Annotated in this window: 124 protein-coding genes and 1 pseudogene; 74 read left to right on the forward strand and 51 right to left on the reverse strand. The window is 33.0% G+C overall.

The genetic code is table 11. The features are described 5' to 3' along the window. The 19 genes from NIL_RS10145 to NIL_RS10235 all read left to right on the forward strand — a co-directional run bounded on the left by NIL_RS10145 (nt 1) and on the right by NIL_RS10235 (nt 11,239). Nucleotides 1-1,053 carry a PD-(D/E)XK nuclease family protein gene (locus NIL_RS10145; protein WP_246434490.1) on the forward strand — a complete coding sequence of 351 codons (1,053 nt, stop codon included), beginning with the start codon at nt 1-3 and terminating at the stop codon, nt 1,051-1,053. A 13-nt stretch (nt 1,054-1,066) separates the two neighbouring features. Continuing rightward, entirely contained in the window at nt 1,067-1,318 is a 252-nt protein-coding gene (locus NIL_RS10150; RefSeq protein WP_187648707.1) for a hypothetical protein, read from the forward strand. 18 nt (nt 1,319-1,336) lie between these two features. Beyond that, nucleotides 1,337-2,176 carry a phage recombination protein Bet gene (bet, locus tag NIL_RS10155; protein ID WP_187648708.1) on the forward strand — a complete coding sequence of 280 codons (840 nt, stop codon included), beginning with the start codon at nt 1,337-1,339 and terminating at the stop codon, nt 2,174-2,176. A gap of 68 nt (nt 2,177-2,244) precedes the next feature. After that, nucleotides 2,245-3,120 carry an ArdC family protein gene (locus NIL_RS10160; protein ID WP_187648709.1) on the forward strand — a complete coding sequence of 292 codons (876 nt, stop codon included), beginning with the start codon at nt 2,245-2,247 and terminating at the stop codon, nt 3,118-3,120. A gap of 11 nt (nt 3,121-3,131) precedes the next feature. Beyond that, nucleotides 3,132-3,371 carry a hypothetical protein gene (locus NIL_RS10165; RefSeq protein ID WP_187648710.1) on the forward strand — a complete coding sequence of 80 codons (240 nt, stop codon included), beginning with the start codon at nt 3,132-3,134 and terminating at the stop codon, nt 3,369-3,371. After that, complete coding sequence (locus tag NIL_RS10170) at nt 3,368-3,637, forward strand: hypothetical protein (protein ID WP_187648711.1); 270 nt, start codon at nt 3,368-3,370, stop codon at nt 3,635-3,637. The genes NIL_RS10165 and NIL_RS10170 overlap by 4 nt, the downstream gene beginning before the upstream one ends. A gap of 11 nt (nt 3,638-3,648) precedes the next feature. After that, the gene (locus NIL_RS10175; RefSeq protein ID WP_187648712.1) at nt 3,649-4,092 is read left to right on the forward strand and encodes a DUF6011 domain-containing protein; all 444 of its coding nucleotides are present in this window, start codon (nt 3,649-3,651) and stop codon (nt 4,090-4,092) included. Nucleotides 4,093-4,114: 22 nt separating this feature from the next. Next, nucleotides 4,115-4,672 carry a hypothetical protein gene (locus tag NIL_RS10180; RefSeq protein WP_187648713.1) on the forward strand — a complete coding sequence of 186 codons (558 nt, stop codon included), beginning with the start codon at nt 4,115-4,117 and terminating at the stop codon, nt 4,670-4,672. Continuing rightward, complete coding sequence (locus NIL_RS10185; protein ID WP_187648714.1) at nt 4,669-5,109, forward strand: hypothetical protein; 441 nt, start codon at nt 4,669-4,671, stop codon at nt 5,107-5,109. The genes NIL_RS10180 and NIL_RS10185 overlap by 4 nt, the downstream gene beginning before the upstream one ends. Beyond that, nucleotides 5,106-5,981 (forward strand): hypothetical protein, encoded by an 876-nt coding sequence (locus tag NIL_RS10190; protein WP_187648715.1) that lies wholly within the window; start codon nt 5,106-5,108, stop codon nt 5,979-5,981. The genes NIL_RS10185 and NIL_RS10190 overlap by 4 nt, the downstream gene beginning before the upstream one ends. Nucleotides 5,982-6,000: 19 nt before the next feature. Next, the gene (locus NIL_RS10195; protein ID WP_187648716.1) at nt 6,001-7,146 is read left to right on the forward strand and encodes a toprim domain-containing protein; all 1,146 of its coding nucleotides are present in this window, start codon (nt 6,001-6,003) and stop codon (nt 7,144-7,146) included. Nucleotides 7,147-7,180: 34 nt separating this feature from the next. Beyond that, nucleotides 7,181-7,375, forward strand: a complete 195-nt coding sequence (locus NIL_RS10200; protein WP_187648717.1) for a hypothetical protein — start codon at nt 7,181-7,183, stop codon at nt 7,373-7,375. A 48-nt stretch (nt 7,376-7,423) separates the two neighbouring features. Beyond that, nucleotides 7,424-7,660, forward strand: coding sequence for a hypothetical protein (locus tag NIL_RS10205; RefSeq protein WP_187648718.1), 237 nt, complete (start codon nt 7,424-7,426; stop codon nt 7,658-7,660). A 12-nt stretch (nt 7,661-7,672) separates the two neighbouring features. Next, entirely contained in the window at nt 7,673-9,394 is a 1,722-nt protein-coding gene (locus tag NIL_RS10210) for a DUF4942 domain-containing protein (RefSeq protein WP_187648719.1), read from the forward strand. A 21-nt stretch (nt 9,395-9,415) separates the two neighbouring features. Then, complete coding sequence (locus NIL_RS10215; RefSeq protein WP_187648720.1) at nt 9,416-9,829, forward strand: hypothetical protein; 414 nt, start codon at nt 9,416-9,418, stop codon at nt 9,827-9,829. Between the two features lie 14 nt (nt 9,830-9,843). Next, complete coding sequence (locus NIL_RS10220; RefSeq protein WP_187648721.1) at nt 9,844-10,092, forward strand: DUF6926 domain-containing protein; 249 nt, start codon at nt 9,844-9,846, stop codon at nt 10,090-10,092. A gap of 12 nt (nt 10,093-10,104) precedes the next feature. Beyond that, the gene (locus NIL_RS10225) at nt 10,105-10,635 is read left to right on the forward strand and encodes an HD domain-containing protein (protein ID WP_187648722.1); all 531 of its coding nucleotides are present in this window, start codon (nt 10,105-10,107) and stop codon (nt 10,633-10,635) included. A gap of 172 nt (nt 10,636-10,807) precedes the next feature. Further along, complete coding sequence (locus tag NIL_RS10230; RefSeq protein ID WP_187648723.1) at nt 10,808-10,957, forward strand: hypothetical protein; 150 nt, start codon at nt 10,808-10,810, stop codon at nt 10,955-10,957. A 9-nt stretch (nt 10,958-10,966) separates the two neighbouring features. Further along, nucleotides 10,967-11,239, forward strand: a complete 273-nt coding sequence (locus NIL_RS10235; RefSeq protein WP_187648724.1) for a hypothetical protein — start codon at nt 10,967-10,969, stop codon at nt 11,237-11,239. A gap of 235 nt (nt 11,240-11,474) precedes the next feature. Here the strand turns inward: NIL_RS10235 and NIL_RS10240 are convergent, their stop codons facing one another. From NIL_RS10240 to NIL_RS10265, 6 genes are read right to left on the reverse strand one after another with little or no spacing between them, the layout of a single operon-like run. Then, nucleotides 11,475-11,720 carry a hypothetical protein gene (locus NIL_RS10240; protein ID WP_187648725.1) on the reverse strand — a complete coding sequence of 82 codons (246 nt, stop codon included), beginning with the start codon at nt 11,718-11,720 and terminating at the stop codon, nt 11,475-11,477. A 12-nt stretch (nt 11,721-11,732) separates the two neighbouring features. Beyond that, nucleotides 11,733-11,972 carry a WGR domain-containing protein gene (locus tag NIL_RS10245; protein ID WP_187648726.1) on the reverse strand — a complete coding sequence of 80 codons (240 nt, stop codon included), beginning with the start codon at nt 11,970-11,972 and terminating at the stop codon, nt 11,733-11,735. An 11-nt stretch (nt 11,973-11,983) separates the two neighbouring features. Continuing rightward, nucleotides 11,984-12,262, reverse strand: a complete 279-nt coding sequence (locus tag NIL_RS10250; RefSeq protein ID WP_187648727.1) for a hypothetical protein — start codon at nt 12,260-12,262, stop codon at nt 11,984-11,986. Continuing rightward, on the reverse strand, nt 12,255-12,599 hold the full coding sequence (locus tag NIL_RS10255) for a hypothetical protein (RefSeq protein WP_187648728.1): 345 nt from the start codon (nt 12,597-12,599) through the stop codon (nt 12,255-12,257). Before NIL_RS10255 ends, NIL_RS10250 begins: the two co-directional genes overlap by 8 nt. A gap of 1 nt (nt 12,600) precedes the next feature. Further along, nucleotides 12,601-12,810, reverse strand: coding sequence for a hypothetical protein (locus NIL_RS10260; protein WP_187648729.1), 210 nt, complete (start codon nt 12,808-12,810; stop codon nt 12,601-12,603). Between the two features lie 15 nt (nt 12,811-12,825). After that, nucleotides 12,826-13,164 carry a C-type lectin-like domain-containing protein gene (locus NIL_RS10265; RefSeq protein ID WP_187648730.1) on the reverse strand — a complete coding sequence of 113 codons (339 nt, stop codon included), beginning with the start codon at nt 13,162-13,164 and terminating at the stop codon, nt 12,826-12,828. A gap of 226 nt (nt 13,165-13,390) precedes the next feature. Between NIL_RS10265 and NIL_RS10270 the strand changes: the two genes are divergently transcribed. The 8 genes from NIL_RS10270 (at nt 13,391) to NIL_RS10305 (ending at nt 21,569) form a co-directional block, all read left to right on the forward strand. Then, entirely contained in the window at nt 13,391-14,359 is a 969-nt protein-coding gene (locus tag NIL_RS10270; protein ID WP_187648731.1) for a tyrosine-type recombinase/integrase, read from the forward strand. 46 nt (nt 14,360-14,405) lie between these two features. Further along, nucleotides 14,406-14,570: a helix-turn-helix domain-containing protein gene (locus NIL_RS10275; RefSeq protein WP_187648732.1), complete on the forward strand. Its 165-nt coding sequence runs from the start codon at nt 14,406-14,408 to the stop codon at nt 14,568-14,570. A 170-nt stretch (nt 14,571-14,740) separates the two neighbouring features. Further along, nucleotides 14,741-15,337, forward strand: coding sequence for a TnsA endonuclease N-terminal domain-containing protein (locus NIL_RS10280; RefSeq protein WP_187647756.1), 597 nt, complete (start codon nt 14,741-14,743; stop codon nt 15,335-15,337). Continuing rightward, nucleotides 15,324-16,913: a TnsB C-terminal domain-containing protein gene (locus tag NIL_RS10285; RefSeq protein WP_187648733.1), complete on the forward strand. Its 1,590-nt coding sequence runs from the start codon at nt 15,324-15,326 to the stop codon at nt 16,911-16,913. The genes NIL_RS10280 and NIL_RS10285 overlap by 14 nt, the downstream gene beginning before the upstream one ends. Before the next feature lie 147 nt (nt 16,914-17,060). Continuing rightward, on the forward strand, nt 17,061-17,639 hold the full coding sequence (locus tag NIL_RS10290; RefSeq protein WP_187648734.1) for a TnsA endonuclease N-terminal domain-containing protein: 579 nt from the start codon (nt 17,061-17,063) through the stop codon (nt 17,637-17,639). Beyond that, nucleotides 17,632-19,458 (forward strand): TnsB C-terminal domain-containing protein, encoded by a 1,827-nt coding sequence (locus tag NIL_RS10295; protein WP_187648735.1) that lies wholly within the window; start codon nt 17,632-17,634, stop codon nt 19,456-19,458. Before NIL_RS10290 ends, NIL_RS10295 begins: the two co-directional genes overlap by 8 nt. A gap of 10 nt (nt 19,459-19,468) precedes the next feature. Further along, nucleotides 19,469-20,377 carry a TniB family NTP-binding protein gene (locus NIL_RS10300; RefSeq protein WP_187648736.1) on the forward strand — a complete coding sequence of 303 codons (909 nt, stop codon included), beginning with the start codon at nt 19,469-19,471 and terminating at the stop codon, nt 20,375-20,377. After that, complete coding sequence (locus NIL_RS10305; RefSeq protein ID WP_187648737.1) at nt 20,361-21,569, forward strand: TniQ family protein; 1,209 nt, start codon at nt 20,361-20,363, stop codon at nt 21,567-21,569. Before NIL_RS10300 ends, NIL_RS10305 begins: the two co-directional genes overlap by 17 nt. 17 nt (nt 21,570-21,586) lie before the next feature. Here the strand turns inward: NIL_RS10305 and NIL_RS10310 are convergent, their stop codons facing one another. Beyond that, on the reverse strand, nt 21,587-21,850 hold the full coding sequence (locus tag NIL_RS10310) for a helix-turn-helix domain-containing protein (protein ID WP_187647752.1): 264 nt from the start codon (nt 21,848-21,850) through the stop codon (nt 21,587-21,589). Between the two features lie 92 nt (nt 21,851-21,942). Between NIL_RS10310 and NIL_RS10315 the strand changes: the two genes are divergently transcribed. Next, the gene (locus NIL_RS10315) at nt 21,943-22,431 is read left to right on the forward strand and encodes an ASCH domain-containing protein (RefSeq protein WP_187647751.1); all 489 of its coding nucleotides are present in this window, start codon (nt 21,943-21,945) and stop codon (nt 22,429-22,431) included. Here the strand turns inward: NIL_RS10315 and NIL_RS10320 are convergent. The 9 genes from NIL_RS10320 to NIL_RS10360 form a co-directional block, all read right to left on the reverse strand. After that, nucleotides 22,362-22,925, reverse strand: coding sequence for an ATP-binding protein (locus NIL_RS10320; RefSeq protein ID WP_187647750.1), 564 nt, complete (start codon nt 22,923-22,925; stop codon nt 22,362-22,364). The two genes, NIL_RS10315 and NIL_RS10320, sit on opposite strands and share 70 nt — an antisense overlap. Beyond that, on the reverse strand, nt 22,926-23,975 hold the full coding sequence (locus NIL_RS10325) for an N-acetyltransferase (protein WP_187648738.1): 1,050 nt from the start codon (nt 23,973-23,975) through the stop codon (nt 22,926-22,928). A gap of 8 nt (nt 23,976-23,983) precedes the next feature. Beyond that, nucleotides 23,984-24,499: a GNAT family N-acetyltransferase gene (locus NIL_RS10330; RefSeq protein ID WP_187647748.1), complete on the reverse strand. Its 516-nt coding sequence runs from the start codon at nt 24,497-24,499 to the stop codon at nt 23,984-23,986. 1 nt (nt 24,500) lies between these two features. Beyond that, nucleotides 24,501-25,496 (reverse strand): hypothetical protein, encoded by a 996-nt coding sequence (locus tag NIL_RS10335; protein ID WP_187647747.1) that lies wholly within the window; start codon nt 25,494-25,496, stop codon nt 24,501-24,503. A 27-nt stretch (nt 25,497-25,523) separates the two neighbouring features. Then, nucleotides 25,524-25,739 carry a hypothetical protein gene (locus NIL_RS10340; protein WP_187647746.1) on the reverse strand — a complete coding sequence of 72 codons (216 nt, stop codon included), beginning with the start codon at nt 25,737-25,739 and terminating at the stop codon, nt 25,524-25,526. Nucleotides 25,740-25,752: 13 nt separating this feature from the next. After that, the gene (locus tag NIL_RS10345; protein ID WP_187647745.1) at nt 25,753-27,660 is read right to left on the reverse strand and encodes an HD domain-containing protein; all 1,908 of its coding nucleotides are present in this window, start codon (nt 27,658-27,660) and stop codon (nt 25,753-25,755) included. 243 nt (nt 27,661-27,903) lie between these two features. Next, complete coding sequence (locus tag NIL_RS10350; RefSeq protein ID WP_187647744.1) at nt 27,904-28,599, reverse strand: hypothetical protein; 696 nt, start codon at nt 28,597-28,599, stop codon at nt 27,904-27,906. A gap of 59 nt (nt 28,600-28,658) precedes the next feature. Further along, nucleotides 28,659-32,120 carry an HsdM family class I SAM-dependent methyltransferase gene (locus NIL_RS10355; RefSeq protein WP_187647743.1) on the reverse strand — a complete coding sequence of 1,154 codons (3,462 nt, stop codon included), beginning with the start codon at nt 32,118-32,120 and terminating at the stop codon, nt 28,659-28,661. A 105-nt stretch (nt 32,121-32,225) separates the two neighbouring features. Then, the gene (locus tag NIL_RS10360) at nt 32,226-33,785 is read right to left on the reverse strand and encodes a hypothetical protein (RefSeq protein WP_187647742.1); all 1,560 of its coding nucleotides are present in this window, start codon (nt 33,783-33,785) and stop codon (nt 32,226-32,228) included. Nucleotides 33,786-34,051: 266 nt separating this feature from the next. On the opposite strand from NIL_RS10360, the gene NIL_RS10365 reads away from it, so the two are divergent. Next, nucleotides 34,052-34,471 (forward strand): hypothetical protein, encoded by a 420-nt coding sequence (locus tag NIL_RS10365; RefSeq protein WP_187648739.1) that lies wholly within the window; start codon nt 34,052-34,054, stop codon nt 34,469-34,471. Here the strand turns inward: NIL_RS10365 and NIL_RS10370 are convergent. Both NIL_RS10370 and NIL_RS10375 read right to left on the reverse strand, forming a co-directional pair. Further along, nucleotides 34,466-34,858 (reverse strand): hypothetical protein, encoded by a 393-nt coding sequence (locus NIL_RS10370; RefSeq protein WP_187648740.1) that lies wholly within the window; start codon nt 34,856-34,858, stop codon nt 34,466-34,468. The genes NIL_RS10365 and NIL_RS10370 overlap by 6 nt on opposite strands. Nucleotides 34,859-35,566: 708 nt before the next feature. Next, the gene (locus tag NIL_RS10375) at nt 35,567-35,959 is read right to left on the reverse strand and encodes a hypothetical protein (protein WP_187648741.1); all 393 of its coding nucleotides are present in this window, start codon (nt 35,957-35,959) and stop codon (nt 35,567-35,569) included. Between the two features lie 144 nt (nt 35,960-36,103). Between NIL_RS10375 and NIL_RS10380 the strand changes: the two genes are divergently transcribed. From NIL_RS10380 to NIL_RS10420, 9 genes are all read left to right on the forward strand, one after another. Then, a complete protein-coding gene (locus NIL_RS10380) occupies nt 36,104-37,228 on the forward strand; it encodes an RNA-guided endonuclease InsQ/TnpB family protein (RefSeq protein ID WP_246434491.1) in 1,125 nt (374 codons plus the stop codon). Nucleotides 37,229-37,624: 396 nt separating this feature from the next. Then, the gene (locus NIL_RS10385; protein WP_187648742.1) at nt 37,625-38,647 is read left to right on the forward strand and encodes a replication initiation protein; all 1,023 of its coding nucleotides are present in this window, start codon (nt 37,625-37,627) and stop codon (nt 38,645-38,647) included. Between the two features lie 186 nt (nt 38,648-38,833). Next, nucleotides 38,834-39,481 (forward strand): nucleotide-binding protein, encoded by a 648-nt coding sequence (locus tag NIL_RS10390; RefSeq protein ID WP_187648743.1) that lies wholly within the window; start codon nt 38,834-38,836, stop codon nt 39,479-39,481. Between the two features lie 43 nt (nt 39,482-39,524). Next, nucleotides 39,525-39,734, forward strand: a complete 210-nt coding sequence (locus NIL_RS10395) for a hypothetical protein (protein ID WP_187648744.1) — start codon at nt 39,525-39,527, stop codon at nt 39,732-39,734. A gap of 31 nt (nt 39,735-39,765) precedes the next feature. Next, complete coding sequence (locus tag NIL_RS10400; RefSeq protein WP_187648745.1) at nt 39,766-40,455, forward strand: DNA/RNA non-specific endonuclease; 690 nt, start codon at nt 39,766-39,768, stop codon at nt 40,453-40,455. After that, nucleotides 40,455-40,763: a hypothetical protein gene (locus NIL_RS10405; protein ID WP_187648746.1), complete on the forward strand. Its 309-nt coding sequence runs from the start codon at nt 40,455-40,457 to the stop codon at nt 40,761-40,763. The genes NIL_RS10400 and NIL_RS10405 overlap by 1 nt, the downstream gene beginning before the upstream one ends. 9 nt (nt 40,764-40,772) lie before the next feature. Continuing rightward, nucleotides 40,773-42,782: a site-specific DNA-methyltransferase gene (locus tag NIL_RS10410; RefSeq protein WP_187648747.1), complete on the forward strand. Its 2,010-nt coding sequence runs from the start codon at nt 40,773-40,775 to the stop codon at nt 42,780-42,782. 1 nt (nt 42,783) lies between these two features. Continuing rightward, on the forward strand, nt 42,784-43,008 hold the full coding sequence (locus tag NIL_RS10415; RefSeq protein ID WP_187648748.1) for a hypothetical protein: 225 nt from the start codon (nt 42,784-42,786) through the stop codon (nt 43,006-43,008). Between the two features lie 121 nt (nt 43,009-43,129). Continuing rightward, nucleotides 43,130-43,432 carry a hypothetical protein gene (locus NIL_RS10420; RefSeq protein ID WP_187648749.1) on the forward strand — a complete coding sequence of 101 codons (303 nt, stop codon included), beginning with the start codon at nt 43,130-43,132 and terminating at the stop codon, nt 43,430-43,432. Between the two features lie 231 nt (nt 43,433-43,663). Here NIL_RS10420 and NIL_RS10425 read toward each other — a convergent pair whose 3' ends face one another. From NIL_RS10425 to NIL_RS10525, 21 genes are all read right to left on the reverse strand, one after another. Continuing rightward, nucleotides 43,664-44,947, reverse strand: a complete 1,284-nt coding sequence (locus tag NIL_RS10425; RefSeq protein ID WP_187648750.1) for a type IV secretion system DNA-binding domain-containing protein — start codon at nt 44,945-44,947, stop codon at nt 43,664-43,666. A gap of 12 nt (nt 44,948-44,959) precedes the next feature. Beyond that, nucleotides 44,960-45,409 (reverse strand): hypothetical protein, encoded by a 450-nt coding sequence (locus tag NIL_RS10430; RefSeq protein ID WP_187648751.1) that lies wholly within the window; start codon nt 45,407-45,409, stop codon nt 44,960-44,962. A gap of 9 nt (nt 45,410-45,418) precedes the next feature. Then, nucleotides 45,419-45,661 carry a RepB family protein gene (locus NIL_RS10435; protein ID WP_187648752.1) on the reverse strand — a complete coding sequence of 81 codons (243 nt, stop codon included), beginning with the start codon at nt 45,659-45,661 and terminating at the stop codon, nt 45,419-45,421. Between the two features lie 119 nt (nt 45,662-45,780). Beyond that, nucleotides 45,781-47,316: an N-6 DNA methylase gene (locus NIL_RS10440; RefSeq protein ID WP_187648753.1), complete on the reverse strand. Its 1,536-nt coding sequence runs from the start codon at nt 47,314-47,316 to the stop codon at nt 45,781-45,783. 105 nt (nt 47,317-47,421) lie between these two features. Beyond that, a complete protein-coding gene (locus NIL_RS10445) occupies nt 47,422-48,981 on the reverse strand; it encodes a hypothetical protein (RefSeq protein WP_187647742.1) in 1,560 nt (519 codons plus the stop codon). Nucleotides 48,982-49,087: 106 nt separating this feature from the next. Beyond that, entirely contained in the window at nt 49,088-49,426 is a 339-nt protein-coding gene (locus NIL_RS10450; protein WP_187648754.1) for a hypothetical protein, read from the reverse strand. A gap of 14 nt (nt 49,427-49,440) precedes the next feature. Next, nucleotides 49,441-51,576 (reverse strand): conjugal transfer protein TraN, encoded by a 2,136-nt coding sequence (locus NIL_RS10455; protein ID WP_187648755.1) that lies wholly within the window; start codon nt 51,574-51,576, stop codon nt 49,441-49,443. After that, nucleotides 51,558-52,778, reverse strand: coding sequence for a hypothetical protein (locus tag NIL_RS10460; RefSeq protein WP_187648648.1), 1,221 nt, complete (start codon nt 52,776-52,778; stop codon nt 51,558-51,560). Before NIL_RS10460 ends, NIL_RS10455 begins: the two co-directional genes overlap by 19 nt. Then, nucleotides 52,751-54,190: a conjugal transfer protein TraH gene (locus NIL_RS10465; protein WP_187648649.1), complete on the reverse strand. Its 1,440-nt coding sequence runs from the start codon at nt 54,188-54,190 to the stop codon at nt 52,751-52,753. Before NIL_RS10465 ends, NIL_RS10460 begins: the two co-directional genes overlap by 28 nt. Further along, nucleotides 54,178-54,678 carry a signal peptidase I gene (gene lepB, locus NIL_RS10470; protein WP_187648650.1) on the reverse strand — a complete coding sequence of 167 codons (501 nt, stop codon included), beginning with the start codon at nt 54,676-54,678 and terminating at the stop codon, nt 54,178-54,180. The genes NIL_RS10465 and lepB overlap by 13 nt, the downstream gene beginning before the upstream one ends. A gap of 69 nt (nt 54,679-54,747) precedes the next feature. Continuing rightward, on the reverse strand, nt 54,748-55,107 hold the full coding sequence (locus NIL_RS10475) for a hypothetical protein (RefSeq protein WP_187648651.1): 360 nt from the start codon (nt 55,105-55,107) through the stop codon (nt 54,748-54,750). Continuing rightward, complete coding sequence (locus tag NIL_RS10480; RefSeq protein ID WP_246434489.1) at nt 55,104-57,659, reverse strand: TraC family protein; 2,556 nt, start codon at nt 57,657-57,659, stop codon at nt 55,104-55,106. Before NIL_RS10480 ends, NIL_RS10475 begins: the two co-directional genes overlap by 4 nt. After that, nucleotides 57,659-58,111: a TraV family lipoprotein gene (locus tag NIL_RS10485; RefSeq protein ID WP_187648652.1), complete on the reverse strand. Its 453-nt coding sequence runs from the start codon at nt 58,109-58,111 to the stop codon at nt 57,659-57,661. Before NIL_RS10485 ends, NIL_RS10480 begins: the two co-directional genes overlap by 1 nt. A gap of 2 nt (nt 58,112-58,113) precedes the next feature. Beyond that, nucleotides 58,114-58,632 (reverse strand): SH3 domain-containing protein, encoded by a 519-nt coding sequence (locus NIL_RS10490; RefSeq protein ID WP_187648653.1) that lies wholly within the window; start codon nt 58,630-58,632, stop codon nt 58,114-58,116. Next, nucleotides 58,601-59,209 (reverse strand): TraV family lipoprotein, encoded by a 609-nt coding sequence (locus NIL_RS10495; RefSeq protein WP_187648654.1) that lies wholly within the window; start codon nt 59,207-59,209, stop codon nt 58,601-58,603. Before NIL_RS10495 ends, NIL_RS10490 begins: the two co-directional genes overlap by 32 nt. Beyond that, entirely contained in the window at nt 59,206-59,979 is a 774-nt protein-coding gene (locus tag NIL_RS10500; RefSeq protein WP_187648655.1) for a DsbC family protein, read from the reverse strand. Before NIL_RS10500 ends, NIL_RS10495 begins: the two co-directional genes overlap by 4 nt. Beyond that, nucleotides 59,976-61,265: a TraB/VirB10 family protein gene (locus tag NIL_RS10505; RefSeq protein ID WP_187648656.1), complete on the reverse strand. Its 1,290-nt coding sequence runs from the start codon at nt 61,263-61,265 to the stop codon at nt 59,976-59,978. Before NIL_RS10505 ends, NIL_RS10500 begins: the two co-directional genes overlap by 4 nt. Continuing rightward, on the reverse strand, nt 61,262-62,035 hold the full coding sequence (locus tag NIL_RS10510) for a TraK domain-containing protein (protein ID WP_187648657.1): 774 nt from the start codon (nt 62,033-62,035) through the stop codon (nt 61,262-61,264). Before NIL_RS10510 ends, NIL_RS10505 begins: the two co-directional genes overlap by 4 nt. Next, entirely contained in the window at nt 62,032-62,595 is a 564-nt protein-coding gene (locus NIL_RS10515) for a TraE/TraK family type IV conjugative transfer system protein (protein ID WP_187648658.1), read from the reverse strand. Before NIL_RS10515 ends, NIL_RS10510 begins: the two co-directional genes overlap by 4 nt. Continuing rightward, entirely contained in the window at nt 62,596-62,895 is a 300-nt protein-coding gene (gene traL, locus NIL_RS10520) for a type IV conjugative transfer system protein TraL (RefSeq protein WP_187648659.1), read from the reverse strand. Between the two features lie 90 nt (nt 62,896-62,985). Then, nucleotides 62,986-63,270 (reverse strand): hypothetical protein, encoded by a 285-nt coding sequence (locus NIL_RS10525; protein WP_187648660.1) that lies wholly within the window; start codon nt 63,268-63,270, stop codon nt 62,986-62,988. A gap of 209 nt (nt 63,271-63,479) precedes the next feature. Here NIL_RS10525 and NIL_RS10530 point away from each other — a divergent pair, with 209 nt between their 5' ends. Beyond that, nucleotides 63,480-63,728, forward strand: a complete 249-nt coding sequence (locus tag NIL_RS10530) for a hypothetical protein (RefSeq protein ID WP_187648661.1) — start codon at nt 63,480-63,482, stop codon at nt 63,726-63,728. 1 nt (nt 63,729) lies between these two features. On the opposite strand, the gene NIL_RS10535 is transcribed toward NIL_RS10530, so the two are convergent. From NIL_RS10535 to NIL_RS10545, 3 genes are read right to left on the reverse strand one after another with little or no spacing between them, the layout of a single operon-like run. Beyond that, nucleotides 63,730-65,292, reverse strand: coding sequence for a hypothetical protein (locus NIL_RS10535; RefSeq protein ID WP_187648662.1), 1,563 nt, complete (start codon nt 65,290-65,292; stop codon nt 63,730-63,732). Nucleotides 65,293-65,319: 27 nt separating this feature from the next. Beyond that, complete coding sequence (locus NIL_RS10540) at nt 65,320-65,493, reverse strand: hypothetical protein (protein WP_187648663.1); 174 nt, start codon at nt 65,491-65,493, stop codon at nt 65,320-65,322. 11 nt (nt 65,494-65,504) lie between these two features. Beyond that, nucleotides 65,505-65,768: a hypothetical protein gene (locus tag NIL_RS10545; protein ID WP_187648664.1), complete on the reverse strand. Its 264-nt coding sequence runs from the start codon at nt 65,766-65,768 to the stop codon at nt 65,505-65,507. A 125-nt stretch (nt 65,769-65,893) separates the two neighbouring features. Between NIL_RS10545 and NIL_RS10550 the strand changes: the two genes are divergently transcribed. The 10 genes from NIL_RS10550 (at nt 65,894) to NIL_RS10595 (ending at nt 73,388) form a co-directional block, all read left to right on the forward strand. Next, complete coding sequence (locus NIL_RS10550; protein WP_187648665.1) at nt 65,894-66,538, forward strand: hypothetical protein; 645 nt, start codon at nt 65,894-65,896, stop codon at nt 66,536-66,538. Beyond that, nucleotides 66,519-66,692 carry a hypothetical protein gene (locus NIL_RS10555; RefSeq protein ID WP_187648666.1) on the forward strand — a complete coding sequence of 58 codons (174 nt, stop codon included), beginning with the start codon at nt 66,519-66,521 and terminating at the stop codon, nt 66,690-66,692. The genes NIL_RS10550 and NIL_RS10555 overlap by 20 nt, the downstream gene beginning before the upstream one ends. 12 nt (nt 66,693-66,704) lie before the next feature. Continuing rightward, complete coding sequence (locus NIL_RS10560) at nt 66,705-66,920, forward strand: hypothetical protein (protein WP_187648667.1); 216 nt, start codon at nt 66,705-66,707, stop codon at nt 66,918-66,920. A 148-nt stretch (nt 66,921-67,068) separates the two neighbouring features. Then, nucleotides 67,069-68,247, forward strand: coding sequence for a hypothetical protein (locus NIL_RS10565; protein WP_187648668.1), 1,179 nt, complete (start codon nt 67,069-67,071; stop codon nt 68,245-68,247). A gap of 30 nt (nt 68,248-68,277) precedes the next feature. Continuing rightward, nucleotides 68,278-68,835 (forward strand): hypothetical protein, encoded by a 558-nt coding sequence (locus NIL_RS10570; RefSeq protein ID WP_187648669.1) that lies wholly within the window; start codon nt 68,278-68,280, stop codon nt 68,833-68,835. Further along, nucleotides 68,828-70,312: a UvrD-helicase domain-containing protein gene (locus NIL_RS10575; RefSeq protein WP_187648670.1), complete on the forward strand. Its 1,485-nt coding sequence runs from the start codon at nt 68,828-68,830 to the stop codon at nt 70,310-70,312. Before NIL_RS10570 ends, NIL_RS10575 begins: the two co-directional genes overlap by 8 nt. Before the next feature lie 30 nt (nt 70,313-70,342). Beyond that, nucleotides 70,343-70,636, forward strand: a complete 294-nt coding sequence (locus tag NIL_RS10580; RefSeq protein WP_187648671.1) for a hypothetical protein — start codon at nt 70,343-70,345, stop codon at nt 70,634-70,636. A 9-nt stretch (nt 70,637-70,645) separates the two neighbouring features. After that, a complete protein-coding gene (locus NIL_RS10585) occupies nt 70,646-70,975 on the forward strand; it encodes a hypothetical protein (RefSeq protein WP_187648672.1) in 330 nt (109 codons plus the stop codon). Between the two features lie 341 nt (nt 70,976-71,316). Beyond that, nucleotides 71,317-72,729 (forward strand): N-6 DNA methylase, encoded by a 1,413-nt coding sequence (locus NIL_RS10590; RefSeq protein WP_187648673.1) that lies wholly within the window; start codon nt 71,317-71,319, stop codon nt 72,727-72,729. An 8-nt stretch (nt 72,730-72,737) separates the two neighbouring features. Then, on the forward strand, nt 72,738-73,388 hold the full coding sequence (locus NIL_RS10595) for an Eco57I restriction-modification methylase domain-containing protein (protein ID WP_187648674.1): 651 nt from the start codon (nt 72,738-72,740) through the stop codon (nt 73,386-73,388). Between the two features lie 32 nt (nt 73,389-73,420). Here NIL_RS10595 and NIL_RS10600 read toward each other — a convergent pair. The 7 genes and pseudogenes from NIL_RS10600 to NIL_RS10630 form a co-directional block, all read right to left on the reverse strand. Then, nucleotides 73,421-74,508: pseudogene (locus NIL_RS10600) on the reverse strand (IS3 family transposase). Nucleotides 74,509-75,273: 765 nt separating this feature from the next. After that, on the reverse strand, nt 75,274-75,588 hold the full coding sequence (locus NIL_RS10605) for an HU family DNA-binding protein (RefSeq protein WP_187648675.1): 315 nt from the start codon (nt 75,586-75,588) through the stop codon (nt 75,274-75,276). 61 nt (nt 75,589-75,649) lie between these two features. Further along, nucleotides 75,650-75,928 carry a hypothetical protein gene (locus NIL_RS10610; RefSeq protein WP_187648676.1) on the reverse strand — a complete coding sequence of 93 codons (279 nt, stop codon included), beginning with the start codon at nt 75,926-75,928 and terminating at the stop codon, nt 75,650-75,652. Further along, nucleotides 75,915-76,805 carry a ParM/StbA family protein gene (locus NIL_RS10615; protein WP_187648677.1) on the reverse strand — a complete coding sequence of 297 codons (891 nt, stop codon included), beginning with the start codon at nt 76,803-76,805 and terminating at the stop codon, nt 75,915-75,917. The genes NIL_RS10610 and NIL_RS10615 overlap by 14 nt, the downstream gene beginning before the upstream one ends. An 85-nt stretch (nt 76,806-76,890) precedes the next feature. Next, a complete protein-coding gene (locus NIL_RS10620) occupies nt 76,891-77,193 on the reverse strand; it encodes a hypothetical protein (RefSeq protein ID WP_187648678.1) in 303 nt (100 codons plus the stop codon). A gap of 25 nt (nt 77,194-77,218) precedes the next feature. Further along, entirely contained in the window at nt 77,219-77,488 is a 270-nt protein-coding gene (locus NIL_RS10625) for a hypothetical protein (protein WP_187648679.1), read from the reverse strand. Nucleotides 77,489-77,782: 294 nt separating this feature from the next. Continuing rightward, nucleotides 77,783-78,388, reverse strand: coding sequence for a hypothetical protein (locus NIL_RS10630; RefSeq protein WP_187648680.1), 606 nt, complete (start codon nt 78,386-78,388; stop codon nt 77,783-77,785). Nucleotides 78,389-78,836: 448 nt separating this feature from the next. Here NIL_RS10630 and NIL_RS10635 point away from each other — a divergent pair, with 448 nt between their 5' ends. The 12 genes from NIL_RS10635 to NIL_RS10690 are packed head-to-tail and all read left to right on the forward strand — an operon-like array spanning nt 78,837 to nt 90,599. Further along, nucleotides 78,837-79,079, forward strand: a complete 243-nt coding sequence (locus NIL_RS10635; RefSeq protein ID WP_187648681.1) for a ribbon-helix-helix domain-containing protein — start codon at nt 78,837-78,839, stop codon at nt 79,077-79,079. Continuing rightward, the gene (locus tag NIL_RS10640; RefSeq protein WP_187648682.1) at nt 79,063-79,389 is read left to right on the forward strand and encodes a hypothetical protein; all 327 of its coding nucleotides are present in this window, start codon (nt 79,063-79,065) and stop codon (nt 79,387-79,389) included. Before NIL_RS10635 ends, NIL_RS10640 begins: the two co-directional genes overlap by 17 nt. A 21-nt stretch (nt 79,390-79,410) precedes the next feature. Further along, entirely contained in the window at nt 79,411-83,898 is a 4,488-nt protein-coding gene (locus NIL_RS10645) for a conjugal transfer protein TraG N-terminal domain-containing protein (RefSeq protein ID WP_187648683.1), read from the forward strand. Then, nucleotides 83,885-84,646, forward strand: a complete 762-nt coding sequence (gene traF, locus NIL_RS10650) for a conjugal transfer protein TraF (protein ID WP_187648684.1) — start codon at nt 83,885-83,887, stop codon at nt 84,644-84,646. Before NIL_RS10645 ends, traF begins: the two co-directional genes overlap by 14 nt. Next, nucleotides 84,643-85,272 carry a chromosome segregation protein ParM gene (locus NIL_RS10655; protein ID WP_187648685.1) on the forward strand — a complete coding sequence of 210 codons (630 nt, stop codon included), beginning with the start codon at nt 84,643-84,645 and terminating at the stop codon, nt 85,270-85,272. Before traF ends, NIL_RS10655 begins: the two co-directional genes overlap by 4 nt. Continuing rightward, a complete protein-coding gene (locus tag NIL_RS10660; RefSeq protein WP_187648686.1) occupies nt 85,272-86,258 on the forward strand; it encodes a TraU family protein in 987 nt (328 codons plus the stop codon). The genes NIL_RS10655 and NIL_RS10660 overlap by 1 nt, the downstream gene beginning before the upstream one ends. After that, nucleotides 86,248-86,988, forward strand: coding sequence for an EAL domain-containing protein (locus NIL_RS10665; protein ID WP_187648687.1), 741 nt, complete (start codon nt 86,248-86,250; stop codon nt 86,986-86,988). Before NIL_RS10660 ends, NIL_RS10665 begins: the two co-directional genes overlap by 11 nt. Beyond that, nucleotides 86,985-87,911: a TrbC family F-type conjugative pilus assembly protein gene (locus tag NIL_RS10670; protein WP_187648688.1), complete on the forward strand. Its 927-nt coding sequence runs from the start codon at nt 86,985-86,987 to the stop codon at nt 87,909-87,911. Before NIL_RS10665 ends, NIL_RS10670 begins: the two co-directional genes overlap by 4 nt. Nucleotides 87,912-87,923: 12 nt before the next feature. After that, on the forward strand, nt 87,924-88,109 hold the full coding sequence (locus NIL_RS10675) for a hypothetical protein (RefSeq protein WP_187648689.1): 186 nt from the start codon (nt 87,924-87,926) through the stop codon (nt 88,107-88,109). Further along, the gene (locus tag NIL_RS10680; RefSeq protein ID WP_187648690.1) at nt 88,093-88,521 is read left to right on the forward strand and encodes a thioredoxin fold domain-containing protein; all 429 of its coding nucleotides are present in this window, start codon (nt 88,093-88,095) and stop codon (nt 88,519-88,521) included. Before NIL_RS10675 ends, NIL_RS10680 begins: the two co-directional genes overlap by 17 nt. Beyond that, nucleotides 88,518-89,756, forward strand: a complete 1,239-nt coding sequence (locus tag NIL_RS10685) for a DnaB-like helicase N-terminal domain-containing protein (RefSeq protein ID WP_187648691.1) — start codon at nt 88,518-88,520, stop codon at nt 89,754-89,756. Before NIL_RS10680 ends, NIL_RS10685 begins: the two co-directional genes overlap by 4 nt. Before the next feature lie 9 nt (nt 89,757-89,765). Beyond that, nucleotides 89,766-90,599 (forward strand): hypothetical protein, encoded by an 834-nt coding sequence (locus NIL_RS10690; RefSeq protein WP_187648692.1) that lies wholly within the window; start codon nt 89,766-89,768, stop codon nt 90,597-90,599. 606 nt (nt 90,600-91,205) lie between these two features. Here NIL_RS10690 and NIL_RS10695 read toward each other — a convergent pair. Further along, nucleotides 91,206-91,361, reverse strand: a complete 156-nt coding sequence (locus NIL_RS10695; RefSeq protein WP_187648693.1) for a hypothetical protein — start codon at nt 91,359-91,361, stop codon at nt 91,206-91,208. A gap of 52 nt (nt 91,362-91,413) precedes the next feature. Between NIL_RS10695 and NIL_RS10700 the strand changes: the two genes are divergently transcribed. Then, on the forward strand, nt 91,414-91,938 hold the full coding sequence (locus NIL_RS10700; protein ID WP_187648694.1) for a thermonuclease family protein: 525 nt from the start codon (nt 91,414-91,416) through the stop codon (nt 91,936-91,938). Here the strand turns inward: NIL_RS10700 and NIL_RS10705 are convergent. After that, the gene (locus NIL_RS10705; RefSeq protein WP_187648695.1) at nt 91,913-92,170 is read right to left on the reverse strand and encodes a helix-turn-helix domain-containing protein; all 258 of its coding nucleotides are present in this window, start codon (nt 92,168-92,170) and stop codon (nt 91,913-91,915) included. The genes NIL_RS10700 and NIL_RS10705 overlap by 26 nt on opposite strands. 97 nt (nt 92,171-92,267) lie before the next feature. Between NIL_RS10705 and NIL_RS10710 the strand changes: the two genes are divergently transcribed. The 12 genes from NIL_RS10710 to NIL_RS10765 all read left to right on the forward strand — a co-directional run bounded on the left by NIL_RS10710 (nt 92,268) and on the right by NIL_RS10765 (nt 102,663). Further along, nucleotides 92,268-92,477: a hypothetical protein gene (locus NIL_RS10710; RefSeq protein ID WP_187648696.1), complete on the forward strand. Its 210-nt coding sequence runs from the start codon at nt 92,268-92,270 to the stop codon at nt 92,475-92,477. Further along, nucleotides 92,477-93,166, forward strand: a complete 690-nt coding sequence (locus NIL_RS10715) for a hypothetical protein (RefSeq protein ID WP_187648697.1) — start codon at nt 92,477-92,479, stop codon at nt 93,164-93,166. Before NIL_RS10710 ends, NIL_RS10715 begins: the two co-directional genes overlap by 1 nt. A 12-nt stretch (nt 93,167-93,178) precedes the next feature. Further along, the gene (locus NIL_RS10720; protein WP_187648698.1) at nt 93,179-93,994 is read left to right on the forward strand and encodes a hypothetical protein; all 816 of its coding nucleotides are present in this window, start codon (nt 93,179-93,181) and stop codon (nt 93,992-93,994) included. A 10-nt stretch (nt 93,995-94,004) separates the two neighbouring features. Continuing rightward, nucleotides 94,005-94,565, forward strand: a complete 561-nt coding sequence (locus tag NIL_RS10725) for an HD-GYP domain-containing protein (protein WP_187648699.1) — start codon at nt 94,005-94,007, stop codon at nt 94,563-94,565. Beyond that, on the forward strand, nt 94,552-95,922 hold the full coding sequence (locus NIL_RS10730) for a type IV secretory system conjugative DNA transfer family protein (protein ID WP_187648700.1): 1,371 nt from the start codon (nt 94,552-94,554) through the stop codon (nt 95,920-95,922). The genes NIL_RS10725 and NIL_RS10730 overlap by 14 nt, the downstream gene beginning before the upstream one ends. A gap of 1 nt (nt 95,923) precedes the next feature. Then, nucleotides 95,924-98,215 carry a diguanylate cyclase gene (locus NIL_RS10735; protein ID WP_187648701.1) on the forward strand — a complete coding sequence of 764 codons (2,292 nt, stop codon included), beginning with the start codon at nt 95,924-95,926 and terminating at the stop codon, nt 98,213-98,215. Further along, nucleotides 98,202-98,753 (forward strand): hypothetical protein, encoded by a 552-nt coding sequence (locus NIL_RS10740; protein ID WP_187648702.1) that lies wholly within the window; start codon nt 98,202-98,204, stop codon nt 98,751-98,753. Before NIL_RS10735 ends, NIL_RS10740 begins: the two co-directional genes overlap by 14 nt. Then, nucleotides 98,753-99,040: a hypothetical protein gene (locus NIL_RS10745; protein ID WP_187648703.1), complete on the forward strand. Its 288-nt coding sequence runs from the start codon at nt 98,753-98,755 to the stop codon at nt 99,038-99,040. Before NIL_RS10740 ends, NIL_RS10745 begins: the two co-directional genes overlap by 1 nt. Before the next feature lie 46 nt (nt 99,041-99,086). Further along, entirely contained in the window at nt 99,087-100,154 is a 1,068-nt protein-coding gene (locus tag NIL_RS10750) for an integrase core domain-containing protein (RefSeq protein WP_187648704.1), read from the forward strand. Nucleotides 100,155-100,577: 423 nt separating this feature from the next. Further along, nucleotides 100,578-101,249 (forward strand): hypothetical protein, encoded by a 672-nt coding sequence (locus NIL_RS10755; RefSeq protein WP_187648705.1) that lies wholly within the window; start codon nt 100,578-100,580, stop codon nt 101,247-101,249. A 690-nt stretch (nt 101,250-101,939) separates the two neighbouring features. After that, a complete protein-coding gene (gene ssb / locus NIL_RS10760; RefSeq protein ID WP_187648758.1) occupies nt 101,940-102,389 on the forward strand; it encodes a single-stranded DNA-binding protein in 450 nt (149 codons plus the stop codon). Between the two features lie 22 nt (nt 102,390-102,411). Beyond that, on the forward strand, nt 102,412-102,663 hold the full coding sequence (locus NIL_RS10765; protein ID WP_187648706.1) for a hypothetical protein: 252 nt from the start codon (nt 102,412-102,414) through the stop codon (nt 102,661-102,663). Nucleotides 102,664-102,672: the final 9 nt, after the last annotated feature.

Raw genomic sequence — 102,672 nt, forward strand, 5'->3', positions numbered from 1 at the left:
ATGGTGGTAAATGGATGGGTTGCGCTTACAACACAGGATGTAGCAAAGTATGCGGAAACAATTATTAATCTAAATGGAGGTAATGAAGATATGAAGAAAACAAGACTTGAGTTGTTCATAGAGAAAAACTTACCGAAGGTACTTAAAGATGAGAGTCTTAAAACACTTGGTGATCGCAAGAAGTATGTGGGTAGTAGCGATATTGGCAGTTGTCTGAGAGCTACTTATCTTAACAAGATAAACCCAGATATAAAGCATGATATGGCTACGCTGATCCGCTTTGAAAGAGGACATATCGCCGAAGGCATTACCCGCAAAATGCTTCACGGTTTGCCAATACAAGAGCAAGTAGAGGTTACAGCTGCTATTAACGGGTTCAAGATTAAAAGTCATATTGACTTTTTGCTTGAAAACAATGGCGAAGCTGTAATTATTGAGGCAAAAAGTGTAGGATCGCCAATTACAGAGGCTTATAACAGTTGGATATTGCAAGTGCAGTATCAGTTGCATCTTCTAAAGATCAATCGTGATGAATCTAAGTCCATACGGGCATATATAGTTGCGATTGACCTTAACAGCGGATGGTTCAAAACTTTTGAGATTGCATACAACGAGAAGCTTGCAAAGTTGGCAATTCAGCGTGCAAGTGTTTTGGTGAAAGCGATAAAAGAAGGGAAAGAACCGGAAGCTGAAGAGCAACTGTATTGCTCAATGTGTCCACATAAAATGAGTTGTCCTCTTATGGAGAGTGGTGTCGTAGAGGTGCAAGCTGATCTGCTTCAATTGGCCAAAGAGGTGGCTCGTCTTGAAAAAGAGAAAAAAGAGACTGAGAAGGTCCTAAAGGCCAAAAAAGCGGAGCTTGAAGAATTTATGAGAACCGCAAAAGTTCGTAAAATAAAAGCAGATGAAGCATTTATATCGCTAACCAGCGATACTTCATATACTTCTATTGACACTAAAGCTCTCAAAAAAGAGCGTCCTGCTCTTTATGAGATGCTAATTAACAAGTTTGGTAAAGAAGTTACCCGCAAGGGTTATATTCAAGTTAAATAATGAAGGAATGGAGATGCAACTATACGCAATAATGGATAATAAAGGCATTATTTACACCGATACATCATACGATGATATCGAGTTGCAGTTCAGAATAATGCTAAATGGAGGTCAGAGTTTTGTTTGCAATGATTGTGGTTATGTGGATACCGAAGATTTTGAGGTATGCCCGGCTTGTGAATCGGAAGATTGGCAAGGTAATCATGATGACATAAATTGGGAAGGTGACTTGAAACTTATTCAAATCTTGAAAGTTGCAAAATAATTAATGGAGGAAATGGAGATGAATAAAACAATGAATACAGGAAATGGAGTGGTAACAGCTGGCAGTAAAAAAGGTTGGTTAACACAAGAGGAAATCGAGGTTGTCAAAAAGCAGTTTTTCCCGCCGAACGCAAAACCGGAGGAAATGAATTACTGCTTTGAGGTTGCAAAACAATTCAATCTCAATCCTATCACCAAACAGATCTATTTCGTGCCAAGAAAATCCCAGGACGACAACGGGATGTGGCATGAGAAGATAGAACCTTTAGTGGGCAGAGATGGGTTTCTTGCCATTGCCCACCGTAGTGGAAAGTTTGGTGGTATTGAATCAACCTCTACCTTAAAAGAAGTTCCAAAATTGATCGATGGTGAGTGGAAAATGACAACGGATTTGGTGGCTATTGCAAAAGTATGGCGTACAGATAGTCAAATGCCGTTTGTCGTAGAGGTTTTTTATTCTGAATATGTTCAAAGAAAAAAAAGTGGAGAACCAACACGATTTTGGGCAGAAAAGCCTCATACAATGTTAAAGAAAGTTGCGGAGAGTCAGGCTCTCCGTAAGGCTTTTAATATTAGTGGGCTTTACTCTCCAGAAGAAGTTGGTGTTGGTATAAGTGATACTGGCGATGTAATAATAGATACAGAAACCGTTGAGGCCCAAGTTGATGTTGAGGCGGAAAATCAAAAGCTTATACAGCAAGAAATTGATGCTTTGGCTCAACTTGGGTTGAATTGCGAATATAAAGACGGTTTTGTAAAAGTCGTTGGTAGCACTTATGGAAAAACTAACCAATTAAGGTCTCTTGGGTATTCATATCATACAAACAAGAAGATATGGATCAAAAAGCTGTCAGCCTAATAGCCAACCTTTGAGGTTGGCTTTTTTTGTTTAATAACCACAAAATGCAGATAATGGAGGAAATGAAGATGAAACTTCAAGAAGGCTTGAAAGCAATTGTCGAGAGAATGATTGAGGTAATGGAAAATGATGGAAGCAAGTGGGTTAAAAGTTGGGTAAGTCACTCTCTTACTCCTCAAAACTTTGTAACAAAACGACCGTATAGAGGTTTTAATACCTTATATTTGTCGTTTGTAATGCAGGAACGAGGTTATAAGACTCCTTATTTTCTTACTCTCAAGCAAGCCAATGAGCTTGGAGGGAAGATCAAAAAGGGAGCAAAAAGCATCGAGATCTACTTTTATAAGATGATCGAGATTGAGAGTGATGAGCTTGATGAGAATAACAACCCAATTAAAAGGCGAGTTCCAATGCTCAGAATGTACCGGGTATTTAATATTGAGGATACGGAGGGAATTGATTATTCCTTGCCGGAGCCAGTTGGTACCGATGAGCGGAATGAGCAAATCGAAACTTTCATTGATAATGTGAGTCCGGTTATATCTCATGGTGAGCCGGCCTACACTCCAGCTTTAGACTTAATTACAATGCCAAACATTGTTGATTTCAAAAACCCCGATGCTTACTACTCAACACTCTTTCACGAGCTTACGCACTGGAGCGGAGCGTCTCACCGACTGAATCGGGAGATTAAAAATCGTTTCGGAACGAAGGACTATGCCTTTGAGGAGCTTGTGGCAGAGCTTGGCAGTGTGTTTCTAAGCAGCCATTTTGGAGTTGAGATTGAAGAAGCAAGACACGGGGCATATTTGAAGTCTTGGCTAAAAGCCATCAAGGACGACTATCGTTATTTGTGGCGAGCAGCAAGCAAAGCACAAGAGGCTTTTGATTATCTCTTAAAACTTGGAAATCAAGCCGAGGAGGATGAAGAAAATGCAGCATAATGGAGGCGAATATGTTAAGGATTATACCCACTAAACACTTTATTGAGAGACTGGGGGAAAGATACTTTGATTTGAGTGCTATCGCAAAGCTTCATATGGAGATAGCAAAAAATCCAAAAGCTCGCATTTTTGAGGTTACTACCGGAAACGCAACAATTGTTGCGGTTAGAGAAAAACCCGATCTCATTAAACTCATAACTGGATGGGTAGGTAATAGAAAAAAACAGAAAATGGAGGAAATGCAGCAATGAACGCTTTAAGCAAAGCAAATCAGATAAAAAAACTTGCAATAAACGCAGCAAATGATTGTATAAACAACTATAAATACTTTGGCCGTCAATTTGACAATTTGCTTGAAGAAGGCGATGGAGATCAGGTTGTTATAGAGTTTATCAAAATCTACAACATTGATCCGGAACTGCAAAAAGCAGTTGGCAAGTTGACACACTGGATACCAATTGAAGCGTGGTTAAAGTTTTATAAAGAGTGGGAACGAAAAACTCCTACTTTATTTTGAGATGGAGGTGAATGATGGGAAATGGAGGCAATAGATGCTGCATTTGCGGCAAACCGCTTACAAAAATAGCAAGCATAGAAAGGGGCATGGGTGATGTTTGTGCAGCGAGGTATGCACTTTTTAATCCAAAGCCTAAAAACAAAAATGAGGGGTTTGCCCCTCAAAGCGATTATGTTTATTACATAATCGAAATTAAGGGTGAAAAAGTCGGAGTTGTTATCGACAAGGATATATCAGGTTTCATGTCGGTTACAAACAATATTGATAATGTTTGTAGCGAGATAGGTGTCAAATCTGTCATATACCGTGATAGTGAAGGTGTATGGGATTTTTGGAGTGAGCAAATGGGTTTCAAAAGCCTTGCTTTACACGGTACTCCGACAACAAACCTCGATACTGCAATAGAAGTTGCAAAAGCAAGATATTTTAGTGAGGTAGGCGGTTTGTTTAGTTAAAAAATTTTAGATAATGGAGGAAATGGAGATGTTGGAAAATATAGAAATAGAAGAGGATGGTCTGCTTGTTCCTAAAGAGCAAGAGAAAATTAATTTTTGCCATTTTTGGAAAAACGATCAGCTGTTTTTTGAAGATTTAACAGATGTCCAGTTGCTTCATTTGATTGGGCTACTGGAATTTGATGTTTACTTTGAGAATGGAGAATTTAGAGTTGTTGATTTGCAAGGTGTAAACCTTGGGAATATTGAGTCTGAACGGTTCGGTACTATTATTGATATATGTGTAAGACTTGAACACTATTTTGAGGATTATTACCAGCTTGCTTGTGATGATGATAACGAGCAAGAACAGTGCGATGTTTTGTATGGCTCTTTCTATATTCGTAGCGGTGTAGTTGAGAGAGTAGTTGCTTTTAAAAAAAGAGAACAAGCCGAAGCTGAGGCCTTGAGAATTGCCAATGAGGTTGCTTCTATCGGCTCTTTCTCAACTTACGATGAGTTGGAAGAGTTCATGGAAGATAATTGCACCGAAGAGGATGTTTTTGTGATGGAGATAAATGTAGAAAATGGAGGTGAATGATGTATTTGCTATTTGTTTCTTATAGTCATGGAGAACATCTGAATACTGTATATGGCAATCTTGATAGTTTAAATCAAGCAATAGGTGATCTTATAGCCGAACTTGGAGTGAATGATAAGTTTGAGCCTGTAAAGGAAGAACATCTGAAATCGGGCGAAAACATATTTACTCAATTTGAGGATGGTACCTGGATTACGATTACAAGAGTTGGCTATGAGAGTAGAACGATTTATTCTATTGTTAAATCGTGTTTTGATGAGGCGAATGTAGTTGCATCTTTCGAGGATATAGAAGATGCAAGGAAATACATCAAAGAACTTGCAGACAAGTACAATGTATTTATTCTAAGCGATGATGTAGATTCAGTCATCTTCAAGGATGATACTTTATATAAAATAGAAAGCAACATACTGTCTGCTTGCAAGGAGGCAGTATGAAAAGCGTAGTATCATACCCAGATCGTGGAAAATGGGGGAAGAATAGCTGGAGAGGGAATACAAGCGGTTATATCATTAAGGATCTGATAGAACACTTTAAACCATCTCTTTTTGTAGATGTGTGTGAAGGTTCTGGCACATCCGGTGATGTATGTCGTGAAATGGGAGTAGAATATATTGGTCTTGATTTGTATAAAGGTCAGGACTTTACAAAAGACTATATACTCTCATTTTTACCTCGTCCAGCTGATATATGTTTTTCTCATCCCCCATATCATTCCATGATTCGTTATTCTGGCTCAGTCTGGGGTAAATGTCCTGTTGAAGGTGACACCTCTCATTGCAAAAGTGTAGATGAATTTCTTGAGAAATCTCAGGTTATGCTTCTTAATCAACGAGAAGCAACCAAAGATGGAGGAATTTATACTACGCTAATAGGTGACATGAGGAAAAATGGCAGCTATCGGTCATTTCAGGCCGATTTTATCGGCATGATGCCTAAAAACGAGCTGCTGAATGTAGTTATCAAGGTACAGCATAATATGATGAGTAACAAAACTCATTATAGCGGTAAATTTATACCAATTGTGCATGAGTATCTTTTGATATGGCGCAAAAGCGCAAAAAGTCTTTTTGCAATAGCCTGGGATACCGCCAAAGAGATCAAGCGTCAGGTGGCGTCCACTTGGAGATCCGCTATCAGAATTGCTTTGATGAAGCTTGGAGGTCAGGCATCCTTACAGGAGATCTACCGTGAGGTAGAAAATATTGCTCAACACCTCATTTCAAAAAATAGAAACTGGAGAGCAAAGATACGGCAGCAATTGCAGTATCACTTCAGAAATGTTCAAAGGGGGGTGTGGGCAATGTAAAAATGCAGGAATGGAGGTAATGGAGATGAAGTATGATTTAGAAAGGTTAAATCAAATTGATATAGTTGAAGTTTTGGAAGCATTGGGGGCAAAGCCCTCGATGTCAAGAAAAACTATGCACTGCTGTAATACATCAGCCCACAAAAATGGAGATAAGCATCCTTCATTGAGTATCGTCAAAAGCAAGAATATCTGCAAATGCTTTGTTTGTGACATTTCCGGAAACCCGGTAACTGTTGCAACGAAGTATTTTGGCGATTTCAAAAAAGGTTGCGAGTGGCTTCATGCTACTTTCAATATCCCATTTTTGACGGGCGAAGAAGTAGTTCATAGTCACCAACCGATCAGAAAAAACGAGATCCGATATCGTGAATTTGATAGTTCACGCAAGTATCGGAAAATTCTTTCTCTAAAACCTTTTTTCCCTCAATACCACAGAATGAGCGATAGGCAAAAACTTAAACTTGCTTACACTTATGTGTATCGCTTTAGCCTCAATACAGATCAAACAGGCAAGGTGGCTTATTATAAAACAAGAGCCTTGGGGGGAAGCAAGTATATTGGTTTGATCGGGTATTTAATGGAAGCAGATATATTGGTACTTACTGAAAAGCTCAAAAAGCTTTTTCCGGTTAAGGACCTAATTCGCTTCAAACTGCTCAATGATAATGGCCAATGGCGATATAATGCAAAAGTACCGGTTACGGTTATTCCTAATTTTGATATTTATAGCGATATGGTAGAGGGGATGATGTTGCGCTATACGGACAATCGTTCATATGGCAAAGAGGTGAACATCTCCTGTACAGATATTGTCTTTCCTGTTCCATTTGGTTTGGGGATCAAAACTTTAAGTTCGCCAAATCCAATATGGATTACGGAAGGGCATATAGATGGACTATCAATCGCTATGGCAGGTAAGCATTTTGCATCGTTTGGGGGTGTTCATGCCTACAACGATGAGCTGCTTGGACTGTTTAGGGGAAAAACCGTAGTGATAGCTTTTGATCAAGATAAACCAGGGCAAGAAGGCCGGGGGATACTTGTTAAAAAGCTAAGGAAAGCCGGTGTTGATTGCCACTTGGCCAATTGGAGAGCGGAACTTGGAAAAGATCTAAATGATCTTTTAAAAAATAGTGCCATGAAGAAAATCGAGGTTATCTAATAGATGGCTCTAATGAAGCAAATGGAGGAATAAAATGGCAAATGTATTTGTTCACTACAATGGATTTGGTTTCTATGTTGACGAGAAGCTTGTTGAGGAATATGGAATTGATGTGGTATTGGTATCAGAGGATAGTTACGGCTATACCTATTTTGTGTCCGTAGGTGGACAAGGCGCATATATCAATACCGATCACGAGATCACCGAAGATGACATCTCGGTAAGTTAGTGAAATAAATGTGAAGCAAGATGTATGTAATGTTGAATAATGGAGGGAATGATGAAAATTACGGGAAAGCAGTTTACATTGCTTCAGGATTTTATGTTTCATTGCTGGAATGTATATCATAACAAGACAAAATCCGCTTTTGATTTCTGGGCGGAACGTCTTGATGAAGCAAAAATTCCCTGGAGTATCCAAAATTTGGCTGCATCATTAATGGAGGATAGAGAGAATGGCTTCCGATATTTTCGTGAGCTTCTCTCTTTAAAAGGTATAGAGATAATGGAGTAATGGAGGTGAAATATGAGCAAATTGGAGTTATTGAAGGAAATTAAGGGAGCTAATCAGGACTATGAGTGGTACCCTACTATGAGGGAAATTATAGAGGCAATGTATTGGGATGTAGTTAATTCTGAGCCTTATAGCTATATTAACAAGTCTTTTCTTGATATCGGTGCCGGAAATGGCAAGGTTTTTAAGGTTATTGAAGAGATTGCCGAGAAACAGAAGGAAGATAAGAACAAATTTTTCTTTGCTTCCAAATATGCCATAGAAAAATCTCAAGTGCTTTTGAATGCACTTGATGAAGATATCTATATTATCGGTACCGATTTTTGGCAGCAAACATTGATTGATAAAAAGGTGGATATTATATTTTCTAATCCGCCTTATAGTCAATATGCAGCGTGGGTAGAGAAGATCATCAAAGAGGCGAATTGCGAACACATCTATCTGGTCATACCTAAAAGATGGGGTGGCAATCGAGGAATTGCCAATGCTTTAAAACTTCGCCGGGCAAAGGTGAAAATTATCAAGGATTTTACCTTTGAAAACAGCGAGGATCGAAAAGCAAGAGCGAAAGTCTCTTTGATAAGAATTGATTTATCTAAAAAAGGAGAATGGAAGTATAGAAAGTCTCCTGATATAGACCCTTTCGAGGCATGGTTTGATGAAGTGTTTCAATTTGAAATTAAGGATAATGAAGAAGATAAAACAGAGTGGGAAATTAAAAGAGAAAAGAGACAGAAAATAAAGGAGCTGGTAAAAGGTGGCAATCTTGTGGAACGGCTTGAAGAGCTTTACAATAATGCGTTTAGACATTTGATCGATAACTATAAAGCCGTTTCAAAGCTGGATGCCGATTTACTTGAAGAACTTGGTGTTTCAGTTAAGGGTTTAAGAGAGAGTCTGAAAAAGAAAATAGAAGGCTTAAAACACCTTTACTGGCAGGAACTCTTTGATAATATGGACACCATAACCGACCGCTTAACCTCTAAAAGCAGAAAAGCTATGCTTGAAAAATTAACAAGACACACAAGCGTAGACTTCAACTCTCAAAATGCTTATGCAGTAGTAATTTGGGCAATAAAAAATGCCAATAAGTATTTTGATGAGCAGCTTTTAGAGGTATATTATCAGCTTTCAGATCGGGATAATGTGCGACTTTATAGGTCCAATAAAAGAATAATTGAGGATGGATGGAGATATGAAAAGCGTAATATGTCTCATTACTCACTGGATTATCGTATAGTTCACCATTTTTACCAGGCTTTTTCCCCTTATGACTGGGATACGGTTAATAAGTTATACAGAGATGCTGCTGTATTTATAAATGATGTAATTACAATAGCGAAAAATCTCGGTTTTCAGGTAACTGATAGGGCCGAATCCTTTTATTGGGAACCTGGTAAGAAAAATGAGTTTATGATGGCAAACGGTGAGGTTTTTGCTGAAATTAAAGCCTTTAAAAACGGTAATATCCATTTCAAGTTCAACAAGAAATTTATGAAAGCTTTCAACTTGGAAGCTGCAAGGTTGAACAAATGGATAAAGTCTCCAAAAGAGGCAAGTGAAGAATTTGACATTTCGCTTGAAGAAGCAACGGAAATGTTTGGCAAAAACTTCACTCTGCTACCATCTACTATGAAAAACCTTCTTCCATCTGATATCGAGGTGGAAGAAAAATCCAATGAGTTAACAGAAGAAGAACGCCCTGCTTGTTTTGCAGAAGGCAGATTATTTTAAAAATGCAGATAATGGAGGTAAATGATGGGATTTTTCAGTTGGAGATGTGCAAAAAGCGGTAAAAGCATATCAAATGCTTACAGCACAAGAGGTGCTGAACCTTGTGCTCTTGTAACTCCAGAAGGGGTTATTGAAGAGCATAATTATGATGGATATGGCGAATTTGGTGGTATAGACGCTTATGCATGGCTTGCGTATGCCAATGGGCTTGTTCCGGAGATCAAATCGTTGGAAGAACTGAAAAACTCAGATCAGGACGCAATAAGGGGTAAAGGAATAGATCTGTTTTTCTCAGATGAAAAACCGGAAGATTATAAGCCTATAAAAATTGTTGCTTTATCTGAGTATGACGGTGAGCCATACTGGGCACTTGCTGCTTCTGAAGATTGCCCATGGCAAGGTTACTTTTATGATGAAGAAGATGAAGAAAATTAACAATGGAGGTAAAAATGGAGATAATAGAATATACTTTGCCTGCAAATTGGGCAAGTGCATTAATCAATGATGATTATACCGGACTTGAGGATGAAGAAGAAAAGCAGCTGCTTGATTTCCTTGAAAAAACTGTTGAAGAGCGTGGTTATGGACATTGGAGCTTGAACGATAATGAACCATTGTTTTATAAGTTTCATGATGCGAGACCTTATGGTGTTTTAGCAGCGGATTGTCTCAAGTTCGAATGGGTAAAAATGAAGTGAATGGAGGATAAAATGAAGGTAATGAATGCAAGTGGCAGATTGATCGATCCATTTAATCTTCAGCCGGAAGATTTTGATCCGAGAATTATTGCCCAGACTCTTAGCCGGGTTTGCCGGTTCTGGAGTCAGACAAGTGAGTTTTATTCCGTAGCACAGCATTGTTTGGTTATGGAATCTCTTTTTGATGATATAGAACTTAAAAAATGGGCACTTGGGCACGAAATCTTTGAAGGTTTGACGGGGATGGATATACCTTCCCCTATAAAACATTCACCGGCAATGGAATCGTATCGTAGAGCTGAAGAAAGGGCATTGGAGCAATTGGCAGATATCTATGGATTGCCAAAGCCAATGCCAAAGGCTATTAAACTCTACGATAAAAGATTAATGGTTACTGAAGCTTTACGCTTTATGAATACCGTTAACTTTGATTGGACTCAAATTGCTGATCCTTTACCCTTAAAGGTAATAGGAAAGCCTTTGTCGATGGCAGAAGCGCAGCAGCAATTTTTAGTCAGATGGTATGAGTTATTTGAAATGTAGTTAATATTATTGCCCCTCTTGGACGGGGGCAGCTTTATTTGTTACCGGCGAATACGCCAAGGCCAAAAGGCTTTAGGTCGGTAACAGCCTTCTATGCTCCTTCTGATGTGTGGTTGTCTGAGTATTCTACGGAATATTGAGATCACCACACATCAAATTAAAGGAGGAGCATATGAAGGCATATAATGTGGTGGTAGAAGTTGCAAGAGGTATTATAATTGATGTTGTCTACGCAAGAAGTAGACAAGAGGCATTCAAGAGGTTTGTTGAAGAACATTCAATTTGGGATGTTTATTCTTGTGTAATAGATGAAATGAAGTAAATGGAGGTAATGGAGATGTTGGTACATACTAAGAAAAATCAAGATAAAACTATAATGATTGGTAATAGTGTTGTAGTCGGGCTTAACAAAAAGCCTTCAAAAGTTTTTTGCCTCTTTTTGACTGATATATACGAGTCAAAAGATGGGGCATTATTGTATGGTATCTTCACAGATAAGGCTACGGCTGAGAGAGCAGCCAGGGATAATAATCTTTATATGAAATATGACAAGGTTATTATCAAAGAGGTTGTTTTAGATAAATTTGTAGAAGATGCCATATAGGAGTTTAGTATGTGGGTTAAACAATTAAGACTTTTAAACAATCCAATATGGATATGGATTGGATCTTCAAAATCAGAGTATAAAGATGTGAGGGTTGAGGAACATCCGAATCAACTTCACATCGATTTTAATTATATGCAAATGCAGTTCGTTTTGTAATGGAGGTAAAGGTTAAGAGGGGATGCCCCTCCTTGGCCTTTTTAAAGCTCTTTACGGAGAGTTTTAGAAAGGCATTTTAACTTTTTGGGATCTTAAACCCCATTTCTTTGGCCAGTTTTTCCCGGAACTCTTTAAATCCTTCTTCTATCTTTCCTAATGCTTCTAAATTGCTTACCTCTACCAGCTGCACAATGCCATTTACAAAATTTGATTTGTATACAATTTTTGTTTTTTTATTAACAACATAATCGTCATAGCCATCTAAAAATTCATATTCTTTGGAAAACCTTTCACTATCTACATTAAAAACCTTATTTTCCATCTTTTTCCTTCATTAAGCATATTGATATTTATAGCCTTTTCTAATTTTTTGTTTGATTATTTTGTCATATTGAGCTATTGCTTCATCAAATCGAGCAAAATAGTTTTTTCTGATCCCAGTTGGTCCTTTATAGCGAATATTTCCGTATTCCCTTTCAAGTATATAATCCCCAAATAAGGTCAAAAAGAGTTCTATCCTGTAATAACGGATATTTCCCTTTTTAGTTTGCCTTATTAGGGATACCCTTTTCATTTGCTCTCTTTTTAAAGATCCTCAAGGATTTTTTTCTTGAAATCTTCTTCAAATAATTTGTCAATAGCCTTTTTTATGACATGGCTCATAACCTCACCCAGGGATACATTTTCCCCTATTTCATCTTTATATATCGGTATCATTGTTTCAAGGCGTTTATATGTTCTTTTATCAAAATCTATTCTTTTATTGATAAGATCTGCTTTTTTTCCGTTGTTGTCTGCAAGCTCACTTACTATTTCGCTTATTTGTTGTTCTCGTGAAGTGTCTTGTTTTTTAATTTCATCCATTTTTATCCCCTTTGTTTTTTGATACTAAATGTATCGAAAAACTTTTACCAAAACCGGAAGTTGCCTGAATAATGTTATTTTCCTTATTATAAGGAGAATATTCAACTTTTTTGAAATGTTCAGAATAACATTCAATTACTAAAGCATCGTCCGGTAAATGTTTAATTTTTTTATAGGTTTTATCATGCAAAATTGCATATTCAACAGCTTCTTTGTCTGTTGCAAAAGGACCTTTGCTAAACCAATACGGCATATTGTCAGCTCCGTATTCAACGAGGTTTTCAAGTTCCTTTTTTACCTCACCGACTGTTTTGATTGCAGTAAGTATGTTATCCATATTAATCCTTTTTATTCTTTATTTTTATCTTTGCATCTTCAAAATATTTAAGCAAACCATAGCAATTGTCTTGAGATAAATTCCAAGCAAGTTCTTCAAATCTTCTTGCATCGAACTCTAAAATGACTTTTTTATTATCTATATCTTTATTATCATATAAATATTTCCAAATTCCACTAATTCTTTTTTTCCCAATTTCAAATGACAACACCTTGACTCTCCTATCTTATTTTTCATAATTTTTTGGAAAACATATTGCTTTAAGTTTATTGTCTTTAGGTAATGTTATAAAAGGTATAGCATAGTTTCTACCGTAAGCTCCTCTCTCTTCACCCCAATCTGCTATATAATCAATCCAGTATCGTCCACTATCAAATACTACCAGCTCTTTATCGTTTAAACCCTTTATTATATCTTTACTTGGCAATATCATGCCTTTATTGGCACAAAAGCGCTTAGCCTCATTCCATGTCATTTTATCGTTTGCTTCTATTGTTATATCATATATATCAGCATATAGAGTTGTTGAAAGCATTGTTATATATAAAGCAATTTGTTTTTTCATTATAGCTCCTTATATGTTTATATCATTATTATATTAAATTAAAAGCAATAAATCAAGACAAATATTGATTTACTTCACTAAAGATAGTATAATTATTAAAAGTATTACATAACTTATTGCAAAATAGAAGAGCTTTTTAAATGAATTTAACGATTTATATCCATATTTTTATATTACATACCATACGGTATGAAGTATAAATTAGCAAATTTGAAAGGATTTTGGTATGAAACTTGATTCTGGTGACTTTATCAGGGATTTAGAAAGATGGTTTAAGGCATATATGGCTCACATTAAGGGGCTATCATATTCTAATAATACAATACAGTTATATAATAGGGCAATAGAACAATTTATAGAGTATAGCAGGGGCTTTCAAGATGAAATGACGATTAAGGATGTAAAAGGTGCTTATATAACAGGTTATCTTGCATATATTGATGATATAGCAAAAATAAGCGGTAAAAAGTCATTAAGTGGCAAAGGACTATCTAAATCAACAAAACAAACTTATTTAAAGGCAATTAGAGGTTTCTTTATCTTTATAAGCGATAACAATGATGATCTTTATACATTTGAAAGATATTTAAAAAATATTCGTATTGCAGACAGCTCCAAAAAAGAAGAGAAAATGGAATACCTCACCGAAGAAGAGGTTGGACGGTTGCTGAGTACATTGGAGAGAGAAAAGGCCAAAAAGGATAATTATAATATATATAGGAATGCGTTACTTATAAAATTGATGCTTTATGCCGGTTTGAGGATCAGTGAGGCTTTGAAAATGAAAATAGGAGATTTTGAAGATATTGATGATAAAACCTATCGGATTAGGCTTGAAGCAAAAGGGGGTAAAGAGCAGTTTGCATATATTGGGAAAAACCTTATTGAAGATGAGCTTGAATATTTTAAAAAAATTGCTGAACTTAAAAAAAACGAACCAATAATGATAACCAGGAGAGGGAAACTGCTTAATAGGCAGAATGCTTTTAAAATTGTAAATAGGATCTATCGGCAAGCCAATATATTTAAGCAAGGATTGCATCTTTTGCGTCATACATTGGCCATGCGTTTAACAAAGAGAGGAGTTGATCCTATCAGGATTCAAAAAATTCTAAGGCACTCCAATATTAATACAACACTGATCTATGCAAGAGCAGAAGAGAGGGATATTATTGAATCATTGGAGAATTTTTGAAAGTTATGAGTAGAATATATAAATATAATTCAAGAAGGAGAATACTTTGCGATTAAGTATCAACGTTGGAAGCAAAATAAGAGAGTTAAGAAAAAGTCTTAAAATTTCTCAGGCTGAGCTTGGGGAGAGGATTGGTGTTAAGCAACGTACAATAAGCGCTTGGGAATCAAACCAAAATGAACCGCCACTTGATGCATTACTACAAATGTAATTATTCAAATATAATTTCACCAAATTTTTCCTTGAAATCGCTTAATTTGGAAATTTTACCATAAATAAAAAAAGAAATTATTCAAATATATTTGCACTGTTATTCTAAATTAGATATACTAAATTATATTTATTCTAATTTATCTATAATTTCTTATGTAAGGTTAGTTAATGAGAATTAGAGAGATACCTATTCAAACTAGATCAGTTGCAGGTAATTTTTTCAGCTACAAAAACAAAAGAGTTGTAAAATTTGAATCTCAATTAGAGAAAAAATGTTTTTTATTTTTAGAGTTTGATAAAAGTATTCAATCATATATAGAACAGCCTTTAAATATTGGAAGATATGTTCCCGATGTATTAGCCAAAAGAAATAACAACAAAAATTTGCTTATAGAAGTTAAATATTACGATGAAGTAGAAAAAATGGACGAAAGACTTGAAAGAAAAATCAATACTCTTCAAGAATATTGCGATAAAAACAATTTAGAATTTAAATTTTTTACTGAGAAAGATATTGAAGAACCTTATTTTTCCAATATATCTTTTATCTATAATTATGCGGGTATAACATTATCTGAAGATGAAAAGAAAAAAATAATTAGTTATATTCAAAAATATAATGGAGTATCTTTAAACAAATTGGCAAAGGAAGGTTTCAATATGGCTTTCATCTACAAGATGATATTTGACGAAATCTTAGATATCAATCTCTTTAAAAAACTCTCAACTGATTCGATAGTAAGGATTAACTATGATAGAACTTAAAATAGGTAAAACTATATCTTATAAAGATAAAAAGTATGTTATTCATCAGATCCTTGATATTGACACTATTGTGATAAAAGAAATTAAAACAAATTTATTCAAAACCATTAAAATAAGCGAATTAAATGACAATCCAAAATCTTTGTCATTAAAACCTATAGAAAGTATTGAAGAAAAATATCTCAAAATTGCTAAAGAGAGACTTGAAATCATAAAACCTTTATTGGAATCAAGAACTAAAAAGGATGTTGAGGAAATAGCAAAAAAATCAGGCAAAAGCATAAAAACTATTTACGATTGGATAAAACTTTATAAAAACAGTGGAAACAATCTATTAGCTCTGGTTCCGAATTATTCCCAAAGAGGAGGAAGAGGAAAGTTTAGAATTAGTAAAGAACAAGAACGGATAGCTTGGGAAATTATAGATAGCAACTATCTAAGTGTTCAAAAACCATCCATAGCTCACGTTCATGAACTTATTAACGCAAAACTGTATGAACAAGGATTGAAAAAAATCAGTTATGCAACCGTATGGAGAATGGTGTCTCAAATCGACGAAAGATACGCATTCAAAAAGAGAGAAGGCAACAAAAAATTTGCAAATTTAATTGAAGAATCACCTAATACCTTTGAAGCAAAATATCCTCTAGAGATTGTCCAAACAGACCACACACCTTTAGATATTCAAATAGTAGATGAAACCTATAGAAAACCGATAGGACGTCCAACTCTTACACTAGCAATAGATGTTTATAGCAGAATGATTTACGGTTTTTGCCTTACACTTGAAGCTCCAGGGTTGTATTCGGTTGGAAAAACCATTTATATGGGACTAATTTCAAAAGAAAACTATTTAAAAGAGTTGGGAATCGAAGGAGAATGGAAAATTTATGGAATTCCAAATACTATTCATGTAGATAACGCTAAAGAGTTTAGAAGCAAAGGATTGGAAACTTTTTGTTCAGTTATGGGCATAAATCTTGAATTCAGACCAAAAGGACGTCCTAAAAGCGGAGGACATATAGAAAGAGCTATTAAAACTTTTAATATACAAATTCATAAATTGAAAGGTACCACTTTTTCAAATCCTCAAGAAAGAGGAGATTATGATTCTGAAAAAAATGCAATATTTACTCTAAAAGAGCTTGAAAAGTATCTCACCGAATGGATAGTAAATTATTATCATAAAAAACCGCATAAAGGACTTAATGGTTTAACGCCAGAAGAAAAGTTTCAAGAAGGTCTTTATGGTGATTCAGAAAATCCACCAGTTGCTTTAAGAATGCTTCAAAGCGAAGAGGAAAAAAGATTTGCAAAAATATCTCTTTTACCGTTTGAAGAAAGAACCATTCAAAAAGCGGGAGTTGAACTTTTTGGAGTTAAATATTACGATGAGTCTCTTATCCCTTTTATAACTCCACCAAAGAGTAAAGAGAAATATATATTTCGATACGATCCTTATGATTTAAGAAAAATTTATTTCTTCCATCCAGATTTAAAGGAATATATTGAAATCCCAGCAAAAAAGAGATTTTTACCAGCTATCTCAAAATGGGATGTAAGTTTCCAAATATAATTTGACCATTGAAATCCTATAAATAAGTAATTACGGTATTTTATCAAAATAAATTTTCCAAAATTATTTGGACTTTTTTACTAAATTAATTGGACTAAATATAAAATTGCTATAATTAGTTGGACTAACATAATTAAGGGAACATGAATGCCGGTTAGAAAAATTCCTATACAAACCCGTTCAAAATCAGGATATTTCTACAGTTATAAAAACGGACGATCAATAGCTTATGAATCTCTTTTGGAGAAAAAATGCTTTCTGATGCTTGAATTTGAGGAAGAGATAGCCTCCTATGAGGAACAACCGTTAAAAATCAAAAACTATATACCCGATGTCCTTGCCAAAACGAAAGACGGTAAATACATTTTGATTGAGGTTAAATACTCTCAAGAAACCGAAAATCCGGATAAAAAGCTCTCAAAAAAATTTGATGTTCTTGAAAAATATTGTAATAACATCGGGTGGAAGTTTAGACTATTTACGGAAAAAGACGTTAAAGAACCCTATTTTTCAAACCTCTCTTTTATATATCGCTATATAACACTGAAACCCGATGAAAAAATTTTGTCATACGTAGACAGGATCGGAGAAACCAATATAGCGAAACTGTTGGAATACGGTTTTGACGCCTCGGATATTTACGCCCTCATAGCTCAAGGCAGGATGCAAACAAATCTGTATAAAAAACTCTCTCCCGAATCCAGAATAAGGATAGGCAATGCGTAAACTGACGGCCGGCGAAACGGTGTTCTATCAAGGAAAACCGTATATTATCGAAGGTTTCGAGAATCTGGACAAAATTGTATGCAAAGATACGAAAGGAAACTTCAAAATATTAAATATCACGGAACTTGACGAAGAACACCAAGGAAAAGAACAAAGTTATCCGCCTCCCGTAGAAAGTTTGAATGACAAGTTTTATCAAACGGCTTTAAAAAGACTTGAAATCATAAAACCTCTGCTACAAGCCAGAAGCAAAAAGGCGGTCAGAGAAAGAGCAAAAGAATACGGATATTGCGCACAGACACTCTATAACTGGATCAACGCCTATATCGAAAGCGGAAACAGCATTCTCGCTCTTATGCCAAAATACGAAAAAAGAGGCGGAAAAGGAAAAACGAGAATCGGAAAAGAACAGAAAAAAATAATCGACGAGATAATTCTAAACAGATATCTTTCCCGGCAAAAAATAACCGTTGCTCAAATCGTAAGAGAAATCAACGCCATCTTTTACAAAAAAGGACTGGAACCCGTTTCTTATAATACCGTCAACCGAATCATAAAACAGATAGACGAAAGAACAGCATACAAGAGTAGAGAGGGTAGAAACAGGTATCTCAACAATCTAAAACCCTCAGCCAACTCTTTCGAGGTATCCCGTCCCCTCGAAGTCATACAGATAGACCACACCCCTCTGGATTTGCAGATAGTAGACGAAACATACAGAAAACCTATCGGGAGGCCGTATTTGACTCTGGCTCTGGACGTTTACAGCAGAATGATCTACGGCTTTCATCTTACGTTAGACGCACCAAGCCTCTATTCAGTAGGACAGACTCTTTATATGGGTCTTCTTCCGAAAGAAGAGTATCTGCAAAAAACAGGTATAAAAGGAAAATGGAATATATTCGGGATTCCCGATACCATTCACGTTGACAACGCAAAAGAGTTTAGAAGTAGAGGACTGAAAACTTTTTGTGAAATATTCGGTATCAATCTTGAATTTCGTCCGAAAGGCATGCCTTTTTTCGGGGGACATGTGGAAAGAGTCATCAAAACCGTAAATATGCATGTCCATTCGCTAAGCGGAACCACGTTTTCCAATCCTCACGAAAGGGGAGACTATAAATCGGAGAAAAAAGCGGTCTTCACTCTGAAAGAGCTCGAAAGTTACATCGCTGAATGGATAGTAAATATATATCACAAAACTCCCCACAACGGATTAGACGGCATGACTCCCGAAGATAAGTTCTCCGAAGGATTAAGAGGAGAAAACGGCCTTCCCGTACCGATAAGAATTCTCGACAGCGCCGAAGAGAAAAAATTCGCAAGAATTTCTCTTCTTCCTTTCGAGGAAAGAAAAATAACGAAACAGGGAGTTTCCCTTTTCAAACTTAGATATTATGATGAAGCTCTGTCGGTGTTTATTAGACCGAAAAGCAACGACAAATATATATTCCGATACGATCCGAAAGATTTAAATCAAATTTATTTCTATCATCCCGATTTACGGGAGTATATAGAAATACCCGGCGTTAAAAAGCTCTATCCCCCTCCTACGAAATGGGAACTGGATACCGTTGCGAAAGAAACCAAGAGATACAGACAAAGAGAGATACATAACGAAATGGTATACGATGCCATACTAAGATTACGAAAAAGAGAAGAGGAAGCCTCGAAAAAAACAAAGCAGGCCAGAAGAAAAAAAGAGAACAGAAAGATACGGTCTCCTTTGTCAAATAAGGAGCAACAAAATACGAGAAAACCGGTTTCGGGCACAGCCAAACCGAAAATAAAAAAATTCGATATAGATTTCGAAGACTAAAGGATATAGCATGACTCAAAAAGAATATCTCGGCGAGCTTCCGGAAAAGACGAGAAAGGTATTGAAATGCGGTAAAAAAGAGAGGATCGAATTTATCAAAAAACCAAAATTCATCAGACACCCCAAAGCGCTCAAACTGTTTAAAAAACTTACAGATCTGATGAACGAACCGAAAAAAGACAGGATAAGATCCATTCTCCTCGTTGGAGATTCAAACAACGGAAAAACGGCAATGGTAAAGAAATTTTACGAGATGAACGTATATAAAAACGACGACGAAATGCTCTTTTTCGAACACGTGATGCTGATTCAGGCACCAAACAGAGCCGATCTGCACGATCTTTACAATAAAATGTTCCAGTTTTTCGTGGTTCCTTACCGAAAAGACGAACCGATAAGCGAAAGAGAGAACAAAATAAAGCATTACTGCGAAGTCAATCAGGTTCGAATGATCATTATAGACGAAATTCAGGGTGCACTAATCGGAAGCATAACCAAACAGATGGAATTTATGAACGGAATAAAAAACCTCTCCAATATTCTGAAAATCCCTATAGTTTTAGTAGGAACTCCCAAAGGGGTAAGCCTCGTAAGCTCCGATCATCAGCTAAAAAGCAGATTCGTTCCGACGAAAATCAAAAAGTGGGAATACGATGAAGACTATCTGTCTCTGCTTTATGCAATCGAGATGACACTTCCTTTAAAAAAACCTTCTCTCATTTACGAAAACGAGAGACTCGCCAAAGAGATCCTGGAACTCAGCGACGGACTAATCGGAGATATTGTCACTATATGCGAACTTTTGGCTATTGAAGCAATTGAGAGCGGAAAAGAAAAGATAGACAAAAAAATGCTCAAAGAAATAGAGTATGTCCCCGCATATGACAGAGAAGGCGTTATCTATGCCGACGAAATCTAAGTTTCATCCCGAAAAAGGATATCTTTTTAAAATAGTCTACAGGGATAAAAAATTTAAAGAAAAATTGGCAAAAACCGTAATCAAAAACAGAGTCAAACCATATCCCGATGAACTATTTACCTCCTGGATAGCAAGAAACGCTACAATGAATTTCTTACAAACACCAACTTTTATCAATTACTATTTCCCTGAATATAAAAATAAATTCCTAAATAGAGATACGGATATTTTTGTCAATCAAGAGATAGCCAACAATTTTGCAAAGCGAATGTTACTGGATGAAAAAGATGTTTTTAATACCTCATTGCAAAGCTACAGCGGTTTTCTAAACGAAATAATAGATTCTAAAACCAGAAACCACCTTATAACACCGGTAAAAGTAAGAGGAAGCTATCCACGTATAAAAGGACTAAGATATTGTCCGCAATGTCTGCAAGAACAGGAATATTTCAGAAAAGAGTGGAGATTAAGCTTCTATATGGTTTGTCTAAAACATAAAAACTTTCTCATAAACGAATGTCCTCAATGCGGGGAACCGATATTTTTGGTAAAAAGAAAATTGGATACAAAATCATTTAATTGCTGGAATTGCGGATTTATCTATAAAGAAGCCGAAACGGAAAAAATCCATCACAATTCAAAAGGCATATATTATCTTTCAAAAGCGACCGAAATACTGTATAGGGGATATTTTGTATATAACAGCAAATGGTATTATTCGCCTTTCTATTTCCGTATTCTAAAACATATGGCAAAACTCATATATCTTTCAGGCTATAGAAATTTGGATATTTTGGAAAAAGAGATTAAGCTACACAATGTTAAACTCAAGAATACAAGGGAACTCGGAGGAAAGTTTTTAGAAGAAATCATTTCTCTCAAAGAAGCATTTGCAGTCTTTACAGCTTCTATTTCAATTCTCTCTTCTCCTATAAATTTACAACGATTTATCAATTCAAATAAAATCTCATATGCTATTCTCAAACGAGATTTAAATTATATACCTTTTTGGTATGAGAAAACGATTTGGCAATATAAAAAACAAGCCCATTTCGTAACTATTGAAGAAGTTAAAAATGCTTGTTCTTGGATGAAAAAAAATGGAATAGAGCTTTCTTATTCAAGTTTATCAAGAGTGTTAGGAATCAAGATAGAAAGAAGAAAAAGACCAGAACTCGCTACTCTAATGTAAATTAAATCAAAATATTTTTAATTCTTTTGAATATTAGAAAGTATATTTTTTATTCGATCTTCTAGCAATTCATCTATACAAGAATGTTCCTTCCTAAATTTATCTAGTTCCATCTTTTGTTTTATAATTATTTCCGCATAATATGGTATCTCTTGATCTTTAACCCATTTTTTCAATGTTTGCTCAGATAATCCTAAAAAATTTGCGAACTGTTTTTGAGTAAATCCCAATTCTTTCAAAAATCTTTTAAATTCTTTTATAGATAGACAAGACTTTTTCATTTTATACCTTAATAGTATATTTTTTATACTTTAAGATAAATATTAGTATATTTTTTGTAAAATTTATATTAAATGCTAAGGAGTATGATAAGATGGTAAAGAAATGTTTACCTAGTATGTCATTAACTAATGATTATCTAGTTTGTAAAAATCAAAATGCAGTGGATATAATCATCTCTATCAAACCAAAATATGTTGAAAAAATCTTAAACAAAGAAAAACTATATGAATTTAGGAAAGTAATTTTCAAAGAAAAAAATATTAGAAATATATTTATTTATGCATCATCGCCTATTAAAAAAATTGTAGCTATTTGTGAATTTGAAAGAGTAATTGAAGGAACCCCTCAAAAAATATGGGAAATATGTCGGGAATATGCAGGAATAACTGAGGAAGAATTCTTTTCTTATTTTAGCAACAGAGAAAAAGCATATTCAATTAAATTAAAAAACATCAAGAAGTTACATAATTATTTTGATCCGTATCAATACTTGGAAAATTTCAGACCTCCTCAATCATTTATGTATGCGGATATAAAATTTATACTCTCTTTTAAACAATCTTCATATGTATTACACTGATTGAAATTAATTTCTTTAAAGGGCAACTTTAAAATCTTGGCTACTTCTTTCGCCCAACTTAATTCCTCATCTTGCATGGTTTCTAATAAATTAATAGTAAAAGAATGATTAGGTGCCCGAATATTAAGTCGTTTTATTATTTCTTTTGGCTTATCTAGTAATAGTATTATACCATTCACTTGCAATGCCATATATGTTTCTATACCTATTCGTTTGATATTTCCTTTTTCATCTAATAATACAAAATGACCATCAAGTAATATATTGTCTTTTTCTCTCTCTTTTTTTAACCCTTCAATTAGCAATTTTTGATTTATATCTATATCTTTAACTTTTTTATGCTCAAATTCTTTAAAAGCATAATTTTTGTATTTTTTTATAATTTCACTTGCACTCAAATGTTTCAAACTTCCATTATATATTTCGGTCAATTTATTACAAAAAGTTGTTTTTCCTACCCCATGTATACCGCCAACAAAGACTACTTTGCCCATTTAGAGCCCTATGATTAACCTCTCGTCAACATTAGCATCTATTATTATCTGTTTCAAAAATTCTTTTGGTATTTCAAAAAATCCCCAATAATTAGGAATACCAAAATTCTTTTCTATATATTCTTTAATTAAACGTTTTTTGAATGCCACATTATACGTCATTCTGACTACTTTTTTATCACCAGTTTTGTATTGATACATTAATTCATTTCTAGTAAAAACAGAATATGGTTTGCAGTATATGTAAAAATCTGAAAAATCTCGAAACTCATCTTGATGTTTTTTCTCTAAGACTACACATAAAGAAGTCAGGACGGAACTATATCGTGCACTTTGTCTTCCTTTATCTTTTGTCCTATAAATAACTAATACATCTCCTGGCTTTAACTTCTGTAATCCGTGAATTTTCGCTATATAATTTTTAAAAATACCATTCGTATGGGAAATATCTCGAATAATTTCATCAGAATTTTCCGTTTTTAATTTTGAATCAGGAAATAACCTTGTATGATATTCTGGATAAATGCCTAATACATATATTTTCGTTTCATCTTTTATTTCAACTAACGGATAACGTTCTGTTAAATTACCTTCGAGTTTAAACATCTCTTTTACAAATACACTTTCTTGTCCTTTAGAGCCATAATATTTTAAACCAAATTCTTCAAAAAGTTTAACAAGTTGTGGATGTTTCTCCTTGTATGTTGTAACATACAAACATCTTGCATTATTCTCATAAGCATAGTCAATTGCTATTTTAAGGAACCTCTCACCTAGTCTTGTACCATGTGGATCTACTTTAAAAGTCCCTATTTTTATCTTTTTACCATTAGGAAGTGGTGGGTAAACATCATTAACGGTATCTTCTTCTTTTAGGTACAAAAATGCCTGGAGACTCCCATCATCTCGATTTAAAATAAAAGCTTTTGCACCTTCCTTTCCTTTTCGTTTAAACCATTTGGGGAAATCTGAATAATCCCTCTTTAAGCTATCAAAAAATGGATCATTTAAATTTATTTCTGCAAATTTTTTAATTTCAATATATTTCATAATAAATCCTATTTTGAAAACTCATTGAAAAAATATTCATATTTATCTTTACGATATAGCCCCTTTTTCTTAGATGTCATTTTAAATCCATAATAATCAAAGATTCTTTTAAACTGTTCATATTTTTCTTCTGATACAGTTAAAAAAGGTTTATCAGTTTCTAACTCTTCAAAAGCTCTTTCAAAAAGTTTTATTCCAATACCTCTATTTTGATAATTATCAATTACGCGGAGAGTACATAATTTTTTCTCATTTAAGGAATGTTTAATAATAGCAATTCCAGCAATATCTGTATCTCTCTTTTCTATTAAAAATTTCCTATTCTGAAAAGATAAACCTGGAAGCACTTTTCCAAAATACCATAAATCAAATTTAGGATAGTACAGTTTAGCTTCTTTAATTAAATTATATATTTCAATACCTTTTATATAGTAACAATTTCCCGAAAACTGTCTATATGAATAATCTGTTAATAAATTATATTTTGGTTTTACCCCTTGTCTCTTTATTAATACAGATTCCATATCATATCCTTTGATTTATTTTATCTAACCATATCGTTATGCCAATAATCACACCAATAATAAACCTCTCTAAATTTATCCAATCAGCCAAAATGCTTCCTAGAGCACCTAATAATATTATAACTATACAAGTTATGATTAGAGCTCTTAAATTAAAATTTATATATTTTATTTTTACAAAAAGATTAAAATCACTAATATTCTTCTCAACCTTCCCAACCTTATTTCCTTTGAACCAATGATATGCGATAACTTTTTCTATATCTGTTTTTTTATCCAACGCATAATAATTATTCACATTATCAAACTTAATATAATCGTCCCAAATATGATTTTCAAGAATCCTAGCGTCTTTTAAACCAAAATTTTCAAAATATATATCTACAGAATTATTAAACATTAAAAATACATGAATTCGTTTAAATGAGTGGGAGTGTTCCCCCATTTCCAAAGCAATTTGTTCTGGCATTTTCCTTATATTATTAATATTGAGCTCAAAAATACCACTCTTTCTAAATATCCCTTCAAAATAACTAAGATTTTCATCTATAAGCTTTACTAATTTGTCAATTCTATATATTCTAAATCGTATATAACTCTTTGAGTGTCCCTCTATATCTTCAGGGAAAAGATCTATCAAACTTCCACCATTTTCAACATCATCAATTGAAAATTGGACACCCGACAAATAAAATTCTGGATGTAAATAATGGTTCATTTTAACTAAATTATTATTTAAAGACTCAATAGTCGTATTAAATAATGCTCCAAGAAGTTTTTCATCATTTCTAAGTCTAGTTTCAACAATATCTTCAACCATACTCTGTTCAACTCTAAAAGGTACATATAATTTAATATTGTTTATCAATGTGGCATCATACTTAAAACCAAATTCTATATAGTTTTTATATTTATTTTCTTTGTCGTACCAAATATTTAAATGACATTCGTCTATAGACGTGTCTTGATTTTCCAACCAAATAGCAAACGAGTTCATTCTTGTCTTCTTAATTTAAAATTGACTCTAAATACGAATATATTTTCTTTCTCTAGGTATATAACGAAGGAAGTTATTACTTTCTAAGAAATCCAAATAATCCCTTATTGTTACACCCGGTGCTATTCTCATCACACCATTTTCTTTACGGATTTCTTCAATGACACTATCATAAGTAAATTCATTTTTTTCTAAAATAAGTCTATTAACTATTTGTTCGGATCTTCTATATTTTTTACACATGTAAACCTCCCTTTTATAATTCTATTGAAATTTGTTCGATGAAAAAATCTTTGAGCATTTTTTCTATCTCCTTAGGTGAAACAGAAACATCTATTGAATAAAAAACATAAAATGGAATAAATTCATATTTCTCACGTATTAATATCCTTGCTTTCAAGGAGAGCTCATAATAATTGATCTTTTCTCTCTTATTTCTAAGATTTATCAAAGAAAAGTAATTTTTAGTCGGAGGAGATGCTAATTTAGTTTGTGCAAGATATATAAATAAATGGTTCTCTCTAAACTTTTCTTCTATTTTGTATAATATTTGAGGTTTTATTTCTAAAGATTGACGGATAAATTTTATTACACCATAATTTGGATTTTTTTTGTAATCTTCTTTTAATTCTATAAAAGATTTACTAATTGTTGTATCACTAAATAGCCCTGCATCTAATTTTACTAGTTCTGCACCCAGTTCTTTTAAAAAATTTTGTGCATCATACTCTTTTTTCCATAAAGATTTTATTTTCTTTGATCCAGTAAATATTTCATTTAATAACAAAAACAATTCTTCGGGCATCTCTGTCTCTGATATATAAGAATTAATTAATTTCTCTTTGATATAAGATAATAACCAATAGTCAGTCATCTGACTAGTTTTAAAAAAGATTCTCTCGATTTTTTTTAATGAATTTATATCATTATTAATATCAAATACTAATATTTCATTAATTGTTGAAATCATATCCGTTAATGTTTTAATTTCAAGCGTATCAGATTTATTATAATCTTTTAATTCTTCTTCTAATAAAATCCGTATTGTATTCAATAAAAGATGATCATATCTTCTGACTTTATGATGATTTATAACTACTTTATAAATATGGGTTCTATCAAGGAAGAAATCATCTATATCATAAAGAGCTTGGATAGAAGGAAAAAATTTAAAATTATCAGAAAAATCTGTTGATTCCCTTTTATCTAAACAAAATGTTTTAATTATTCTATCAACATCAGCTCCATCTTTAATAAGAGATGTTGCATATCCGTCTCTCAACGTATAATCAACTCTATCTGCATCACAATCACCTGATATTATTTCGACGAGAGAATATAGAGAGCTATCTTTGTGTTTATAAAATTCTAGTAATATCTTTCTTAGCAAAAAAAATATTAATGCATATCCCGCTTTCTCTTCTTTGGTCATTGCATATTTTTCAGCAAATTGTTGTTCAATATACTTCATTAACATTAAACTTAATTTTTTTCCAATCGTCTCGTGTAACTTATCTTCAGTTTCAGATAATCGGTAAAAAAAATCAAAAAAAGATTCATCTTTAATTTCAATACGTTTATCTGAAATTTTATCTGCCAAACTTTCTAAAGAAAATTCAGTTAGATGGCTAAATGGCATATGCCCAAAATCATGTAATAACCCATAAAGTCGTAATGATATTAAAAGTAAAAAATATGAAACATAGTATGCATCATCTTTAAAAATATCAGAATAAAACATAAAATTTTTTACAAAAGAATTACTTAATAAGTGTACTATTAAAGGACGTAATTTATCATATTGTAATTTTTCATTATCAAAAAGATACTGAATACATCTATCCCCATCAATGGAAAGCTCAAGTCTAATATATTCTTTGATCTCTTTAATATTACTTTCAATAAAATTTATTTTATTTTGAATATACTCTGCAAAAACTTTCTCATCACTATTTTTAATTCCATAATAAAAAATTTGAGAAGCAATATGCATTACACCAATACTATGCGCAAAACGAGAAGTTTTATTTGTAGGATAGACCATATAAGCCATTGAATTTTGAAGAATATGATGTAGCCTATTAAATAATAGATTAGAAAATATCTCTGATTCAAGATTAGAATAAATTATATTATTATGAATTTGATCTTTAATTAATTTCATAATATAAATGCCCCTTTCTTTTCATATTTTAATTTAATTTATTTAAATTTTTCTTTATTTCTATCTTTTATAGATACAAATTTTTTCAATAAAACTCCCAACCTATCTTTTTCAAATCCCCCTTTAATATACTTCTATGGAATATGAAAAGAGGCCTACTTCTTATAATTTATTTCTATGATTTTTAAGAGATTTATTGCTATTTTCTTAATAGATACTTTTTCACATTAACACTATTCCAGTTTAATCACAACCATTAAATTCTTTGATAGTCGATATTATTTCTTTATAATCTATTTTACTATCTAGTTTATCCCTTAAAAACAGCATTTTAAAGACTTGTAATAAATAAAAAACACCGTAGATCGTTATTATAGAATTTGCAATAAGAAAAAATAAACTCATAGAAATTATAATCCCTATTTGAATTAGATTTAATTTTACTATAAACGGTATAATCATTAATAATAAGCTCACATTTCTATAAAATATCCTCATTCCAACTATATCTTGATAATATCCAATTTTTTGCGGACAATGCACAGAGAGAAAATGTTCTATTAATTTAACAATTTTGTAAAAATTTTCTTCATTAAGTTTATAAAATTCTATAGTATCTTTGATTTGAAAATGTTCATCCGTACCAAGTAATAAGTATTTTTCTATTGACCATAACTTGCCATTTTTAATAGATAACACAACATCTTTTGTAACGCGTGTTTGAAAAAAACCTAACAGTATCCAACTACTGATATTTACCAATATTCCAACTGGAGTAGATGCCAATATGAAAAACATTATCATAAAATTATGTTCCATATAGTTTGGATATTGAGATAAAAAAAGTAATATTATTGCAAAGCCAATACTTGTATCTGCTAAAAATCTTCTATAACTAAACTTTATTCCAGAAGTGGATAATTCTATGTTATTTTTCATTAGACCTTTTACGCTCGAAAAGTTATCGTTTGCACGATAAGCGTATATCTTCCTTCCTTTTACTTGTATCTATCCGAAGATGCCAAACTTGCAAACAGCCCCCTCTTTTTCTTTCCGGAAAATGGGAGTTTTGGTTTTATATGTTTTAAGTATGGATCATGCTTCATCTCTTTTTGAATATATCTAATTTCATCTTCGCTCAACCCAAAACACTTGCCAACAATCTCATCTATTTGATAGATGATGTTTTCTACAATGCTAGCATATTCCCCTTGATCATATTTTTTAATTTCTTCTACAAATTCATTCAAGGCATCATCGTTTTCTGGCACCTTAATTCTCAGTAAATCAGACTTTTTCATTACTTTGCCGTGATATATCGTCAAAGTTGCACCAAAAGCTTTAGCGGCAAACTCGTTTCCTATCTCTATAAAGGTAAATACATCATCGGTTAAATATATCCTATAGGCATCTCCATGTTTACTTGGGTTTTTAATTTCTGGAGCATTGATCTGAATTTTTCTGTCATCGTCTATTTCGCTCCATTTGACTCCCCATGTGTTATTGGATGCCCCTAAGTCTCTGCATAGTTGTGTAAAAGGTTTTGCTCCAATTTTTTCTAAAATATCCATCAATGCTTCTTCTCGATTGTGCAAGGCTTTGCAAGCTTCGTAATATTCTTTCCTTTTGGCTTCAATGTCATCCGAATAAACTGAAAGCTTATCGCTCCATGGCAGCCATTTTAGATTTAATGGATAGACATGACTATAATACTGCTCTACCACTCCCATTCTTGCATATATTCCATAAAAGAATTGATAAACACTAGATAAAATTAAAAGATCAAAAGGAAAATCTCGTAGCTCTTTTGATGGAAAAAATAGAGTTGCGGTGTCAAGGAAAGCTTCTTTTTTTGGTTTAAAACGTGCAGCTGTTAGTCCTAATGAAATTTGTAAAAATGCAAAACCATAATTTGGCAGGATATCTAAATATCTCCATAAAGAAGGATCGTCTACATTTAAAATATCAATATTGTTTTCAGCGGGCTCCCCCTCTATAAGTCCAGCTGCTATATTTTCACCCTTGTATATATTAAAACCGTTATCTTTTTTTGGTTTTTTACCTCTAAATACTGCTCCTCTAGCAATGCCTGTTCTTTCTTCTATCTTGTCATTCTCTTCCATCCCTTGAAATTCAGGAAGAAGTCCATATTGAATAATTCTATTTTTTCTAGTAAGCACCCAATATCTAAAAGCAATATCCTCAAATGTTTTGTATTGCAACAGTTTGTCTATAATTTTTTTTCTTTCGCTGTTTATTTTTGTAAGGATCCTACCATCTTTGCTCCATACATCCATATATTTAAAATCTGCATACGGCGCTTTGTTTAAGTCTATATCTCCAGATTCTAGAAGTGATTCCGTTCCGGCTATTTTTATTCTAATTACATCATCTTCGGATGCGGGTTCGTTTTTGGCTATAAAGATAATTGGCTGCACGGAAGCATCGAACACATATTCCGATATCGCTTCCATATCCACAATCTCAACAATTTTCCATCTTTGCTTAAAAGGCAAAAAGAGCTTTCTTAGATTGCTATTTGATTTATTGTCGCAAAATGAAAGAGGTATGACATATCCAAGATACGCCCCATCTTTACACCAAGATTTCAAAGCTCTGTATATGAAAAGAGTAAAAAGATTTTTATCGATCTTTATATCTTTTGAATAGAATTTGGCCACATCTTTTGAAAAATCTTCATCTTTTCTTTCCGGACGGACAAAGGGAGGATTTCCGATAACCGCGTCATACTCTTTTTTATCGATTTTTACATAAGTGGAGTATTCTGAGCTCAATATATCGGCAGGTATCAAGGAGTTATGTTTTTCAGCGATATAGAGTCTTGGAAATCCATGATTCAATATATCTTTTTTAAAAGCTAATAGATGCCACAGAATCTGTATTTGCGCTATCATCGAGGAGAAAGGATTTATATCGTTTCCCCTGATATGAGAGAGCTCTTCTACCGCTTCTTCATACGTAACTACTCCCGCATCTATATGTTCGCCGATAGTTTTATTGAATACCTCCAGTAAAAAGGTGCCCGATCCGCATGCGGGATCCAATACGACATCATCTCTATCTATCTCTATTCTGTCGATTATATATCTTGCAACGCTTGGTTTGGTGTAATATTCTCCTAGTTTTTTTCGTTGGGAGCCTTCCAAAAATCTATCGTAAATACCCGTTAGAATATCGCCTCTTATCGTTGTAAAATCAAATTTTGAGAAGTGCATAAGAGAGAGCTCTATTGCTTGAGAAAGTCGTTCGTTTTCGCTTCCAAGAACCCAGTCAAGCTCCATTTCTTCAAATACCGAATAGTAGATCGTTTTTGCTTTTTCGTAAACATCCTTGAGCAGTTTCATGTAAGTCAGCTCAAAATACTCTCTCATCATCTGGAAAGCTTTGATACCGCCATTACACAAATATCTTTTCTCTCCAAAAAATCCGTGATCCTCGAAGAAACGAAGCAAAAGAATTCTTGCTAATATCATATTTGCCGTCTCGATGGCAAAAAGTTCTTGTATAACCTCCTCTTTTTTCTTTCCAATTCTTGATCTAAACTCAGGAAGCCATACAAGTGCCAGTTTGGCGATGGAGATATTTGACATCACCTTTTCTTTGATACGCTCTACATCTTCATCATGCTCAAGTGCTCTTTCATAACCTATTACCTGTCCTTGCAGCTCAAAGGGCTCCAAAGAGAGCTTTTTGACTCCATCATATTTTTCTTCAAAATCATCGATAGCTTTTAAAATCTCTTCAATTTTTGGCTGCACATCCTCTAGAGCCTCCTTTGTGGCGCTTTGAAGAAGAATGGTTGCTCTTTTGATGGCATGAAAAAATTCTTGTTTGGCTTTCTCCGCCCTTTTTTGTTCTGCTTTAGTAGTATCCTGCGGTTTAAGGGAAATAACAGCTATAGAAGAGGTATCTCCGGTTCTAAACTTATCCAAAGCTACTTTTATTGAGGATTTATCGGCGGCTATACTAGCGGTTTGCTCTTTGAACCATTGATCATTGTGTTTTAGCGCCTCTTCCCACTCTATAACTATATCTTTACTGCTGTCGTAATTCAAGGAGCTTCCTACCGTAACAGGACGGATGACCATCCTTTCCGGATCGATCATAATGAAATAGTTGGTATCGAGGGTGATATATTTTTCTTTGTCTTTTAATATCTTGTTTCTGCTTCCAGGGGTTTTGAATGCGGTTCGTTCATCTTTTACTTCGCAAACTACCCAATCACCAAGAATAGGTTTTCCTTTTTCTTTGGTACCTACTTCTGTCTTGATAACTAAATCGGGTATCCCCTGTCCCAGTTCACTTCCAGAATCTACGATAATATTTTTTGATTTGTGTCCCAAGGATTCAAAAATACTTTTGATACTGGGATACATATTTCTTTCATAACCGGATTTTGTTTCTTTGATTTCTTTAATATGTTCCTGCAACTTGCTCATATTTTTCCCCTAATTTAACAGAATTACAGCCCAATGTTAAATTAAATTATCTTATTTTCTTCCTTAAAGTAGAATCGATTAATTGTCTATTCTTAATTTCAACTTTTATAAACTATATTCATCTAATTTATTTATTAATCTATCAACCCAATCTTCAATTCCTTTGCCAGTATGCTTTTGCTTAGTATGGAAGAAAATTCTTATTTCTTCTAATTCTTTTTTTAATTTATTAAAAGATTGTATAGAACCCTCTTTAACAGAATATACTTTCGCCACAAGAAAATTTCCATTAAGCCTATTATTTGAACTAAATAGAAGCGTTGAAGAGTTAGATTCTTTTAATTCGAGTAAAAAATAATTCCTGTTTCTAAATCTAAAATGAAAAGCATAATATCTATTTGTTTGATAAAAATTGCTTTCTTCCTCGTTTAAATTTAGTTTCCTTTTTAACAATTCAATAGCTTTTTGAAAATCAAAATTTTCTATATTTAAAGTCCCTTTGCCATATGGAGAATTTTTATCTTCCATATCGCTCAAACTTATTCCTTCTGATTCTTTAAAAATTTTATGAATAGGCTTTGAGTAAATACTTTCTCCCTTTCTAATAGCTTTGCCTTTGAAAACAGCCAAAGGATTAACTGAAGAAAACTGTTTTTTACCAATAGATATGATGGTATCAGTACTTTTTGGATTTGTAGGGCTATTATGTGAAATAGTGGCTGCTTTGCCTGCTAATTTTTTAAAGAATTTGGTTTGAAGCGTATAATTTCGATCTCTACTTTCAAAATGATATGTAATAACTTTTTTTCCAAATAAGCTTTCAAAATCAATATCTATTATTTGATAAACTAACAAGTTTTTATCATCAAGATATTCACCTCTAAGCTCAGCTTTAAAATCTTTAAAAATTGGAAACTTAAAATTAGCAAATGATAGAATATATCTTTTATTCTCATATTTGGGTTCTTTTATAACATCCTTTATAAAAAAAGAATATGCATTGTAAAAAAACTTTCTGCTTTTTTCATAACAAAAATACAAATATGCAAGCTCCACCGTTTCTTTGGTAACTTTTTTGTTAAAGTTTCTAAAATACAACTCACCTTCTTTACAACTACTTAATTGAACTTTATTTTCTTTGTTCTCTTGAAGTAAAATATTTATATCTTGGGCTAAGAAGGCTCTTCTTATATGAGAAGTTGGAAAATAGAAAAAACTTCCTATTACTAAATAAGGAAATATTAAAACTTTATCATTTGTTTTTAGGGTTAGAAAACTTTTAACGGCTCTTTCTTCATCCGAAATTATTCTTTGAGATATTTTTTCTTTTAAATCATCAGAAAGTTTTTCATATGGCTTTATTTCGATATTAGAAGGTTTTATATTAAATATCTCGCTTTCTGCAATAAAATTTATGTTTTCTTTGTATAAAATACTTCCATATGAAAAAATTGATGTAGTTTCAAGCTGCAAATCATAAGCAACAAATTTTTTACCACTTTCATCTTTAAACCAAATATCAATTAAAACATCTTCTCTTCCATTGTTCTTCGGATAAATTTTTAAAGGAGAGTAACCACATACAATCAACGGTTTTTCTCTCTGCAATTTAATAATTAAAGAATTTTTACCAGAATTGTCTATTAATTTTGAAAGATTATTCATTGTAAGTTCCTTTTAAAATAGCAGAAATACAAGAAATAATTAATTTGAAGATTTAAGTAGTGTAAATATATTTGAATAATTGTAGATAATTGTGAATAAAATGTAATTATATTAGAATACTTACACAGAGCTTTTAAATAGACAAACAGAAGCTATTAAAAAACACTACGCAATGCAGAACGAAGAGATCGAAAGACTACGCAAAGAGCTGCATAAAACGCAAAATATGCTATCAAGATGTAAAAAGAGACTGCAAAGGATAAAAGATGAAAATGAAGCTACACGATAATTTTTTTCTAAATCTTGGCATACATACCGAAACAAGATATAGAACCGTAAAAAATCGTAACAACAGAGAATTAGAGAGTTATGAAGAATATAAATACTATCCAGAAGAGATTATCGATAAGGATGAAGAAATAGTTTGCTATGCAGGCGAAATAAACGAGTTTTTAGAATTGCTTGGAGCTTTTGTAGCCAATCAACTCAATTCCGATAAAACTTATGGTTTTAGCTATAAAAATGGAGGAGGTTTTTACGGAAAAGTCGTAAGAAAAGACAAGATCCACTATCTTGCAATAACAATTACAGACAAAACTTACTATCTGGAGAAGTATGACTGTAGAGTAATCATCGCCAACGCAAAACAGATTCTCTCAAAGTGTACCTTGAGGGAATTTCTATAGTTGATACATTGTAACATTATTTTGGTTTTCAACCTTATCCAAAAGCATATCAATAGCCTCGCTTAATGTTACATTGTTACGCTTTGCGTAATTTGCAAGCCTTGCTCTTGTATCTCCCTTTAAAGTTATTGTTTGCAAATCTTTGCCACTTCTACTTTTTTCAACTCTTAAAAAAGTTCGTAGCTTTTGTATCTGTTCTTTTTCTAAATACTTTTCGATCCATTCCTGTAACATTGTAGCATTATCTATATTTTGGAGCTCTTTTTCAGCTTTATATTTCACTTTGTATTCTAAGTGCATTAAAAATGTTAATTCTTCTTGCACTTTTCTTTTTAGATACTTTTTTGCTTTTCCAAAATCTTCCTCTTTTAGTTTCCATTTTCTCATATCAGTTCCTTGTTACATTGTATCTTTTTTATTAGTTACAATGTAACATATATTAGCTTAAAGATAATTGATACATTGTAACAGGTTAAAAAGTAGTATTTTTAAGGATTATTTAAGTCGTAGCTTCGATTTTAAGAGGTTTTTTGTGTTGCAGTAATGTTAAAGGTTAGCCTGTTTTGTTATAATTTGGTGCGGTAGATGCCACATTGTGAAACTTCATTTAGGTCTTGTGGGTTGTGGGGTGGGTATCAAAAATGAAGGAGTAATGATGTGGCGGTTGGTGCTTATCCTGTTACTGGTGGCAATTATTGTCACCTATGCGTATTGAGGAGGTGGCTCTCCTCATACGCCACAGGATAAGCCCTCTACCGCTATTATAGCATAACTACAAAGACAATTTAAAAACCTTGTCCTTTTTTACCACAAATCTGTCTGCATAGACCACAAATTTGTCTGCATAGACCACAAATCTGTCTGCATAGACATTCCAAAACGCCCGTATTTTCATCACTTTGGGATTTCCTAAAAGAATAAAAGAAGAAAAGAAGAAAAAGAAAGAAAAGCTCTATGAGAAAGAGGATGAAATCAAAGAGTACTGCATAATATTGATGTAGGTGGTGAAGCTTATTACAGTACAGTATCAAGCAATATGAGCCACAAAGGAAGACAGATTGCGGCAGGAGTAGCGACGGGAGGGAAAAATGCACCTTAATTGATCGTTATAAATCCGTACTTTTTTTTATCGCCAAACTTGCCATCTAATTCAGCAAGAATAAGATGCGCTTCTCTATTAAATTTTTTATGATCTATATCTTCTGGAATATTTTTGAATTTTTCCAATACCGGTCGCCACTCTTCCTCTTTTTCCGGCATATCCTCTTTGAGCCATTTCTCTCTGGTTTTATAGTAGTATTCTTTCATTGAAGAATGTAATTCTTTCCAGTTGGAAGCTTTTGCCATTTTATCTGCGATATCAAAAAATCCAAACATAAGACTATATTTCTGCATTTCATACTTAGACTCTTCAAACCACTCTTTTTCGGCTTTTTTCTCCGCTTCGCTGAATCCCCACAGAGCACCTAATAGTTCGAATAATCCCATGGTTCCCTCCTTTTTTCACCGAATTTCACGACTCGGAAGCCCTTGGCTTTAGCCATAGGGAGGAAGAGTCGTCGCAAGGCTTTTGCCTTGCGTAATTTTGTGATATAATACTTTGTGATAAATTATAGCACAAAGGTTATATAGTTGAAATTAGCCGTTAAGATTAAACTCAATCCTACAAAAGAGCAATATCAAACTCTTCTTGATACGATGGAGGAGTTCAACAACGCCTGCAACTATATATCCGAGTATGCTTTTGCCAATCAAATCTATTCAAAATTCAAAATACAAGACGCTATCTACTATGACATTAAAGAGCGGTTCAAACTCTCCTCTCAAATGATAATCAGAGCTATTGCAAAAGTAGCCTCTCAATACAAAAGAGATAAATCCTTTTGCCATCAATTCAGAAAAGATGGAGCTATCCAATACGACAAAAGAGTGATGTCTTTTAAAGGGCTTGAAAAAGTCAATCTATGGACAATAGATGGCAGACAAAATATTGAGATGGTGATAACAGGCTACCAAAAGCGTCAGCTCTCAAGAGGAACGGGACAAGCCGATTTGGTGCTTGTAGATGGAGTTTTCTATCTTTTGCCGATAGTCGATATAGAAGAGCCTCCACAAATCGATACCAAAGACTTTATCGGCATAGATTTAGGTATAGTTAAAACCGCCGTAACAAGCTTTGGAGATATATTTGATGGAGAGCTTATCGAAAAGGTGCGTCAAAAGTATTTCAAGGTTAGACGCTCGCTGCAAAAGAAAAAGACCAAATCGGCTAAAAGACGGCTCAAAAAAATTGGACAAAAAGAAGCAAGATTTAGGCGAAATTTAAACCACAAAATCAGTAAAGAGATTGTCGAGGTTGCCAAAGGCACTTCCAAGGGCATTGCGGTAGAAAAACTGCAAGGCATAAGGAAGCAAACGGTTAGGAAACGACAAAGAGCAAGGCATCATTCTTGGGGATTTCATCAACTGCAACAATTTTTGGAATATAAGTGCAAACTAAACGGTATTCCGTTTGTAAAAGTTGCCCCTAAAGATACCAGCAGAGCTTGCTCAAGATGCGGATACGTTTCTGCGAGCAACCGACAATCTCAAAGCGATTTTCGATGCAAAGCGTGCGGGTTCGCTATCAATGCGGACTTGAACGCAGCCATCAATATCGCACAGCGGGCTGCGAGGAGTATCTCCTCTTATGTCAGCCAGCCCTATGCGGTAGAGTTATCTACTGCAAGCCCCCGCCTTCAGGCGTGGGGTAGCTGACCCACCTTGTATAAGTCCATAACATATGGAACTCTTTGTGATTTTCAATTAAGTATTGAACCGGAGATTTAAAATGAATTGAATGACTAAAATCCCTCATCATTCAATTCATTTTGTCAAATTGAAAGAAAGTTTTTTAAAAAATCTCTCTAAAGAGTGCTTTATAAAATAAAGTGGAAAGTGGAAAGTGGTGATTTGTGAAACTCCCATTTCATGGGAGTTTCTAAGTCGGAACTAATACAAAAACAGGGTGAACTAATACAAAAACAGGGTGAACTAATACAAAAACAGGGTGAAAAAAAATACAAAAACAGGGTGAGCTAATACTATTGACAATATAATGTATTAAATATATAATACATTATATTATTAATGTACTTTTAAAAAGGATTTGAGATGAGTGACGTAATGACTCCAAAAAATGACGACATAGTAAGAAAATCGGAGGCAATTACAAAGGCAAGGTATAGGCTCAACCCTCTTGCGCTTAAATTTATAACAACGATAATTGCAAATTTAAAGCGTAGCGACGAGGCTGATAAAGAGTATATTTTTAAAGTTAAAGATTTTGCTGAACTTTTGGGAGTTACTTATCATAATATTTACGCTGAAATGGAAGAAGCAGTTGAAGAACTGTTAAAAAAGCCTTTGCACATAAAAACAGATGATGGCTGGCTAAAATCCAACTGGATCAGCGGTGCTGAATACCACGAGGGCGAAGGAACTATTACTTTTTATATTTTTCCAAAATTACGCCCATATCTTTTAGCTTTGCAGGAAAAATTTTTACAATACAGGCTTGAAAATATCCTAAAGCTCAAAAGCGGATATGTGATAAGACTCTATGAAATCTTAAAAGATTGGTATAACACACTATCAAAAAAATCTAAAGCAAAAAAAGTTGAAAAAATTGTGGAAGTTAAATGGCTAAGGGAAACGCTTGAAATTCCAAGAAGTTATCAGTATTCAAGCGGTATAAAATTACGCATATTAAAAAAAGCACAAAAAGATTTGGAGCAACATACAGATATAACATTTACATTTGAGGAGATAAAAACCGGTCGTAAAATAACACATATTAAATTTACAATAGAACCAAATCCAAAAAACACAAAAGATAAAGAAGAAACTTCAGAAGATTACCATTTTCTAAAATCAAAACAACGCTTTATTGCATACCTTCGCAAATACTACAAAAATAGAGTTTTTTTAATCAGAGAAGGCGATGGATTTGAGTTTAAATTTTTCATCGGTGATGATGAGTTGGTTTATATAAACGATGGATACAATGTCGAAAAATTGAAGTTTGAAGATGTGGATAGCTTTTTTGAAAATGTTTACAAAGAAGCAAAAGAAGATAGAGAGTATGCAAGGCTTTTAGCGAATAAAAAAGAGCATGATAAATGGCAAAGTTTTTAATCCCCTTGAAATAGAAGGAACAATAATAGAAACAACAAAACAAACTTATGATAAATGGAAAAAAATATCTTTGGAACAAAATTTGAATACTTTTTAATCTAAAATATTAATATTTTATAAATATTTAAACAATATCGTATTAATATTTAAACGATATTGTTTAGTTAAAACAAACAAGGCTTTATTATGCAAAAAGTAATCACTATCGCACACCAAAAAGGTGGTGTCGGAAAATCTACGATAGCCTTAAATCTTGCAGTAGAGCTTGGCAAGAAATATCCGTTAAGCGTAATAGATTTAGACTATCAAAAAAGCATTAGTATATTTAACGAGAACAGAAAAGAAGTTGGGTTGAATCCTTTGAATATTATTTCAGTAGAAAGCCAAAAAGAGCTTATGAATATTATAGATAATGCAGATGGGATTATACTAATAGATAGTGGTGGATTTGATAGTGATCTAAATAGAATTGCTATTTTGGGAGCTGATATTATTATTACTCCTCTCTCTAACAATCTGATAGAAATCTACGGATTAGAAGCTTTTAAAAAGATATTAATAGATTTAAAACGAATAAGGTCGGATATAAAATCAAATATTCTTTTAAATAATGTCAATCCTCAAATTACAAAATCTATTGAAGAGTTAAAAGAATATATAAAATCAAATAGCCAATTTTTTAACATATTTGAAACTATATTAAGAAGAAGAGTTGATTTTGCAAAGAGTTTTGAAACAGGAAAAAGCGTAGTGGAAATTGATAGATCCAGTAAGGCTTCTAAAGAGATAGATAGCTTGATAAGTGAAATCGAGTTAATATTGCAGAAATATTGATACAATATTATAATAATATTACAATAATATCAAAAGGATATTTATGGGAAAATTTGACAATTTGGAAAACAAGCTTGACAAAGTAGTAAATAAAGCCTCTTTGAAAAGCAAAAACGATAAAAATACAAAGAATATTCTAATTTATAATGTTCCTGTAGAATGGACGGAGATTTTAAAAGAAAATGGTATCTCTTTTTCCTCTTATGCGAAGATGGCTATACTTGAAAAAATGAAAAAAGACGGATTGGTTTGAAAATATCTCTATATAAAATATAAGGAATATGGTGACTAAAAAAATATTTTTGATATCAATATTGTTATTATCTTTATTTGCATTTGAATCAAAATATCTCCCAAACTATAACATAGATATTAAATGCGATAAAATCTTGCATAAAAAAGCATTTGATATCTGTTACTCCTGTAAATGGAAAACGCCTAAAATGGTTGTCTATCAAGTCGATGGCAATTTGATAGATAGTAAAAATTTATCAAGAAAACATTTGCGTTTTAAACCAGACTATCAGTTACCTACAAAGTGCAGAAGTTATTCAAAAGACTACTCAAAAACAGGATTTGATAGAGGACATTTAGCTCCTAATGCTGTATTTGATTATGATAGAAAAGTGCAAAAAGAGACTTTTTTAATGAGCAATATCGCTCCACAAAAACCAAAACTCAATCGTAGATTGTGGACAAAGATAGAGCGATTTGTAAGACTTCAAGCAAGAAAATATAGAAAAATAAGCGTAATAACAGGCGTTTGTGGGAGCAATGGCACATTGGGCAAAAAGAGGCATAATGTAAATATTCCAAAATGGTGGTATAAAATAATATTTTTGCCAAATGGAAAAACTATCTGCTTTTTAGTTCCTAATATAAATACGGAAATGAGTAGGGCAAAGGCAAAAGAGTTTTTGGTTCAGATAGAAAATATAGAAAGAATTTGTAATATTTCTATAAGGAAAGAATAATGAAATATGCAATTATCATATCTCCTAATAACAGAGAGATAAATTTAAAAAAGATTGAACCCTTAACTTCAGATAACAATGAAAATTTCTTTTCTTTCACTTCATCTATAGCCTTTGTAGATGATTTTCCTATCTTTAATTTTCCTATGTTAAATGAACAAGGAAAACAAAGCAATAAAAAGTTTTTTCTGTGCACTGATAGTGATATAGTTGAAGTTGAAGGCATTGCTATTATTCCTATTCCTAATAAAACAATCGCTCCTACTTTGATCGATAAATTGAAAGATATGATAGAGTGGCAAAACTAAGGAGATTATATGCGAATTGAAAAAATAGAACAAACAGAAGCAGTTCTAAATGAAATAGAAACACTTAAAAAATATTTTCCTCAATATTTCGATAAAAATGGAAAATTTCTCATAGAAAAGTTCAAAGCATCTATTGAAAAATCCACAGACATATCTAAAGAAAGCTTCTCTCTTGAATGGCTTGGAAAAACATATTCAAGGGTTTTAACTCACGAACCTGCAAGAACATTTATAAAAGAAAACATGGAATGGAATGTAAAAGAAGAAAATAAAAATAGTCAAAATTTACTTATCAAAGGAGATAATTTAGAGGTATTAAAACATATGGTTAATGCTTATGAGGGTGAGATCAAAATGGTATACATTGATCCTCCATATAATACTGGAGATGACGGTTTTGTATATCATGATAATAGACAATTTAGACCTGATGAATTAGCAAAACTTGCTGGTATTGATATCGAAAAAGCAAAAAGAATTTTAGATTTTATAAATAGTAAAAGTAATTCTCATTCTGCATGGCTTACATTTATGTATCCTAGACTTTATATCGCAAAAAATTTATTAGCAAACGAAGGTTCCATATTTATCAGTATAGATGACAATGAATATGCACAGTTAAAGTTATTAACTGATGAAATTTTTGGTGAAGAAAACTTCATCTGTACTTTTGTTTGGCAAAAAAACTTTGCACCGAAAAATGACAATAAGTATATCTCTATAAGCCATGAATATATTTTATGCTATGCAAAAAACAAAGAAAAATTTGAACGAAATTTACTTCCTAGAGAAGACAAGCACAACAAAGATTACAAAAATCCTGACAATGATCCAAGAGGACCTTGGACAAGTGGATCAATGTTGGCTACTACTTTTTCTGAAAAAGGAGTTTTTCCTATAGTTTCTCCAAATGGCAAAGAACATTGGCCACCTAAAGGAAGATGTTGGCGATATTCTCAAAACAAGATAGAAGAGCTGATAAAAGATAATCGTATATGGTTTGGAAAAGATGGTAATGGAGTTCCAAGAGTGAAAAGATTTTTATTTGAAATGCCTAGCGGAATAGTACCTCAAAGTTGGCTACCTTATACTTTAGCTGGAAGTGGACAAGATGGTTCTCAAGAAGTTAAATCTATTTTCGATAATAAAGTCGTTTTTCCATTTCCAAAACCAACAAAGTTAATAAAATACTTTATACAAATTGCAACGAATTCATCGGATATAATTCTTGACTTCTTCGCTGGTAGCGGAACCACAGGCGATGCAGTAATGCAACTCAACGCTGAAGATGGAGGAGATAGAAAATATATTCTTGTCCAACTTCCAGAACCGATCGATCCTAAGAAAAACAAAACAGCATATGAATTCGTCAAAAATGAACTAGGCCTTGATAATCCAACAATATTTGATATAACCAAAGAGAGACTTGTAAGATCTTCTAAAAAAGTAGTAAGCGATAAAGAAAAAGAGATTCAAGAAATTCAAGAAAAGATATCGAAAGTAAAAAGCAAAGAGAAAAGAACAACAAAAGATGAAAGCAAATTAATTGAACTGAAAGAGATTTTGGACAAAAAAAAGCAAGAACTTGATCAGATAAAGTCTATGGATTTAGGATTTAAAATTTTTGAAACAATAAATATTCCAAAAGAACTTTTAGAAGACATCGAAGAACTCAGGGATAATCTTTTGTTACCAAAAGATATTGATACCGATACTCTTCTTACCACTTGGAAGCTTTATGACGGTTCAAAACTAACGCAAAAACCAATAAAAATTGATTTAGAAGGCTATACCGCCTATCTTGTCGATAGCCGTCTCTATCTTCTAAATTCTAGATTTACCACCGATAATCTTGCGGTAATGCTAAAAAAGATAGACGAGGATAACTCCTTTGCTCCATCCAAGATTGTCGCTAACGGATACGCTTTAAGCTCTAAAGCGCAAAGAGAGCTGTACGAGGGTATTCTCAACTTTGTCAACAAAAAACATATTGAATTAGAATTTATCGTAAGGTACTAAAATGGGATTTCGATTTGAAAGAAATTTGCCTCATCAAACGAGAGCAATAGAGTCAATTATTGAGATATATAAAAACTTGCCTATTGAACAAAGAGATGACTACCTAAAAAATTATGCTAACCCTATTATAGCTCATACAAATTCTTTACGCTATAGCGATAATATTCTTCGCATAATGCAACTTAATGGTATCCCAGGGGGAGTAAAGCTTTATTTTAAAATGTAGGAAAATAAGGAGTTTTGATAATCATTAAATTAGTTTTTTACCGCAAAAACTACTTTTTGATATAATTAATCAAAGTAATGCTTCATATGTAACTAATCGTATCATGTTTTAAGGAAAAATTATGTTAAGAGCTTTAAAATCTTATTTATTGAAAGTAATCCTTATGTATTTAATGCTTGCTGTGTTTGGTGCAATTGCTTTTGTCGCATTAATTTTCGTTGACGATTATAAAACAGCGGTTGAGTGGATTACAGGTATTACAACAAATGGTTTGGGAAAAGTTGTATTGTCTATGCCTATTTGGTTTCCATTGCTATCTTCTTTTAAAAGAGATGGTTTTAAGAAAAGTCCAGCAGAAAGAGAAGTAGAAAAATACAACACAGCAGAAGCATTTAATGATTATTCTTTTTTTGGCGGAAAATAGGAGAATAATGTGAAAAAAATTATTTTTCTATCTGTAATATTTACAAGTATAACTTATGCAGCGGGATATAATGGCGTGATATATACTTGGGGTTACGCAGATGTTATAAAAAATACTAAATTTAACATTTTTGTCGATTAGAATTACTATTTTTTTGAATTTTTTATTTCTTTTCCTCTTCTATTTAGCTTATATATTAATTTTGTTTGTTTTAAGGGAGAAGATTCCCCCTCAAATACTGTCTAATTCGTCTAAAAACTTTGGAATTTCATCAGTAGTTATATTATCCGATAATTCGGTATATTTCTTTTGGATTTTTTCAATATTTGAAATAAACTTTGGCTCTTTTGGCTCTCTGTGGATATATTTTAGTTTGGCTTTCGTTATATCCGGTGCGATGCTTTTGATATAAAATTCAAGGTTGGCCAAGCGTTGTATTTCTGATGCAAGCACGAGAGGTTTTGTTTTTTTCTGTTTGCTTGCGGTAATTCTATCTGCCATATCCGCACTTCCCATTGATCTGCTTTCGCTATATTCAAGAACTTCCTGTTGTCCAAGCATTTTTTCAAGAAATTCCGCATTTGTAGTTCTGTAAACAAGTATTGTGTTTGTATTGCCAAGAATAGTTCTTGCAATCTCTTTCCCATAAATATCTTCAAGATGTTGAAATTCCTGTACACTGTAAATGATTCTCCCACCTTTAGATCTGGCTAGTGTAATCAGGTCAATCACTTTTTCAAGTTTTTGAAGCTTTGGAAACTCATCTAGCCAAAAATATACTTCTCTTAAATTATCATCTTCCATCGAAAGAAGTTCTGAAGCGACAATTTCGATGCCTATTCGATAAAGAGGCAAAACCGCATTGATGATTTTCGGATCAGCGAGTAAAAAGAGGTTGTTTTTGAGGGAGAAGTCTTTTAGCCATTTTTTAAAGCTAAAATCTCCGTCTATTGTACTAAGATACTGAAGAGATCTAACAGTTGTTTTTGCTATTATGGTTTCAAGGATTTCTCGTGTATGTTTCTGGTCCTCTTCGTTTATATAAAAATCAAGAAGCGCCGCGCACTCTTTATCTTCTTTTTTTATTCTTGCAATTTTTTCAAAATTTGTAATTGTATTCCATAAATCTTTGTTTTTAGGTTCTTTTTTCGTTTTGAAAAGATATAATAAAACTGCCTCGACAATATTACGAGCCGCATTATCCCAGTAAGGATCTTTTGCTTTTGGATTTTCGGGAACAAGTGCGCAAGCAATGGCCGTAATATCGTGATAGGTTTCAATATCGTTAAAAATATTCCATCCGATGCTACGTTTGTCAAATGGACAGAAAATATAATCTTTATCCCTATTAAAATATACGGAGGTATAGTCTCCTTTGATATCTACGATCAGCTTTTTTGATTCGATAACGTTGTCAAACAGTTGCATCATCCCTTGAGTTTTACCTGTACCTGTGCCGCCGAGAAATAAAATATGCTGTTTTAGCGCTTTTTTTGGAAATAAAAGTTTTGCCATAGTTTGCTCCTTTTAAAATTTTCTATCGCAATATTCATCTTCAATCTCAAAAACAATCACTTTATCCTCGTTTTCATATTGTTTGTTAAACTCATCTACGCAAACAAGTTTAGCTCCCCGGATATATTCATCGATGATTAATTGCTCATTTGCTTCTATGACCTTTTTTTGCCAAAGATCCGCAAATCTTTTGCCTATAAATCTTACGCCCAAAAAACCTATCAAGAGTATTACAATAAAACTATCGTCAAGCCATACAAAATGCTCTATACTTTCATTGCGTGCCATCATTCCAAAAAGCGTTATCTGCTTATATGCAAAATAGCCAAGAATAAGAAGTATTGAGGGAGAGAGAAGTATAATTTTGTGAATAAACCAGTTTTTTACTCCCATGGATATGTCAAGCTGTAATACCTCACTACCTCTAAACGGACTTTTTCCATGGATGATGTTTTGTCCCATATCAGCTCCTTATATCGTGTTTGTTTCCTGTTTGGATTTTGACTGTTGCGCAACTCTCAACTCAGCCGCTTTTTTTGATAGTCCAGAACTATCCAAAAGCTCTTCAATTAGCTGGCTTTTCGTAATGCCAAACGTATTGCAAACGTATTGCAGATCGTCATTGAGTTTGGATGATATTTTGATAGTCAGTGAGACTTTTTTCGTGTTCTCGTTTGCGCACAGTTTTTTAAGCACATTATCGATTGCCGCCATGTAACCTCCTTTGTTTTTTACTGCCTCATATATATACATAATTCGAAGTTTTTCTCCCCTCAAAACCTCTTTTAAACCGGCCGGATTTTTTCAAAAAGAATTTGCAGAAACAAGCAGAGCTAAGGAAGCCGAACGACAGTGAGGAGTCCTAAAAAGCTTACCGCTTCTTCATACGTAACTACTCCCGCATCTATATGTTCGCCGATAGTTTTATTGAATACCTCCAGTAAAAAGGTGCCCGATCCGCATGCGGGATCCAATACGACATCATCTCTATCTATCTCTATTCTGTCGATTATATATCTTGCAACGCTTGGTTTGGTGTAATATTCTCCTAGTTTTTTTCGTTGGGAGCCTTCCAAAAATCTATCGTAAATACCCGTTAGAATATCGCCTCTTATCGTTGTAAAATCAAATTTTGAGAAGTGCATAAGAGAGAGCTCTATTGCTTGAGAAAGTCGTTCGTTTTCGCTTCCAAGAACCCAGTCAAGCTCCATTTCTTCAAATACCGAATAGTAGATCGTTTTTGCTTTTTCGTAAACATCCTTGAGCAGTTTCATGTAAGTCAGCTCAAAATACTCTCTCATCATCTGGAAAGCTTTGATACCGCCATTACACAAATATCTTTTCTCTCCAAAAAATCCGTGATCCTCGAAGAAACGAAGCAAAAGAATTCTTGCTAATATCATATTTGCCGTCTCGATGGCAAAAAGTTCTTGTATAACCTCCTCTTTTTTCTTTCCAATTCTTGATCTAAACTCAGGAAGCCATACAAGTGCCAGTTTGGCGATGGAGATATTTGACATCACCTTTTCTTTGATACGCTCTACATCTTCATCATGCTCAAGTGCTCTTTCATAACCTATTACCTGTCCTTGCAGCTCAAAGGGCTCCAAAGAGAGCTTTTTGACTCCATCATATTTTTCTTCAAAATCATCGATAGCTTTTAAAATCTCTTCAATTTTTGGCTGCACATCCTCTAGAGCCTCCTTTGTGGCGCTTTGAAGAAGAATGGTTGCTCTTTTGATGGCATGAAAAAATTCTTGTTTGGCTTTCTCCGCCCTTTTTTGTTCTGCTTTAGTAGTATCCTGCGGTTTAAGGGAAATAACAGCTATAGAAGAGGTATCTCCGGTTCTAAACTTATCCAAAGCTACTTTTATTGAGGATTTATCGGCGGCTATACTAGCGGTTTGCTCTTTGAACCATTGATCATTGTGTTTTAGCGCCTCTTCCCACTCTATAACTATATCTTTACTGCTGTCGTAATTCAAGGAGCTTCCTACCGTAACAGGACGGATGACCATCCTTTCCGGATCGATCATAATGAAATAGTTGGTATCGAGGGTGATATATTTTTCTTTGTCTTTTAATATCTTGTTTCTGCTTCCAGGGGTTTTGAATGCGGTTCGTTCATCTTTTACTTCGCAAACTACCCAATCACCAAGAATAGGTTTTCCTTTTTCTTTGGTACCTACTTCTGTCTTGATAACTAAATCGGGTATCCCCTGTCCCAGTTCACTTCCAGAATCTACGATAATATTTTTTGATTTGTGTCCCAAGGATTCAAAAATACTTTTGATACTGGGATACATATTTCTTTCATAACCGGATTTTGTTTCTTTGATTTCTTTAATATGTTCCTGCAACTTGCTCATATTTTTCCCCTAATTTAACAGAATTACAGCCCAATGTTAAATTAAATTATCTTATTTTCTTCCTTAAAGTAGAATCGATTAATTGTCTATTCTTAATTTCAACTTTTATAAACTATATTCATCTAATTTATTTATTAATCTATCAACCCAATCTTCAATTCCTTTGCCAGTATGCTTTTGCTTAGTATGGAAGAAAATTCTTATTTCTTCTAATTCTTTTTTTAATTTATTAAAAGATTGTATAGAACCCTCTTTAACAGAATATACTTTCGCCACAAGAAAATTTCCATTAAGCCTATTATTTGAACTAAATAGAAGCGTTGAAGAGTTAGATTCTTTTAATTCGAGTAAAAAATAATTCCTGTTTCTAAATCTAAAATGAAAAGCATAATATCTATTTGTTTGATAAAAATTGCTTTCTTCCTCGTTTAAATTTAGTTTCCTTTTTAACAATTCAATAGCTTTTTGAAAATCAAAATTTTCTATATTTAAAGTCCCTTTGCCATATGGAGAATTTTTATCTTCCATATCGCTCAAACTTATTCCTTCTGATTCTTTAAAAATTTTATGAATAGGCTTTGAGTAAATACTTTCTCCCTTTCTAATAGCTTTGCCTTTGAAAACAGCCAAAGGATTAACTGAAGAAAACTGTTTTTTACCAATAGATATGATGGTATCAGTACTTTTTGGATTTGTAGGGCTATTATGTGAAATAGTGGCTGCTTTGCCTGCTAATTTTTTAAAGAATTTGGTTTGAAGCGTATAATTTCGATCTCTACTTTCAAAATGATATGTAATAACTTTTTTTCCAAATAAGCTTTCAAAATCAATATCTATTATTTGATAAACTAACAAGTTTTTATCATCAAGATATTCACCTCTAAGCTCAGCTTTAAAATCTTTAAAAATTGGAAACTTAAAATTAGCAAATGATAGAATATATCTTTTATTCTCATATTTGGGTTCTTTTATAACATCCTTTATAAAAAAAGAATATGCATTGTAAAAAAACTTTCTGCTTTTTTCATAACAAAAATACAAATATGCAAGCTCCACCGTTTCTTTGGTAACTTTTTTGTTAAAGTTTCTAAAATACAACTCACCTTCTTTACAACTACTTAATTGAACTTTATTTTCTTTGTTCTCTTGAAGTAAAATATTTATATCTTGGGCTAAGAAGGCTCTTCTTATATGAGAAGTTGGAAAATAGAAAAAACTTCCTATTACTAAATAAGGAAATATTAAAACTTTATCATTTGTTTTTAGGGTTAGAAAACTTTTAACGGCTCTTTCTTCATCCGAAATTATTCTTTGAGATATTTTTTCTTTTAAATCATCAGAAAGTTTTTCATATGGCTTTATTTCGATATTAGAAGGTTTTATATTAAATATCTCGCTTTCTGCAATAAAATTTATGTTTTCTTTGTATAAAATACTTCCATATGAAAAAATTGATGTAGTTTCAAGCTGCAAATCATAAGCAACAAATTTTTTACCACTTTCATCTTTAAACCAAATATCAATTAAAACATCTTCTCTTCCATTGTTCTTCGGATAAATTTTTAAAGGAGAGTAACCACATACAATCAACGGTTTTTCTCTCTGCAATTTAATAATTAAAGAATTTTTACCAGAATTGTCTATTAATTTTGAAAGATTATTCATTGTAAGTTCCTTTTAAAATAGCAGAAATACAAGAAATAATTAATTTGAAGATTTAAGTAGTGTAAATATATTTGAATAATTGTAGATAATTGTGAATAAAATGTAATTATATTAGAATACTTACAACCTGGGCATCTGAAGGGTTTTTAATGCTTGTGAATCCTACATCTTTAAAGTATTGATCTGTTCCCATAGTGCAATTCCCTCCAAATTTACAAATCGTATCATAATCAATAACAAGATCGGGTTTTAGTTTGTATATTTCTTTTGCAATCTTCATAATTTTTTGTATTTCTCTTTTGTTATCTATATGATTTATAGTAATATTTTCTGATCTTTTTTGCATGGAAACAGTGATGTTGCTATCTTTTATATTTGAGGCATTTGCATTGGATGCTGCCAAACCAAGTGCTAAAAGAGTGTATATCATTGCTTTTTTATCCATTCATATTCCCCTTTTTAATTTTGTATATTTGACAAATTTGTATTAATTCTATCTTGAATAAAATTTGCCTGATTTTGAATAAAACTTGAATTGAATGTTTTTGTAACATCATTGAAAAACTCGCTCATGTCTATTTTGCTAAAATCGAGCTTCTGAAACTCTTCTGGTGTAAATCCTTTGCAATTTGGATTCTTAGGTTCACCCCAGTTTTTATTTATTTGTGTCCTACCTTGTTCATTGATGATCCTTGCTAATTTACTATTAAAGCAACAATATGTTTGTTTATGTTGAACGCATATTTCAGTAAAACCCAGTTCTACTTCTTTTGAGCAATATTCCCCTATATAGTGACATCTATCTTCATTTCTTAGTTTTGCAAGTTTCATTTCCTCATCTTTGCATTGAATTAGTCCAAAAAACACCTTATCTTTATCGCAACATCCGCCTCCTGCAAGACCAAAGAAAATGTCTTCACTTCTACATCTATTGTCATATCCATTAAATATGTAGATTTGCCCCATGCAATTACCACTATCATCCCAGCCATTATTATCTGCATCATTTATACCAACAGGAGTATCCGTTGTAACTATATCGTTTCCACTAATACATGGATAAGGAGAACATTGCCATTTGTTATCTACCCAAGCACATTTGCGATCTGGTGCAGGTACACAAGTGAATGTCTCTCTACGACAGTTATCTGGTGGTGGAGTTGGATCCGTTGCATCAGGACCACCTGGATCTATTGGTTCCCAGTTTTCGCCATATTCATTAGGATCATTTTGACACAAATATTCATAATAAGTGTAATTTGTTGTAATTTCAGTTGTTCCTATATCATCGACACTACAATATCCGCCCGTGCAGTTAAACACTCCTTGTCCAACTATTCCTTCAAAGTACGCATACCCTTCACCACCACCTGCAACGATTACATCTATCCTTACTACATTTGTTCCTTCTATCAAATATTGTTTGGCATCGATGTTGTGATATTGGTTCCAACTTGTGGATAATTCACAGGCTCCAGTGCTTCCTGATGTAGTGTATTGCACTTTTTGTCCACAATAGCCATAACCATAATTAGCATCATTACATTCGGCATAAGAAGAATAAGTATTTGTACCATCCGAGTAAACCACTTCAAGCATATCTCCACCATAAGGTCCTACCCGTACAATATGCCCATTTACTGTAACCTTGATCCAGTCATCGAATTTTGTTCTTTTGAGTTTAAATTCTATTACTTTATCCAGATCCGTTATGTTAAAATATGCAGAGGTGCTATAATGTGCGCATGAACCACTCCAGTAATTATCCCCTATTCTACCTGTCCATACTCTAATTTTCTGATATGTTTCGGTTGTTGTACCTATGTGCGGCTCGCTATATCCATCCATATATTCCCATTCACTTCCACACTCGGCAAGTCCTGATGGACAAAAATCAGTGCCGTATTGATCTGTTTGGCAATCAAAGGTTTGGCCGTCAGTTACAAGATCAAGTCCGCTATCATAAATTTTAGTATTGCATACTTTCCCTTCAATTGAGTCTGTAATGTTAGTTTCCCCTTGGTAACACTCAGGCATTGTATCAAACTCAAATATTCCGTAATAGCGTGCTGGATTATTGTATTCGTCAAAATGATTTCCCATATCAGCCCACTGTCCACCAGGTGATGCTATTGCTACCCAATGTTCTCCGAGAGGGGAGATTTTCTCTACTCCATCTATGATGTCGTTTGATTTAACAAGATTATCTGGTTGATATGGTGCCCAGTTTGTATAAACAGGAGTAGTGCCTTTTACAGTTATGAAACGGCTATCATCATAAGCACAATTGCTGTCATAACAATAATTAGATGTCAATTGTGGATCCCAAATTCCTATCCAGCCATAAGTTGCATTAGGAAGTAAGCTTTTGATAAAGTCATTTTCAGCTTGATTATCTGGGATCGCAAGATAGCCACCGCTATTTTCAGCAAATGTTTTTGCATCATTAAATGTCATTTTGTTTTTTGTAATTGTATAATAGTGTCCATTATATAGTTTAAAGTCACCATAATCACTACATATAATTGCATTTACATTACTTACCGCAATGAAGGGGAGGAGTCCTATATATAGTTTTAATTTGTTGAAGAACATACCATATCCTTCGTTGCTTCATTCACTGCCGATAATGCACTTGTAACTTCTGCAAAATCATCGATTGCACCGCAATCATGTTTTATTGTTTCACCAGGATTTAAAGGGCATCTTGTCCAATTGTCCACACATTCTCTTATTTCAACTTTTCGTGTCGAAGAATCGGTTGTAGCGGTTTCTCTATTAGTTCCATCAGCAAAAGCGTCTGGACTGTTTTCTATGTATTCAACTTCACAATACTTTGCATTCTCAGAAGTTCCTATTTGTATACTCCCATCAATATTATATGTCTGGCCATTTATCTGGTCGGTATAGGAGTAGTCATTTGTTCCATCCGTATGGGTTGTGCTATTTCTCACATTATCAACACGATTTTCCAAGTTATTTTGATAATCTGTTTCAAGATGATGATTATTTTGTGTAGAACTATTTAAAACATAGTAAGCACTGTTTTCATCATTCATTTGAGATACAATTGCACTGTCTGTTAACGATTGTATATTTGAACCATCGCTTGATGCTGTTGTCATAGATCCGGCATTTTGACAATTTGAGTAGTCTTGCCCCCAATAGTATACTGCATCTCCGGTATTTTGGGTTCTTGTTATAACATAATCGGATGTATTTGATACCATGGGGGCAACTGCACCGGCAATATCATTTAAAATTGTTTGTTTTTGTGTAAGAGCAGGTGAACCGCAGCTGCTATTTATACAATAACAACCACCAAGAGCTGGAGCTACTGTTTCGATCAGAGAAAGAGTTATTCCGTCATAATTCCACTTATAATATTTACAGTTATTCCATGTACCTGAATCACATTTAATAGCCCCGTTTGAGCAAATACCGCTTATTCCAGAGAAACTCCAGTATGTTTCTTTCGTTCCATCAAGATTTTTATCCATTTGTATCTGTATTGTTATATCACTTGTTCCATTATATGTTATTGAAATATATTCCCTGCTATCACCCTCAGAACATATCAATCTTGCATCACCGTTTTTATTTCCATCAACTGTATAAAGGTCCGTGTCAGTTGTTATGGGATTATTAATTGTTCCAGACATATTTTCTTTAAAATGATTGAGGGTGTAATTTCCAAAAGAAATACCCTCATTCCATGTGTCGGTAGCAATTGCCGGCAAATATAAAAAGACAATGACCGGAAAAAGTTTTAGCTTCCAAAGCCTGTCATTGCCCATACCGGAGACCTTTCTCTTATTTGTTTTTCAAGTTGTTGATAATAATCCACAAGATAATTTTGTTTTTTGAAATCTGATGCGATTCCTATCATAATAGTATGTATATTCTTTCTATTTTGACGAGCTACTTTTAATAGTTCGTCAACTTTTTCCATATCCTCATCCGATAATGCTTTAGCTCCTTTTTCTCTTTTGTATGCAGCTAAATATCTCATCATTTCCTCTATGAGTTTTCTTATAAGGGCATCTATTTCTTTTAGCGCAATATATTCAGATGTTAACTCAACACCTGTGTCACCAAGCACAGTAATAACATTTATAATTCTGTAAATAGGTACTGGCATAGAGTTTATAAAATTAATATCATCTGTTGTTAGAGTTTCATGATTCTGAATTTTGTTTACAATACTGATTATTTTATCTTGTATCATTTTTTTCATACCACCTTGTGGTATTGTAATGTTTGATATTGGAAATTCTGGGGGTAGCATTAAATCACCATTTGGATGTTCTTGCAATCCTTTTACTTCAATATCGCCACCATTTAATAAAATATCAACAAATTTAGCATAATCAATAGTTGGTTGAATTATTTGGACCTTGAGTTGCGGATCTTGTGTTCCGTCAGCAAGAGAATTTGGATCTATGTATCCATATATATCCCCAATCATCGATCTTACCAATGCTTCCCATTCAGAACCATTGCCAAATATAGTGCCATATGTTTCGGATGCTCTTTTTACAAGAGATCCTTGCAACAAACGCTCTTTTGCTCCTTCTTTTCCACCGCCATTCATCCAACTTTCAGCAGTGTTTATCCAATTCTGTATAGTGCCCGAGGCATTTGTTGTAGCACTTGCAAGGGATGAAATCCAGCTTTCTTCACTACCCATTTTAATAAGATCACTTGCAGCATTTCCAATTTTTCTACCAGCCCAACCACCAATTTGTTGTGACATTTTACAAGTATCAAAGTTCATACTATTTATTGCATTTGCTATTTTTTCAAGTTCAGTCATGATGGTGTCACAATCTTTACAGAGGGTAGAAATCGCCATTTTGAAAGCAAATGCCGGTGCCGCAGCGGAGATTTTCTTTAATTTGTCTACAAGATATTGAAAATTTAAGTAGCTAAAACCACCAAATACCATATCAATACCGGAGCATCCGACATTTATAGACGGAGCTTGCAAATTAAAAGGATGAACTGTACCCAATCCACCCCATCTTACTCTCATACTTCCAAGAGTATAATAGCCTCTTGTTTGTGTAACAAAATAACCTGAATTTTCAGATGTAACCGAAGCATCGAGGTTATCTTGTATAAAAGATGCCAGATCAGCACTTGCTGGGGTGGATAAAGATATTATTGCAGCCATAGAAAGGGCTGTTATTTTCTTTAGATTGACCATATTGCAACACCTTTAATTTTTTCTTCTGGAACAAATCCCCAATATCTGCTATCGTAGCTTCTTTGATGTGTTCCCATTACAAAATAGTTTCCATCCGGTATTTTTCCATTGAATATAAAATTTTTTACCGGCTTGCCCTCTTTATCGTGTGTAAGAGCTTTGCCTATGTATTTTCCATCACAATAGTATTCAAGTCCTTTTACTTCAAGTGTTTCACCTTCTTTACACATCACCATTTTTCCAAAATTCATATCTTTCTTATAATATGGTGTATCATGAGGAAATTTGAAATATATTATAGAACCGTCAGATACTTTATCTTTCCAATTTTTTGTATAAACTATAAAATCTTTATTTAAAGAAGGGGAAATTATAAAACCAATACCATAATGTTTGCCGATAACATATGCGGCAAGATTGCCTATTGCGTATATAAAAGAGCCTATAAGCAAATATTTAGCTATTTTTTTAATTTTTGCTTTATCCATTTTAAGCTCCATACTTTTGAATATTAGTTTTATTTTACTATATTTTGATTTATTTTAGAAGAAAATCGACTAAGGAAGAGAGCCGATTTTACTTCTATAAATTGTTAATACCTCATTTGTAATATCTTTTACATTTTTTGAAGCTATGCTTTGTTTTACAACAACTATTGCATTATCTCTTTCCGCAATATAGTTGATAATCTTATCGATGTTGTTTAAATATTTAATAATTGCTTCTTCATTTACTTTCTGTCCTTTGTTAAATATAAGCTCTTTCATTCTTTTTTTTTGTAATTCAATTATTTTTGTAGAATCAATTGAATAGATCTTTTTAACTTTTTTAGGCACTATATATTTGTCATAGGCAAAAAGAACCGCAATATTTACCAAAAGCGTATATATGATTAAAATAAATAGTTTTTGAATCATGCTGCTTTCTCCTCTTCATTTACAAGATATTCTATTGCTTCTCCAAGAGTTAGACCATTGTTAATAAGATCATTTATCCTTCTCTTATCTTCAGGATCAGTAGTTGTTAGATAATAGAAGATCTTATCCATTATTAATCTGTAAGGCAACTTATACTCTTCAGGAGTTATCATAAAAAGTTCCGAATACTCACCTTTAATTGTAGTGATAGAGCGAAGTATCGCTTTATCAAGTTCGTTAAAGTTAAACACTTCAGAATTTATCAACATATTTATAGATGTTTCGGTTTGTTTCATAAACCATTTCCAAGAGGAGTTATTTACGATTACCGTTCCAGCCTTACTTAGACCGCCTGTTTTCGGATTATAGATGTCGTCAAATCCTTGTGTCGCAAGAATGATTGAGCCATCATATTTACGAGCACGGCGATATGCTTGCTCAATGAAATCATCCATTCTCGGATTTTTACCAAGGAAACGGTGTGCTTCATCAAGTATTATTTGTATTCTATTTTGCCTTCCTGTATTAAGATACATCATTTGATTTATATGATATATCAAAAGCATAATTATTGGGTCTCGAATATCAGGGTGATTTTCAATTCCTTTAAATTCAACAACAATAAACTCTTTTTTTATGTTAAATTGGTTTTTGCCTTCAAGAAATTTTGAATATATACCACCACGGCAATACTGGCCAAGCTGGTCTCCAAAGTCTTGAAACCTTTGATCTTCAATCTGTTTGATTCTATCTCTTATATGTGTTACTTCCATTCTATTGCCAATTTCACTATAAAGAGTTTTGATAATATCCTGCAATTTGGTTTTTATGAGTTTCTCATCTTCCAATGCCCGCTGTTCACTTTTAGAACTACCAAGCATATATACAAAGTCAGAAAGGTAAGCAAGATCTTCCATTAACTCTTCAAAAGAGTTGATTTCGCTAAAAGGGTTGAAGCTGATTGGTTTTTGCGGATCAAGGAAAATATACTGGCCATCTATGGTTTCGCATAATTTTAAAAATGAATTATCATAATCGAGGACAAAGACCCGGTCTCCTCTCGCATAAGAGTTAAATCCAAGCATGTTAAGCAATACAGATTTACCGGCACCAGAGGTTGCAACAAGATAAGCGTTAAAGTTGATATTTGATTTAAAAAGGTCAAAGCCAGCAATTTGTGCTCTTCTTGATATCAACATTAGATTCGGGGTATTCCCTTTATAATCAGCCTCAAGGGGAATAAACTGTGCAACTTGATCCGGAAACATAGTTCTATATTTTCCAGTTGTTTTAAAAAGATACTCTTTATTGATACCCATTGGCAGAGCTGCTATAAAATTCAGATGATGTATACCAAGAGCTTCATCCAAAGACAAAGCTTTTGTTTCTCCCCCTTTATTCCAATAGCTCATTATAACTTGTGCATTTTCGCTCGCCTCGTTATAATTTTCACCGCTAACAAGTACATTTAAGTCCATTGCGAAAAGACTTTCTTTTCTGTTATCGATTCTATCAAGGATCCCAACGCTTTCTTCTTTGGCTGCTGCAAAATTTCTAAATATTGCTTCAGACCATTTTTGTCCAAGGATCCAGGAATGATTTCTATGCACTGTTGCAGTTTTGGATTTAGGCATTTTAATAACTGATGTAGTTATGAAAAAAGTATCCTTGAACTGATTGGTGTCGAGGGCTTTTGATACATAATCCCCTATTTTTTCACCAAAATCTCCTATAAAAGCATATTTTGGAAATGATTGCGGAGCAAGACTTATCCATGCCCGGCCATCATTTTCCATATGTGTGTCTTTTACAACAATTTTTGTATTTGAACTTATTAGCTGGCGGTTAATATACATTGTGTCATCATAAAATGGTATATTTCTTAGATCGTGATTGCCATTAAATAATTCATAAAGGATGGGTTTTAAGTTCTCCGGTTTCTCAAATTCAGGAGCAAAATGGTTAGCTTTTAGAATATTTTTTAATACATCTTTATAGGCAAGAATATTCTCTTTTTTATTTGATTTTATTGAGACATATAAAACGAAGTTTTTAATTCTTGATGTCATAGAGAAAGATGGAGGCTCTTTTGTTTTTTTATAAAAAAACTCAGCCATATTATCGATTGCTTTTTCCATAAGTTCGGAATTGTTGTTGTCTATTTTTGCACGAAACTTATGCTCATTTCTCCATCTTTCAACCATACCTTTTATGTTCTTGCTTCCTATTAATGTAAACTGTATAAAGGTATCATCTGGCAATTTGTTCAGCATCTCTTCTACCGCTTTAGCAGTAGACTCTCCCATTCTGATTCTTGGTATGCATCTTAATACTACACCATAACTTCCATCATTATTGATGTATATATTTTCTTTGTCATCAAAGATACGATAAGGCAAAAAGTCGGTTATTTTATAGCGTTTAAATAGCAAATTCCAATTTTTTACAAGCAAAGAGGCAATATCTTCTTTTGCGGAACTCCTCGTATAAATATAGTAGAGGGAAAATGTTATAAATGTTGCAGCTACAACAAAAAATACCATAGAATCCATTATTTCACCTCATTGAAATCAAAGATTTTTTCATCTTTTTTGTCGCTTCCCTGATCCGCAAGCACCCATTCGCCTTCTTTGATTTTTATATAACTTGTCTGGTACCCATGATAGATTCCGCTTTTTGAGACATACGGATAAATTATCATCTTTGCAAAAAGTGGTTGTCGATAAAGAGGCATATTCTCTTTGACTTTCATATTTTCTATTACAGCATCTTTTTTATGCTTTTGCGCATATACCGGTGAAGTTTTTAAGAGTTTTTTCTCAACGCTTTCGGGGGTACTTTGTCCTGCAAACTCTCTTATCACAGCCATTTTTTCATTATTGGACAACTTGTTTTTTTGCTCTTTTTTAGGAGCTGGAATAGTTATGTTGTTGCTTGTACTGGCGCATCCTGTTAATAGCATGGTTGCTATTAACATACTCATCATTACTGCATTTTTCTTCATTTCTAATCCTTTTTAAAAGTTATTTTTGGTGTGATTATTACGGTTTTTGCACTTACATATCCTGGCCTATCGGCAAGTTTTATCCAGCTATAACCTTTTTTGTTTACGACTATTTTTTCAAAATAGAATTTTTCTCCTCTTTTAAGCCATCCAAGTTTCTTTGATCTGGCGGTAGGCTTTTCTCTTACATTTACAGCAGATACACTTACAATGGCTTCTTGTTTTATGAGAGGTTCATAATATTTTACATTTACAGCATCAATCTTTTTTCTGTTCTCCAAAGCGATATTTTTTACAGTCTCAATATTTTTAGTATGTTCTAATATTTTTTGCTCCAACATTCTTATTTTCTTATTATGTTCTTTATGATAATTAATAAGTTTTACAAGTGCTGTTTGCATGGCTTCAAGATCTTTTTTTGGTATAGATACATATTCTGCATTATTGCCGGCTATCAATGTAACAGATAATATGCAGACGGATAAAAATTTACTTAACGATACTTTTATGAATGTATCCATCTTCTATCCTTATCCAGCCATTTTTTTCATATTTTGCATAAAGCTCTTCACCTCTTTTTGCAACTCTCAGTATTTTTGCTTCGCAAGATGGAGCTTGTCTGATATTTGCATTGGCAACACATACTTTTACAATCTTGTTTAGCTGTATAACTGTATCAGTACCATTTGTTTTGCTGCACTCATTAAGCTTTGTTTTCTCATATACAGCGGATTTATATTGGTTTTTGTCAATTTCTATGATAATAGATTTCTCACGAGTAATTTTTTGCAGTTCAACTGCTTCTATAATATCCTTTAGCTTTTGGTTCTCTTTTGTTATCTCAGTTTCATATTGCAGTTTGTCCATCTCTTTTTGATCTTTATCTTTGCATTTATTACAATCATTTTCACCAATGCGTTTTTTCTGCAAAGCGTCCAGATCATCGTTGCTCATTTCATACACTTCGCTAACACTTGCACATACTCCATTATTCTTTCCCTTTAGACAACTAAAATCATCCTTGTACGGCATCATGGCGCATCCTGAATACAATATTGCCATTGCCGCAGAGGAGAGTATAAGATTTATTTTTATCATTTGTTATCCTTTGGCTTTAGATACTTACTTATTTTTGGAATATCTCTTCCCTGGATAATATCTACGACTTTGGTTCCGTTTTTCTCAACCACATAAATTTTAGGAGTTCCTGTCACACCAAGTTTTGCAGCAAGTTTTTTCATTTTTGCAAGTTTTTCTTTGGCTTCATTTGTAATTGTTATATTTGCATCTTTATTGGTTTTTCTGATTTTTGAAAAAGCTTTTTTCGGATCGTCTGATGAAAGTATTTCCAAGCTCCATTTTTTTGCATGTTTATGAAAAGCAAGGGGGAAAAAATTTAGATAAATCGTTGAGTCATTTTCTTCCAAGAAAGATTCAACATCCCTACAATATGGACATTCCGGATCTGTAAAAATAACAAACTCATATTTGTTGCCACCCTTTCCGTTTACGATTTTTACGGCGTTCTTTATTAATTCCTGTTTTTTTAAGGTTTTAATTTTTTTGTCGGTTAGCTCTTGTTGCCACTTTATCCTATCATTTGCGGTTATATTCGTACCTCTTGCTGTATATATTTCACCCACAAATATCAGTCTTTTAAATGGATTTATATAAAGTATTTGGCCGTTATCAAGATAGGCTTTATAAAACCCATCAATCTCGCCTCTTGCTACTTTTTCAACTTTTGTTCCAGGTATAATACTTTTTACAAGGGCCTCTTCCTGCTCTTCCGTTAAAGTTTTTGCATTTAAAATGGAACCGGATAGAAACGCTATTACCGTTATACCGCTTAAAATTTTTATTCTCATTTTTGTGCCCCTTGTCCATTATTCATTTCATCTTCCACCGTTTTAAGTATTACTTTTTCAGTGTTTATAATATCTATCACCCTTCCAGCTGATATTTCGATGACAGGTGCAACCTGATCGGCCATTTTGAGGTAAAAATCTGCAAGTTTTTCAGCCGCTTTGCTCATACCGCTAAATGCTCCCATTTTAAGAGCGTCAGTAGTTGTCAAATCGTTATATGTAGTAGTTGTTCCAGTTGTTCCAGTCAAAACGATTTGATTTTGTTTTTGAAAAGCTTCCCCTACCCCCTGTAAAAAACCGGCTATCAATGATCTTGCAAGCAATGCACCTTGTTTTGTAACCACTTCACCTCTTAAACCAAGCTTTCCATCCTCACCTGTTGCAGCACCTTTAAACGGCATATCTATATGTTTACCCTCTTTTGTTACACACGACAAGGTGTTTGTCCTGATATACGCTCTTTCACTTGTCAAATCTCCATATCCTTCGCCAGTTATAAAACATTCGTCAATATCAAATCTCCATCTGTTGGGCAAAATTGACATATCCACAACTTTCATTAGAACAGGCAAAGGAGAAGTTTTTGCAGCAGTCATCGTTGGTGCATCCATACCTGATAGAAGAACCACCTTTGTAATTGACCCTGTTGAGATTATATTTTCCGGCCCAATATCTTTTTTCTCCTCTTTTTTGTCCGGTTCTTGTACTTTTTTATATTCAAGGGCACCTTCTACTTTTGATACTTTTATAATCTCTTTTTTTTGAATTTTAGGTACTGTGCCGAGTCTTGTTAATCCATATGTATTTTCGGTGCCATTCCAATCGTCAGGTTTTGGATATGAAGAATAAAGGTTGTCTCCTTTTTTCCCGAAAGGTATTATATTGCTGCTTTGAGGACGCATGTTTTGTGGTATATTACCTTTCATGAATTTTTGCTGCTCTTGTTTCATTTTCAGCATAAATTTTTTCATTTCCTTTAGCTCTTGCTTTAATTTTTCATTTTCACGGATTAAACTATCAACATTTTTTTTAGCGATTTTTAGATCGACAGCTGCTTCTCCAACCCATCTTGTTTTTGCAGTATTATCTTCATTTACTATCTCAAATTTACCTATATCTTTTTTAGGTTTGCTCTCTTCATCACCCACCATCATTAACAGCATTAGCAAAATTGCAAAAAGCCCTATAAATATAAGAATTTTATTCGTGGCTTGATGCTTTTCAGCGTTTGCAGGATCTTTGTCGTTGCTAAATAGTTTTAGAAAAAAATTTTCTTTCCCGCTCATTTTTCAGCCTTTACTATAATTACAACTTGAGCTTTTTGAAACGGAAGCAACAAATTTGCTTCATTGCCATAGTAAACCGTAACAGCTTTAGGTTTACCGGGAGAGAATTTTGCAATTTTTTTTGCATCTATTGTCATTGGTTTTTTTGTTGTATTGATTACATCAATCAGATAAGCGTTGTATAAAACACCTTTATAAACAGCCTTTACAATATATCTTTTTCCCTCCTCTTTACCTATTTGTTCATTTAATGGTTTCAACTGGTAGCCAAGAGGGGTATTGCCTTTTAATATTTGGGTTGTTATTTTGGCCAACACTGTAACATAGTCATCTTCCGTTTCATACTTTAAGATCTCTTTTGCCTTTTTGGTAAAATCGTTAACTATTATTGTTTGGGCTTTTATATTTTTAGGTATAAGAGCAAAAGTGTATGTTTTGTTTTCCGTTACAAAAAAAACTTCAGCAGGCTTTGCTTTGGTATAGATTATTTCAGGTTCTCCGACAGGTTTCATTTTGTTTTTGCCAATTTGTTCAAGCTTCTCTTTTTTAATTGGGATATATTTTATAAAAGCCTGATTACCGTTTATTTTTATATCTACACCCTTTTCCTTTGAATATGCAACATCAAGTATTTTAGAAGGGAGTACTATTCTATTTACAGATCTGTTTGAAACCTTGACGGTTACGGTTTCAGAGGTAGGATTATCGATAATTGTAACAGCAAGCATTTGTGTTATCGCAAATACCACCATTAACATCATTTTCTTCATTTTTTATCCTTTACAACTTTAATATCTATTATCCAAAAGCGTCCTTCTTTAATCTTATAATTTATATGAACTATTGCAGGAGTATTATTTACTACTTTATCTGAGATAATATCCTTTATAATCCCAGAAACCTTTATAACGCCCTTCTCCTTTACATCTACCATTGAAGGGAAAAAGACCCGGCTTATACCATTGTCAGTAATATAGTTCATTTGTTCTATTAATTTTGCTTTTACTTCATAGTAAGCATTTGGAGAAACAAGAAGCAAAATATTTTCCACATTAGATTTTGCACTCTCTTTTGTAACATTTAAAAGGTTATATACTATAAAAAGACCAACTTCCTCAAGATAGGATTTAGATACCTGATTACCGGTTACCCAAAATTCCTTAGTAACCATTTTAGGGGGCATGAAGATTACTTTTTGATTGTTTATTCTTGTGCTTATCAGGTACGTTTGATATGCAATTATGCCTACCAAACCAATAGTTACCATTCTGAATGTCCAGTTTTCGAATATGTATTTATCCATTTTGAATTTAAACTTTTCGTATTTCATTTACGCTCCTGTAAAAATTCTCATGTATGAAGGCGGTAAAGTTTTTGGCTGGCGTATACCAAGCATATAAAGTATGTGAAGAAAAAAACCCTTAATCTTTGATTTTTTTATTTTCTCATATAGAGTTGCAGTCAGAACCCCAAGTCCAAAAAAAGTCGAAAAGGGGATAAAACCTTTTGTAAACATAATTGCTATACCTATAAAAATTGAAAATACTACAAGAGTATCTATTTCCCAGTTGCCAAACATCGGTTTAGTATCTATATATTTATTTATATGTATATACCCTTCTGGGGCCATGTTTTCTCCTTTTAATGTATTTGACCAATTCTTTCATTGAAAGAATCGATAAAATACATTTTTTGCAAAGGGAAAACCCCTTTGCAAAAATTAGAATGTAGCACTGTTGATTGCACTTATAATGTTGTTGCCCTGAGTAATCAAGACTGCAAATCCAAGCATTAGGAAAAATTGCAGGATTGAACCAGCAAATGCTCGCCACACACCTACTGCAAAAAACATCAGGGCTATGATTCTTGCAACATATGTGTCGTCAAGCCAACCAGATAATGTATTCCACAATGTCTGGGCACCTAAATTATCCGTATTGCCAGCAAACGCCGAAACCGAGAAAAATGCAAACATGACAAAAATGATTGCAAGTTTTTTCTTCAAGTGTCACTCCTTTTTGTGATATTTTATGAGCAAATTAAAGTTTTTCTCTTCCTTTGCACCTCCTTTAAGCTGATTTTAGATGTTTTTCATCTAAAATTATATATCAACTTTATTAAAGTTTTATTAAATTCTTTTGTAGTAAAATGCAAACAATTGATATTTTTCTATATATTTTTAATATTTAACATATAAATTCCTAAAGGAATTACATGGAAAAAGATGAGGCTTTATTATCTTCTTCTATCAACAAAGTCAAAGCATATACAAGTATAAATTTAAAAAAGAATGCAACTTTTAAAGATCTTGGTGATATTGCAAATTACAATGGCATGAATTTTTATAATTGGGCACAAGGGAAATATTCTCCTAAATCTGTTATAAGTACCTTCAAAATTCTTGCTTCTTTGACAGATGAGCAAATCATTGACATTATTAATGACTGGAGAAGCAGGGCGTAAATTAATACGCCATCTGCTTTATGAGTTTACCGCTTTTTAATATCACTATTTTATAGCTTTCAGAATAAGGATTTTTAAAACATTTCATAACAAATTCATTAAGCTGCATCCTCGCTTTATTTTGTAATTTGCAGGTATTCTCAAACTGTTTAGCGCTTTGCTTAAACTGCTCTTTTGCCTCATCTGTCAGCTCTTCTACGCCTGTTTCTCCGAGATATTCAAAAGCCTGGCCGCATTGTCTGTAATTGTATATATACTTTCGCTGAAGCGACTTTTTGGTAACGCTTGCGTATTCGCAGCCGTCCGGTTCTATGCCGTTATATGAAGTTACATACTGAGTTCCGCCAAAATTTTCTATAATATCAGATTTGTTAGAGATAGTATATTGAGCAAGTGTTTCTTCAACAGTCAATCCTACTATTTTATCAACAACTTTTTGAGGTAATTTGATGAAACCTTGTATATCTCCTTCTGAATAATTATCTATTTTTTTCTCTTGGCTCGTTTCTGTTTTTGAGGGAGAAAAAGTTTGGGAAATGTTCACTCCCAAGCTTTTGAGCAGTTCTGGATCCGCTCCTTTGTAATAGCGAATTGTTTTGTCATTATGAACCAAGGTAAAGGCTATGTCTTTTGGTCCTTCGCACCACATTATATCTTTTAGCATAAAAATGTTTATCGTGTTTTTGTCTTTTATCTCATCGAGGCGATAGAAAAGATAGTCACTGAAAGAACTCTTTTTGAATTTCGTCTTACCATTGGCTATATATAATTTTCCGCCGTTTGCAGTACAGTAGGCATTGGCGTTCATCCCTTTTTCGTAATACCATTTTCCTTTTCCGTTCTCGTCATAATAGAACACTTTTTTGGGATCTATGTTTTTATATTTTTTGGGATAGCTTATGTAACCGGTTTTTTGGGGATTATAGGTTTTTATATGATAAAAGCGAGAGTATGTCAGAAGGTATCCTCCCCCTATCATATGACGCTGTCTGAATTCAACATTGTCTCTCATGTATTCTATTCCAAAACCGTTTCTCGATTCGCATAGAAAGAAACCAGGATATTTACCGAAACCCTGCTTTTTCATCTCCTGTTTGGTTGTTACATACTCCATACTGAAAGCGGTAGGAAGTGCATTGATCTCTTTTATGGCCTGATCCCCATAAATAATCTTGCCACCGATCATTTCGCAATATCCTTTGGCATCGCTGAAAACTTCCAGAATATCTCTTGCATCGGCAAGATTGGCCTGTTCGTCCTTGGTTCTGTATTCTACGAGAGTTTCGTACGGATTTTCCGCAACAATACGGTAGTGGTCCTCTTCTCCGGCTCTTTTTTGAGAGATATAGCTTCTTATGCCGCCATTATTTACAATATCTGAAATATTGGTGACTTTCGGCTGGGATGATGCACAGCCAGTAAACAATATCATTGAGCCAACTGTTAATAACGCCATATTTATAGTTTTTTTCATGATACTACTCTCTTTTGTGCAAAACTGTTTTTTTAAACATTGAGAATATAACATTTTTGTAATAGAAGTTTTAGTATTATTTTTTTCCATATTCAACCCCTTTCATTGTTTATTTTTTCACCACTTTGAACTCTTAAATATCCGGTAACAGTTTTTACAGCATTTTTCCTCATCATTTTTGAAAACTTCCAAGAAACCTTTTATATTTGCAAGGCGATTAGGATTATTTATCCTATGATCACAAACTGCTTTTCCATGTTTTGTAACAATATGTATTTTTTTTGTTTTCATGTTAATTCCTCTTACAGGTATTCCCACTTCCCGGTTCTTTTGTTTTTATACTGAATTGCAGTACAACCCCAAGCACCCATTCCAAAGTCATCAAGAGGGGAAAAAGCGTTTTCGGTTTCATCATCATCGCTGTAACCATATCCGTAGACATTTCCATCATCATCAAGCAATCTAAACTCATATTTTAGATTGTGGTCCTTTGAAGGATCCCAATCAGCAGAGCATATTGGCTCTTTTAATTTTTTATTAAAAGCTTTTGTGATTTTCCATGCCATTATTTTACCTTTTTTTATCTATTTTAGACGAATTTTAACTAAAATTCTAACATTTGTCAACGAAATCGTTGACAATTAGATGATATTGTGCTAAAATATAGGTATAAAATGAAGGAATGGAGGTAATGGAGATGATGCAGCTTGATATTTTCGGAAACGCAAAAATAATAAGAAAAAAGAATGAAAAAAGTAAGATTGAAAAGAATTATGACAAAATAATCAATAAGCTGATTGAGCAATTGAAAAATTATATCAAAGAAGGAGTTTTAATAAGATCTGATGATCTTTATAATATATCATTAGATTATCCATATAAAATTGAAAAGACTTGGGGAGATGAATATGGTTTATACTTTGTACCAGATAGCGACACAGTAAAAATCTATCAGCATCTTGTTGAAAGAAACGGTACTCTAAAAGAACTTCTATCCTTAGATCTTGCACAAGGAGCATTAAACAATATCCGTCAGTTTATAATAGACAACCCAAATGCTACCATTGAAGAATTTATAAAAAGATTTCGTATAAACGAACCAATCAAGAGATATTTTAGATATGCGGAGACAAAAGATAAAGAGCTACTTGAAAAAGTGGCACTAACAATAATCGAATTTAAGAAAATGCGAAGCTTTATAGATACCTCTCATAAGAAATTCAACCCACTTAAAAACAGAAGAGGAAGAAACGAAGGTAAGCCCGGATGTTTTGATGGGCTTTGTATTGAAAAAAATATTGAAAAGATATTTCCGTTTGCAAGAGAATACTCATAAAGAGGGTATGCAAATGATAGAAGAGTTAAAAGTTTTAATAGAAACTTTTGCAATAGGTTTTATAGCATTAATGAGCTTAGTATCGTTTTTTATAGGTTATGAGGAATTTAAAAGGAAACAAAGAATAAAAAATGTTTGGAAAAATAGAAGATAAAAAGGAGTAAAAGTGTGGGAATTAATATATTACATATTGCTTGAAATAGCTAATATGTTTTGCATAGCAAAGTTTAAAGAAGGAATGAAAAAGTGCATATTCCGTTATATCCTAATAACAGTTGTATTTTTTGCAATAATTGCAACATTATCAACACTTGGATTTATTAATTTTGACGAAGTAGCAGAAGATTTCACCAATTCCTATACAATGGAAAGTCAAAAATAAGTAGGAAATAGGTGTAATGGAATTTAGAAAATATATCGATTTAGAAAATAAAAAATTAATGGATTAAAAAACAGAAAAAGCAGAAAGGCAGACCGTCCGGGTTGTTTTGACGGGCTTTGTGTTGAAAAGAACATCCAAAGGACAAGAAATGTGCTGTTCGGTTGAGATCAAGAAAAATTATCCAAAAGAGCTTGAAAAGCATTTTGACGAGGTTCTTGTATTTCATGGACCTCGCTATCAAAGATTAATAGTTAGAGATAAAGTAAACAATAAAGGGGCTATAAAATACTCTACTTGGCTGGATTTAAAAATTAATTACTATAACAATGTCGCATATTACAAATATAGTGCTTTTGCCAATAGTGGCGAAATAATGGAATATGCAATAAAGAAAGTTTTCGAGATAGCAAAAGAGATAAAGAGACATATCGAACCTTTCCAGAGAGGATTGTTCGAGGATGAAGAGAGTAAAGAAAATCTAATTTACAAACTTTCGGAAAAACTAAACGACTGGATATGGAAATATAACGGTATCGAATATAGGCAACACATTCCATCCCCTGTTGAATTGCGAGATACGATAAAACTCTATCTCAAAAAAGTAGCCAATAAAGAGATAGAGCTGGATAACAGATTTCGTACCATTAAAGATTACAGAGATGATTTTATCTGGTTTCCAAACTTTTTGCATATTCTTGACGGAGAAGCAAAAAGTGATCTGGATATTTTAGAGTGGCTCGGATGGATTAGGATTTTTGTAAAAGATAGAAGCGGAAACGATCTTTTTTATTTTCAAAATGAAGAATTTGATGCGTGTTTCCCTCTTGATTGGGACAAATCTATTTTGCCGAATTACAAAAGAATCGTCTATACAAAAGAACTTATCGATTATGTAAGAAATTTATTCGATATACCTTACAGAGAGCCGTTTGGAGATAGCTACGCCATTAAAATGGCAATTAAGGATTATATAGAAAGCTGTGCTTTAAAAAAGGGTATCGACTGGAAAGATACTCTCGGTAACAGCAGGGATTATAAAGAGTTTATGAAAAAAATCAGAATCAAAGAACAAAGCGGTGAATGTGGAGGAATCGGGTTTGATGGTTACAGTGTGAGTTACGATTTCAGTAAAGAGGAGATATCAATACAACAAAAGGTTAGTTGCAGACTATTTTTGCAGTCGAAAAACAACCATCTCTATTTTCACAATGAAAGTTTTTATAATATTGCAACTTATAAACAAGAAGAGATTTTCAGATTGGCTTATGAACTTTTAAAAGAAGATGTAGTTAATTATAAGCAAATGACGATATTTGATTATCTTTAGTAGTTACCAACCGATCAGTGGAGTCTGGAAATGATAGATATGATGGAAATTATTATTGTGGCTATGGATGTTTCTAAATCTTTTGTACCCCATGATCCATGTCATAAAATTCTCAGAACTATTAGATGTCGCCGTTCTGAAGAGAATGAAAAAAGAGTTGACAAAATTGTAAGTTTTTATAAAAACAAGTATGAAAATTACAGAATTGTTGAAGAGATATGGTATGCAAAAACCATTTTAAAGGAAGATGGAACTCAAGAGAGATTCGTATCTGAAAATAAAGAAGAAAATTTATTTTGTGATTGCAAATATGAAGGTATATGCGTTAGATCAAGCATTAGGTACTATTCGATTTTTGAAAATGAGGATGAGAAAATACAACATTATCGCCGTAGAATAGCCGGATTTAGAGGGGCTATTACGAGAAATATCAACAAAGCAAAAAAAATTCGAAGTAAATATGCAACCACCCTCTTCCCTCAAAACTATAAAGAAGATCAGAAGTTTTGCAGACTTATTCGAAATATAAGGTTGAATATAAAAAGATGGAAAGATGCAAAAAGAAAACTGGAGTTAGCGTATGAGTAGATTGCAATTAACAGAGGAACAGCAAAAGATTGTCGATGCAGAATTTGATAGTATCCTACTTATCAATGCTTATGCCGGAACTGGCAAAACTTCTACACTGGTGGAATTTGTCAGATCCCCAAAAAGAAAATGTAAAAAATTTTTGTATCTGTCTTACAACAGTTCAATGTCTAAAAGTGCTGCAAAAAGTTTTAAGGGTATCAAGAATGTAGTCATAAAAACTATTCACTCCCTCGCATATGGAGCTGTTGGCCATAAATATAAAGAGAGGCTTGGCAATTTGAGAGTATTAGATATGCTTGGATATTGTGAAGATGTGGATGAAAAAGAGCAATATTATTACGCATATCTTTTGTTGTCATTGGTAAGGGAGTTTGCAAATTCAAAATATACAATGGAGAAATTTATAAATATCAAAATTGAGGAGAGCAGCAGCTGGGGCAAAGAACATAAAGCAAGTCTTAGATATTTTCTTGACAAATTGCCATCTGTTTGGGAAGATCTACTTACAAATGAAGAGATGCCATTTGAACATGATTTTTACCTAAAGCTTTATCAGTTATCAGAACCAAAATTATATTTCGATTATATTCTTGTAGATGAAGCACAAGATATTAACGGAGTAATTATTGATATAGTTTTAAAACAACGCTCAAAAAAGGTGTTTATTGGTGATACTTATCAGCAAATCTATTCCTGGAGAGGTGCAAGCAATTCTCTTGAAATATTGTCCAAAATGCCAGGAACAAAAACTCTTTATCTTACCCAATCGTTTAGATGTCCACAGGTAGTTGCTGCACTGGCCAATCAATATCTAACTTTACTTGATGCACCAAAGCCGTTTAGAGGAACACGGATACAGCGTAATGATGACCCCACTCAAACAACCGTTGTTGCAAGGACCAATGCAAAACTTTTTGATTATGTGGTAGAAAATATTCTATTCAATGAAGATGAAGAGGAATTTAAAATACATTTTGTAGGGGGAATTAAGAGTTACAATTTTCAAGATCTTATCGATATTCAAAATCTTCAATGGGGTAAAACGGAGTATATTCGAAATGGCTTTCTAAAGAGATTCTATGACATTGAAGAACTAAGTGAATATGCCGAAGAGGCAAATGAAGTTGATCTGAAAGTCAAAATTACTATTGTGCGAAAGTACATGAAACACAATATCCGTAATCTCATTAAAATGATCGAAGAGCGTGTTGTAGATGCAAACAAGGCGGACTATTTACTTACAACTGGCCACAAGTCAAAAGGTTTGGAATGGGATAATGTGCTTATTCTTGATGATTTTGTAAATATCAAAGAGGAGATCAGGGAAGATGGAGAAGCAGTAGTAAGTAAAGAAGAGTTAAACCTCTTGTATGTTGCTATTACAAGAAGCAAACATAAGTTGAGTATTTCAAAAGATTATATTCTTTCAAATGAGTTTATCGAAGAAAACAGGCATTTGATTAGAATAATGTAAATTCATATAAAGAAACAAAAAAGGAGTTTTATGAGTTTTTGGGATAGAGAGTATACAAAAACAAAGCTTGCGGATCTGGCAGATATTCTTGGGGTATCAAGACAGATGTTATACAAAAAACTTGCAAGCGATGATGAAAGAGACAAGCCATTTAAAGAACTTATATTGCTTGCTACTACGATAGACAAAAAAGAGCTTGAAAAAAAATTAAAGCAAATTCGCAAAGATTACAAAAGAAACTTTGAAAAAGAATATGTTAAGTGGTTAAAAAGTGAATTGGCAAAATATGAGAATACAATAGTTCACAAAGCAAAAGAAGAATAAGGGGCTTGAATGCTGCAACAGATTAAAAAAATGGTGAGTATTATAGAAATAGATGAAGAAATAAGTGAGAAATTGGAGATATTTTTCTATTTTCTGATCTTGCCTTTTTTATTTGGTTATCTCTTTTTGCTTTTTGGTATAGACGGAGTGACAGTTAAAAAGAGCATAGGACTTATAAAACACTATCCAATAATGTTGTTTTTTATCTATTTTTTTGGGCTTATGGGGGTATTGGGGCTATTTTTGTTGCATGTAATAAGAAAGCAGCTTTTATTTAAAAAGTATGCAAAAATAAAAAAAGAGACAAAAAAGGAAACAAATGAAAAGGTTTATTATTAGCATTTGTATCATAATTACAAATTTTGCTTATGCCTGCACCGGCGACTGCATAGCTTGCCATCCAGTGTTAAAAAAATCGATAGAGGAATCGCACCACCGAATCCTAAAGAGCTGCATAGAGTGTCATAAAAACAATACTGGCAATACTGGTTCTTGCGGAAAAGATTGCTTTGATTGTCACGATAAACAAAAACTTATAGCTTCAAGTTTGCCAGAGCATCGGGCAATAAAAAATTGTTCTAAATGTCACATTGATAGGCTCAATATAATAGAAAAAATTCGTTTTACGGGGAACCTTTATCTGATATAATTAATAAAAAATGATTTTTTCAAGGGAAAAAATGAATATAGAAATTTATATAAATGCTTTGGAAGATTATTATAAAAATATCAAAGAAAAGTATGAGTCTGCAATTGCAAACGAACATACGCTCCGAACTGACTTAGAAAATTTACTTAATGTCTTTAAACCTGGTGATGTCAAAATATTGCAAGAAACAAAGAAAGAAGAATATGAAATAGGAAGTCCGGATTTTAGAGTTTTTCGTAAAATAGACCCAAAAGATTCCCTTTCTTATAATTTGTTGATTGGATATATAGAAACCAAAAAGTTTGGAGAAAATTTAAATCGCATATTAAAAACCGAACAAATCAAAAAATATCTTGAAGTTTCTCCTAATATAATCTTGACCGACTATAATCGATTCATCCACCTTTCTTATGACAAAATAGTGAAAGATTTAACTCTTTTTGAATATGGGATAGAAGATAATCTTCTAAATAGAGATTTTAGAATAGATGAAAATAAAGTCATTAATTTTAAAGCATTTTTAGATAACTTTTTTCTAAACTACGAAAAAAGAAAAATTAAAACAAAAAAAGAACTTGTAAAAGTATTAAGTTCTCAATCCTTTTATTTGAGCGTGAAAACGAGAGAAGTGATAGAATCAAATAATATGGAATATTACAAATTTATTAGATTTTTCAATAAAACATACGAAAGTTTTAAAAATGCTGTTAAATACGATTTTGACATAAAAGAGTTTTGTGATATTTTTGCCCAATCTGTTTCATACGGTCTTTTTGTCGCTCATATCGAAGGGATAAATATCGAAGAAGATTTGGATTTGCCAAGACTTTTGCCAAAAGAGTTTTCCATTTTAGCGGAATTTTTATACTTTAGCGCCCCATCTTTCAATCTCCCGAAAGAAATTGAATATACCATTGCTAATATCAAAAAAACGTTGACGCTCATCGATACTGATAAAATATCGAAAGAGTTGAAAACTCACATCAATTCTCTAACGATTTATTTATATGAGGACTTTTTAAAATCCTTCGACAATTTAAGAGGCACTGAAAGAAGAAAAGAGAGCGGTGTTTATTATACTCCAAATGAGGCTGTTAGATTTATTGTTAAATCAATAAAGTCTATTCTTAAAGAGAAGTTTGAAATGAATGGCTACAAAGATGAAAATGTAAAAGTTCTCGATCCTGCTACGGGAACGGGAAGTTTTTTGGCAGAAGTGTTCAACTCCATCATTGAAGATGTCAATTCTCCGGTATTGCAAGAAAACTTCGTAAAAGAGAAATTTTTAAAAGACATATACGGATTTGAATTGATGTTTGTTCCGTATATAGTAGCCCATTTGAAATTGTCCAATATTTTAAAAAATAAGGGCTATTCGCTAAAAGATGAGGATAGATTGCAGGTATATCTTACAACACATTGGATTTGCAGGGAAATAGTTTAAATCTTGAAATGCCACTGCTTTTACTTGAAGAAGAACACGAAAAATCCAATAAAATTAAAATGAAAGAGGATATTTTAGTCATTTTAGGAAACCCTCCATACAACAATAAATCGAAAAACAGAGACGAAAAAATACTTAAACTTTTGGATAAGTATAAAGAAGGACTTAATGAGAAAAAAATAAATTTAGATGACGACTATATCAAGTTTATACGATTTGCGCAATGGAAACTACTTGAGCAAAATAAAGATGTTTTGTCGCAAAAAAGCGGAATATTAGGATTTATTACAAACAACTCTTTCATTTGGGGTAGAACGCATAGAAAAATGAGAGAAAGTTTGTATAAGTCTTTTGATGAAATCTATATTTTGAATTTACACGGCAGCAAAACAGATCCAAAAGAAGATAAAAACATTTTCGATATTCAAGTAGGGGTATGTATATCTATCTTTATTAAATATCCGTTTGAAGTCGATAAAAAAAGAGTGTTTTACTATTCGACTTTTGAAAACGAGATTTATTCAAAAGAAGATAAACTCAAGTTTTTAGGCAGCAATATATATAAAGACTTGAAATGGAAAGAATTGGAGATTAAAGAACCATATTATTGGTTTATAGATAAAGATTTGAGTAGCGAAGTGACCTGCTCCAAAAAGTAGGTCCAATTACAGAGTTAGTAATTGATTGTACATCAAGCAACATTTTGCCTTCCTGAAACTTTTGATGGTGGCTTATTATTCAATGAACTGTGTGGCCATTCATTATTGTAGTATTGCCGCCACTGTTCAATGATAACCTGGGCCTCTTTTCTGTTTGCGAACCACTCTCTATTTAAGCTTTCATCTATGAATTTTCCATTGAAGCTTTCTACATAGGCTTTTTGCCAGGGAGATCCAGGTTTGATGAAAGCTGGGCCGATATTGTGTTTTGTAAGCCAGTGAATAAGAGCTTTTGCTGTAAATTCCGAACCATTGTCAGAACGTATAAATTATGGTCTTCCATACAAGGTCATAAACCTGCTTAGAGTATCGATCAGATGTTTTGCTCTGATAGAAGTTGCCACTTCAAGAGCCAGGCACTCTCTTGTATATTCATCCACAACTACAAGAATTTTAAGCTTTTGTCCATTGGCAGCTCTATCACTGACAAAGTCGTAACTCCATACATGATTTGTATGTTGTGAACACATTTTTATTGGATTGGTTCCTGGTCTTTTTCTTTTTGGTCTCTTCTTTGGAAGTTGGAGGTTTAGCATATGCCATATCCGATATACTCTTTTGACATTTATGGTCTCTTTTAATCGCCAGCTTAGCATTACCGCTATACGTCTGTATCCAAAGCGTGGATAGGTTTCACTTATACTTTTGATTGAATCCATCAAAGGTTTGTCTTTCTTAGGTTGTTTGGGTTCATATACAAACTGGGAACGGCTAATACCTATCTATTTGCATGCCCGCCGCTGGGATATCTTATGACTCATCATCATTTTTACAGCTTCTCTTTTTGCAGTGGACGTTACCACTTTTTTTCTGTTATTTCCTTGAGCGCTTCGTTAACCAGTAGTTGCTCTGATAGAAGTTTTTTGAGCTTGGCATTCTCTTTTTCAAGCTCTTTAAGTCTTTTTACCTCACTTACACTCATCCCGCCATACATACGTTTCCATTTGTAAAATGTCTGCTCACTTATATTATATTTGCGAATAACTTCTCTTTGGGTATCCGCTTTTTGAGCCTCTTGTAATATTTTTACAATCTGCTCTTCACTGAATCTTTTCTTCATCTGCTCCTCCAGTAGTTTTATTATACTCTAACTCTGATCTTGGTCCAATTTTTGGGGAGCAGGTCAGTAATGAAACAAAGATTTGAAGTTTGAATAATTTTTGTAAAAAATGAGAGAGCCAATTAAGATATCTACATTAAAACAATAACTAAAAAATTTTGGTATACAAATACAAATGGGTTAGTAGTAATCAGACTAAAAAGTATTTAGGGGAAATAAATTGTAGTTGTAATTTTAAAAAATATTTGCTATAATGGTAGCAGATGATCAGGAAGCCGAAAGGGTTACCTTAGAGGGTTGGCGCCCTCTCCCGACAATCAGCTTCAAGATCAAACTGCTATTTAGGGTTTACAAGTTCGCTTCTTATTTCAGCAGTTCTTCGATTAGCCGAAGGACTGCTACTGCAACTTCTAATATCAAAATCAATATTTTAATCATTATTGCAGAGCCTTTTTAGTGACGCTCCCACCCTCACACCTCAAAAAGCGTCCTTAAAGGCAAAGTAGCAAACACCCTACTCCATTATAGCTTCAACAATTATACCATAATTACGGGTTTTTGTCTATATTTTTATATTGTTTTTTCATTTAAAATTAATTAAATTTGAAATATAGTAGTATTTAAAATCTTATAATCTTTCATTTGGATATAATTCCATTTTTATTGTTATCGAATTGCTATACTATTTATATTATAATGAATATGGAATGTAAATTTATTTTTATTGAAATGTTTTTATATTATAGTTTTCAAAAGTAATAATAGCTAATGAGAGTTATGTAGAACATCGGAGTTGATACATTTTCTTGCATTTGGTGAAATTTTAAATTTCATTGTTTTTTTAGAAGAATATTTGATCGGTTCCTTTGTTTTAATATTAATAATAGTACCTTTTTTTGTCTCATACGGATAAAATGCACCAAAGTTAGGAACTACGACTTTTTTGTTATCCTTTATAGCATCAAGAACGGCATAAAAAAACAGATCAAGAATATTGTCAATATCTTTTATTTTAAAGCCTGTAACACTTGCAATATTTCTTACTATTTCATGCCTTCTTATTGTTTCTTTTGCTGTCATTTTGATATTCCTTTCCTCGTTTTTTCACAAGAATGAGTATAAATATGGAATATGAGTGGTTCTACCACCCATATTCTACATCATCTTTATCATTAGTATTTTTCTTATTTTTATCTTCTTTTTGCTTATCGTCCTTTTTTTTAGTTTCGATAGTTTTTTTGCCCTGGAGAACCGCATCAAGCTCTTCAAGATCATCAAAAAAGATCTCTCGCAAATTTTTATCTTTGGCCAACAGGATGATAGCTTGAGTTATTGCTTTGCTCTTGGACATACTTGGCAGCAATTTATATATATCGGCAGCCATTCCTGTAATCGTAGCCTGAACTTTAACCTTTTTCATAGTAACCCCTTGCATTTGCAAATTCATAAGGTTTTTCTGAAAAATCAACATTCTTAGGCAACTTAGCACCTTCAAGGAAATATGCACCGCCGCCGCTGAATATTACCTTTGTAGCAGATCTCAGCAAATCAGATCTTTGCGATTTCATTTCATCAAGGATAAAATCTGTATAGTCAATTTTTGCGTCCTCTATCTCGTCTGTCAAGTCTATTTTTTCTCCGTAGTTCATAAAGTAACCAGTTGTAAATATATCTTTGGCCATCTGTTCTGTAATATCGGCATTAAATTTTTTCTTTATTTTAGTTTGCAATTCGGTGATAACCACATTGGCACCTTTTTTAGTTGCGAAAGATAGATCAGGACGAGGATCGCCATCTTCAAATACCAAAAAATCAAAAGTGTTGTAGCCAATATCAACTATGCACACAATACCGTTTTTATCACCTTTATAGTCATAGAAAATACCCTGGCCCTGAGCCATAAGTTTTATCTTAGGCTTGATTACTTCATCGTTTATATTTATAGTTTTTATAGCCTCAATAAAATGCTCTTTTTCATTCCAGTTTACAATAGAAAGCCCAGTTACGATATGTATAGGCTCTTTTGTGTTTAAGCCGGCTTTTTTTATTGCGTGGTAGATTATGAGGGGAGAATATTTAACAAGGAAATTAAATCCTCGTGTAGATACAGCATTGGCCAGAGCTTTGTCGCCTACTGTATATTTTTTACCACCATACTCATATACATCTTCCTGGGCCGAACCATAATCAGCCATTGCCTCACGCTTTTTCTCAATTGCTGAGGCAAATTTAAACTGTTGGTCCTTTGTGACAACTTTGGTATCTCCATAACCAATATCAATTGCTATTTTTTGCATTATATTGCTCCTTTGTTTGATATATGCTTCATTTTTTTTATTTTTTGTAGACTTTTCAAATAGTCTTGAGTATGGTTTTTTCTTGTTATAGATCCTTAAACCTTTCTTTGTATCTCTCCGCTATTTTATTAGCATCAAATTTGAAACCAAGTTTATCATACAGACGGTTTACATTGCTTAATGACAGTAGCATTGAAGCATCATTTTCATTAAATCTAAACCTATGTGGATATCCTCTTTCATCCTCTTCTTTTAAAGCATAAATGACTATTCCGCTATCATCTTTTTTAATAACTTCGCAAATAACTATTCTTTTCCATTTCTTAGTAGTTTCTAAATCAACTACAAAATGTCCAGGTTGTAGCATTTTCATTTCTTCTATTTTCATTTTTTCTCCTTTTTTCCTATTTATTTTAGTTCTTAGTTCTCTCAAATACAAGATATGTTCTATCTTTAAACAGAAAAGATGTTTTTATTTCCCAGTCATTTTTATACATTTTTAAAATATTTGTCTTTCCTTCATAATCTCCTGAACATAAAATTTTTTCTTTTGCAAGTGCAAGAAGATTGTGCTTGTCTACTACACATATCGACACTTCTTTGGATCCTGGAAGTGAAGATGCTGAAACTGTATTAGCTACAATTGAAGCTAAAATAGTCATAGCGACAACGACCTTTTTCATAAGCAACTCCTTTTTTTTGTATTTTGGATATATTAGTATTGTAGTATTTATTTAGTTAAATTTCAATAGTTTTGAAATGTTTTTGGAATTATTTTTGATTTTTTTCGAATTGATTTGTAAATATATTCCAAATGCTTCTAAATATGATATTATGTACAATTATATTTTATTTGGATTTTATATTTATTTCTTTTTAATTGTTAATTAAATTGAAGTTAATTGTATATTAATTATTTTTGAATTGTTGTTTCAATATTATTTAATTGTAATTGTAGCTATGAGGGGGAGAGAGCTTTAAGTCTTTTTGCTCTCCAAAAGGGTTAGTATTTTATCCCAGTATTCAATATCGACATTCTTAATGTTCGCTCGATCTTCAATCATTCCATATGCAAATGCAGATATAACATTAAGGTTTGGGTGACGCTCTTGAAGCTCTTTAATCTTATCGTGTTTTTTAGCTCTAAAAACTCTTTTATGCATAATTAATCTGTTCTTTTTTAATGCTTTTTCCACTGCATATTCGATTCGTTTTTCATCTCTTTCATTAGTAGGCTTTAGCTTATCTTTTAAATGTTTTAGTAGTATGTTTTTACTTATTTTATACCCGTCTTTTAAGTGCAAAAAGAATGCTTTTTTTAGCCAATTATTTACCAGTTTTTCTATTTGTGTAACATTATGATTTTCGAGTTGCTTTTGTGCTTTATCAAGTTCTTTGATCGCTGAAACCATAGGCTCTTTTCTCTGAATTATATCTGCAAGAAACCCTCCTACATATTTTGCAAAGAGTATTTTGTCCTCTTTTGTTTTGAGGTAGGGAGTTTGAAAATCTTCTTTGTCTATCTCTTTTTTAAGAGCTGGTAGGCTCAATATATCATATTCTATGTCAAGCAATGATGCCATAAATATCTCCTTATATTTTCATAAATAGTTCCCTTAAAATTGTAGCATATTTCCCTTAATCTGCTTATATATATATGTATCCCTTAATTTTAGGTATTGTTTCCCTTATTTTTTTATAGACTTTTAAATGAAGATATTAGTGTTTTTTGTTTCCCTTAATTGGGCAATATATATTAGAGTTCCCTTGAATTTTTTTTGGTTTATTATTGCATATTCGCTTTGTTTCCCTTAATTGGGCAATATACATACGACAGTAATGTAGTCATTTCCTTGGATTTTAAAAACTGATCAAAGGACAAGAAAATAAAATTGAATAAAATTAGTGCAATATTAAAAAACAAAACTTGATATCAAAGTAATAAACTATAATAGATTTATTGCTTTTTAGACGATTTTGTGCTAAAATTAAGGTATAGAAAAATCGTGTAATATTTTTAAAGGATTTTATATGGCAAAAAAACTAATAGATGAAATACTTAATAATGATATTAAAAAAAACAAGGAAAAAAATTACAAGACTTTAACAATTTCTTTAACTAAAGAACAATACGAAGCACTTGATACATTGTCAAAATTATCAAAAATTCCAAAAAGTAAAATAATAGTAATGGCATTGGAGAAAGAGGGCGTTTTTGATATTAATAAAATAAACAAACATAATAAAGGGGGAGGAAATGAGAACAATACTTAATTGGTTTGCAGGTTATATTATTAAAGTAATCCTTATGTATTTAATGCTTGCTGTGTTTGGTGCAATTGCTTTTGTCGCATTTATTTTTATTGATGACTATAAAACAGCAGTTGAATGGATAACAAACATTTCAACAAACGGACTGGGAAAAGTTGTTCTGTCTATGCCAATTTGGTTTCCATTTATAAGTTCTATAAGCTCAATAAACGAAAAAAGTAGTGAAAATGAAAAAATTGCAAGAAGTAGAATGAAAAAAGAGTCTAAAAAAATTGATATGTCATTAATGACTAATGACAGTTCGTTTATGTAAGAGAGCAATATAGGGGAATTTATGAAAAAAATAATTCTTATATTATTATTTGCTACTGGTTCATTTGCTGCCGGATATAACGGTGTTATATATACTTGGGGTTATGCAGATGTTATAAACGAAGTTATGCTCGCAATTAAAGGTATAGTAACAGGGATTGATAATTTAGCCAAAGCTGCAATGGCTTTGGCTTTTTTTATTTTTGCAATTAAAAAAGCTACCGACAATAGAGTTAATCCCGTCTATGAATTTGGCAAGTTGCTATTTTTATTTGCGGGAGTTTCATATTTTTTCTTGCAGGCACCAGACGATGATAAACACAGATTTGTAATAGAGGATAAAGTAACAGGCGAAGTTTATACCGTAAGTCAAATCCCCCTTGGTATCGGATTAACGTATTCACTTTTATCTACGCTTGAAGATGGCATAGCAAATGCTATGGAAATTCATTTTTCAACACCTTTATCTATCAATTATAGGAATGCAGGCTTTGGCTACCCATTAACCACACAACTCAATACAAATAGTATTGATTTTCCTGATGCATATTTTAAAAGAACATATTTTGATTATATAAGTAATTGTGTTTTGTATGATATAGAAAGCGGAGCTTTGAATGTAAATGATATAGTAACAGCAAATAATATACTTAATGCAATAACTTCAAATAGCTCAAGGCTTACAAACAAATATACCCCGGCCAACCCAAATGGAGAAACAATCCAATGTAGTGAAGCATCAAATTACATAAAAGATCAGGTAGATAGTCAAATGGACTCTCTAATAAATCTTGCAGCTGCTATTAACGGTGAAACAACTACTTTGTATCAAGATAGAGCATCTTATATTTCGGAGCTATATTTTGGAGCAAATCAAAATGCAAGAGAATATTTACAGCAAAATGTTTTAATCAAATTAACTAATCAGGGGTTTGTTAATTCGGCAAAAGCATCAGGTTTGGACCCTAATGCCCTTGCCTGGGGAACCACAATGGCCGAATTACAAACGAAAAGTCAATTTACTATGGCAGGGCTGCTTGCAAAAGACTATTTGCCAAAAATGAAAGCCGTATTGGTATCGGTGATCATAGGATTGTCTTGGCTTATAGCAATTCTTGCTATTGCATTCGGAGAACTTACTCACATTAAAATGTTTTTTACTCTAATGTTATGGCTTGTTTTATGGACTCCTATTTTGGTAATTTTAAATTTTATAGGCGATATTTATATTTCAAATATTTTTACGGAAACAGCCAATCAAACAGGACAATATTTCACTATGCAAATGAAGCCAATGATTGACTCTAAAACAAGCAATGTTGTAGCATGGCTTGGCTATCTATCTTGGCTTACCCCACTTTTAGCGTATTCTTTGGCTAAAGCATCTGAACATGGTTTTGTACAGCTTGCAAGCTCATTAGGAGCGTCTATACAAGGTGGAACAAATACAGGTGGTAGAAATCTTGCTGAAAAGATGACTACCGCTACTCAACCGGCTATAAGAGTAGGCAACGATGTATATGGTGATCTTGGCGGACACATTTCACAAAACACCCAAGGTGCTAACCATGGAATGTACGGAGATCATACATATAGCATTACAAAACATACCGATAAAAATACCGGCATAACTACAAGCAATATCGAGATGGATCATGGCTTGACAAAAATGCAAGTAGCGAGCAATAAAATTGTTGGTTTCGATTCCCCTGGCAGTATGGCATATGCTCAGAATATTTCAAATACCGCCTCTAATGAATATTCAAAAGCACAAACTAATCTAAAAAATGCTCAAACTGAATTATCTAATAGCATATCAAATAGCATTGATACTATAAACTCAAATGAAAGTGCTTTTCAAGACATGATAAGCAAAGGTGTTGCGCAAAGTGATATTAAAAATATATCAAAAGCTGAAAGTGAAGCATTTAATAAAACTTTTGAACATTCCGAAGGTTTTGGAGAAAGTTTTCAGAATATGAAGAAGATAGCAGCTAACGGAAGTGGATTTATTACGGCAAAAGTAGTATCCGGGGGTGTTGAATACACAGCTTTTGATGCTAATGGCAAAAAGTATTCCTGGACAGACACATCCAAAGAAGCCGAACAACATTTGGCAGAATTTAAAGAAACATTGCAACATCAATTTACCGAAAATGAAGAATATAGAAAATCTCTTGCTAATGTAACAAAACATATAGATTCCGAAAAAGCCAGCCAACTTGAAACAGCATCTAAAAAATATACTGAAAGTCTAACAGAAGCTGAATCAGCAGCTCAAAAACTTTCCTTTGCTCAAAATACTCAAAAGATGCTTACCAGCGATGCCGGTGCTGCATTTTTGAATAACTGGATAAAAGGAGATCCTAATTTAAGAAAAATGCCTATCGAAAAGGCAGCAATTGAAGCCGCCGGACGCTGGGAAGATTTATTGGCCAAAGGTGATTTTGAGAAATTAAATGAACTGTATAAAAAATATGGAGCCGGAAACATTGATACTTTATCAGAAAATGTAGATGTTAGCGGTATAGAAAAAATGAAATCGGCTATGCATACCCCTAAAAATATTTCAGTTGTTGATACTTCAAAGCTTTATGATGATGATCAAAAACTTGGAGAGCAAAAAGACAAGATGCTTCAAAACTATAATAACACCAAAAACACTCTCCAGTCTGATAATTCTGAAATAGGTGAGAAGGTACAAAAGAGTGTAAATAATGGAAAAGCTTGGGGAGAACAAGGGTTGTTTAATCGTTTTTGGGAAGACAATAAAGATGAGATAGTAACCGGTGCAGTTGCACTTGGACTTGGGTTAGGAGCTACGTCAAAAGCTGCTAAGGATATTGCAGGTAAAGTTTTGGATAAATTCAAAAATGCAAAAAATATTGACGAACTCGAAGAAATTATGCAAAAAACAGATCAGCTTGAAGATGCAATTAAGAAAAACTCACCTGAAACAAAAAAACTGATGGAAGAACTTGGATTAAGAGATGCATTTGAAAAAGGTGGAGGAGTATTTAATAAAGATGGTTCGATAGATCAAGTTCGTACAAAACTTAATGAAGAACTGAGAGATTTTGCAAAGCTTACTGCAAAAACTGAAGATATAGCAGATAATATAAAACCTAATTCGTATAAAACCGAAGAAAGTTTCTTTGACAATGTCAAAAAAGGTGTAAACGAACTGCTTGATGATGCGTGGAAAGCTGTTAAAGATCCAAAAGTAATAATGAGTGGAGCAGCTGAAATAGCAAAGGCAGGAGCAGTCGGAGTAGTATTAGAAGAGGCTTTTTTTATGGAAACAGCTGCAAGCGGGCAGTTTATCCCTTCTCAAGAAATGGAAAAAGGTTATGTACCTGTTAATAAATTTACTTTTGTTGACTCGGCAGGTTATCCTACAAAAGAAGCACAAGCATACGAAGATTTTGTAAAAAATAATAACATTGATCTATCTAAGCAACAAGTATATGCACATTACAAAGATGGCGGTATGTTTGGAAATGATACTGTTGAGTTTAGAGTAGGTGAGAAGGTACAAAAGAGTGTAAATAATGGAAAAGCTTGGGGAGAACAAGGGTTGTTTAATCGTTTTTGGGAAGACAATAAAGATGAGATAGTAACCGGTGCAGTTGCACTTGGACTTGGGTTAGGAGCTACGTCAAAAGCTGCTAAGGATATTGCAGGTAAAGTTTTGGATAAATTCAAAAATGCAAAAAATATTGACGAACTCGAAGAAATTATGCAAAAAACAGATCAGCTTGAAGATGCAATTAAGAAAAACTCACCTGAAACAAAAAAACTGATGGAAGAACTTGGATTAAGAGATGCATTTGAAAAAGGTGGAGGAGTATTTAATAAAGATGGTTCGATAGATCAAGTTCGTACAAAACTTAATGAAGAACTGAGAGATTTTGCAAAGCTTACTGCAAAAACTGAAGATATAGCAGATAATATAAAACCTAATTCGTATAAAACCGAAGAAAGTTTCTTTGACAATGTCAAAAAAGGTGTAAACGAACTGCTTGATGATGCGTGGAAAGCTGTTAAAGATCCAAAAGTAATAATGAGTGGAGCAGCTGAAATAGCAAAGGCAGGAGCAGTCGGAGTAGTATTAGAAGAGGCTTTTTTTATGGAAACAGCTGCAAGCGGGCAGTTTATCCCTTCTCAAGAAATGGAAAAAGGTTATGTACCTGTTAATAAATTTACTTTTGTTGACTCGGCAGGTTATCCTACAAAAGAAGCACAAGCATACGAAGATTTTGTAAAAAATAATAACATTGATCTATCTAAGCAACAAGTATATGCACATTACAAAGATGGCGGTATGTTTGGAAATGATACTGTTGAGTTTAGAGTAGGTGAGAAGGTGCAGGAAAATGGATTTTCTTTAATAGACAAAAATGATATTCTTGGCAAACAAATATCCGATCTAAAAATACAAATTAAACAACTACAAAACAATCCGAGTAATGCAATCCCAGTAAGTAAGGAAAAAGATGAAGTTCTTTAAATATATGGTTTTTTGTATGATAGTAGTTAATACTTTTGCATCTAACGATTTTTTTTCTAAAGGCAAAGAGGGTTGGTTTTATTATAAAGAGGAAAAAATAGAAAATAAAAATGATGAAAATAAAACAGTGTCTGATGAAGAGTTTATTAAAACGATACCATATGATCGGCTCGATGATATGACAGCAGATGAATTTGGAGAACTTTTAGAAAAAACAAAAAAGATTGCAGTAATGAAACCTACAAAAGAAAATGTCAGAGCCGTAATGCGATTAAAAAAGTACATGCTCGACAAAGCAGAAAAGTTCACAAAAGTACAATATGTGCTCATGCTTGAAGAACCAGAACTTGAATACCCAGAGATTGGTAAAGATAAATTCGCAAGAAGTACACAATTCTTAGAGAAAGAAAAAGAGAAGAAAGAGTTTTTTAAAAAACATAAAGAGGATCTTGCATTTGTAATGTTCTACAAATCGGAAAATGAACTTGCATTCAAGAGACAAAAAATTATCTATCAAATGCTTGAAAGAGATTATGGTGTAGAGACTGAGTTTGTAAACTTACAGGAGAGGCCTGAGCTTGTGTCGAAATTTAAAATCAAAACGACACCTGATAACTTTTTTATCTATAAAAACAGTAGAGGTGAAGCTATTTGGATGAGAATAAAGGCAGGACTTGCTACGAAAGAGGAGCTTGTCAAAAATACGATGTTCCTTTTTGAAAATGCGATTAAAGAGAGTGATAAATGAGAAAACTTGTATTGTTGATATTTTTAGCTGGACTAATTTTTGCCAAAGAGGCAAACATTTTTTATTTAGGAAAAACATATGATTTTGCAGAAGAAGATCTTTTGATAGCAATTAAAAAATATATCGAAGATAACAAAGAATACCTTGAATCTAAACTTAACAAAATGCGTGATACTGCAAAAAATAGAATAAAAAACTACAAACCTGAAGGAATTAAACCTTTAACTCCGGCCAAAAAGAATAGAGTGTTTTATCCAGATCTCACTTATACACTTGATAGAGATATTACAGATGCCGAGGGCAAGATTATCTATCCAAAAGGTTTTACGTTCAATCCCCTCAAATATGCACATTTGAGTTATGGAATAGTAGTTATTAATGGCAAAAATCCTACGGAAGTAGAATGGTTTAAGAACAGCAAATATGCAAATACAATAGCGTATAGACTGCTGATAACAGATGGCAATTATTATAAATTAACAAAAGAATTGAACCAAAATGTATACTATTGTATGCCACAAATACAAGAAAGATTTCAATTAAAACATACACCGAGTATCATAATCCAAAAAGGCGATAAGATGGAAGTAAGAGAGATATGTCTTGGAAGCAACAAGGAGAATTGATGAAAAAAGGATTTGCAGTTCTTTTTTTTACATTAATGCTACTGTGGCCATCTGGTAAAGCTGAAGCAGTATGTAAAGCTAATCCGGCTCAACTTGTTACTATTATGACAAGCACCTGTTATTCTTGTATGTTACCGCTTAGAATTGCTGGAATTACAATATTACAAGGGCCTATGCCAGATCCAATGGGTAGTGTCGGCTCTCCAATATGTATATGCAATATGCCGCCCCCACTTTTTGTAAGAATTGGTATCCCTGTAAGTTTCTTTGAACCGAGTCGTTTGATCGATGTCGTAAAAGATCCATACTGTTTTGCTGGTTTGGGTTTTGGACTTGGTTTAAATCCTATGCAAGGAGGAACCAAGGGTGATGCAATAAGCAAAAGCAGAACATTTTTTCAAGCACACTATTACATTTTTCCTCTTTATGCAATACTTGAGCTTATGACAGATTTTATATGTCTTGAAACTACTGGTTTTGATGTAGCGTACATAACAGAAGTAGATCCATTATGGAACGATGATATGTTAAGTGCAATTATAAATCCAGAAGCATTGTTATTTGGAAATCCTATTACAAATATGGCTTGTATTGCCGATAGCGTAGCAGCACAGATAAACGCACCGCTTGATCCTCTGTTTTGGTGCAAAGGGAGCTGGGGAAATGCTTATCCGCTTACCGGAAACACAAATACTAAAGACTATGTAGAGGATAGTGCAAGTGTGGCTGCATCTATAATTTATAAACTTCATAGACAACTGATTCTTTGGGGTAGTTGGGGTCAGCTTGGATTGTGTGGATATTATCCGGCTCCAATATGGAGAAAGTCAGCCTACCGTATGCAAATCATGGCACCAATACCACATCCAATAGCCACCGGAATAGGGCAAAGTGGGCTTTTGTGGAGCTATGGGAAAAATATTCCTTTTGTTGGAGATAACTTTAATTATTTACTATTCAAAAAAAGGGAGTGTTGTGCATTCTAATTGTTTAAAAGATAAAGTAAACAACAACTTCAATAAAATATTTTTAAGCAATTTGATTTTAATTGATTATCATTTGCAGCCTATATTCCAAAATGGATATAACAAAAAAATCAGGTCCTATGAAGTTTTAAGCAGAGTATTTCAAAATGGTAATATACAATCTATCACACCAGATATTGCAAGTAAATTCACTAAAGAGTTATTGTTGTTTGTTAAAAACATTCTCCATGATCAAAGTATAAAAAGTAGTGGAATATCGATTAATTTGTCACAAGATGAACTTACAGAGGAAAATTCTGATTATATTTGCAGTTATTTTAATGCTGCTGAGGCCAAATTGATAACAATTGAAATTACTGAAGATGTTCTGATTTGCGAGAATAAAGGAAACCTACTTTTGAATCTAAAAAGAAAAGGTTTTAGTATAGCACTTGATGATTTTTGTTCGGAGAAATCGGTAAGAGATCTTGTTTGTGATTACGATTTTATTGATACAATCAAGTTTGATGGTGTTTTTATGCAAAGTATCAAAAAGGGGAAAACGGCAATTATAGATGCACTTAAACATCTTAATTCTTTTGCAAAATCGTTGAAAAAAAAGACTGTTATAGAACATATTGAAAACAAAGAGCTGTATTCTATTGCTAAAACAATAGAAGCGGACTATCTGCAAGGTTACTACCTCGGTAGACCATTACCAGTACACTCTTACATAAGGGAAGTTGAATGAAATGGTTGATGATAACACTTACCTGCATAATGTTAATTGCAAGTGAAGATATCAATAAAACAGAACTGTTCATGAAAAAATATTTGAGCAAACAGAGGATGGAAACGGTTAGAATTGACCCTGAAGAGTTGCGGAAAAACAGTTTAGATCTCAATTTGACACAATTCAAAAAACTTAAAGATATGAATGCAAGTGAGATAAAAAGAAAATACAACATAAGTTTTGGAAAAAGTAATGCAGCAGAAGAATATGCAAAAGAAGTTAATAATTATGTAAAATCTAAAAAATTTCAAAAAGGTGTAGTTGCGAATCAAAACTACATCTTGTATGATAAATCAATTGACTGGAGTAAATATGCGGGAAAATATAGTGTTCAAACCAAAGAAATTATGGAACAGCTCGCAAAAGACAACAGTCCTCTTTTATCAACCAATAAGTATTTAGAGCCAAACGAAAAAATATTCATTGTAATAAGTTCATCACTACCGGACGCAACAATTAAAAACTATTTTAAGATGCTTGAACCGGTAAATACCGATGTAACTTTTGTATTAAGAGGTGTTATTGGTTCTCCTAAAAAAATAATGCCTACAATAAATTATATAAACAAGCTTTTGATAAAAGATGAAAACGGCGATAAGAGTGATATAAAGAACAGATACCAATTCAATATCGAAATCAATCCAAAAATAACAAGGAGGTTTGATGTAGAAGCGGTACCAGCGGTTTTGTTTATTAAAAATTACAATCCGGTTGTTCAGCAGTATAAATCCACAATAGGTAGTCCGGATCCTGATGAGCTATATTGGATAGCATATGGTGAAGCAAGCGTGAACTATACCCTTAAAAAGATAAATGAGAAAGCAAAAAGCAAGGGAATAGAAAGATTATTAAAAGCTATGAATAAATCATTTTATAAATAAGGAGGATATTACATGGATTTCAAAGAAGCAATACAAAAGATAATGGACAATGCCGAAAAAACATTGGATAAAATAACAGGAGAAACGCCTGAAAGCAGAGCTGCCGCAAAGGAAAAAATGAGGAAATTTTTTAGTGATTTATTAAACAGATCCGAAAAAGCTAAAAGTGAGGATAAAAAAGATGAAAAAAATTGCTAAGATTTTACTTGGATTGATATTTTTATTACAAATTGCAGTTGCAGGCACATACACCAGCATATATGATGCCTTGCCTGAAGCGCAAAATGAGAACAAATTAATTGCTTTTTTCATTTTGTCAAGTAATTGTCCGCATTGTATCAAGTTTATGCAAGATGTTAATAATAATAAAAATCTGTTGAATTTTCTTCAAAATAAATATGTGGTAGTATATACAGATATTGCAAGAGGCGGAAAAGTTCCTGTTGATTTGCCTTTCCAGGGCGAAACACCAACTTTTATGATTGTAACACCATCAGGCAGGGTTGTAATGCAACCGATTGAAGGAATAATACCTTCGGCAATGCTATATGATTTTGTAAAAAAAGTCCAATTATTAAAAGAAAAATATGACGAAAGTTCAGGGCTATGAGTAAGCTTTATAATATTAATATTGAAAGAGCAATATTAAGTTCATTTGTGTTTGACCCTCAACTATTTGAAAAATATGGACCACAATTAAAACCAGACCATTTTTTTCATCCTTTCCATCAAAGTTTATTCGAAGCGATCGTATATTTATTTGAGAACGATAAACCAATTGATGAGGAGTTTTTAAAGGATTATCTTGAAAAGCATAACAGATTCAATGAAATAGAATTTCTTGAGGTTTTGGCTGCAAATCCATTGTCAAATTTAGTTGTATACATAGAAGAATTAAAAGAGAAGGCAAGAAAAAGAAAACTATTTTATGAAGTAAAGAGTATCTTACAAGCGGCAGAGATCGAAGATAAAAGTTCATATGAAATCAAAAGTAACCTGATATCTTTTATCGAAGAATATGATAATAAAACACTTAATGAAACAAGAATAATTAACATACATAAAGTGAACGAAATAGAGGAAAAGGAGCCGGAATTTTGGTTAAAAAGCTGGTTGCCAATTCCTAAAAACGCAATAACATTCATCTCGGCAAGAGGCGGATCAGGTAAAAGTTTTCTTTTATTGCAAATCCTAATCAGGTTTTGCATGGAAAATCCAAATTTAAAAGCCTTTGGATGGCTAAGTGAAGATACCGTTGGTATTTCAAAATCAAGAATGAATAAAATTGTAAATAAAATTATTTCCCTTAAAAACCCGGAAAAAATTTTTGATAGAATTAGTATTGCAGGTACGGACACAATGCCTATTTATATTGCTGAAACTAATAATGCTGGAGTTTTAAAGGTAAGCGAATATTTTTACCAAATGAAAAAAGAATTAAGCGAGTTCGATCTTATTATATTTGATCCCCTTATTGCTTTTTATGGGGGAGAGGAAAATTCTAATACAAATGCTCGATATTTTATGAATTTACTAAACACTTGGGCAATAAAGGAGAATAAAACGATAGTTTTATCTCATCATAGCAGAAAAGAAGATAATAAGGTAAGGGGTGCAGGAGCTTTTGTAGATGCAGTGAGATTACATTATGAATTAAAAAATATAGATAAAAAATCAAAAAATCCTGATACATTTAAAACTATATTTGTAGAAAAGGATAATTGGGGAGTTAAAATTATCTTGGGTGGAGATAAAGTAGAGAGACAAATATTCCCTCAATCTGCGAAAAATACAACAAACAGGAAAGAGGGAATTGGTAAAACAACATTATATGATGACTTTTAAGGAAAAATCATGAGAAAAGAGCAACTAACTTTGTTTGATATTCAAACAAAAATAGAAAATTCTACGTCTACCGTTGATGAGCTAAGAGTTCCTATTTTTGCGCCTGTATCAAAAATTGTCAAAAATTCACGGACATATAAGGATTTTATAGAAAACAAAAATGTTCGTGTTGTAAAAACAAAATGGGGAACAGTAGAGATAAGAAATAGACTTCTGACTGATACGCATAAATCTATAATTGATGTAATTCTAAGTGTACATAGAAAAACTAAACGTTTACCAGATGGCAGCATCGCTATATATTTTTCTTTATATGAAGCCTGGAAAATGTATCAAAATAGCAATAATGCAAAAAGTCGGAATTTTAAATGGTTCAAAGAAAAAATAGATGAGATAAGGGATACTGTTATAAAATACAAAGATAACCATGGAAACGAATTTGACTTTAATATAATTTCGCATCAGGCTTACAGCGAAAAAGAGGATTTGTATGGAATTGTTTTTGACGCAAGATATGTTAAATTCTATGAAAACGGTTTATCAGTCAATTACAAAAGAGAGGTAGCAAACCTTTTAGAGCTTGAAAGTCCTCTTCTAAGATCAATAATAAGATTTTTCTTTACACATAAACAACTTAACTTAAATATAATGGACCTACTTGAAACAATAGGCTTTCCAATGGAAAGCGATAGATCTATTAGATACGCAAAAAAAGAAGTAAAAGAAAACATTGATACTCTTGAAAAGTTTGGTATCCTGTATAACCCAAAAAATGAGACATTTTACTATCAAGGGTTGAATTCTGTAAAAATTTTACCAGCTTGTATAAATGCTATTGAATAGATGGGGCGGTTATAAAAAAACCGCCCCTCTATAAGAACTATAATATCTATATAGTTCTATAAATATCTGCAAAATAGCACAACCACGCTTCCGCAATAGCACAACCACGCTTCCGCAATAGCACAACCACGCTTCCGCAATAGCACAACCACGCTTCCGCAATAGCACAACCACGCTTCCGTTTTCACTTTAAGAATCCGTGTTGTTTAGAATGTTTTCGACTATTTTCTTAATCATCTTATATTTCTTTGTTTGTATTTCGCCATAAATAGGGGGGTTTTGCTAATTTTTTATTTAAGTTTACATAGCACAACCACGCTTCCGCAAAAAACTTAAATGGCTTAATGATGGGATTTGTAGGTGTTTTTTTTATTTAAGTTTGGGAGTATGCTCTTAATATTTATGAGTTTAAGTTTACATAGCACAATCACGCTTCCGCAATAGCACGATACCCGTAATTATGGGCTTTTTTGCAACTTATTATTTTAAGTTTATGGTAAGTGGATTGTAAAAAGAATTAGATAGTTGTGGCTTTAGAATATTTTCGACTATAATAGTGTAAAATGCTACAAATATTTATATAAATAGCACAACCACGCTTCCGTATTAAAAATATGGATCGAGTATATTTTTTGCTTTTTCTTTATTGAAGTGGATATATAAAGAAGCTGTTATAAAAAAAACTATTGGTGAAGCTTCTATTATAAGCCCTTTTGTAATGGCAAATATAAGTACGGCAAGCATTAATAATATAAAAGGCATTGCTGTTCCTTTGATTGTTTTTTGTTATATTGTATCAAAAAAAGGAGTTGGTATGTTTAAGAAAATTATGGTTTATTTAAGTATTATAACTTTTGGATTTGCAGATATAGGTATTTTGGAGAAAGTAGTAGATGGTGATACACTTAAACTATACAGCGAAGGAAAAAGAATAGTTTGTAGAATAGCTTTTATAGACACACCAGAGAGTAAGCTCAATAAAAAAGCTAAAAGAGATGCGAGTAAGTGTAAGGGCATTACCGCAAGCTCTATGGTTGAAGCTGGTAAGATTGCAACTGGTTTCGCAAAAAAGATTTTTAAAAAAGGTAAAAAGTATAGTTTTAAAATTACAGGACAAGATCGTTATGGGCGATTTATATGTATTGTAGATACTCCTTATGGGATATACAATGAACTGGCAGTAGAGAGCGGATATGCTGTTCCTTACTGGAGATACATAAAAAATTATTCCATAGAAAGAAAATTTAGAATTTTGTTAAAAGATGCAAAACAACACAGAAGAGGTTTGTGGAGTAGTGCTTTGGGAATAAAGGTTATGCAGTGTCTTGAGGAGAGGTGAATTTCTCTCCTTTACCGGTTCTTATCCATTCTAAATTGATTTTAAATACTTCACATATATCATCGGCCAAATCAAGGCATAATCTTCTTTCCCCGATTTCAATTGCAGACAAAGATCTTTGAGATATAGGATGTACTTTGCTTAAAATTTCAACAAATTCTTCTTGTGATAATCCAAGCTCCTTTCTTATTGCTCTTAATCGTTGCCCAAATATTTTGTTTTTTGGATTCATTTCAAACCTTGATAAATTTTAGTCGATTTTCTTCTAAAATTTGATAATTTTTGATAAAATATTTTATCAATAATCTACAAAGGATAATTATATCAAAATGAAGCACAAGGTAATTTTAGAGCTCGATAAGAGGGGCATTAAGCCTCGAAAAATTATTGAGAAATATGGACTTAGCTCAGCTGGTTTTTACGGAACGGTTGCTGGACTTAGGAAAGATAGGAAAACTATTAAGGCATTAAAAGAAGAAGGGCTTTTGGAGTATTTAATCGAAGAATTTGGCGATAAATATAAGGATTTTGCAGATTGATGACTGTTTTAGATCTGCTCAATGAAGTATCGAGAAGCTATGATGTAGATAGTTTCACTATTATGAAAATATTGAAAGAGACAATAAAAGAGGATCTAAATCTGGGAGAGCTTATAGACTCTTTCGATGGTAAAAATTATACGATATATGAGTTGTATGTTAATAAAGATGGCAGCAGAAAGAAAAGAAAAGTTCATATAACACAAAACAGACTTTTGAAAATAAGAGACAAGTTTTACAAGAATATGATCGATGCGTATGTAAGAGATAAGATAAAAACTATTAAAAATGATATCGGAAAAGATAAAGTTATAAGGGGCAAGATAATTGATACAACAGATAAGGGTTTGTTGGTATTTACGAAATACGGGAATGCTTTTGCTCCTAAAAATTTATTGAATCCAAAAGAGCTTAATGATGGAAAATATACAAAGGAAACAGAGTTGTATTTTCATGTCCATAAACTTAGTAAGAAAAAAGGGAGAGTGAATATTGTTCTTGATAGAGTATCAAAAAAATTGACCGAATATATAATTAGAGAAATAATTGGTAATGATTATAGGATATACGCAATTGAGAGAAAATTTGGTTATCGTACAAAAATTTATATAGGTAAAATGCCCAGCAAACAAGAGATTGAACTTGTAAGATTAAGTTTGGGTGAAAAAGTAATTTTTAAACAATTATAAGGAGGTATTTTAATGCCAGGTAGTTATGGATCAGGTGGAAGCGGTGGGTATGGATCAGGTGGACGATTTGCGACACAAAATGTGGACCTTAAAACGAATAACGCAGCAGCAGCTGAAGGTTCTGCATATAAAAAACCGAAAAATATTCTAAATGCTCTTAGCGAAATCCAAAGATATTATGTATTGGAAAGCAGGGCATCAGAGGATTTACCGAAAGAATATTTTACTATTGAACAAATCTGGGATTTTTTTAAAGTTGGATTTAAGAGCGGAATAGTAGAAGGATTGTTTTTTGTAACACTGTTACCATTTTTACAAACAGTATATCCAAGCTTTAAAGTTTTCTTTTTTGGACAAAACATCACTTATAATGAGCAGCTTATATTCGATATAGGTTCATATTTGCCAATTCTTGCATCTACATTGTTTATGATTTTTTTATCAAAGTATTATGAAGGAGATTTAACAAAAAGAGCAATCTTTTCTTTTTTGAATGGTCGAAGTGCCACATTTATTTTAAAAGGTGTCGGGATTTATATGCTTTTTAATTACCTGCAAAAGCTATCTTATCAAGATCCTGATTTTATTTATACAATGATCGATTACACAAAATGGTTTGTGGATATATTTGTTGAAAACGGGGTCACGCCGGAAGCATTATATCAATATTACTATCGGTTTATAATTCCAGCACTTGACGATGCAGGCAAAGAGATACTTTTTTCAATGTTGCTGTTTGCATTTTTTCCTTATTTGACAATTTTCTATAAAGGATATTTGCGAAATAAGAGTAAATATACAGCAAAACAAGAATATGAAAACTATTAAAGGGAGAATTATGGATTTTGAATATGAAAAAAAATTCCTCGATGACTTTGTTGCTATGTTAAAACTATACAAACCTTTCTTGTATCAGAAGATAAATGAAACTGGCATTATTGCTTCTTTGATAGGCAAAGAGTTTGGAATAGAAGAACCTGAGTATTATCTTGCGGGATATTATGCAAATTTAGGTTTGCTTGGGGTAGGAAACTATTTACAAAAACCCGGACATTTGAACGAGCAAGAAAAAGAGGTTGTTAAAAGACATCCTGTTCTATCTCATGAATATCTTGAGAAAAGAGGACTTGTAAAATGTGCAGATTTTGTTTACTATCATCATGAACTACCGGATGGCAGTGGATACTATAAAGAAACAAACTTTCCTAAGGAAGCCTCTTTTATAAATATTGCGGATGTATTTCAGGGATGTGTTTCACCGAGAAGTTATCGGCCACCTTTTACCTTTAGAGAAGCTCTTGAAACTACAATGAAACCGTATAAAAATTATATTTTTCTACAAAAAGAAGAAGTTGATGCAATTGAAAAGATTTTAAAGGCATACTATGAAACTCTTTAGCGGTTGTTGTAAAAAATTCGGTAAAAACAATCACAAAAATTATACTTTAATTGGGAAGGGATTTCGTATAGATGATTTTAAGCAAAAGGAACTTGTTGAAATCAAATTGAATGATAGCAATAAAGTCAACCATATTTCAGTTTTTGGGGCACCTGGTGTAGGAAAAACAAGATTGCTTGAAAATATGGCAGAGCAGGATATTATCAAAGGTGATAATGTTATTGTCGTTGACCCCAAAGGAGATATTGATCTGTTTTGTAAGATTTTTCAGGTTGCCCAGACATACGGGCGAGAAAAAGAATTGCTTTTTTTATCCCCGATTTTTCCGAGTCTGTCTATTCATATCAATCCCCTGAGACATTACTATATGGAAGAAGAGATTATTTCCCATATTGTTGCTGGTGTACCTACTGAAGATGAATTTTTTTATAATGTTTCCCTTGAGACAACTACTGCTATTGTAAAATCACTACTAATGATGAGAAAAGTTGCCGGTGAAAACAGACCGCTTAATTTTGATGAAGTTGCCAGATATGCACATTATCAAGGACTTAATTCCTTGCTCACCCAGATTAAAGGTATTAGAGGAATGGAGGAGAAAGACCGTATACAAGAACTGATCAATCAGATCCTCTCTTCCCCTCAAGATTATTTTTCAAAAGTATCCTCAACGCTCAGAACAACTCTTACACAAATGACAACTGGTAACACCGGAAAAATTATAGGAAATGTTAACAAAAATATTTTTATTGATCGATTAGAAAGAGGAGAAGGAGTTATTCTTTATATTCAAACGGGGTCGCTTTTAACAAGGCAGGTTTCAAGTGTTGTATCTAAAGTTGTAATTTCAATGATACAGAGTTCGGTTGGAAGATATTATGCATCTGGTAAAAAATTTGATCGCAGGTTAAATATTTATATCGATGAAATGGCATCATCAGTATATCGTGGCATTGAAACATTATATGCGCAAGGAAGAGGGGCAAATGTATCTATAACAGGTATTACGCAGTCGATGGCTGATATTGTAGCGGAGATTGGACGAGATAGAGCAAATCGTCTTTTTGACCTTACCAGTACTAAGATTGTAATGAGGCTAAACGAACAAAATAGTGCAGAATTAATTGCAAGGTATGGCGGAACAAGAAAAGGATATTCGCCGATCCTGTCTCTCAATGGGGGGATAACTACAAGAGAAGTGGAAGAGGTGAATATAAAACCGGAAGATGTAAACAGATTGCAAAAAAGAGAGTTTTATTATTTTGGATTTGAAGGTGAATACAAAGGAAAAACAGCACCGGTCCGCAAAGCCGAATATGTTATTCAATTTCCGGATATCACAAGTAAAGAGGGATAAAATGTTTTTTTTAGATAGATTTATGGATTTTATATATAGACATCCTTTGTATGGAAAGATTTTCAAGTACATATTTGCTATGGCTATTAGTGTAGTTGCAATAGTTACAGGAATAATATATCTTAAAACCGGTAGATTTCTTTTTGATTTGGATCTTTTTATACACATTTTGGACGAAAATAGAAAATATGTGTATATGGTTCTGATTGCAGAAAATATAATTTTAATAGGTGCATTGATATGGAAAGATTATAAATTAAAAACCAGGGCAAACTGTTCAGTTAAATATATACATCTTAACGATATTGCCTATTTGTGGCTTGAAGCCGAAGATTATAAAGATGCACTTAGAGAAGAGGTGAGGAAACAAGTTGAGGAGGAGCAATCATCTAATGTTTTATTGCCAAATACATATGAGTATCCTGAGTTTGAAAAAAACAAAACCAATGAGATCTATCAAAGAATTATAGCTCCAAATATTGAGAGATTGTCAAACGAAGAAAGAGTTATTATTATTGATCTTTTAAAATTATTGGAAGATAAAGGTGATATTCCAAGTGTTGCAAGTTATTATGATAAAGATCCGGAGATTAAATACAAAGATGAGATTGTTAGTACGGACGGATTGAACTCATATAAAGTATTAAGGAATATAACACTTTACGATCATACATTAAATGTTTTGGAAGAGATATATGCAATACTTGATAAACGAGGCAAAACCCAGTTTGCGATGCTATTTGGCAAAGCAGTTGTATCAGCTCTTGCACATGACATAGGAAAAATTCAAAAAATTGAAGAAAAAGTCAAAAAGGTATCTATTGAAATCTTTAGACAGCAACCGCATCATATTGTTTCGAAGCTTATCTTTATAGAGATGTTTCCTTCATATGAGAGCAGGGACATCGTAGTTGAAGCGATAGAAAATCATCATGCAGTAAAGTTGCCTAACAATGGTAATGAACTGATAAAAATGCTTGTTGATGCAGATAAGCTTGCGAGAAAACGTGAAATTGAAAGATATATTCTTGATAAAAATGTTGGTAAACCTTTAACTAAAAGATTGAAAAAAAACAAAAAAAGTAAAGACGATAAAGATTTGGAAAATGAACAAAAACTTAAAGAGGAATTGGAAAAAGTATATGAAGAGAAAAGAATGCTTGAGGATGCGGTACTTAAAGATAGCCTAACAAGAGCCTATAATAGAATGTGTTTTGAAAAGGATATTGATTTATATTTTGCCGAACATAAGGATACTATGATATTCGCCATGATAGATGGAGATAATTTTAAAAAAATAAATGATACATACGGTCATCTGGCCGGTGATCAGGTTCTTAAAAAGATTGTAGATGTTATATATTCAGAAGTAAGGGAATATAACGGTAAAGTATATCGTTATGGAGGTGAAGAGTTTGCAGTAGTAATACCGGATATGGATGAAGAGAGTGGAAAAAATTTATTTAAAAAAATATGTACCAAGATTGAAAATTCAGGGATTGAGTTTGAAGAAAAAGAGATAAAATTTACCGTGAGTATTGGAATGGTAACTGCTTCTGGATGTGCAACAATAAATGATCTTATTGCTAATGCTGATAAAGCGTTATATGATGCTAAAAAGTCCGGAAAGAATAGGGTGTTTTTGTATGGAAAAGAAGAGAATAAAATTAAAAAAAGCATCAAAAATAAAGATAAGGACAAAAAAGATAAAAAAAACAATATTGTAGAGCTGAGTGATATAGATTTTGATGTTGGGGCAGAGTTTGGAATAATCAATAAAGATGGGAAAAACAATGAGGATACTAAGAAAAATGAGTTTGTAAATGATAATAAAAAGGAAATCAAAACAGATAAGATAGAGTTTGAGTTTGATGAGTATGAAGGGAAGATATTTGATAAGTTGTCTCAAATGATTAATAAAGCATATTCGAGTGGACTTATTGTTGATATTTTAAGCGTTTCGTATAAGGACATGATACTGTTTGACTGGAATACCGTGAAAAATGTAATCGAGGAAGTTGTTTCTCCTGTTGATTCAGAGAAGATGACAAGATATTTTGTAGAAGAGGCTAAAAAACGCAATGTGGTAGGATATATTGATATAGATAATGGATATTATAGTAGTAAATTTGTAATTGATCTTGTATTTCAGAAAGTAGAATTTAATGCGATACCTATTTTTGGAAGGGTTTTTGGACTTGACGAAGCCAAATTGGAAAACAGCAAGTTAAAAGATGATGTTTTAAACAAGGCGAAAGTTTACCAATATTCGGAGTATCATGAAAATGTCTGATGTTTTGATGTTTCATTTTACAGGTATTGTGTTGATAGTATTAATAATAAGATTCAAAAGTTTCCTTTTGAGAACAGACAAAATGTGGAGCGTTATGTTTTGGGGTGTTATTGATACTTTGCCTCATGAAATAAGTCACTGGTTGGTTGCCTCTATTACCGGTGGCAGACCTTACGGTTTCTCGATTATTCCGAAGAAAAGAGTTTCTTTGGATGGGCAAAGATATATATGGGATTTTGGAAGTGTATCGGCATATGTTGCTTTCTACAATGCTTTTTTAATAGGCTTGGCTCCACTTTTCTTACTTATTGTAGCTTTTTTTGTTTTTATGAATTATTTTAATTATATGCCGAATACCTGGTGGAGCATATTGCTTTTTTATTTTATTTTATATGTTTTGATTGAAAATTCTATACCAAGTGCACAGGATATAAAAGTTGCCTTTTCGCAGAACAGTTGGCTTTTTTATATGATAATAGGAATTGTTACTTTTTTAGGTTACAAGTTTTTTGATAACTATACAATAGGGAGTATGTAATGGGTAGAAAACGTACAGATATGATTAATAAACCAAACTCAAGGATTGTATATACTGATTGTAAAGAAGCAGAAACAATGTGTGATCTTCTGATAAGAACAAATGATATTTTCAGGGCTATTAGAGAGGGCAAAACTGATCTTGACCCGAAAGAGGCAGGGGAGATTATCGAAAAATTTAAGGTGACACTGGTTAAAACATCAGATATATTAAAATACATAGCCGATAAAGCAGGACTTGATTATGACGAACCTCTTTTAATCTTTCAGATGAAAAATTCTCAATAATGCACAGATTCAAAAAGATATGGCACTCCTATAAGGAGGGAAGGGAGTGCAAATCAGATACACGTTGCTAGGGGTCAAAGGGTATAAAAGATTAGAAAGGATATACTACAATTCGCTTATGATAAGCGAAGAGGTGAAAAAAAGAAAAAAGATATTAGAGTTTTGGGAGAAATACGGATTAGAGGCTACAACCGAAGCCTTTGGAGTTAGCAGAAGGACTCTTTTTAGATGGAAAAAAGCATATAAAGAGGCAAATAAGGATATTACGGCTCTTAATCCAAAATCACGGAAACCAAAAAGAGTAAGAGAATCTAAAGTCTCTTTGGAAATAGTCAGACAAATACGAAAATTAAGACAAGAGTATCCAAATATTGGTAAAGCAAAACTCTATCATCTACTTAAACCCTTTTGTGAAGCAAAAGGACTTAAAACTCCATCAGAGTCAACAATAGGCAGGATTATCGCAAAAGCTCCAGACAAAATGAGACACTTTCCTTATAGGATAGATGCCAAAGGAAGAGTAAAGCCTAAAAAGAGAACTTCAAATAAAAACAGAAAGCCAAAAAATTTAAAAACACAACCCTTTCAATTATGGGCGGTTGATACAATTCAAAGAGTCTCAAATGGTATTAGACGATATATCCTTACAATGATTGACCCAGTAAGTAGAGTAGCCTTTGCTGTAGCAATTCCCTCCAAAAGAGCAAAACATACAGCCTTCGCACTTGAAGCTCTCATTGATGGCATTACCTCTATAAAAAACAAGCAAAAATACTCTCTTGCTATTCTTTCAGATAATGGTAGTGAATTTAAAAAAGAGTTTGATGCTTTACTCCAACAAAAAAACTTTATTCACTATTGGACATATCCTAAAAGCCCTAAAATGAATGCCCATAATGAACGATTTAATAGAACTATTCAAGAACAGTTTGTTGATTACTATGAAGACCTTCTCTTTACAGATTTGGAAGAATTTAATAAACATCTTGCTAATTGGCTCATCGATTACAATACCAAAATACCACACTATTCACTTAATTTTAAATCTCCGGTAAAATACCTTCTTGAAAATCATAATGAGTGCCGTATGTATTGGACTTATACAAATAATTGACTTTTTAATTTTTTCCATGATAAAATATGGCATATCTTTTACTATAAAAGATAGTTGATGAAGTTCCCTGAATCAACACGCTCCGCCCGTGTCAGGCGAACTTGTTGGGCAATACCCAACGAATAGAGTGCGGAATTGGAAATCGGTTATTGAATAGCCGATACAAAACCCCCTTTTATGCTGGGAAGCCCTTAGAGCCTTATGGACCACAGCATAGCTGGAAACGGCAGGTGCGATGGTGAAAAATCATAAGGATTGGGTAATCAGCAGGGAAGCTCCTAAGTTTGTAACTCTACAAATATGGAGAACCTTCAGAGACTATCCCGTAAGGGAGTAGCCTGCAAGCAGTTTAGCTTCCTTTTAGTTTATTCTTAATCAATTCAATATTCAAATCACTACAATATTACAATGGAGGTATGGACAATGGCGAATAATAGAGCAAATCGTAGAGAGCAAAAAGGTAATGGTGGAATTGCAAAAGAGAGAATCGAACAAAAGGTTCGTCTTGTAAGAGAGAATCCAAAAGCAATAGTTTATCCATTTAAAACTAAGGTAAGGGAAGCCTTGCTTAGACCTGTTAGACTAATAGACAATGCTGATATCGTAATTCGTGAGGAATGGGGATACGGATTGACAGGCGAAGAGGTTGCCAAATGGAATGAGACTGTTGAAAAACTTGTGGACAAGGCCAGTGATGTAATTGAGAGAGCATCTGAACTTGGAGGAGAATATGTAAACTTCAATTTTTCTAAGTATAAAAGAATGAAGCAAGATGAAAAATTGAATCTTATAAGAAACAGTAATGTTATAGTTGATGTGCTTGTTAGCAATACGGCGCATTCCGAAGATCTGTTTGAAGCCTTGATGACAATTGATAACTATGACCTACCAATTAAACAAAACAGCACAATGAAGATTGTTGAGGAAAAATGGCTCAAACCTTTAAAAGAGTTTGAAAATGCAGTTATTGAAGCCAAAAACAAGGCCTTAGAACTTGTTAAAAAGGCAAAAGGCGATAGAGTGCATGAAATACGCTTCTCTTCTTTGAAAAAAGAAATAAGAAGCATGTTGGCAGAAGAAAAAAAGTCGGAATAAGCAAGTTTGGCGGGAGCTAAACAAGGCAGGCGAAACAGGGGGCATCCCTAAGCAGGGATGAAGATATAGTCCGTTCCCTATGGAAACATAGGGCAGCCCTTATAGTAAACTTCACAGAGCTACAAAAACTCTTCATTATTATATTTTCTCTTTTATATCAATGCACCTTCTTCTTTAACTTGTCAATATAGCGAAGTTTCCCATAAGGGCGGGCGTGATGTTGCGAATCACGCTGAACATCAAGAAAAGTTGGCTAAAAAGCCTTTATGTAATGGAGTAATGAATAACATAATGGAGGTGCAAAATGTAGACAAGACTACAACACAACTATGCAGATGATGGAGGTAATGAGGCAGAGCGTTTCGCTCTTTTTGGGCAATTTTGCCTTCGTATGCTCTTAGTCTTATTTAAGACTTTACAAAATGCAGGAATGGAGGAAATGGAGATGAAGTACTTGTTGTTTGTAGGATTATTCTTGGCAGTTTTGACCTTTGGAAAAGGTTTTGTAGGGAGTTTTAACAAAACCTTGGGTAATGTCCAAACACACAATGCCAAGATAGACTTTTACTATGCGTCAATGAAGAAATGAGGTGCAAAATGAGCTACATGGATTTTGCTATCACTGTAATAGTCGTAGTTTTCATTTTGCTTGTAAAGTTTTCAACTAATTAAGAAATGGAGGTAATGGAGATGTATAACAAAATAGTATTAGTCGGGAATTTAACCCGTGATATTGAACTAAGATATTTCCAAAATGGAACTGCATTGGCCAAATCCGGTATAGCTACCAATCGCAAATACAAAGATGCAAATGGTGAGCAAAAAGTTGAGACAATGTTCATCGATTTTAATATTTTCGGACGTAGTGCCGAAATAGCAAATCAGTATTTGCGAAAAGGTAGTTTCGTGTTACTGGAGGGGAGATTGGTACAGGAACAGTGGATTGATAGTAGCGGTCAGAAAAAGAGCCGCCATATAGTTGCGGTCTCGACACTAAAAATTCTTGACCGTAAGAATGGAGAATCTCAGCAACAATCTCCACAAAATCAATCACAACAACCTGTACAGAAAAAACCAGCAAATAAACAATCCCCTCAAATACCAGAGGCCGATATAGATGATGATGATATACCTTTTTAAAATGTAGATAATGGAGGATGAAATGGAGTTTACAAGAAATGAAAAAATAGCAATCGCAAAGGGCTTTTTCCATGCGGTTGCTTTGCCGTTTCTTTTTACGCTTGCAGTTAATGTTTTTATGGGTATTGGATGGATGCTCTTTGTAAGCTATCTATATCGTAGTGTTTTTGATAAATCAAAAAGCTTAAATGCTTTTTGGTTTTTTACATTTGTCAAGATATGGATTTTGGCAATAGTTGGCTACATATGGATGGTTTTGGCTGCAAGTATGTAGGAGCGGATC

This window comes from Nitrosophilus labii, assembly GCF_014466985.1.
GTDB lineage: Bacteria > Campylobacterota > Campylobacteria > Campylobacterales > Nitratiruptoraceae > Nitrosophilus_A > Nitrosophilus_A labii.

Coding starts and splice junctions, on each gene's coding strand:
- NIL_RS10250 (WP_187648727.1), bottom strand. CDS start 12,262: ATGGATGAAATTAAAAAACAAGACACTTCACGAGAACAACAAATAAGC.
- NIL_RS10655 (WP_187648685.1), top strand. CDS start 84,643: ATGAGAAAACTTGTATTGTTGATATTTTTAGCTGGACTAATTTTTGCC.
- NIL_RS10365 (WP_187648739.1), top strand. CDS start 34,052: ATGAAAATGAAGCTACACGATAATTTTTTTCTAAATCTTGGCATACAT.
- NIL_RS10730 (WP_187648700.1), top strand. CDS start 94,552: ATGAAACTCTTTAGCGGTTGTTGTAAAAAATTCGGTAAAAACAATCAC.
- NIL_RS10175 (WP_187648712.1), top strand. CDS start 3,649: ATGATGGGAAATGGAGGCAATAGATGCTGCATTTGCGGCAAACCGCTT.
- NIL_RS10145 (WP_246434490.1), top strand. CDS start 1: ATGGTGGTAAATGGATGGGTTGCGCTTACAACACAGGATGTAGCAAAG.
- NIL_RS10395 (WP_187648744.1), top strand. CDS start 39,525: ATGGGAAAATTTGACAATTTGGAAAACAAGCTTGACAAAGTAGTAAAT.
- NIL_RS10455 (WP_187648755.1), bottom strand. CDS start 51,576: ATGTTCTTCAACAAATTAAAACTATATATAGGACTCCTCCCCTTCATT.
- NIL_RS10430 (WP_187648751.1), bottom strand. CDS start 45,409: ATGGGACAAAACATCATCCATGGAAAAAGTCCGTTTAGAGGTAGTGAG.
- NIL_RS10335 (WP_187647747.1), bottom strand. CDS start 25,496: ATGAACTCGTTTGCTATTTGGTTGGAAAATCAAGACACGTCTATAGAC.
- NIL_RS10320 (WP_187647750.1), bottom strand. CDS start 22,925: ATGGGCAAAGTAGTCTTTGTTGGCGGTATACATGGGGTAGGAAAAACA.
- NIL_RS10740 (WP_187648702.1), top strand. CDS start 98,202: ATGAAAATGTCTGATGTTTTGATGTTTCATTTTACAGGTATTGTGTTG.
- NIL_RS10490 (WP_187648653.1), bottom strand. CDS start 58,632: ATGGATACATTCATAAAAGTATCGTTAAGTAAATTTTTATCCGTCTGC.
- NIL_RS10635 (WP_187648681.1), top strand. CDS start 78,837: ATGGCAAAAAAACTAATAGATGAAATACTTAATAATGATATTAAAAAA.
- NIL_RS10505 (WP_187648656.1), bottom strand. CDS start 61,265: ATGAGCGGGAAAGAAAATTTTTTTCTAAAACTATTTAGCAACGACAAA.
- NIL_RS10495 (WP_187648654.1), bottom strand. CDS start 59,209: ATGATAAAAATAAATCTTATACTCTCCTCTGCGGCAATGGCAATATTG.
- NIL_RS10420 (WP_187648749.1), top strand. CDS start 43,130: ATGTTAAGAGCTTTAAAATCTTATTTATTGAAAGTAATCCTTATGTAT.
- NIL_RS10575 (WP_187648670.1), top strand. CDS start 68,828: ATGAGTAGATTGCAATTAACAGAGGAACAGCAAAAGATTGTCGATGCA.
- traF (WP_187648684.1), top strand. CDS start 83,885: ATGAAGTTCTTTAAATATATGGTTTTTTGTATGATAGTAGTTAATACT.
- ssb (WP_187648758.1), top strand. CDS start 101,940: ATGTATAACAAAATAGTATTAGTCGGGAATTTAACCCGTGATATTGAA.
- NIL_RS10215 (WP_187648720.1), top strand. CDS start 9,416: ATGATGGGATTTTTCAGTTGGAGATGTGCAAAAAGCGGTAAAAGCATA.
- NIL_RS10230 (WP_187648723.1), top strand. CDS start 10,808: ATGAAGGCATATAATGTGGTGGTAGAAGTTGCAAGAGGTATTATAATT.
- NIL_RS10670 (WP_187648688.1), top strand. CDS start 86,985: ATGAAATGGTTGATGATAACACTTACCTGCATAATGTTAATTGCAAGT.
- NIL_RS10500 (WP_187648655.1), bottom strand. CDS start 59,979: ATGAGAATAAAAATTTTAAGCGGTATAACGGTAATAGCGTTTCTATCC.
- NIL_RS10620 (WP_187648678.1), bottom strand. CDS start 77,193: ATGAAAATAGAAGAAATGAAAATGCTACAACCTGGACATTTTGTAGTT.
- NIL_RS10305 (WP_187648737.1), top strand. CDS start 20,361: ATGCCGACGAAATCTAAGTTTCATCCCGAAAAAGGATATCTTTTTAAA.
- NIL_RS10530 (WP_187648661.1), top strand. CDS start 63,480: ATGGAAAAAGATGAGGCTTTATTATCTTCTTCTATCAACAAAGTCAAA.
- NIL_RS10270 (WP_187648731.1), top strand. CDS start 13,391: ATGAAACTTGATTCTGGTGACTTTATCAGGGATTTAGAAAGATGGTTT.
- NIL_RS10410 (WP_187648747.1), top strand. CDS start 40,773: ATGCGAATTGAAAAAATAGAACAAACAGAAGCAGTTCTAAATGAAATA.
- NIL_RS10565 (WP_187648668.1), top strand. CDS start 67,069: ATGTGCTGTTCGGTTGAGATCAAGAAAAATTATCCAAAAGAGCTTGAA.
- NIL_RS10580 (WP_187648671.1), top strand. CDS start 70,343: ATGAGTTTTTGGGATAGAGAGTATACAAAAACAAAGCTTGCGGATCTG.
- NIL_RS10255 (WP_187648728.1), bottom strand. CDS start 12,599: ATGGATAACATACTTACTGCAATCAAAACAGTCGGTGAGGTAAAAAAG.
- NIL_RS10340 (WP_187647746.1), bottom strand. CDS start 25,739: ATGTGTAAAAAATATAGAAGATCCGAACAAATAGTTAATAGACTTATT.
- NIL_RS10660 (WP_187648686.1), top strand. CDS start 85,272: ATGAAAAAAGGATTTGCAGTTCTTTTTTTTACATTAATGCTACTGTGG.
- NIL_RS10695 (WP_187648693.1), bottom strand. CDS start 91,361: ATGCCTTTTATATTATTAATGCTTGCCGTACTTATATTTGCCATTACA.
- NIL_RS10645 (WP_187648683.1), top strand. CDS start 79,411: ATGAAAAAAATAATTCTTATATTATTATTTGCTACTGGTTCATTTGCT.
- NIL_RS10745 (WP_187648703.1), top strand. CDS start 98,753: ATGGGTAGAAAACGTACAGATATGATTAATAAACCAAACTCAAGGATT.
- NIL_RS10715 (WP_187648697.1), top strand. CDS start 92,477: ATGACTGTTTTAGATCTGCTCAATGAAGTATCGAGAAGCTATGATGTA.
- NIL_RS10615 (WP_187648677.1), bottom strand. CDS start 76,805: ATGCAAAAAATAGCAATTGATATTGGTTATGGAGATACCAAAGTTGTC.
- NIL_RS10605 (WP_187648675.1), bottom strand. CDS start 75,588: ATGACAGCAAAAGAAACAATAAGAAGGCATGAAATAGTAAGAAATATT.
- NIL_RS10640 (WP_187648682.1), top strand. CDS start 79,063: ATGAGAACAATACTTAATTGGTTTGCAGGTTATATTATTAAAGTAATC.
- NIL_RS10690 (WP_187648692.1), top strand. CDS start 89,766: ATGAGAAAAGAGCAACTAACTTTGTTTGATATTCAAACAAAAATAGAA.
- NIL_RS10445 (WP_187647742.1), bottom strand. CDS start 48,981: ATGAATAATCTTTCAAAATTAATAGACAATTCTGGTAAAAATTCTTTA.
- NIL_RS10435 (WP_187648752.1), bottom strand. CDS start 45,661: ATGGCGGCAATCGATAATGTGCTTAAAAAACTGTGCGCAAACGAGAAC.
- bet (WP_187648708.1), top strand. CDS start 1,337: ATGAATAAAACAATGAATACAGGAAATGGAGTGGTAACAGCTGGCAGT.
- NIL_RS10540 (WP_187648663.1), bottom strand. CDS start 65,493: ATGAAAACAAAAAAAATACATATTGTTACAAAACATGGAAAAGCAGTT.
- NIL_RS10545 (WP_187648664.1), bottom strand. CDS start 65,768: ATGGCATGGAAAATCACAAAAGCTTTTAATAAAAAATTAAAAGAGCCA.
- NIL_RS10370 (WP_187648740.1), bottom strand. CDS start 34,858: ATGAGAAAATGGAAACTAAAAGAGGAAGATTTTGGAAAAGCAAAAAAG.
- NIL_RS10425 (WP_187648750.1), bottom strand. CDS start 44,947: ATGGCAAAACTTTTATTTCCAAAAAAAGCGCTAAAACAGCATATTTTA.
- NIL_RS10315 (WP_187647751.1), top strand. CDS start 21,943: ATGGTAAAGAAATGTTTACCTAGTATGTCATTAACTAATGATTATCTA.
- NIL_RS10720 (WP_187648698.1), top strand. CDS start 93,179: ATGCCAGGTAGTTATGGATCAGGTGGAAGCGGTGGGTATGGATCAGGT.
- NIL_RS10535 (WP_187648662.1), bottom strand. CDS start 65,292: ATGGAAAAAAATAATACTAAAACTTCTATTACAAAAATGTTATATTCT.
- lepB (WP_187648650.1), bottom strand. CDS start 54,678: ATGGATAAAGCAAAAATTAAAAAAATAGCTAAATATTTGCTTATAGGC.
- NIL_RS10195 (WP_187648716.1), top strand. CDS start 6,001: ATGGAGATGAAGTATGATTTAGAAAGGTTAAATCAAATTGATATAGTT.
- NIL_RS10150 (WP_187648707.1), top strand. CDS start 1,067: ATGCAACTATACGCAATAATGGATAATAAAGGCATTATTTACACCGAT.
- NIL_RS10675 (WP_187648689.1), top strand. CDS start 87,924: ATGGATTTCAAAGAAGCAATACAAAAGATAATGGACAATGCCGAAAAA.
- NIL_RS10310 (WP_187647752.1), bottom strand. CDS start 21,850: ATGAAAAAGTCTTGTCTATCTATAAAAGAATTTAAAAGATTTTTGAAA.
- NIL_RS10325 (WP_187648738.1), bottom strand. CDS start 23,975: ATGAAATATATTGAAATTAAAAAATTTGCAGAAATAAATTTAAATGAT.
- NIL_RS10165 (WP_187648710.1), top strand. CDS start 3,132: ATGTTAAGGATTATACCCACTAAACACTTTATTGAGAGACTGGGGGAA.
- NIL_RS10475 (WP_187648651.1), bottom strand. CDS start 55,107: ATGATTCAAAAACTATTTATTTTAATCATATATACGCTTTTGGTAAAT.
- NIL_RS10240 (WP_187648725.1), bottom strand. CDS start 11,720: ATGGAAAATAAGGTTTTTAATGTAGATAGTGAAAGGTTTTCCAAAGAA.
- NIL_RS10210 (WP_187648719.1), top strand. CDS start 7,673: ATGAGCAAATTGGAGTTATTGAAGGAAATTAAGGGAGCTAATCAGGAC.
- NIL_RS10280 (WP_187647756.1), top strand. CDS start 14,741: ATGAGAATTAGAGAGATACCTATTCAAACTAGATCAGTTGCAGGTAAT.
- NIL_RS10700 (WP_187648694.1), top strand. CDS start 91,414: ATGTTTAAGAAAATTATGGTTTATTTAAGTATTATAACTTTTGGATTT.
- NIL_RS10355 (WP_187647743.1), bottom strand. CDS start 32,120: ATGAGCAAGTTGCAGGAACATATTAAAGAAATCAAAGAAACAAAATCC.
- NIL_RS10550 (WP_187648665.1), top strand. CDS start 65,894: ATGGAGATGATGCAGCTTGATATTTTCGGAAACGCAAAAATAATAAGA.
- NIL_RS10465 (WP_187648649.1), bottom strand. CDS start 54,190: ATGGTCAATCTAAAGAAAATAACAGCCCTTTCTATGGCTGCAATAATA.
- NIL_RS10510 (WP_187648657.1), bottom strand. CDS start 62,035: ATGAAGAAAATGATGTTAATGGTGGTATTTGCGATAACACAAATGCTT.
- NIL_RS10220 (WP_187648721.1), top strand. CDS start 9,844: ATGGAGATAATAGAATATACTTTGCCTGCAAATTGGGCAAGTGCATTA.
- NIL_RS10295 (WP_187648735.1), top strand. CDS start 17,632: ATGCGTAAACTGACGGCCGGCGAAACGGTGTTCTATCAAGGAAAACCG.
- NIL_RS10570 (WP_187648669.1), top strand. CDS start 68,278: ATGATAGATATGATGGAAATTATTATTGTGGCTATGGATGTTTCTAAA.
- NIL_RS10160 (WP_187648709.1), top strand. CDS start 2,245: ATGAAACTTCAAGAAGGCTTGAAAGCAATTGTCGAGAGAATGATTGAG.
- NIL_RS10200 (WP_187648717.1), top strand. CDS start 7,181: ATGGCAAATGTATTTGTTCACTACAATGGATTTGGTTTCTATGTTGAC.
- NIL_RS10685 (WP_187648691.1), top strand. CDS start 88,518: ATGAGTAAGCTTTATAATATTAATATTGAAAGAGCAATATTAAGTTCA.
- traL (WP_187648659.1), bottom strand. CDS start 62,895: ATGGCCCCAGAAGGGTATATACATATAAATAAATATATAGATACTAAA.
- NIL_RS10390 (WP_187648743.1), top strand. CDS start 38,834: ATGCAAAAAGTAATCACTATCGCACACCAAAAAGGTGGTGTCGGAAAA.
- NIL_RS10245 (WP_187648726.1), bottom strand. CDS start 11,972: ATGAAAAGGGTATCCCTAATAAGGCAAACTAAAAAGGGAAATATCCGT.
- NIL_RS10290 (WP_187648734.1), top strand. CDS start 17,061: ATGCCGGTTAGAAAAATTCCTATACAAACCCGTTCAAAATCAGGATAT.
- NIL_RS10625 (WP_187648679.1), bottom strand. CDS start 77,488: ATGAAAAAGGTCGTTGTCGCTATGACTATTTTAGCTTCAATTGTAGCT.
- NIL_RS10610 (WP_187648676.1), bottom strand. CDS start 75,928: ATGAAAAAGGTTAAAGTTCAGGCTACGATTACAGGAATGGCTGCCGAT.
- NIL_RS10205 (WP_187648718.1), top strand. CDS start 7,424: ATGATGAAAATTACGGGAAAGCAGTTTACATTGCTTCAGGATTTTATG.
- NIL_RS10300 (WP_187648736.1), top strand. CDS start 19,469: ATGACTCAAAAAGAATATCTCGGCGAGCTTCCGGAAAAGACGAGAAAG.
- NIL_RS10265 (WP_187648730.1), bottom strand. CDS start 13,164: ATGAAAAAACAAATTGCTTTATATATAACAATGCTTTCAACAACTCTA.
- NIL_RS10480 (WP_246434489.1), bottom strand. CDS start 57,659: ATGGATTCTATGGTATTTTTTGTTGTAGCTGCAACATTTATAACATTT.
- NIL_RS10225 (WP_187648722.1), top strand. CDS start 10,105: ATGAAGGTAATGAATGCAAGTGGCAGATTGATCGATCCATTTAATCTT.
- NIL_RS10360 (WP_187647742.1), bottom strand. CDS start 33,785: ATGAATAATCTTTCAAAATTAATAGACAATTCTGGTAAAAATTCTTTA.
- NIL_RS10595 (WP_187648674.1), top strand. CDS start 72,738: ATGCCACTGCTTTTACTTGAAGAAGAACACGAAAAATCCAATAAAATT.
- NIL_RS10415 (WP_187648748.1), top strand. CDS start 42,784: ATGGGATTTCGATTTGAAAGAAATTTGCCTCATCAAACGAGAGCAATA.
- NIL_RS10345 (WP_187647745.1), bottom strand. CDS start 27,660: ATGAAATTAATTAAAGATCAAATTCATAATAATATAATTTATTCTAAT.
- NIL_RS10755 (WP_187648705.1), top strand. CDS start 100,578: ATGGCGAATAATAGAGCAAATCGTAGAGAGCAAAAAGGTAATGGTGGA.
- NIL_RS10585 (WP_187648672.1), top strand. CDS start 70,646: ATGCTGCAACAGATTAAAAAAATGGTGAGTATTATAGAAATAGATGAA.
- NIL_RS10515 (WP_187648658.1), bottom strand. CDS start 62,595: ATGAAATACGAAAAGTTTAAATTCAAAATGGATAAATACATATTCGAA.
- NIL_RS10180 (WP_187648713.1), top strand. CDS start 4,115: ATGGAGATGTTGGAAAATATAGAAATAGAAGAGGATGGTCTGCTTGTT.
- NIL_RS10725 (WP_187648699.1), top strand. CDS start 94,005: ATGGATTTTGAATATGAAAAAAAATTCCTCGATGACTTTGTTGCTATG.
- NIL_RS10170 (WP_187648711.1), top strand. CDS start 3,368: ATGAACGCTTTAAGCAAAGCAAATCAGATAAAAAAACTTGCAATAAAC.
- NIL_RS10375 (WP_187648741.1), bottom strand. CDS start 35,959: ATGGGATTATTCGAACTATTAGGTGCTCTGTGGGGATTCAGCGAAGCG.
- NIL_RS10235 (WP_187648724.1), top strand. CDS start 10,967: ATGGAGATGTTGGTACATACTAAGAAAAATCAAGATAAAACTATAATG.
- NIL_RS10460 (WP_187648648.1), bottom strand. CDS start 52,778: ATGGGCAATGACAGGCTTTGGAAGCTAAAACTTTTTCCGGTCATTGTC.
- NIL_RS10350 (WP_187647744.1), bottom strand. CDS start 28,599: ATGAAAAATAACATAGAATTATCCACTTCTGGAATAAAGTTTAGTTAT.
- NIL_RS10185 (WP_187648714.1), top strand. CDS start 4,669: ATGATGTATTTGCTATTTGTTTCTTATAGTCATGGAGAACATCTGAAT.
- NIL_RS10330 (WP_187647748.1), bottom strand. CDS start 24,499: ATGGAATCTGTATTAATAAAGAGACAAGGGGTAAAACCAAAATATAAT.
- NIL_RS10705 (WP_187648695.1), bottom strand. CDS start 92,170: ATGAATCCAAAAAACAAAATATTTGGGCAACGATTAAGAGCAATAAGA.
- NIL_RS10680 (WP_187648690.1), top strand. CDS start 88,093: ATGAAAAAAATTGCTAAGATTTTACTTGGATTGATATTTTTATTACAA.
- NIL_RS10735 (WP_187648701.1), top strand. CDS start 95,924: ATGTTTTTTTTAGATAGATTTATGGATTTTATATATAGACATCCTTTG.
- NIL_RS10630 (WP_187648680.1), bottom strand. CDS start 78,388: ATGGCATCATTGCTTGACATAGAATATGATATATTGAGCCTACCAGCT.
- NIL_RS10405 (WP_187648746.1), top strand. CDS start 40,455: ATGAAATATGCAATTATCATATCTCCTAATAACAGAGAGATAAATTTA.
- NIL_RS10450 (WP_187648754.1), bottom strand. CDS start 49,426: ATGGATAAAAAAGCAATGATATACACTCTTTTAGCACTTGGTTTGGCA.
- NIL_RS10485 (WP_187648652.1), bottom strand. CDS start 58,111: ATGAAGAAAAATGCAGTAATGATGAGTATGTTAATAGCAACCATGCTA.
- NIL_RS10385 (WP_187648742.1), top strand. CDS start 37,625: ATGAGTGACGTAATGACTCCAAAAAATGACGACATAGTAAGAAAATCG.
- NIL_RS10765 (WP_187648706.1), top strand. CDS start 102,412: ATGGAGTTTACAAGAAATGAAAAAATAGCAATCGCAAAGGGCTTTTTC.
- NIL_RS10710 (WP_187648696.1), top strand. CDS start 92,268: ATGAAGCACAAGGTAATTTTAGAGCTCGATAAGAGGGGCATTAAGCCT.
- NIL_RS10190 (WP_187648715.1), top strand. CDS start 5,106: ATGAAAAGCGTAGTATCATACCCAGATCGTGGAAAATGGGGGAAGAAT.
- NIL_RS10285 (WP_187648733.1), top strand. CDS start 15,324: ATGATAGAACTTAAAATAGGTAAAACTATATCTTATAAAGATAAAAAG.
- NIL_RS10440 (WP_187648753.1), bottom strand. CDS start 47,316: ATGAGCAAGTTGCAGGAACATATTAAAGAAATCAAAGAAACAAAATCC.
- NIL_RS10590 (WP_187648673.1), top strand. CDS start 71,317: ATGAATATAGAAATTTATATAAATGCTTTGGAAGATTATTATAAAAAT.